The organism is Nitrincola alkalilacustris (assembly GCF_008973755.1).
GTDB lineage: Bacteria > Pseudomonadota > Gammaproteobacteria > Pseudomonadales > Balneatricaceae > Nitrincola > Nitrincola alkalilacustris.
On record NZ_WBOM01000001.1, the window covers coordinates 172,236 to 287,578 of the forward strand.

Consider the following 115,343-nt stretch of genomic DNA (forward strand, 5'->3'; position numbering starts at 1 on the left):
TCCAGATATAGCCCTCAAACAGTGTTGAGATGCCCAGCGCGACCAGCGGAAACAGCAGCGTGGCATAGGCAGCCTGACCGGCTCCGATGCGTCCGATAAGGGCAAAGTAGGCACCGAAACCAATAACCGAGCCGAACACTGCCAGATAAAACAGCGCACTCAGATAGGTGAAAGAGGTATCCAGGGTGAAAGGAGTGCCGCTCAACAGCACGACTGCCAGCATCGTCAACGCACCGTAGGACATCGCATAGGCGTTGGTGGACAGCAGATCCAACCCTTTTCGCTGGTGGCGCAGGCTGATCATATTCCCCAGTGAGAAACCATAGGTGCCGAGCAGAGCGCAACCCAGCCCGAAGAGCACATCCAGGTTGAAAGACTCTCCACTGAGGTCCGGCCAGAACAGCAACAGCATGCCGATCAGGCCCAGTGCATTGGCCAGATAGATGCGTGAGGTGATTGGCAGGCGAAAGAAGATCACACCGTTGATCGCATTGAACATCACGGCCATGGAGAAAACGACCGAGTTGAGTCCCGACGTGATGTACTGGGTGGCCGTATAAAAGAGCAGAAAGTTGAAGCAGAAAACGCACATGCCTTGAAGTACGCAAAAGAGGTGATCGCGGGCACCGATTCGACGCAACTTACCCAGCAATACAAGGCAGACCAAGAGTGTCAACGCTGCCAGTGCGAAACGATAGAATACCGAAACTGTCACGGCAACTTCACCGAGTTGAAAGGCGATGGCAATCCAGGTGGTGCCCCAGATCAGAACCGTAGTGATATAGAGTAAGGCGTTCATGATGATCCTTGAAGGTGGTATTTGCTGCCAGGCATGCAGTAGTCATCTGTTGTTGAGTTGTCACTATAGCCAGGTCTGATATGTGGGGTCTTGCAGATCCCAGTGCTCCGTTTACACATTCTTGCGCTTTTTTATCCGGTTCAGGTCATATCTGCTTGGCAGCATCAGGGGGTATGTTTAGTATCGATGTAACGTAATCGGATGAAGGAGAGAGCAGGAGTCGTCATGCATTCGCAATATCAGGTATTTGAGCAGATGACCCGGCACAAGCCGGTGCTGAAAGCGGGATCCAGCCTTGAAAATGGTATGGGTCTGGCGCGCTGGTATAACGATGATGATCATATTGCTCTGGATAAGTCAGCCCATCACACGTTGAGCCTGTATGTGGCAGATGGCTTTGAATGCTATCGCAAGACGCCTCATGGCTGGCGAAATGGCGGAGCTCCCGGGCGTTTCTGTCTGATGCCGAAGGATCTGGAATCAGCCTGGGATATCCGTGGCCCTCTGGAGTTTGTGCACCTGTACTTCACCGATGAGCATCTCAGGACCCTGACCGAACAGGTGTGGGACCGGTCGCCAATGAGCTTGCTGCTGGATGAAAGGCATTTTGCAGAGGATGCCAGTATTTCAGCGCTCTATCATCAGTTTCTGTTGAACCTGAACTGGCAGGAGCGCAGTGATCAGTTGGCCCTCAGCAGTGCCACTACCCTGCTGCTGATCCATCTGCTCAAGACCTATGCCCAGTGCAACTGGCAACTGCCTCAGACCCGTGGCGGACTGGCACCCTATCAGCTCAGGCGAGTGCAGGAGTATATTGAGCAGCATCTGGATCAGCCGTTGCTACTGCGAGATCTGGCGGCTCAGGTATGCCTGAGTGAGTATCACTTCTCACGCATGTTTCGTCAGAGTCAGGGGCTGGCACCGCATCAGTATGTGCTGCAGCGGCGTCTCCAGCGAGCGGAAACACTGCTCAAGGAGAGCACACTGTCACTGGCGGATATTGCCCTGAGCTGCGGTTTCAGCTCTTCCAGCCATCTATCCAACCGCTTTCGGCAGATGAAGGGTGTGCAGCCTTCACGTCTGAGGAAATCCGAATTCTGACATTTTGCCATGAGGATCTATGGCGTCTGACCTGACAACTACCCGGCATCCAGTCGTAACCGCCATCATCTGGATGAGCGGTGCTCTGATCTCCTTCTCTGTGATGGCGATAGCTGCGCGTGAACTGTCCGCGGAACTGTCCACCTTTCAGATTCTGGCCTTTCGCAGCATGATCGGTTTGCTGATCGTGTCTGCCCTGCTCAGTCGAAGTGGTTGGCAGCAGTTGAAGACAGATCATCTGGGGCTGCATGCGATGCGTAATGCGGTGCATTTCACCGGACAGTTCTGCTGGTTTTATGCCATCGCCTTCATTCCGCTGGCGGCGGTGTTCGCCATGGAGTTCACCGTCCCTATCTGGACTGCGCTGTTTGCGGCAATTCTACTGGGAGAGCGAATCACCCTGCCCAGAGTGCTGGCGATTCTGATCGGTCTCAGCGGTGTGCTGGTGATGCTGCGGCCGGGATTGGCCGTGATCCACCCGGCGGCACTGGTGGCATTGGCAAGTGCAGTGGCCTACGGCATGACGCATACCCTGACCAAGAAGCTGTCCGGTCGGGACACGGCTTTGACCCTTCTGTTTTACATGATGCTGATGCAGCTACCGCTCGGATTGATCCCTTCTCTCTTCAGTTGGACAACGCCTTCTCAGGCGCTCTGGCCCTGGCTGGTGATCGTCGGTGTCACGGGGCTGACAGCGCACTACTGTATTGTACGAGCGATGGCGGTCGCCGATGCCACGATTGTGGTACCGATGGACTTCATGAGACTGCCGTTGATCGCGCTGGTGGGATTCTTGCTGTATGGAGAGAGGCTGGATCTTTTCCTGCTGCTGGGAGCCGGCCTGATCATTGCCGGCAATCTGGTGAATGTATTCAGTGAAAAACGCAGAAGCCGAAGCTGACAAGGCCGATATTGTCAGCTTTCCGGCTCAGCGGCTTCTTTCAGGCGTCGCTGGCGGTCCTGCTCCTGCTCCATGATCGCCTTGATCTCTGCCAGAACGCCATCGACGTCTGATTCCTGATCATCGTCCTGGTACAGCCCGGTCAGTTCATGATCAGGGTGTAGATCACCCGCCTCATAGAGTGACCAGATCTCACGCGCATAGCGGGTATTTTTCAGCTCCGGTGCAAACTGGGCATAGTAGGCTGTCATGTTGTCCACATCACGCGTGAGCATCTGCTGGGCATTGTTGTTGGCGGCAGCCTCAACGGCCTGTGGCAGGTCGATGATGACCGGGCCATACTCATCCAGCAGAACATTGAACTCGGAAAGGTCACCATGCACCAGTCCGGCACAGAGCATTAGCATCACATTGTGCATGATGAAAGCGTGGTCTTCGCGCGCCTGTTCCGGTGTCAGAATCACATCGTTCAGGCGTGGTGCCTCGCTGCCATCATCTCCTGTGATCAACTCCATCAGGAGTACACCCTCAACACAGCCATAAGGTTGAGGAACGCGAACACCTGCACTGGATAAGCGGTAAAGGGCTTCAACTTCGGCGTTCTGCCAGCTGCTTTCCTGCTGGCTCCGGCCAAATTTTGAGCCTTTCTCCATCGCACGCGCACGGCGGCTGTTGCGCACCTTACGCCCTTCACGATATTGAGCGGCTTTCTTGAAGCTGCGTTGATTGGCTTCCTTGTAGACTTTGGCGCAGCGGATCTGATCGCCGCAGCGCACGACATAAACGGCAGCTTCCTTCCCGCTCATCAGAGAGCGAAGGACTTCATCCACCAGGCCGTCTTCTACCAGTGGCTGTATTCTTTTCGGGATTTTCATGCAAACCTTATACAGCATTTGGCGGTTGCGGGGAATATGGGGGCTGTGTTCTGATAAACTTTACTTATTTTAAGCGACTCTTTTAATGCTTGTTATTTCAGACACACTTCAACTTGCGGACTGGGAGATAGAGATTACCCAGATCCGTGCTCAGGGTGCCGGTGGCCAGAACGTGAACAAGGTCGCGTCGGCGGTGCACCTGCGCTTTGATATTCCACACTCATCGCTGCCTGCAGTCTATAAGGAGAGATTACTGCGCCTGTCGGATCAGCGTATCAGCAGTGATGGTGTACTGATCATCAAAGCGCAGCAGTATCGAACACTGGAGAAAAATAAGGAGGATGCTTTGCAGCGGTTGAAAGAGCTGATTCTTGAAGCAATCCGGCCGGTCAAGAGCCGCAGGCCGACCAAACCCACGCGAGGGTCGCAGCGCCGCCGCATGGATAAGAAGACACTGCATGGACGGACCAAAGCCCTGCGTGGCAAGGTGGACCCTTGATAGCCGATCAGCGCAGTCTGATCTCGCCGAAACGTGCTCCCGGTGTCAGTGCAGTGATGCTGGCCAGCCGATGGACCGGTAGCGTCAACGTCTCACCTGCCACGAGCAGCGCCAGATACTCCTCGCCCCCGGTCGCGCCGGTGGTTATCGCCTTGCCTTCGATAACACTATGATCCGTCATGATCAAACGTACCCGATAGCGGAACAGACAGGCGATCTCCAGATAATCATGAAGGTTGCAGTCCAGCAGGGGAGGCTTACTCATACTCTGCTCCGGTGGCTGACGTCTCAGCCGTCAGCGTGTATTACTTTTTGTTTTTCAACTTGCTCTTCAGGTCTGAGCGTCAGCACCTCGACACCTTCCTGTGTCACCGCAACAGTGTGTTCCCATTGTGCCGACAGTTGCTGGTCATGAGTCAGTGCAATCTGCCAGCCATCTTTCATCTTCCGATGGCGTAGTCGCGCAGTGCCCTGATTGATCATCGGCTCAATCGTGAACACCATTCCGGGTTTCAGCTTCAGACCTGTGCCTGGGCGGCCGTAATGCAACACCTCTGGCTCTTCATGCATCTCGCGGCCAATACCATGCCCGCAATACTCGCGCACAACGCTGTAGCCAGCAGCTTCGGCATGGCGCTGTATTGCATGCCCGACATCCCCCAAGGTGGCACCGGGGCGTACCTGTCGAATACCGGCCCACATCGCATCATAGGTGGTTTGTACCAGTCTTCTGGCATCCTCGGAAACGCTGCCGATCATATACATCTTGCTGGAGTCGGCGATAAAGCCGTTTTTTTCCAGCGTTATATCCAGATTCAGTATATCGCCCTTGCAGAGTTTGCGCTCGGCACTGGGCATGCCATGGCACACCTCGTCATTGATTGATGCATTCAGGGCATAGGGATAGTCATACTGTCCGACACTGGCCGGGCGCGCCTTGAGCTCACGACGGATGAAGCGGTCAACAGCATGGTTAATCTCCAGGGTGCTGACCCCTTCACGCACATAGCTGTCTAGCATGGTGAAAACGGATGCCAGCAGCTGTCCGGCATGGCGCATGATGTCCAACTCAGCGGACGATTTAAGCAGGTTCGAGTTCATGCAGTATCTTTCTGATGGTGGATGAGTGAGCTCCGAGCAGCATGCGCGTCAGCTCCTGATAGGTTTTATCCGGATAAAGTTCAGCCAGCATACCCATGCGCAGCCAGTGCTCGGCCTGGGCGTTGATGGAGCGCGACATTGCCTTGCTGGCGAGGCGCAGCTCTTCGTGCAGCTCCTCATCGATCTTGACGATACCCATTAAAGTGCTCCAAATATATGAAACGTATATGTATTATATATTCACTTTAGAGGTGAGATCAATGAGGCTCTGTGGTCCTGTTTAACCCATCAGGTTTTCAAAAATGGCGTTATCCCATTGCATGTTTTTTTTCAATTCTTCAGCCATAGGGTCGGGGAAGACTACTTCCTTGCCCTGCTTTATGCCAAGGCAAATGGCCTTCGAGATGGATTCAGGGGTGACCTTACTCACGTCCAGTTTTCTTGTCATTTCTGTGTCTACATAACCGGGATAAACTCCCATCACAGTTACGCCAGTATTGGAGCAGTCAAGACGCAGACCCTTGGTGAGAAAGTGCACCGCGGCTTTTGAGGCGCAATAAGTGCCAAGCTTGTTGACCAGTACGAAGCTACCGATAGACAGCACGTTAATCAGCATGGCTTCCTGTTTTTGCTTTAAATATGGTAAAAAGTGATAGGCCATGTAATGGCTGCCGTGAAAATTCACTTTCATTTCCAGCTCGGCCGCACGGGTGCTGCGCTCCTGAGTAAAGGATGTCGCCATCTCCACCCCTGCGTTGTTGATCACGATATCAACGTCAGCGCAACGCTCGGCTGTCATCATGATCTGCTCTTCGTTGGTGACATCCAAAGGCAGGTAGCAAATCCGATCTGTATCCTGCAGTTTGTCTTCCGATCTGAGGTAAGTGGCATATATTTTTCTGGCGCCCAGACGCTCCAACTCAGTTACCAAGGCACCACCGATGCCTCCTGTTCCGCCCGTGATAAATATTGTTTTATCCTGAATATCCATATTCCATTCCTTTTCGCATAGGGAGATAAACAGCCTGTCTATCTGCTCCGGCGCGGCATACTAGAGAGCTGAAGTGTAGGGTGTCAACCTCCCGTCTTTACCAATATGGAATGAATCTAGCTGGCGCTGATATATATTCTGTGACTGATGAGATCAATGAACCCTTATATCAGTCTGCCGGTTGAATTGATCTTTGAGGCGCGGGGGCTGTTTCGAGAGCATCAGTTGCTGAAAACAGGCAATAGCGGTTGCGTCCATTCTGCTTTGCTTCATACATAGCCAGATCTGCATGGCGCAGGAGTGTTTCGGCATCCTGTCCATGGTCAGGATAAAGCGCAATGCCAATGCTGACAGAGGTCGTTATCATCTGCTTGTTGCAGGTGATCGGGTTTGCAATAAGAGCGGCCAGCTCACTGGAAATCTGTTGTGCTTCTTCGATACCATCAACTTCGGTCAGAATAATGACGAATTCATCACCCCCTATTCGTGCCACTGTATCGCCTGCTCTGATGCGTTGCTTGAGCCGCTGCGCAACTTCGACCAGCAGCGCATCACCAAAGTCATGGCCATATTGATCGTTGACCGGCTTAAGGTTATCCAGGTCCAGGTAGAGCAGCGCAAGAGGCAGTTTGCTGCGCTGTGAAAGCGCCAAAGTGTGCTGTAGCAGCTCATTGAACAGGGCCCGCCCCGGTAAGCCTGTCAGGGCGTCGTGCTGCGCCTGCAACGCCAGTTGTTGTGCTGTCGATACCGCGGCGAGTGCATCCAGTCGCTCACGGTGTATTAATCCGACCTGATAGCTCATGACCTGCGCCAGTAGCAGGACTTCGATGAGCACTGCGAGTAATCCGATATGTTCGATCCAGATGATATTGCTGTAAGCCATGTCGCTGCTGGAGATGGCTATCAGCGCGGGCACCAGAAATGCGATGTTCGCAATCAGATAGAATCCAGCCACTTTGCTGCGTTGGCGCAAACGCGCAATGGCTGCCAGCAGACCATAGAGACCGAAGATAAATACACCATAGCGGGCCAGCTCAAGCGTCCATTCAGGGCGCAGCCAGGCTATCGGCCAGAAGCAGATGAGTGTGATTACCGCCAGTGCTCCGAGGTGCCAGATGATGGGGTTATGGCGGCGTGTGATCTCCAGCAGCTTCAGGACGAACAGGATGTACAGCAGATTCGAAAAAAGTATCGGCACGCTGGATAGATAAAACCACTGAGGGCCGAACAGTCCTTTGAGAACCAGGAGAGCTGAGGCGTTATAGATCAGGTTGCCAAATATGAATCCTGCATACAGCAGATCGGTCAGGGCGCGGCGCCAGATTCCCATCACCAGATAGTAGAAGCCAAGCCCGATGAAAATCCCCAGCCCGATCAGCACCAGCGCATTGGCGCGGTTGATTGCTTCCCTGTACTCCTGCTCATGGAACAGCATGGGGGTGGGAGTTGCGATGTAAAAGGGGCTCTCAAGCCGACTGAGGATCTGATACTCACCTGCAGGCAGCTGCAAAGGGCGACCGTGGCGCAGAAAATATGGGTCGACAGTCGTGCTGCTGGCACCACCCTCCAGCTCAAACAGGAGCGAGCCCTCAGCGTCATAAACCAAGTGTCGAAACTGTCCCAGTACAGAGGAGTGGCTGAAATCGATCACCAGCGTTTCCGGCTGGGTCAGCGTCAGGTTCAGCAAATAGGTAAAGCGGCCGCTGACATGCGGAGCAGGGCCGTCGGGCAGTTCGTTCAGAGGCTGCATGAACTCATCATCTACCCAGCGCCCCTGCTGTTGCAGTTCAGACGCCATCACCTGAGACAACAGCAACAGGCTTAACAACAGGCAGCGCAGTGCAATGAAGCAGCCATCAGTCAGTTTGGACAACCATCTCTCCTGTTATTCTGAATGTTTGATTGTCCATCCTCCCCATTCCGTCAGGATCATGCCTCATTACTGAGGCAGAAAATCAGACCTGCGACGTTGTGGTACCTCCCAACACAACAAAAGCAATATAACACGATGTTGAGTCTGCCATAAGTTCAGGGTGCTGGCGGCCATTCAACTGGCAAGAATATGGCGTGTCACCTGAGGTGTGAAAGCATTGCCTCGATTAATCTGGTGTTTGATGCCCTGGGTTCTGTTGACTGGAACCTGCCTCAGGCAGTGCTTATACTTGTCGGTCAAAAACCTAAAAGGATGTTTTACATGAAAAAAATAGGACTATTCCTGTGTTTTCTGGCACTCCCCTATCTGGCTCTGGCCAATGAAGATGTGGCGGGATCTGGTGATCATCCCTTGATCGAGCGCGTAGCGGGGTCTTATATCGGCTGGTTCTCAAGGAGCGACTATGATCGTGTCACGATTCCGACCGGACCGCATATCTATAATCAGGGTTATGAGAGCACTGAGGCGCTTGAGGGAGAGTATCTGCGTATTGTCTACCTGTTTGATGAACCGACCTCGACGCTCCGGATCATGCGCAGCTATCAACAGGCACTGGAAAGAGCGGGTTTCGAGGTGCTGTTCAGTGGGCGCAGTGCCGATAATGAGTTGGATAACCGCAGCGGTATCAACTTCATGGGGCGATACAGCGCGGTTGAAATGATGGGCTTCAGGCCTCAAATGAGGCTGCCCAGCCAGAGGAGCGTGTCCGATGTTGCATATCTTGCGGTACGTTCAGCGGATGGAGCGGTGCTGGCCGCAGTCGTGATTTTCATGCCAGATCGTAGTGAGACACCGGTGGTATTACTCGATGTTGTGACCAGTGCCGAGATGAACAGCGAGATGGCACATGAGCCACTGACGGCAGAGAGACTGGCCGCTGATCTAGGCACTCAGGGACGTGTAGCCCTGCAGCAGATACATTTTGCCTTTGACAGTGCCGAGATACTGCCCGAGTCCAGCGAGGCGCTGACAGAGGTCGCTCAGTTGCTGAAAACTGACACAGCACTTCGCCTGTTGGTCGTCGGCCATACCGACAGTGATGGAGGTTTTGATTACAACCTGCGCTTGTCTGCCGAGCGTGCCCAGGCTGTGAAAGCCTATCTTGAGCGTCAATATGGGATACCGGCTGATCGACTGCAGGCTTCTGGTGCGGGGATGATGGCACCGCTGGCCAGTAATCGCAGTGAAGAGGGGCGCAGCCTCAATCGTCGGGTTGAGTTGGTGGAGCTGTTGAACTGATTCTGAAGAGCTTTATTGCAGAGTTGTGAGGATCGGGCTGGAGTGCAGCCCGATCCGGAAGGTTTACATGCCATGAATCACATGCAATGGGTTACTTATGCTGAGGCACTTTTTCCGGGAACAACCCCTTCGGCGCATAGCGCAGTACCAGTGTGATGATCAGACCGATACTGAACACTCGGGCCTGCAGAGCGCGGCTGGAGAAGTCGCTTGGCGCTTCCCAGGCGAACCAGAGATCACCCAGATAACTGATGGCATTAAGCAGGGCCAATGCTGCGGGTTCTGACATGACCCAGACCACATAGACCAGCACGGCACCGAACAGTGTACCGATGTTGTTACCCGGACCACCCAGAATCACCATAACCCAGATCAGGAAGGTATGGTTCAGCGGCAGGTAGCCGTTGGGGTCGAAAATGCCGTTGAAGGTGGCCAGTGCCGCGCCGCCGATACCCATCAGGATACAGCCGAAGATGAACACTTCCAGACGACGCTTGTTGACATCCTTACCCATCGCGGATGAGGAGATCTCATTGTCGCGGATCGCTCGCATCATGCGGCCCCAGGGGCCGTTATAGGCGCGGTGCAGCAGGAAGAAGATCACCGCAATCATGACAGCCGTCACCGACAGGTAGAGTGCGCGCGCCATGATGAAACCGACTTCGCCAGCTCCCGGTACAGGCCAGGGCAGGGGGGAGACGGTCAGCGTGCCGCGAGTCATCCACTCGAAGTTCTTCAGGAATGCCTTGATGATCTCAGCAACACCGAGTGTGGCGATCGCCAGATAGTCACTGCGCAGGCCCAGACAGATGTGGCCGATAAAGTAAGCCACGGTACCGGCCAGAATGCCGCCGACGGTCCAGCCAACCCATACCGGGAGGCCGAAGCCACCGATGAATCCTGCTTCACGGACAATCGAGCCGGTGACCGGAGCAAAGGAGTTGATGACCCAGAAATAGACCACAGCACCAAGAATCATGGTGAAGGGGATCTGGATCTTGCGCGGTACCTTGAGTCGATGCAGCTGACTGGCTGCGACCACCAGCAGAACACCGACAATCAGTTTCAGGAAGGCGGTACCAAGCTCACCCGGCAGGTCGGACTCCCAGAAACGTGGGTTGGTGGGGAAGGTCATCAACATCGCTGAGAAGCCGCCAAGTGCGACAAATCCCATGATGCCGGCATTGAACAGACCAGCATAACCCCACTGAATGGTCAGGCCGAGTGCAATGATCGCGTAGCAGCTGGCTTCCACCAGTACGCGAACACCGTAGGCCGAGCCCATGACGCTGACCAGCAACAGCATGGCTGCCACCAGAGCGACAATCAGAATCATTTCTTTTAAAGCGGTATTTGACAACATCAGAGTACCTTCCCTTTAAAGAGGCCGGTAGGACGCCAGACCAGGATCGCCAGCAGGATGAAGAAGGGCACGGTGATCTTGAACTCGGTTGGCACGATGGCAAGGCTGCTGGGTAGATCGAACCACAGGTAATCGCGGAACGGGCGCAGCAGGACAGCCCAGTTGAAGACCGACAACGTCTCGGCGAAGCCAATCACAAAACCACCTGCCAGTGCCCCATAGGGGTGACCGACACCGCCGACGATGGCCGCGGCGAAGATCGGCAACAGCAGATGGAAGCTGAGATCCGGCTTGAGTGTGACATCGAGCGACAGCATGGTACCGGCAGCAGCTGCAAGACAGCCTGCGATCACCCAGGTGACCTTGACCACGGTATCGGTGTTGATACCGGAAACACGGGCCAGATCCGGGTTGTCGGACATGGCGCGCATCGCCTTACCGAGGCGTGTACGGGTCAGGAACAGGTGCAGTGAAATGACCGAAACGATGAGCACGACGAACAGCAGTATCTGCGGATCGGTGATCACCAGCGGACGGCTGGCCAGCTCAAAGGGCAGGTCTATGCGGTAGATATCCTTGCGGTCATCGATATACATGCTGCGTGCACTGGTGCCCATGAACATGCGGATCAGACCCTGCAGCATCAGCGTGACGCCGAGTGATGCCATCACGATGACGATCGGTTTGACGTTGTGCTTGCGCAGTGGTTTGTAGAACCCCTTGTCGAGGTAGATCGCCGTCACGGCGGTCAGTGCCATGGCTATCGGCAACATGACAAAAGCGGTCGGCAGGCCAATGGCCGGTCCGACAGCCGGAAACATCGCCGTCAGGAAGAAGGCGAAAAAGGCACCCAGCGTCATCATGTCCGCATGGGCGAAATGGGCGAATCGCAGGATACTGAAGATCAGCGTGATGCCGACCGCGCCGAGGGCGTAGATCGAGCCGATCACCAGTCCGGAGATCACCACATTGTTAAGGAAAAAAACTAATTCGTTCAAAACGCAATCCTCGTCAGATTAACCACCCAGGAACGCCTTGGCGACTTCCGGATCATTGAGCAGATTTTCGCCGGTATCGGTAAAGCGGTTCTGACCCGCTGCCAGCACGAAGCCCTTGGAGGCGATCTGTAATGCCTGTTTGGCGTGCTGTTCCACCATCAGAATGCCGACACCGGCCTTGTTGATGGTGATGATCCGTTCGAAAATCTCCGCCATGTACAGAGGAGAGAGTCCTGCTGTTGGCTCATCCAGCAGTAACAGGCTGGGCTCGATCATCAGAGCGCGTCCCATGGCGACCATCTGGCGCTGGCCGCCCGACAGTTCACCAGCCGGCTGGTTGCGCTTGTCTGCCAGCGGCGGGAAGAAGCTGTAGACCTGATCGAGCATATGCGCAAAATCATCCTTGCGGCTGAAGGCGCCCATCTCCAGGTTTTCCTGCACGCTCAGGCTCGGGAAGATGTTCTTTTCCTGAGGGACAAACGCCATTTTTTTACCGACGAGTACCGTGGGTTCTGCGTTGGTGATCTCTTCGCCACGCAGCAGTATGCTGCCTTCATTCACATGCAAGAGGCCGAAAATCGCCTTCAGCATGGTGGATTTGCCAGCCCCGTTCGGGCCGACGATGACACCTATGTCACTCTGATCAATCGTCATATTGACGCCGTTCAGAATATTCATGCCACCATAGCCACCGTGCACATTGGTTGCTTCCAGTAATGCCATTGTCTGCTCCTGTCTCAATGTGCGTCGTTGCCGAAGTAGGCTTCGATGACTTCAGTATTGGCCTGGATCTCTTCAATCGTGCCCTGGGCCATGACGCTGCCCTGAGCCAGCACGATGACCGGATTGCAGAGTTTTGCAATCATGTCCATATCGTGCTCGATAACGAGGAAGGTGTATCCCAGTTCGCGGTTCAGGCGCAGAATGTTGGCGATCAGCTCCTGCAGCAGGGTACGGTTGACCCCGGCAGCGATCTCATCGAGCAATACCAGACGCGCATCCACCATCATGGTGCGACCCAACTCCAGGAGTTTTTTCTGGCCACCCGACAGGTTGCCAGCCAGCTCATTTTTGACATGACTCAGGCCGACAAAGTCGATCACTTCCAGAGCCTTCTGTCGTACGGCGGTTTCCTGGCTGCGAACCAGCCCCGGCTTGAACCAGACATTGAACAGGTTCTCGCCCTCCTGCTGCGGCACCATCATCAGGTTTTCCAGAGCAGACATGTTGGAGAACTCCTGAGCGATCTGGAAGGTACGTAACAGACCACGGTGGAAGAGTTCGTTGGATGGGATCGAGGTGATGTCTTCGCCATCAAAGAGTATAGTGCCGGTATCAGCTGGAAAAGTGCCGGCAATGATGTTGAAGAGGGTGGATTTGCCTGCTCCGTTAGGGCCGATGACGCCAGTGATTGATCCTTGTTCCACCTTGATGGAGCAATCATTGATGACATTGAGGCTACCGAACGATTTGGATACATTATTGACTTCAATAATTGAACCCATTAAACCTCCCGAAAAGTAAGCAGTACGGCCATTGGTAATGACCGCTGACCGGTTTGTTATTATTGTATCGCCTGTGGGCGAAACGGTTCTGACACACGGGAAAGGGTATTGCCCGCGCTTATGGGGGCGCATTTTAGCCCAGTCGGGGACAGAAACCTATCCGGGTTATTCATCTAAAGTCGAAATCCCATGAATTCGCCTTGATCAGAGGCTTTATTCGGCTATTGGTGCCACTGTCAGCAGTGTAGTTCACTATTTTGTAGTTCATACGCAGTTCGGTATCATTCAGAGCGTTCAACCAGTGCCTTCTCACTGTTCCATCGTGTGTTCAGTTTTGCAGCTCAGCAGGAGATCATAATTTGTCAGCACCACCACAATGGGATGATGGAAAACACTTCCTGCATCGCTTCTTCTCCGTATTCCGTTACAGCAGGCGTGCCATTGAGCTGGTCTGGACTACATCCCGAAGCCTGACCTGGGGATTGGGGCTGCTGACGCTGCTGGCCGGTGTGTTGCCAGCCGTTGCGGCCTATCTCGGCCAGTTGATCGTAGACTCGGTGGTGCAGGCGATGGCCGATTATCAGACACATGGCCAGGTGGACTACTGGCCTATGTTGCGTTTCGTGCTGATGGAGTGTCTGGTGATCGTGCTGATCTCGGCGGCACAGCGTGGCCTGTCAGCACAGCAGTCGCTGCTGCGAGCCCTGCTTGGGCAGCGGGTCAACGAGATGATACTGGAAAAGGCGCAGACCCTGTCACTGGCTCAGTTTGAAGACTCCGAATTCTACGACAAGCTGACCCGGGCCAGGCGCGAGGCATCTGTACGCCCGCTCGCGCTGGTCAACAAGACCTTCGGTTTGATCCAGAACGCGATCTCTATGCTCAGTTTTGCCTTCCTGCTGGTGCAATTTTCGCCTTGGGCGATACTGGTGCTGTTTCTGGCGGCCCTGCCAGTGTTTATCGCCGAAGCCAAGTTCTCTGGTGATGCCTTCCGCCTGTTCCGCTGGCGCTCACCTGATACACGGATGCAGATGTATCTGGAAACTGTGCTGGCGCGTGAAGACAGTATTAAGGAGGTCAAGCTTTTCGGCCTCGGCAAACTGTTCCTGCAGCGCTACAAGGATATTTTCCACAAGCTCTATGCCGAGGACAGGCGCCTGACACTGCGCCGTGATGGCTGGGGGTTTGCACTGGGGCTGCTGGGCACTCTGGCATTTTATGGCGCTTATGCCTGGATCGTGATCGAAACCGTGCAGGGACTCATCACCCTGGGGCAGATGACCATGTATCTGATGGTGTTCAAGCAGGGGCAGGCGGCGATCAGTGCCAGCCTCACCGCAATCAGCGGTATGTATGAGGATAACCTCTATCTGTCCAATCTGTATGAATATCTGGAGCAACCGGTGGCATCGGATGCCGGTGAAGCCACAGAGGGGCCGGACCCGAGCGACGGTATTCGCTTTGAGCAGGTCAGCTTTACCTATCCCGGCAGTCAGCGCCCGGCATTGCAGGATATCTCGTTGAATCTGAAACCGGGTCAGAGTCTGGCGCTGGTGGGTGAGAATGGCTCAGGCAAAACCACCCTTATCAAACTGCTGACACGCCTTTATCAACCTTCGTCCGGGCGTATTCTGCTGGATGGGCTGGATCTGAATGAATGGGATCCGGTACGACTGCGTCAACGTGTCGGGGTGATTTTTCAGGACTTTGTGCGTTATCAGCTACTGGTCGGTGAGAACCTGGGGGCGGGCGATGTTGAGGCTTTCAGTGATGAAGCGCGCTGGCAGGAAGCTGGTGAGCTGGGGCTGGCCGATCCTTTTATCCGTGAACTGAATAAAGGCTATCACACGCAACTGGGGCGCTGGTTCAAGGGTGGGCAGGAGCTGTCCGGCGGGCAGTGGCAGAAGATCGCGCTGAGCCGTGCCTTCATGCGCAGTGCTGCCGATATTCTGGTGCTGGATGAGCCGACGGCAGCCATGGATGCCGAAGCGGAGGCCACGATCTTTGAACATTTTCGCCAGCATACAACGCAACGCATGGTGATTCTTATCTCGCATCGCTTCTCCACCGTGCGCAACGCTGATCAGATCGTGCTGATCAATGCCGGACGTGTTGTGGAGCGAGGTACCCATCATGAGCTGCTGGCACTGAACGGGCGCTATGCCGACCTTTTCCATCTGCAGGCGAAGGGTTATCAACTGGACTGAATACGCAGCTATTGATCTCTGCTGTCGCTTAGAGACAGGTATGTCGCAAATGGTGCGGGTCTTGACGGTGGCAAGCATCTGACCCAATAAGGGTAAGACTAACATCGCACCAAGCATGGCAAAGTACCAGGAGTGCCGTCCTGGAGGGTATTTTGCTACACAATAAAAGACAGGAGATGCAGATGATCAACCGTGATGGCTATGCCCGTGAAGATAAACTTGATGCTTTTGATGCCGAACTTGCAGCGGCACTGAATGAGGAGCAAGAGCGCCAGGAAGTGCATATTGAACTGATTGCCTCCGAGAACTACGCCAGTGTGCGAGTGATGGAAGCTCAGGGCGGTCAGCTGACCAATAAATATGCCGAAGGCTACCCGGGCAAGCGTTATTACGGTGGTTGTGAAGCGGTCGACAAGGTTGAAGCGTTGGCGATCGAGCGTGCCTGCCAGCTGTTCGGTGCCTGCTATGCCAATGTGCAGCCACACTCCGGTGCGCAGGCGAATGCGGCGGTCTTTATGGCGCTGGTTTCACCGGGTGATACGATCCTCGGCATGAGCCTGGCACACGGTGGTCACCTGACTCACGGCGCTGCGCCTAACTTTTCCGGCAAGAACTACAATGCTGTGCAGTATGGTCTGAAGCCGGAAACCGGCGAGATCGACTACGAGCAGGTTGAAGCACTGGCGCGTGAGCACAAGCCAAAAATGATCATTGCCGGTTTCTCTGCCTACTCACTGGTGGTGGACTGGGCTCGTTTTCGTCGTATTGCCGACGAAGTGGGCGCATTTCTGTTTGTTGATATGGCACACGTGGCGGGTCTGGTTGCGGCAGGTCTCTACCCCAGCCCACTGCCTCATGCACATGTTGTCTCTACTACAACGCATAAAACCCTGCGTGGCCCACGCGGCGGCCTGATTCTGACTGCGCTGAACGACGAAGCGCTGCACAAGAAACTCAACGGTGCTGTATTCCCCGGTCAGCAGGGTGGTCCGCTGATGCATGTGATCGCAGCCAAAGCGGTCGCGTTCAAAGAGGCGATGGCACCGGAGTTCAAAACCTATCAGCAGCAGGTGCTGGATAACGCCAAGGCGATGGCCAGTGTGTTTATCGAGCGTGGCTATGATGTTGTATCAGGCGGCACCGAGGATCACCTGTTCCTGGTCTCTCTGATCCGTCAGGCGATCACCGGTAAAGATGCTGATGCAGCACTGGGCCGTTCACACATCACCGTGAACAAGAACAGCGTGCCGAATGATCCGCAGAGCCCGTTTGTGACATCTGGCTTGCGCATTGGCACCCCGGCGGTTACCTCACGTGGTTTTGAAGTGGCCGAGTGTACGCAACTGGCCGGTTGGATCTGCGATATTCTGGACGTGCTGGCTGCCGGTGAAGATACCGCTGCCATCGAAGAGCAGACCCGTGGCAAGGTGGCTGAGCTTTGCGCACGCTTCCCTGTTTATACCGATACCCGCGCCTGATTCAGGCCCTGGAGAGTTAAAATGCAGCGTTATTCAGGTTTCGGGCTGGCCAAACATGCCCTCACTCATCATGAGAACTGGCAGCGGATGTGGCGTAATCCCACACCGAAAAAACAGTACGATGCAATCATCGTCGGCGGCGGCGGTCACGGTCTGGCGACCGCCTACTATCTGGCCAAAGAGCACGGTATGACCAATATCGCTGTGATAGAGAAGGGCTGGCTGGGAGGCGGCAACACCGCACGTAACACCACTATCGTACGCTCCAACTACCTGTGGGATGAGGCGGCTCATCTGTATGAGCATGCGATGAAGCTCTGGGAAGGGTTGTCGCAGGATCTCAACTACAACGTGATGTTCTCGCAGCGCGGTGTCCTTAACCTGGGCCACACGCTGCAGGATATGCGCGATATACAGCGTCGTGTCAACGCCAACCGTTTGAACGGTATCGATGGCGAAGTGCTGGATGCAAAACAGGTCAGCGAGATCGTACCGATGCTGGATTGTTCCGCCAATACCCGCTATCCGGTGCTGGGTGCTTCCTGGCAGCCGCGTGCTGGTGTGGCTCGTCATGACGCCGTGGCATGGGGCTTTGCCCGCGGTGCCGACAGTCTGGGCGTGGATCTGCTGCAGCAGACGGAAGTGACCGGTATGCGTATTGAGGATGGCCAGATAATCGGTGTTGAAACCAATCGCGGATTTATCGGCTCCACGCGCGTCGGTTGTGTCGCGGCAGGTAACTCCAGCGTGCTGGCGAAGATGGCGGGTATCAAGCTGCCATTGGAGTCACACCCGCTGCAGGCACTGGTATCCGAGCCGATCAAACCGATTCTGGATACGGTAGTGATGTCCAACCATGTGCATGGCTATATCAGCCAGTCGGACAAGGGCGACCTGGTCATCGGTGCCGGTATCGATGGCTACAACGGCTATGGCCAGCGCGGCAGCTATCCGACGGTTGAGCACACGCTGCAGGCGATTGTCGAGATGTTCCCGGTTTTCTCCAGGGTGCGTATGAACCGCCAGTGGGGCGGAATCGTGGATACCTGCCCGGATGCCTGTCCGATCCTGTCAGCCACCAAGGTGAAGGGCCTGTTCTTCAACTGTGGTTGGGGTACCGGTGGCTTCAAGGCTACACCGGGCTCCGGCAATGTGTTTGCCTGGACGCTGGCCAAGGGCTATGCCCATCCGCTGGCGGCACCTTTCAGTATAGATCGCTTCCATACTGGCCAATTGATCGACGAGCACGGCGCTGCCGGCGTCGCCCACTGATTCGAGGGAATTCACATGTTGCATATCTATTGTCCCTACTGTGGCGAGCATCGCGAAGAGAGCGAGTTCCGGCCCAAAGGTCAGGCACATATCATCCGTCCGAAAGATCCGGTCAACACTTCGGATGAAGAGTGGGGTGATTACCTGTTTTTCCGTGAAAACCCACGTGGCATTCATCATGAGATGTGGGTACATGCCGTGGGCTGTCGCAAGTTTTTCAATGTCACGCGTGACACCGTCAGTTACGAAATTCTTGAGGTTTACAAAATGGGTGAGCAGCCCACAGTCACCGCTGCCACGCAGCAAAAAGGAGGTCAGAAATGAGCCAGATTAATCGTCTGACCCAGGGCGGCCGTATCGACCGCTCTAAAACGCTGAACTTCAGTTTTAACGGTACCAGCTATACCGGTTTCCCCGGTGATACTCTGGCATCTGCACTGCTGGCTAACGGGGTGGATATTGTTAACCGCAGCTTCAAATACTCGCGTCCCCGCGGCATTGTTGCGGCTGGCGCGGAAGAGCCCAATGCCGTGGTGCAGTTGGGTTCCACCGAAGCGGCGCAGGTGCCTAACGTACGTGCCACACAGCAGGCGCTGTATCAGGGTCTGACCGCTGCCAGCACCAATGGCTGGCCGAATGTACAGAACGATGTGATGGGTCTGCTCGGTAAGCTGGGTGGCAAGATGATGCCGCCGGGTTTCTACTACAAGACCTTCATGACGCCCGCTTCCATGTGGATGACCTATGAAAAGCTGATCCGCAAGGCAGCGGGTCTGGGTCGCAGCCCACGTGAGAATGACCCCGACATCTATGACCACATGCACCGCCATTGCGACGTGCTGGTGATCGGTGCCGGTCCTGCTGGTCTGGCCGCTGCGCTGGCAGCTGGTCGCAGCGGTGCGCGCGTGATCATCTGTGATGAGCAGGAAGAGATGGGTGGCTCGTTGTTGGATTCTCGTGATCTGATCAACGGACAGGATCCTGCACTCTGGGCTGCTGCCGCGGTTGCTGAACTGCTGGCGATGGACGAGGTGCTGGTTCTGCCGCGCACCACGGCCAATGGCTATCATGATCATAACTTTGTGACGCTGCACGAGCGCCGTACCGAGCACCTGGCCGATACTGCACCGCAGATTAACGGCCAGCCGCAGGCGCGTGCGCGCATGCATCATATTCGTGCCGGTCAGGTGATTCTGGCGACGGGTGCACATGATCGTCCAGTGGTCTATGCCAACAACGATGTGCCGGGCAATATGCTGGCCAGCGCAGTGTCCACCTATATCCGTCGCTATGGCGTGGTGCCGGGCAATAAACTGGTACTGACCACCAGCAACGATTATGGCTATCGCGCAGCGCTGGACTGGCATGAAGCGGGCCGCGAAGTGGTCGCGATAGTTGATGCCCGTGCCAAGCCGGACGGTGATCTGGTCAAGGCTGCACGTGAGAAGGGGATTCGCATTATCACCGGTAGTGCGGTGTTTGAAGGCAAAGGCTCCAAGCGTGTATCTGGCGCCCGTGTTGCTCGGATCGATCTGGACAACTTCAAACTGGCCGGCTCCGTTGAAGATCTGGTTTGCGATACCATCGCCAGTTCCGGTGGTTACAGCCCGGTAGTCCATTTGGCGGCGCACACAGGTGCACGTCCTGTATGGAGTGATGAAGCGATAGGCTTCCTGCCGGGCAAAGTCAAGGGGATGACTCCTGTCGGTTCGGCTCGTGCGGTCTACTCACTGAGTGCGGTACTGGCTGATGCTGTCGAAGCGGGTGCCAGTGCAGCTGCTGCCTGTGGATTTGAGTCCGGTGGCATTGAGCTGCCACAGGTACAGAGCGCTACAGAAGGTCCTGCCTGTGCGCTGTTCCAGGTACCGCATGAGAAGCCAACGATGCGCGCGCCTAAGCAGTTTGTTGATCAGCAGAATGATGTCTCAGCGGCAGCGATCGAGCTGGCTACCCGTGAAGGCTTCGAGTCGATCGAGCACGTCAAGCGCTACACAGCGATGGGCTTCGGTACCGATCAGGGCAAACTGGGTAATATTAACGGCATGGCGATTGCCGCTCGCTGTCTGGGTCAGACGATCCCGCAGACCGGCACCACCGTGTTCCGTCCCAACTACACACCGATCACCTTCGGTGCGATCGCCGGTCGTCATTGCCGTGATCTGTTCGATCCTGAACGCTATACGGCGCTGCATTCGTGGCACCTCAAGCGCGGGGCAAAGTTTGAGGATGTCGGCCAGTGGAAACGTCCCTGGTACTTCCCGATCGGTAACGAAAGCATGCACGACGCCGTGGCGCGTGAGTGTCTGGCAGTGCGTGAAAAAGTCGGTATTCTGGATGCGTCCACCCTGGGCAAGATCGATATTCAGGGTAAGGATGCACGCGAATTCCTCGGCCGCATCTACACCAACAAGTGGGAAAAACTGGGTGTCGGCAAGGCGCGTTATGGTCTGATGTGTAAAGACGACGGCATGGTGATGGACGATGGTGTTACCACTTGTCTGGCGGAAGATCACTTCCTGATGACCACCACCACCGGCGGCGCAGCGGGTATCCTGGAGTGGCTGGAGTTGTGGCACCAGACCGAGTGGCCGGAGCTGGAGGTTTATTTCAACACCGTGACTGACCACTGGGCGACCATGACGATTACCGGACCGCGTGCTCGTGATCTGCTGTCGGAAGTAACTGATATCGATCTCGACAAGGACAACTTCAAATTCATGGAGTGTCGTGAAGGTCAGGTGGCCGGTGTGCCGGCAAGGGTTTACCGTATCTCCTTCACCGGCGAGCTGACCTATGAGATCAACGTGCAGGCCAATTATGCGATGCGGGTCTGGGAAGCGCTGTTCCAGCATGAAGCCAAGTATGGTCTGACGCCTTATGGCACCGAGACAATGCACGTGCTGCGTGCAGAGAAGGGCTTCATCATCGTTGGTCAGGATACTGATGGCTCGGTCACACCGGAAGATCTTGGAATGCAGTGGTGTGTCGGTTACGACAAGCCCTTCTCCTGGATCGGCCATCGTGCGCTGACACGTCCGGATACCAAGCGTGATGATCGCAAGCAGTTGGTCGGCCTGAAACCGGTTGATCCGAAGGTGGTTCTGCAGGAGGGGGCGCAGATCGTGCGCGACCCGAATCAGACCATCCCGATGAAAATGGTTGGTCACGTCACGTCCAGTTACTACAGTCCGGTACTGAACTCAGGTTTTGCACTGGCATTGGTGATGGGTGGACACAAACGTATGGGTGAAAAGGTTTATCTGCCGATGGCAGATGGCAAGACCCATGAAGCTGAGATTGTCAGCCCCATCTTCTTTGATCCAAAAGGAGCGCGCCAGAATGTCTAAGGTAGCCATTATCGATCAGTGCGCGGGCTCAGATGTTCGCGCCGAATCACCCATGCACCACGTGAAGGTTCCGTCTGTTGCGGCGAATCCCGGTGTCGTGCTGGAGCAGAAACCCTTTCTGGGCCATATGACGCTGCGTGGAAACTCTGCAGATGACGCTTTCTGTGCGGCGATTCAGCAGGTGCTGGGTGTCGCGCTGCCCCTGCAGCCATCCGCGCTGGTGCACGATGCCAGCGGCGAGAACAGCATTCAGTGGATCTCGCCGGATGAGTGGCTGATCGTTGTGCCAGGCGGACGCGAATTCGAGGTAGAGACCGCCCTGCATCAGGCTTACAGCGGTCACTTTGCCATCGTCACCGTCAGTGGCGGGCAGACCCTGCTGACGCTGAGTGGTCCTAATGCGCTGGATGTGCTGCACAAATCCACCGTCTATGATGTGCACCCGCGCAACTTTCCGGTGGGCAAGGGGATCACCTCCAACTTTGCCAAGGCCACGGCGATCATCCGTCGTCCGAGTGAGGATGTCTGGGAACTGATAGTGCGCCGCAGCTTTGCCGACTACTGCTACCGCTGGCTGGTGGATGCCTCACGCGAGTATGGTGTGTCGGTCAAGGTATGATGTAACCGCTGCCGACGGTGATCCCGTCGGCAGCTCAGAATTTTGTGTCCGGGGGACAATATGAACCAATCACCTGATACCTGGATCCTGGCAGCACAGTGCCCCAGTGTTATTGGCACTGTCGATGTCGTGACTCGTTTTCTGCGCGAGGAGGAGTGCTACATCACTGAACTCAACTCCTTTGATGATCGCGAGACTCAAGGGTTTTTTATTCGTGCTGAGTTTCGTCCTCAGCGCGAAGGGTTTGACGACGCTTCATTTCAGGCACGGTTTGCCGAGCGTGCGGCCGAGTTCGAGATGAACTTCGAACTGACCGCTCCGGGTACACGCATGCCGGTCGTGATCATGGTGTCCAAGGCGGATCACTGTCTGAACGATCTGCTCTATCGTCACCGTATCGGCCAGTTACCGATCGATATCCGTGCAGTGGTGTCTAACCATCCGGATCTGGAGTCATTGGCGCAGTGGCATAATATTCCCTATCACCACTTTCCGATCACTGCTGATACCAAGGCGGAGCAGGAAGCACAAGTGTGGCAGGTGATTGAGGAAACCGGTGCCGAGCTGGTGGTGCTGGCGCGTTACATGCAGGTGTTGTCTGCCGATATGTGTGAGAAGCTGTCCGGTAAGGCGATCAATATACACCATTCACTGCTGCCCGGTTTCAAGGGTGCCAAGCCCTATCATCAGGCTTATGCCAAGGGCGTCAAACTGGTGGGTGCGACGGCACACTACATCAATACCGATCTGGATGAGGGCCCGATCATCGCACAGGGTGTCGAGTCGGTCGATCATGCACACTATCCCGAAGACCTGGTGGCGAAGGGGCGTGATATCGAGTGTCTGACGCTATCGCGGGCGGTCGGTTATCATGTGCAGCGTCGTGTGTTCATGCATGCCAACCGAACGGTTGTCTTTCCAAATTGAGTCCCAACTGAGTTCCAATTGAGTCCCGACTGATTCCCAGTTGATCCCCAACCGAAACAACCGGGCATTTCGAACAGCCGCTGCTGGCGCTTGATGACAAGCGTGCAGCGGATTCTTCGTGGTGCCCTATAATAATGATAACGAGGAAAAACCATGTCCATCAGCGTATTTGACCTATTTAAAATTGGCGTAGGGCCTTCCAGCTCTCATACGGTTGGTCCAATGCGTGCTGCCTATGATTTCATTGCCGAGCTGCGTGAGCGTCACCTGCTGGAGGCGGTCACCGGCGTGGAAGTGCGTCTGTATGGCTCGCTGTCGGCCACCGGTATCGGGCATGCCACCGATCTGGCGATCATCATGGGCCTGATGGGCGAACGCCCGGATGAGATAGATCCGACTGTTATCGTGCCACGGGTCGAGACGCTGAAAGAGACGCAGACCCTGCAGCTTGATAACCGGCTGCCGATCGAGTTTGTCTGGGAGCGCGACATGCTGTTCCTGGAAGAAACCCTGCCACACCACCCCAACGCGATGCGCCTGACGGCACGGGGCAACAATGGCGAACTCTACAGCAACACCTATTACTCTGTCGGTGGTGGTTTTGTGGTCACCGAAGCGGATGCCCAGGATGACAAGCTGGTGCTGCATAAATCGCCGCTGCCGTATGATTTCAATACCGCGGATGAGCTGTTGCGCCTGTGTAAACAGCACAATTTCACCATCAGTGAACTGATGCTGGAAAATGAGAAGGTCTGGCGCTCGGAGGAGGAGATCCGCAGTGGCCTGTGTCGCATCTGGAAAGCGATGGCAGACTGTGTCGAAAGCGGCCTCAAGCATGATGGGATTCTACCCGGTGGATTGAAAGTCCGTCGACGTGCCGCTGCCTTTTTCAAACGTCTGGAAGCGGTCGAACAGAACAAGAGTGTCATCGCCAGCAACTTCTCGGTCATGGACTGGGTCAATGTCTATGCCCTGGCTGTGAATGAGGAGAACGCCGCCGGTGGGCGGATGGTAACAGCACCGACAAATGGTGCAGCCGGTATCATCCCTGCAGTGCTTTTCTACTACATGAAGTTTGAGCCGACCGCTTCCGAGAAGCATGTTGTCGACTTCCTGCTGGCGGCCGGTGCGGTAGGTATTCTGTGCAAGAAAAACGCCTCCATCTCCGGTGCCGAAGTGGGCTGTCAGGGTGAGGTGGGTTCTGCCTGTGCCATGGCGGCAGCCGGCCTGTGTGAAGTGCTGGGCGGTACGCCCGAACAGGTGGAAAACGCCGCCGAGATCGGCCTTGAGCACAACCTAGGTCTGACCTGTGATCCGGTTGGTGGCCTGGTACAGGTGCCCTGTATCGAGCGCAACGCGATTGCCTCAGTCAAGGCGATCAATGCGGCGCAGATGGCATTGCGCGGTGATGGTGAGCACTTCATCTCGCTGGATAAGGTGATCCGCACCATGCGCGACACCGGCCGCGACATGCAGGACAAATACAAGGAAACCTCGAAAGGAGGATTGGCGGTTAACGCAATCGAGTGTTGATCTGTTCTGTACCCGGCTGCATATATTCCATGCAGTCGGGACACCTGTCTGAGCGGCTTCAAGTCGCGCTGAATAGGCTCGATTAATCCCCTCACTATCAGTTCCAGAAGAGCCTTGCCATCCCCTGATGGTTATCTCCTGATACTGCTCACTCACCCAGTTGACCAGCATCGGCTAGACTGAAGCTTAATCACGCCATATCTCTGAGTGGGATAACACTTCATGTCGAACGAACATATCTATGCTGATGCCTATCAGCCGAGTCAAATAGCGCAGCGGGTTGAGAGCATGGGGGTGGCGAAGGCGCAGGCCGATGCGTTGACGCTGCTGGTTCTGGCTGTGTTGGCGGGAGCTTTCATCTCGCTTGGGGCGCTGTTTTTTACTGTTGTAATTACGGGCTCTGAGCTGGGATTTGGCCTGACACGCTGGCTCGGTGGCCTGAGCTTCTGCCTGGGGCTGGTACTGGTGGTGATCGGCGGGGCAGAGCTGTTCACCGGTAACAATCTACTGGCAATGGCCTGGGCCAGCAGGCTGGTCAGTACGCGAGCTGTATTACGCAACTGGTGTATTGTTTATGCCGGCAATGTGATCGGTTGTCTTGGTACTGTGTTGCTGGTGATCTGGGCAGATATTGCTGGTCTCGGTCAGGGGGCTGTCGGTGAGACTGCGCTGAATATTGCCCGCAGTAAGGCGGACCTATCGTTGAGTGAAGCTTTTGCCCGTGGTGTGCTGTGTAACACGTTGGTGTGCCTGGCCGTTTGGCTGGCGATGGGTGGCCGAAGTGTGACCGACAAGCTACTGGCCATTCTGCTGCCGATCAGTGCCTTTGTCGCACTGGGATTCGAGCACTCCATCGCGAACTGGTTTTTCCTGCCTTACGGCATGCTGCTGGGTGGAACGGAGCTGGTGTCTCTCTCAGCGAGTCTGGCCAATCTGTTGGTGGTGACGCTGGGCAATATGGTGGGTGGTACACTGCTGGTGGCAGGTATCTACTGGTTGGCATATCTGCGTAATACACCACATGCGTCAGGGTAGGCTGGTTCGCACTGCCTTACGACGCTGGCTTGATGAAAGTCAAAAATCCCGGCTGATCTATCTGCTACTGTATCGCCTCTTCATATGATGAAAAGCAGAGGTGATATATGGAGCTGGTATGCCCCGCAGGGAATCTTCCGGCCCTGAAGCAGGCGGTGGATCAAGGTGCGGATGCGGTCTATTTCGGTTTCAAGGACGCCACCAATGCACGGCAGTTCATCGGTCTTAACTTCAACGAAGCCCGCGCGCGGGAGGGTATCGAGTATGCGCATCAGCGCGGTTGTCGTGTCTTCTGTGCCATCAATACTTATCCACAACCCGCGGGTTGGGAGAACTGGGCGGCAGCAGTGGATAAAGCGGCTGCTCTGGGTGTGGATGCGCTGATTCTGGCGGATATCGGCCTGCTGGATTATGCCGCCGAACGCCATCCAAAGATCGCCCGTCACTTGTCGGTGCAGGGTTCGGCGACCAGTCATGAGGCTCTGAGTTTCTATCAGCGTCAGTTTGGTATCCGCCGTGCGGTCCTGCCGCGGGTGCTCTCTATCACTCAGGTTGAAGATCTGGCTCGACAGAGCCCGGTGGAGCTGGAGGTGTTCGCCTTCGGCAGCCTGTGCATCATGGCCGAAGGGCGCTGTTATCTCTCCTCCTATCTGACCGATGAATCCCCCAACACCTGCGGTGCCTGTTCACCCGCTAAGGCCGTGCGTTGGCAGGAGACTGATCAGGGGATGGAGTCACGCCTGAATGGTGTGCTGATCGATCGCTTTGCCGAGGGCGAAAAGGCCGGCTACCCAACGCTGTGTAAAGGGCGTTTCCGGGTGGAGGATCAGCTCTACCATGCGATAGAGGAGCCGGTGAGCCTCAGTACGCTGGATCTGTTGCCGAAGCTGCAGGAGATCGGAATCAGTGCGGTCAAGATCGAGGGGCGTCAGCGCAGCCCGGCCTATGTGGAAAAGGTTACGCGGGTCTGGCGTCAGGCGCTGGATGCTTTGGGCCATAATACATTGGGCCATGATAAATTGGGCCAAGACACGACAACAACGGGTGCTATGGCTCGCTGGCAGGCACAACTGGGGCAGTTGTCGGAAGGCAGTATGACAACGCTGGGTGCCTATCATCGCAAGTGGAAGTAATAATATTGTTAATGGAGGTGGCCGGATGAAACTATCCCTTGGGCCGATACAGTATTTCTGGGCCGCAGAAGTGGTACGGGATTTTTATCGGCAGGTAGCCACCTGGCCGGTGGAGATCGTCTATCTCGGTGAAACCGTCTGTTCACGCCGGCGCGAGCTGAAACTGGATGACTGGCTGGAGATCGCAGGGTCGCTCAGTGATGCAGGCAAGCAGGTGGTGCTGTCGAGCCAGACACTGATTGAGTCGGAAGGCGATCTGCGCCATCTGCGAAGGCTCTGTGAGCAGGCGAGTCGTGATGGCGGCAACTGGTTGATCGAGGCCAATGATCAGAGTGCGCTGCAGCTGCTGAGTGAGCAGGCGGCGCCGTTTGTGACGGGGCCGTCGGTGAATATCTATAATGCACGCACGCTGGCACTGCTGCACAAGCTGGGATTGCAGCGATGGTGTCTGCCGGTGGAGCTGTCCCGTCATACACTGGAGGCGATGCAGGCCAGCATTGCGGAGCAGGTGCTGGCGCTGGAAACCGAGGTGTTTGCCTATGGACATCTGCCGCTGGCCTGGTCGGCGCGTTGCTTTACGGCGCGCTATCATGATCTGCCCAAGGATCGCTGTGAGTTTGTCTGTCAGCGTTATCCTGAGGGTCTGATGATGAGTTCGCAGGAGTCACAGGAGCTGTTTGTGTTGAATGGCATCCAGACGCTGTCGGGAGCCTGCTATGATCTGGCGGACCAACTGTCACTGATGCAGCAGCTGCAGGTAGCCGTTGTGCGCCTGAGTCCGCAGATCTGCGGCATGGATGAGGTGGTGGCGCGTTTTGATCGGCTCAGACGTGGGCAGCAGGCTCCTTCTGATCAGATCCGGCTCAGAGATCTTCAGACCTGCAATGGCTACTGGTTTGGCAAGCCGGGAATGGATCGACTCGCCACTGATGGCTGATACAAAGACTTTACCTCAAGTTTCGGGGCTCGTGTCCAAGCTAGTGTCAGGTGCTGGGGGTGACTATCCGGGGGAGTCCGCAACAGGGATGTTGCGGTCTAGGCCCCATGGACGGGTTTACGCCGACCCCGGATAGGAACACCCGGTGCCTGACACGGGCTAGTGGCATGTCAGGCGACCGCTCTGCCCGAGTGGCTCGCCGTGCTGCGAAAAGGCTTCAATGTCGCCAGCCGAGTGCGGTAAAGATGCTCCATGCGTAGCAGCAGCTTGCCGACAGGACTTTTATCCACCGACCACTCGATACTATCGAGTAGATTCTTGACGCCAAGCCCAAGCTCGGTGTCACCCTCGACCTGTATCCGACGCTGAAAAAACAAGCCGTCGGCATCCTCCTCCTTTCTTGCCAGTGTCATAAAGGCGGCCATATCACCCAGAATAGTGGCTTCGCCGGGTTGATCGACCAGGCGCAGTTGGTTATTGACAAGGGTAAAGGTCAACTCCAGTTCGATATCACGCAGCTTCAGGCTGATATAGCGCCCCTCCAGCAACTCAAAATCGCCTGCCTCCAGATATTCGGTAAAGATCAGATTGAACTGCGGCTCCAGCAATTTACGTTTCAGCATCAGCGGCATATGCCGGTTGAACTGATGTGACAGTGCGCGGGGTGTTGGCAGCAGTTTCAGTGGTGACAGGGGCAGGGACATCAGAGGGGTATCTCCAGATTAAGCAAGGACGTTGGGGTTAGTTTAGTCGCTTGTGATCTTCTCAAACATGACATTAATCAAGGTTTATTCTGTTTGACGCTATATGATTAAACACAACATATAGTGTTTATATGCTCATTAAATTCAACATATGGTATTTATATGAGAATCGAACAGAAGGAAGGGGTAGCTGCCAGTCAGGTGGATGTTCGCCACACGATTGAGGAGTATCTGCAGCGGCAGGACTGGCGTATTAATGCCAACGCTAATCAGGGCTACTCGCTGGGCGGCATGGTGCTGAATGTGGCTGGCAAGGTGATTGCTAACTACTGGCTGGATCAGGTCTATGATCAGGAGATCGGTCAGGCGCATCGTAACGCTGATCTGCATATTCATGATCTGGATATGCTGTCGGGTTACTGCGCTGGCTGGTCCTTGCGGCAGTTGCTGTTTGAAGGTTTCAACGGCGTGCCGGGTCGGGCAGAGAGTACCGCGCCGAAGCATCTTTCCAGTGCGCTGGGGCAGATGGTCAACTTTCTCGGTACGCTGCAGAATGAGTGGGCCGGGGCGCAGGCGTTCAGCTCCTTTGATACTTATCTGGCACCCTATGTACGCGCCGATCGCTTGAGCTATACCCAGGTGCGCCAACTGATTCAGGAGTTTATCTACAACCTGAATGTGCCATCGCGCTGGGGTACCCAGACTCCCTTCACCAACCTGACCTTTGACTGGGTCTGCCCGGCCGATCTGGCGGAGCAGGTGCCGGTGATCGCCGGGGTTGAGCAGCCCTATACCTATGGCGATCTGCAGGTGGAGATGGATCTGATCAACCGTGCCTATCTGGAGGTGATGCGTGACGGCGATGCCTGCGGTCGCATCTTCACCTTCCCGATTCCGACCTACAACATCACACCGGAGTTTGACTGGGATTCACCCAATACCGATCTGCTGTTCGAACTCACCGCGAAATACGGTTTGCCCTATTTTCAGAACTTTCTCAACTCTGATCTCAAGCCACATATGGTGCGCTCCATGTGCTGTCGCCTGCAACTGGATGTGCGTGAGTTGCTCAAGCGTGGCAATGGTCTGTTCGGCTCGGCGGAGCAGACCGGCTCCATCGGTGTGGTGACGATCAACTGCGCGCGGCTGGGTTATCTCTACAAGGGCGATTGGCCGGCATTGATCGCGGCACTGGATCGCTTGATGGGTCTGGCACGTGACAGTCTGGAGGTAAAACGGCGCTGCGTGCAGCAGTGGATGGATGACGGGCTGTATCCCTACACCAAGCGTTACCTCGGCACGTTGCGCAACCATTTCTCCACGATCGGTGTGAACGGCATCAATGAGATGCTGCGCAACTTCAGTAACAGCAACAACAGCGACGACCAACTGAACATTGCTCAGGGTGAGGGACATAAGCTGGCGCTGGCACTGCTGGATCATATCCGTGAGCAGATGCAGCAGTTTCAGGCGCAGACAGGTCATCTGTATAACCTCGAAGCCACACCCGCTGAAGGCACCACCTATCGATTTGCCAAAGAGGACCGGCAACGCTTTGCCGATATCCTGCAGGCGGGCACGCCGGAAAAACCCTACTACACCAACTCCAGCCAGTTGCCGGCTGGACATACCGATGATCCCTTCGAGGCACTGAGTCTGCAGGATGAGCTGCAAAGCAGATACACCGGCGGCACAGTGCTGCATCTATATATGCGTGAGCGGGTATCCAGCCCCGCCGCCTGCAAGCATCTGGTCAAGGCATCTCTGAGCCGCTTCCGTCTGCCTTATCTGACGGTCACACCAACCTTCTCCATCTGCCCGGTACACGGCTATCTGGCGGGAGAACATGAGTTCTGTCCGAAGTGCGATGACGAGTTGCTACGTGAGAAAAGGTTGGGAGAGAAAAGAAAGCAGATCCATTCATTGAATGAAACGGTCACAACGACCACACAACCCTGAGGAATCTATCATGAATAACATAATTGCCATGAACACTGAGACAACCCTGACACCTGTCACCCTGAATGATAACGAGCGCCAGCGCTGTGAGGTCTGGACACGGGTGATGGGCTATCACCGTCCCGTCAGTCAGTTCAATCCCGGCAAACAGTCTGAGCATAGTGAGCGTCGCCACTTCTCAGAGCACAGCCTGAGTCACTGAACCTATCTGACTTGAACAGAAGAGGAGCAACGGTATGTTTACCAGAGCGGCAGATCATCTGGCAATTGCTGGCGTAACACCCATCAGCACATTGGATTATCCCGATCATCTGTCCTGTGTGATCTTCACCCAGGGCTGTCCGATGCGGTGTGGCTATTGCCATAATCCGCAGATGATCAGCCGACAACAGGCACCCGATGCTCCGCGCTGGTCGGATCTGCGCGTTTTTCTTGAAGAGCGTGCAGGTCTGCTTCAGGCCGTGGTGTTCAGTGGTGGTGAGCCCACATTGCAAAGCGCTTTGCTGGCGGCAGTCAGAGAGGCGTTTGCTCTGGGCTATAAAATCGCATTGCATACTTCAGGAGTGTATCCCCAGCGGCTTAAACCCTTGCTGCCCTATCTGAGCTGGGTCGGAATGGATATCAAGGCACTGCCTGAGGATTACGATCAGGTGTGTGGGCGGCGGGGGCTTTATCAGGGGGTTGAGCAAAGCCTCGAACTGCTGCTGCAGTCAAAGGTGGCTCAGGAGGTCAGAATCACCCTGCATCCCAACGACTTCAATCTGGCAAAGCTGGCGCTGTTGCTGGAGCAGTTGCAGGAGATGGGCGTCAGACATTGCGCCATTCAACTGGCCAGAGGCGGGCAGTGTCTTGATCCCGCCTATCGTGAGTTATCCAATCCATTCGATCCTGAGCAGCTACAGACGCTGATCAATCATCTCTGTGTGGGCTTTTCCAGGCTTGAGCTGCGTAATATCTGAGTCATGTCATAGCCGCCTTTTTACAACTGGCTAGATCCCAGAGGTCTTGGGTGAGACGCCGTGGATACATCCTTGTAGGCTTAAATGCCGCATCCCTGCGGCATATACTCATCCAAGACCTCCGGGATACTTCTGAGTCACGGCCTCAGGTTGTTTTTGATGCGTTGGCTATCTCCTGTTCTTCAATCATCCGATCAACAGATGACACATAGTACTCATCATCAAACGCGCCCTCGGGCTCTTTCAGCCAGATAAAGCAGATGATCCAACTGATCAGTGCTCCGCCGGCAATGATGTAGAAGAACTGTGAAGGGGTAACAAAGGTGAAGATAGTCAGGTAGACCACCGCACCAACGTTGCCATAGGCACCTGCCATGCCGGAGATCTGGCCGGTCAGGCGACGCTTGATGGACGGAATGATACCGAAAGTGGCGCCCTCTGCCCCCTGAACGAACACCGAGGTGAAGATGGTGATCGCAATCGCCACGATCAAGGGCCAGGATGAGTTCAACATGCCCATCATCAGGAAGCCGACACAGATCCCGAACATGTAGCAGAGCATCACGAAGCGCCGGTTGCCCATACGATCCGACACCATGCCGCCCATGGGGCGTGCGACCAGATTGACGAAGGCAAAGGAGGCAGCAATCAGACCCGCCGCTGCGGCATTCAGCCCCCAGGTCTCTTCGAAGAACATCGGCAGCATGGAGACCACCGCCAGTTCGGCACCGAAGTTGGCAAAGTAGGTGGAGTTGAGTGCGGCAACACTGGTGAAGGGGTACTTGTCATCTTCGGGTACACCCTTTTTCAGGATCGGGATATTCACGCGCAGTATCTGTACAATCTGGTAGATCACGATGGCAACGATCACCAGGTAAGCGATCAGGGCGCCAGTTGCACTCAGGTATCCCATCACCTGAATACGCCAGACCAGAATCGCCAGTACACCCACCAGTGGGATAGTCCAGATGATCAGCTTGATCATATCGCCCCAGGTGCTGACTTCCAGTGCGGCAGCCTTGCGTGGTTTTCTATGTGCCCTTTCATCCGGGCCATCGGTGATGGCGAACCAATAGTAGATACCATAAGCGGCCATGACCACGGCGCTCTGTGCAATCGCCCAGCGCCAGCCTTCATCTCCACCGTACATGGTCAGTGCGATGGTCGGCAGTGACATGGCGGCGGCGGCCGAACCGAAGTTACCCCAACCGGCATAGAAACCCTCGGCAAATCCGATATCCTTGGGTTTGAACCACAGGGCAGTCATATGGATGCCGACGACGAAGCTGGCCCCGATGGAGCTCAACACCAGACGTGAGATCAGCAGTTGCATCATGGTGTCACCGAAAGCAAACACCAGAGCGGGGATGGACATAGTGACCATCAGAATCGAGAAGACTCTGCGTGGGCCGAAGCGGTCCAGCGCCATCCCGACCAGTATCCTTGCCGGTATGGTCAGGGCAACGTTGCAGATGGCGAACAGGCGGATATCATCGGGTGTCAGCCAGTCGACACTTCTGAGCATGCTGGATGCCAGAGGTGCCATGTTGAACCAGACATAAAAAGTGATGAAAAACGCAATCCAGGTCAGATGCAGTGCTCTGATCTCCGGGTTGCGAAATTTGAAAACGGCGGAAACTTTCATGACGGCATATCCTTTAAGGGCTGGGCAGTATCAACAGTGGGCATTCAGCACGGCGTGCCAGAAATGAACTCACGCTGCCGAAGGTCATGTAATCCAGTTCATCCACGAAATAGCTCAGTGACTGGGCAATGAAACCGCCGTCCGGCTGGTGGCTGTGTCGGGCAATGACCAGCAGATTGGGTACTCTTTTCTTTGTTGCTTTCAGAATCATCTTGCGCGGGTCGCCTTCACCCAGCATGATTTCGCAATCGAGTCCTTCATCCTGGACAAACTTCATGCCCCCTTCGAGCGCCTGCTTCAGCTCTCGGTACTCCTCCTGAAACAGCTCCTCGTTGGCATCGGAGGAGTCGAGAGGGTTTTCCGCCACGCCGATCAAGATGATCTGCGGTCGCATCGCACCGAACAGCGTCAAGACTTGTGCCAGTGCCAGCTTGGCGTTGCGGGATCCGTCGTACGCAACCATGATTTTCATTATCAGTACTCCCGTGTGTGATCCGACCAGCGCTATCTGGCTGGCCGGTAATCGGGTTGATCAGGGGTTTTTCACATAGGCGTTCTTGCGCAGGTAGAACCACCAGTTCACCACCAGGCAGAGCGCGTAGAACACGGCAAAGCCATACATCGCCATCTCGGGTGTGCCGGCCTGAATCTGCTCGCCCATCACGCGCGGGGCGATAAAAGCGCCATAGGCGGCAACGGCTGAGGTCCATCCCAGAACAGGCCCTTTCTGATGCATGTCGAAGATCACGCCGATGGTGCGGAAGGTGGAGCCGTTGCCGATGCCGCTGGCTGCGAACAGCACAATGAACAGCAACAGGAAGATTGCAAAGTAGGCATTGGGGTCAGTTGAGTTGTAGGCCAGCATCATCACATAGCCGGTGGCTACGGAGGCGAATACCATCACCACCGAGATGACCTGAGTCACGATGGAGCCGCCCACTTTGTCTGAGATCCAGCCACCAATAGGACGTATCAGCGCACCGACAAAGGGACCGATCCAGGCCCAGGTCAGGGCGCTGGGGCCATCCGGGTTACGGATGCGGGTTACGGTGCCATCGGCAGCGATATCCATCATGTTGCCGAAGATCACGGTGATCGACAGGGGCAGGGCGGCTGAGAAGCCGATGAAGGAGCCGAAGGTCAGGATGTAGAGCACGGTCATGGACCAGGTGTGCTTGTTGCTGAAGATGGCAAACTGCTTCTGGATATTGGGTTTGATCTCGCCCGGAATCATGCGCAGCATCAGCAGGGTGATCACAATGGTCAGTGGCAGGGCGAGCCACATATTGAGGATGCCGAGGCCAACAGGGCTTGGCAGGAAGAGATACAGGCCGATGGCTGCGGCGATAAAACCGACCAGATACAGACCGAGGATCTTGCCGAAAGCACTCAGAGGCGACCCCGGATCTGGCGTGATGGTGCGCAGGTTGTTCATACCAAACCAACCGGCAAAGGCCAGAGGAATCAGAAACACCAGCCAGATGAATCCCGCATTCTGGATCCAGGTGGGTGTACCGGCCTCAATGCGGCCGATCAGGGTGCCGCTGGCGCGCTGCAGCTCCAGTGGATCACCGGCGATGACGCCGAAGACGCCGGCGGTCATCACCAGAGGGATCAGTATCTGCATGCTGGTGACACCGAAATTGCCAAGCCCTGCATTCATGCCCAGGGCATAACCCTGCTGGCTTTTCGGGTAGAAGGTGCTGATGTTACTCATCGAGCAGGCAAAATTACCGCCGCCGATGCCGGACAGCAGCGCCATAAGCTGGAAGACCCACAGGGGAGTGGTGGGGTCCATCAGGGCGAACCCTGTCCCGGCGGCAGGGATCATCAACAGCGCGGTGGTCAGAAAAACAGTATTACGTCCACCGGCAATGCGGATCATGAAGGATGCCGGTATGCGCAAGGTTGCCCCGGAAAGACCAGCAATGGCTGTCAGTGTGAACAGTTGCGAAGCTTCAAAGGGAAATCCCAGATTAAGCATCTGTACCGTGATCATGCCCCACATCAGCCAGATGGCAAAACCCATCAACAGGCTGGGAATGGAGATCCACAAGTTGCGACTGGCAATCGACTTACCGGTCTTCTCCCAGAAGGCTTGATTCTCGACATCCCAATCATGGATGTCCTGGTTGCTCTTGGCCATAAGTTGTTTCCTGTTTTCCGTTCACTAAAGGAGTAAAAAACAACGCGGAATAACGGCTGAAAAAGCCCGTCAATGCTTTTACTGGCTTTAACCATACGCCGTGAAACAGGGAACAAAAACAGCCTGAAAAGGGCTGAAAAAACGCTTATATCACTTTGGTGATACTCATAATTAATTTTTCAGGCTTATGTTTTATATCGGTTTTTTATGCGCGAACCTCTCTTTTAGTGAAGAGAGGTTGCTGGGGAGGGTTTTTGTGGGTACTTATTATTAACCGGACATTACGAGCGTGTAATGCCCTCCTGAACGGCCCAGACAGCCACCTCGACACGTGAACGCAGGTGCAGCTTTTTCAGCAGATTCTTGACATGAACCTTGACCGTGCCTTCGGTCACATCCAGGCGTCGGGCAATCATCTTGTTGGACAGGCCTTCTGCGATCAGGCGCAGTATCTGCATCTCGCGCGCCGTCAGGCTGGAGATATCAGGTCCGGCCGGTCGGCTGCGCTGGTTGCGCAGGGCTTCGGCCAGCAGAGCAGTCAGGCGTTCGCTCACCACCATGCGTCCGTGCGCTGCCTGGCGCAGTTGCACGACCAGATCCTCCGGCTCCATATCCTTCAATAGATAGCCATCGGCACCAGATTTCAGGGCTGCCACGACATCCTCCTCGTGGTCCGACACGGTGAATATCACGATACGTGACATCACCCCTTCTGCACGCAGCTGCTTGAGGGTTTCGATACCGTTGACCTCTGGCATATTCAGATCCAGCAGGATCAGATCCGGATCCAGCTCCAGTGCTTTTCTGACGCCATCGCGGGCGTTGCTGGCTTCACCGATGACCACCATGTCATCCTCCAGCTCCAGCAGTTGTGTGATGCCGCGCCTCAGCAGGGGATGATCATCGATCAACATCAGTGTAGCGGGTGAGTCTGTATGGTCTTCCTGAACGGTCATGGGGCTATTCCTCAGGTGATATCGGTTGCACGGCTGCTGAAAAAGGGTTTGATTCGACTGGGGGCACTGGCCGGGCTGAAGGTGAGGTGTACTTCAACCCCGCCTTCAGAATGGTTGGCAATGCTAAGGTTCCCGCCGAGCGTCATGGAGCGATCACGCATGATGATCAGGCCATAATGCTCATCCGGAATCTTACCATCGGTCAGCCCGATGCCGTTATCGCGAACGGACAGGTGCATGCAGGCTTCCTTGAAAAAGATACTGACCTCAATGTGACTGGCCTGCGCATGTTTTTGCGCATTGGACAGTGCCTCGCGAGCCACCTGCAGGACATGCACCTCCTCATTCGGGTTGAGGATGTTGGGCGGCAGATCGTAGTGCAGATCGACCGGGAAACCCAGCCGTTCGGAAAACTCCGCCACCGTCTGCTTGAAGGCTTCGTGCAGCCCAGGCTTGTCGAGCTGCAGGCGGAAGGTGGTCAGCAGCTCTCGTAACTGCCGATAGGCACTGTTCAACCCGGTGCGCATCTCTCCGACCACCGTTGTCTGGCGCTCGGTTGTGCTTTCTTTCTGCTGCAGTTTCTGCAGACGACTGACCTGAATCTTCAGATAGGATAGTGATTGTGCGAGTGAATCATGCAGCTCACGTGCAATCACGGTGCGCTCCTCCAGCAGTGACAGTTGCTGCTGTTCAGACATCTTGTTGTGCAGATAGATGGCGGTGCCGAGCTGATCAGCCAGTGTCTCCAGCAATCGCAGGGCCCGTTCACTCAGGACCCGACCCTTGGGATAGCTGATCTCAAGCGTGCCCAGTTCCTTGTTGCCTGCGGTAACCGGCAGAACCAGTTGATCAAGTGCTGCTGCCTTTGGCGCTTCGTCACTGGCGCTATCATCAGCCAGACAGGCATTACATGAGTAGTCCTTGCAGTAAGCGGGTCGTGTTACCACCTGAGTACTCATTACAGGCAGCGAGTTTTGTACCTCAGAGTCGTTCAGATAGAGGTTGGTAGGGCCTATCTCCAGCAGCTTTTCCAGCTCTTTCAATACGGGGATGGCACCACGGCAGAGATCACCCCCATTGTCATAAAGGCTGTGGTTGGCATCATGCAGTAGTTGCAGGGCGCGATGGCTGCGCTCAAGCTCCAGTGTTTTCTTCTTCACTCGGCCCTCGAGATTGGCATAGCTGGCAGACAGCTGAGCGGCCATATCATCGAAGGTATGGCCCAGTGCACTCAGTTCATCTTCACCATGCAGCTCAGAACGGATATTGAAATTGTGACTACCCGCTTCATTGACCAGCAGCATCAGCCGTTTCAAGGGTTTGACGATCTTCTTGCGGATATCCTCAACCGAGATCAGGATCATCGCGATGGCAAAGGCCAGACAGGTGAACTGGATAAACAGCAGTAACCGAATCTTGGTCTCGGTATTGTGCTCCAGCAGTGACACCATCTGGTCTATCTCCTGAAACATCGCTTCAAGATCCTGTTCGTACTCCATGAACTGCGCCGTGGAAAGCTGCTCCAACCCACTCAGCCGAGGTAACAGCTGCTCATGCCAGATAGACCTGATCTGCAAGTATTGAGTGTTGAGGCGCTGATCGGTTGCTTTGGGGATCGCATTGGTCAGATCGTCCAGCTCCAGTCTTTCGCTGAAGCCGTCCAGCGTCCGCTGCAGTTGTTCCGACATGAGCGCTCTTTCCGGCTGCTCATTAAACGACAGTTCATGCAGCGTATTGATGATGCGATAGGTCTGCATCCTCAGTGAGCCGGCAATATTCAGCGCCGCCGCATCGCCACGCGTTCGATCTGCCACGATAAAAGAGGCCAGAATACTGATCAGCGCCATCAGATACACCGTCAGCATATAGGCGGAGATTCTGGCAACTATGGAGTGTTTGATCGCTGGCATGGCATCTCGATGATTGGTTCGGGAAAGCGGCAGTCATTAACACCTGATTAAGTGTAGTCGCTGCTTAGAGTAGAGAGTCCATTCTATTGGAAGTGGTATTTAGAACCAACGAATTGACCTACCTCTTAAGAGGTAGTTTGGGGCTATTGGGAGGTAGAGGGTTTAAGGTACCAGTGGTACGGTATGAGCGAGGAACATGGCATATGGCGATATGGGCAGTTAATCGGTTGGAGGCCACTGCTGCGCAGCGTGCAACACACGCAGTATGCGCACCGTAACGGAATCCTCCTTATACACTATGATATAGTTCAAGCACGGCGCTTCCTGTCGATCAACGCTTGTGCATCATCCATTACCTGCTGATGAGATACGGTTGGTCGAGTGTCGGCCAATGCTTCTTGAACTTTTGAGCGAAACCAAGCGTCATGAGCCTCTGGATCAGCAGTTAACCCTACTGGTAACCCACCTTCTTTAGTTATGCGAGTAAGAAGGATGCGGACGGCATCTGATATGGTCAGACCGAAGCCAGCGAGCTTTTCCGCTGCTTCAGCCTTCAGTTCGTCATCCACCCGAACGTGCAACATTGATGTGTGAGCCATGGTAAGTTCTCCGATTGTCATACATAACGTTATGATGCATCTCAAATGAGATACGGTCAAGTAGGCATTGGAGGCTCATTGCGTTATGTCAGATGTCAGAATTTTATCCTTAAGCCTCAGTACTCCTCACCCCCCCCACCCCTTACCCCTCAAGAGGTAGTTTGCGTGTATCTGGAGGTAACCTTACAGATATTGCGTTGATCTTACGCCAGAATCGGTTGTGAAGAGTCGTCCTGTGCTTGTATCAGGGCGGCGCACTTAAGTGGCGGGCTGGCTGTTCATCCTGATGTAACCAGCTCCGCAATCAGGTACGACATGCTCGTACATCACATCCGAGGAGTCTGGGAGATCGACCATGAGTCACTTCATAGATCGGCTGAATTATTTCAAGAAAGCGAGAGCGCCGTTTGCCAATGGCCATGGCGAGACACAAGACACCAACCGTGAATGGGAGGATGGTTATCGCCAGCGCTGGCAGCACGACAAGGTGGTGCGCTCCACGCATGGGGTGAACTGCACCGGCTCCTGCAGCTGGAAAATCTACGTCAAGAATGGGCTGGTCACCTGGGAAACCCAGCAGACCGACTATCCGCGTACCCGTCCGGATCTGCCCAATCATGAACCGCGTGGCTGCCCGCGTGGTGCCAGCTACTCCTGGTATATGTACAGTGCCAACCGCCTCAAATATCCGATGGCACGTAAACAGTTGCTGCAGTTGTGGCGCGAAGCCAAGAGCCAGCATGATGATCCGGTCAATGCCTGGGCATCGATTGTTGAAGATGAAGCCAAGACCAGCCGCTACAAAAGCATGCGCGGCATGGGTGGTTTTTTGCGCTCCACCTGGGATGAGCTGAATGAGCTGATCGCGGCCTCGAATGTTTACACCGCCAAGAAATATGGCCCGGATCGTATCATCGGTTTCTCACCGATTCCGGCGATGTCGATGGTGTCCTATGCGGCTGGCAGCCGTTACCTGTCCCTGATCGGTGGCGTCTGCATGAGCTTCTACGATTGGTACTGCGACCTGCCACCGGCGTCCCCCATGACCTGGGGTGAGCAGACCGACGTACCGGAGTCGGCCGACTGGTACAACAGCAACTACATCATCGCCTGGGGCTCGAATGTACCCCAGACACGTACCCCCGATGCCCACTTCTTCACCGAGGTGCGCTACAAGGGCACCAAGACCGTCGCCATCACTCCGGACTTCTCGGAAGTCGCCAAGCTGTCTGATCAATGGATCAATCCCAAGCAGGGTACCGATGCGGCGCTGGCGATGGCATTCGGGCATGTGATCCTGAAAGAGTTCCACATCGATAATCCGAGTGAGTACTTCACCGATTACGTGCGCCGTTACACCGACATGCCCTATCTGGTGATGCTGGAGGAGCGTGAAGATGGCCTGCATGCACCGGGGCGTTTCCTGCGTGCCAGTGATCTTGCCGAGAATCTGGGTGAAGAGAACAACCCGGATTGGAAAACCATTGCGCTGGACGAGATCACTGATGAGCTGGTGGTGCCCAATGGCTCCATTGGTTTCCGCTGGGGTGAGAAGGGCAAGTGGAATATCGAGCAGAAAACCGGCACCGATAAACAGGATGTCAAACTGCGTCTGAGCCTGGTAGATGCGCATGATGAAGTGGTCAAGGTGGGCTTCCCATACTTTGGCGGCATCGAGCATGAGTATTACAACCATGTCAAAGCCAGCGATATTCTGAAGCACTACCTGCCTTCGCGCAGTGTCACGCTGGCCGATGGCCGGGTGGTTAAAGTGGTCAGTGTCTATGATCTGATGATTGCCAACTACGGTATCGATCGTGGCCTGCACGAGGATGATGATGGCGCGACCAATTTCGATCAGGTCGCACCTTATACACCCGCCTGGCAGGAGGGGATTACCGGTGTGCCACGCGATACCGTGATCCGTATTGCGCGTGAGTTTGCCGATACTGCGAACAAGACTAATGGTCGGGCGATGATCATTGTCGGTGCCGGGATGAACCACTGGTATCACATGGACATGAACTACCGTGGCCTGATCAACATGCTGATCCTGTGTGGTTGCGTGGGTCAGAGCGGCGGTGGCTGGGCACACTATGTGGGCCAGGAAAAACTGCGTCCGCAGACCGGCTGGCAGCCTCTGGCGTTTGCTCTCGACTGGCAGCGTCCACCACGCCATATGAACTCCACCTCCTTCTTCTATGCCCACTCCGATCAGTGGCGCTATGAGAAGCTGGAAGTCAGCGAGATCCTGTCGCCTCTGGCCGATGCCAGTCGCTATAAGGGCAGCCTGATCGACTTCAACGTGCGTGCCGAACGGATGGGCTGGTTGCCCTCGGCGCCGCAGATGAATACCAATCCACTGGGGATAGCTGCAAAGGCCAAAGCAGCAGGTTTGGCACCTCAGGATTATATGGTCAAGGCGATCAAGTCGGGTGAGCTGGCCTTTGCCGCTGAAGATCCCGATGCACCGCAGAACTATCCGCGTAACCTGTTTATCTGGCGCTCCAACCTGCTTGGCTCCTCCGGCAAAGGGCATGAGTACATGCTCAAGTATCTGCTGGGAACACGCCATGGTCTGCAGGGTAAGGATCTGGGTGAAGAGGGCGGTGCCATGCCGGAAGAGGTGAAATGGCACAAGGAGGTCAAAGAGGGCAAGCTGGATCTGCTGGTCACCCTGGATTTCCGCATGTCGACCACCTGTCTCTACTCCGACATCGTGCTGCCGACCGCGACCTGGTATGAGAAGGATGACCTGAACACTTCAGATATGCATCCGTTCATCCATCCATTGACTGCTGCCACTGATCCCGCCTGGGAAGCGCGCAGCGACTGGGATATTTACAAGGGGATCGCAAAATCCTTCTCGGATGCCTGCGAAGGTCATCTGGGTGTCGAGACCGATATGGTCACGCTGCCACTGCAGCATGACTCTCCCGGCGAGCTGGGTCAGCCGCTGGATGTGAAGGACTGGAAAAAAGGCGAGTGCGAGATGATCCCGGGTAAAACTGCACCGGCCTTCCTGGCGGTGGAGCGTAACTATCCCGAGACCTATGCCCGCTTTACTTCGCTGGGTCCTGCGCTTGAAAAACTGGGCAATGGCGGCAAAGGCATCAACTGGAACACGGATGATGAAGTGGCGCTGCTGGGTAAGCTGAATCACAAGCACACCTCCGGCAGCAACATCGGTCGGCCAAAAATTGAAACCGCGATCGATGCTGCAGAAGTGGTACTGACGCTGGCGCCGGAAACCAATGGTCAGGTGGCGGTAAAAGCCTGGCAGGCGCTGTCGGATATCACCGGTCTGGAGCATACACACCTGGCGCGGTCGAAGGCTGAGGAGAAGATTCGCTTTCGCGATATCGTGGCGCAACCACGCAAGATCATCTCCAGCCCGACCTGGTCTGGCCTTGAGGATGAGCATGTCTCCTATAACGCCTGCTACACCAATGTGCATGAGCTGATTCCCTGGCGCACGCTGACCGGACGGCAGCAGTTCTATCAGGATCATGAGTGGATGCGCGCCTTTGGTGAAAGTCTGCTGGTGTATCGTCCGCCAATCAACACCAAGGCGGTGGCACCGATGCTGGGCAAGCGCTCCAACGGTAATCCCGAGAAGGCGCTGAACTGGATCACACCGCATCAGAAGTGGGGTATCCACAGCACCTACAGCGACAACCTGATGATGCTGACGCTTTCGCGTGGCGGCCCGATCGTCTGGATGAGCGAGGATGATGCAAAAGAGATCGGTGTTGAGGATAACGACTGGATCGAGCTGTTCAACACCAACGGGGCCATCTCGGCACGTGCGGTCGTGAGCCAGCGCGTCATGCCCGGCATGGTGATGATGTATCACGCTCAGGAGCGCATCGTGAATGTGCCCGGCTCCGAGATCACCGGTACCCGTGGCGGTATCCATAACTCGGTGACCCGTGTCTGTCCGAAACCTACCCATATGATCGGTGGCTATGCCCATCAGGCGTATGGCTTCAATTACTACGGTACGGTCGGTTCCAACCGTGATGAGTTTGTCATCGTGCGCAAGATGAAGCGTATCGACTGGCTGGACGGTGAAGGTAACGACTATGAGCAGGAGGCAGTGAAATGAAGATTCGCTCTCAGGTCGGTATGGTTCTGAATCTGGATAAGTGCATTGGATGCCACACCTGTTCAGTCACCTGCAAAAATGTCTGGACCAGCCGTGAAGGGATGGAATACGCCTGGTTCAACAACGTCGAAACCAAGCCCGGCATCGGTTACCCGAAAGAGTGGGAAAACCAGGAAAAATGGAAAGGCGGTTGGTTGCGTCGTCCGGATGGACGTATCGAGCCGCGTATCGGTGGGCGTTTCCGCGTGTTGGCGAACATCTTCGCCAACCCGGATCTGCCGGGTATCGATGACTACTATGAGCCGTTCGATTTCGATTATCAGCACCTGCACAATGCGCCGGAAGGCAAGCATCAGCCGGTGGCGCGTCCGCGATCACTGATCAGCGGACAGCGCATGAACAAGATCGAATGGGGTCCCAACTGGGAGGAGATCCTCGGTACCGAGTTTGCCAAGCGCCGCAAGGACAAGAACTTTGATCAGGTGCAGGCGGATATCTACGGTCAGTTTGAAAACACCTTCATGATGTATCTGCCACGCCTGTGCGAGCACTGTCTGAATCCGGCCTGTGTTGCGTCCTGTCCGAGCGGTGCGATCTACAAGCGTGATGAAGATGGCATCGTTCTGATCGATCAGGACAAGTGCCGTGGCTGGCGCATGTGCATCAGCGGCTGCCCCTACAAGAAGATCTATTACAACTGGAAAACCGGCAAGTCGGAGAAGTGCATCTTCTGCTATCCGCGTATCGAAGCGGGCCTGCCGACCGTCTGTTCCGAGACCTGTGTCGGGCGTATCCGCTATCTCGGCGTGCTGCTTTATGACGCGGATCGCATCGAAGAGGTGGCAAGCACACCGGATGAGGGCGATCTGTATGAGAAACAGCTGGAGATCTTCCTTGATCCGTTCGACCCCAAGGTGATCGCTCAGGCGAAGCGTGATGGTATCGAGGATAACGTCATCAAAGCCGCGCAGCAGTCGCCGGTCTACAAGATGGCGGTTGACTGGAAACTGGCACTGCCGCTGCATCCAGAGTATCGCACCCTGCCGATGGTCTGGTATGTGCCACCACTGTCGCCGATTCAGTCTGCGGCGGATTCCGGCAAGATCGGTCACTCCGGCGTGTTGCCAGATGTCGATAGCCTGAGAATTCCGGTGCGCTATCTGGCCAACCTGCTGACGGCAGGTGACGAGAAACCCGTGCTGCTGGCGCTGAAACGCCTGCTGGCGATGCGCGAATTCAAGCGTGCTCAGCATGTCGAGAGAACTGAAAATCTGGCGGTGCTGGAGCAGGTGGGGTTGTCGGTCAATCAGGTTGAGGAGATGTATCGCTATCTGGCCATCGCCAACTATGAGGATCGCTTCGTGATTCCGAGCAGCCATCGTGAGCTGGCTCGCGAAGCTTTCCCGGAACGCAACGGCTGCGGTTTCACCTTCGGCAATGGCTGCCAGGGTGGTGACAGTGGGTTCAGCCTCTTCGGTGGCCAGAAACAAACCACCACCATGGTGCAGAAACTCAGTGGGGTGCAGCAAGTTGACCCTGCATCACTGAAAGACTGACAGGAGAATATGATGAAAAGTCTGACTGTGATTGCACGATTGATGGATTACCCCTCAGCAGAGCTGATGGATGCACGCTGGGACATGATTAACTTCGTGCGTGAAGAAAAAAGCCTGTCGCCAGAGGTGCAGGAAAGCCTGGTTGCCTTTATCGACCAGCTTTGCACGACGGATCTGATGGATGCTCAGGAGGCCTATGTGGCCACCTTTGATCGCGGCCGCGCCATGTCATTGCTGCTGTTTGAGCATGTGCATGGTGAGTCGCGCGACAGAGGCCAGGCGATGGTGGATCTGATGGCGGAGTATGAGAAGGCGGGTTTGCATCTGGATGCCCGTGAGCTGCCCGACTATCTGCCGCTGTTTCTTGAATTTCTGTCCACGCGTGAAACGCCCGAAATAGTCCAGTGGCTGCAATCCATTGCGCACATTCTGGCGCTGCTGGCCGAGCGGCTACAGCAGCGTGACAGTGGCTATGCCTCACTCTTTGATGCTCTGCTCGGGATCAGTGATACCCAGGTGGACAGACAGGAGTTGGCTGAAAAGGTCGCCACCGAGGAGCGTGATGATACGCCAGAAGCGTTGGACAAGGTCTGGGAGGAGGAGATGGTGCAGTTCATCGGTGATCAGGGCTCTTCCTGTGGCCAGTCGGATGTTGTCCGCCAGCGTCGCGAAGAGCTGGGGCGGGTGCAGACACTGCACCTGCAGAATCTTCAGCCATCCGCTGTGAATGCAGCGGGTGAGCGCTGAATACGAGGAGAGATGTCATGCAATATCTGAATAGTCTGTTGTTTGGGGTCTACCCCTATGTCGCACTGGCGATCTTCTTCATCGGCAGCTGGCTGCGTTATGACCACGCCCAGTTCACCTGGAAGGCGGGTTCCAGTCAGATGGTCAGCAAGTCCGGTATGCGGCTGGCCAGCAACCTGTTTCATGTCGGGATTCTGGTGATCTTCTTCGGCCATCTGGTCGGCCTGCTGACCCCCTCCTGGATGTACGAGCCGTTCATGACGGCTGGAACCAAGCAGATCATGGCGATCGCCGTTGGTGGTGTTGCCGGGATCATGTGCTGGATCGGCTCCTTCCTGCTGCTCAAGCGCAGGCTGACCGATCCCCGTGTCCGTGCCACTGGCAGTGCTGCCGATACACTGGTGATCGCCATCCTGTGGGTGCAGGTCACACTGGGCCTGCTGACCATTATTCCGAGCCTGGGGCATCTGGATGGATCGGTGATGAAGCAGTTGTCGCACTGGGCTCAGGCGGTCGTGACCTTCCAGGGTAATCCGGCAGTACATATCGAAGGCGTCAGCTTTATCTACAAGCTGCATATCTTCCTGGGGATCACCATCTTTGTGATTTTCCCCTTCACCCGGTTGGTTCATGTCTGGAGTGTGCCGCTTGAATATCTGACACGTCGTTATCAACTGGTGCGCAAACGCGGTTAATGAGCGGGGCCGGGTCAGCGCCCGGCCCATCGTACCGGCACCGCACCGTAAGTTGTTAGCGGTGCCGGTATCACTGAATACAGGAGAGATAAGATGCAAACCATACCGGTTACTCAACTGGATGCGCAGGAGCTGGCGCAACTGTTTCCCGAAGTGCGCATCGCCGATGAAGTGCTGGCCGACGACGAGATCGCCCGCGAGATTCAGCACCACCCGCATGACAGCCTGGAAGAAGCCTGGCACGCAGCCGCCAGAAGTCTGGTGGTGAAACGCCTGCTGGAGAAGCGTGCGATCGAGATGGGTCTGACCATCGAGGATGAGAGCGAACGCTTTGCGATGGTGCTGGAGCAGGAGCTGGACGTACCTGATCCGGATGAGGCGGCCTGCGAGCGCTATTACAACCAGAACCCGCAACGCTTTCGCTCACCCACGCTGCTGGCCGTGCGTCATATTCTGCTGGCTGCCGCACCGGATGATCAGGAACTGCGCGACAGCCAGCGTCAACTGGCAGACGTGTTACTGGCGCAACTGGCAGAGAACGCTGAATCCTTTACTCATCTGGCACAGCAGTTCTCTGCCTGCGAATCGCGCCATCAGGCAGGTCAACTGGGGCAGATCAGCAAGGGGCAGACGGTGGAGGAGTTTGAACGCCAGATACAGGATCTGCCTGTCGGCCTGCATGCCTCACCGATTGAGAGCCGTTATGGCTGGCATCTGGTTGCCATAGATCAACGCATCGAGGGCGAAGTGCTGCCCTATCAGGCGGTCAAGGGGCGGATTTTTCAGATGCTGCTGGAAAGCGTGACAAGACGTGCACTGAAACAGTATCTGCAGGTGCTGGCGACACAGGCACCGGTACTGGGTATTGATATGGGGCAAGGTGATTCACCCTTGATGCAGTAATGTAAAGCAGTTATGTACTCAATTATGTAAGCCTGACGCTGGATAGCCGGAGTAAGAGATGGGTCATGTAACGCAGAATACACCCTTTAATGCCTTGAATATTGCACTGCTGACCGTCTCTGACACGCGTGAGTTGTCGTCTGATGAGTCAGGTAATCTACTGCAGCAACGTATCGAGAGTGCGGGCCATCAGCTCGCTGAGCGGCAGATCGTGAAGGATGATATCTATCAGATCCGAGCGGTGGTGTCGCACTGGATCGCTTCTGAGCAGGTTCATGCCATCGTGATTACCGGCGGGACAGGGTTCGGTGATCGGGATAACACGCCAGAGGCGCTGTCACCTCTGTTTGATAAGCAGGTCGAGGGTTATGGCGAACTGTTCCGACAGCTGTCATTCAACAGTATCGGCACCTCGTCAATGCAGTCCAGAGCTTTGGCAGGCATCGCTAATAAAAAAGTCGTGTTTGCGATGCCCGGTTCCCCCAGAGCCTGTGCTCTGGCCTGGGATGAGCTGATTCAGCCGCAACTGGATGCGCGTCAGCGTCCGTGTAATTTTGTGGCCATGGTCGTGTCGCAGGCCTCCTCTTGTCAGTCAAGAGCCAACCAATAGCCAGACACGTGCCTGAGCGGAACTGTTGCAGTTAAGTCTGCGAGGAAATTGATATGAAACATCAGTGTGGTTGTGATGCCGGTGGTCATAAGCCGCTATTGCCGGTGGATGATGCCAGAAAGCAATTGCTGGCCTCGGCTGAATGCCTGGTTGCGCCGGAGCCCTGCGCACTGAAATACGCGTCGGGCCGCGTGCTGGCGCAGTCACTGGTTGCCTCCGTGATGGTACCGCCGCTGGATAACAGCGCGATGGATGGTTATGCGTTATGCCATGATGAATTGCCGGATTCTCGGGTGATGAGCGTCAGCCAGCGCATCCCCGCAGGCGCACAGCCGGATCCTCTGCAGCCGGGCACCTGTTGTCGTATCTTCACCGGAGCGCCCATGCCTCGCGGTGCAGATACCGTGGTGATGCAGGAACATGTGGTTTGTCAGGAGGATGGCAGCATTCGTTTCCCGCCGATGATTCATCCTGAGTCTAATGTGCGCTATGCCGGTGAAGATCTCATGCCCGGCGATCATCTGCTGAATGCCGGAGTGCGTCTGGGGCCTGCCGAGTGTGGTGTGCTGGCCAGTCAGGGTGTCGGTGAGGTGATGGTTTATCGTCGCCTTAAAGTGGCGATCCTGTCGACCGGTGATGAACTGATTCAGCCGGGCGTACGCTGGACTCAGGGTAAACTCTACAACAGCAATCGCTATACGCTGGCCGCCGGGATAGAAAGCCTGGGCATGGAAGTCGTCGAGCTTGAAATAAATAACGGCATAGTGCCGGATACCCCCGAAGATACCCGTGCAGCCCTGCTGGATGCCAGTGAACGGGCAGACGTCATCATCAGTACCGGTGGTGTATCAGTCGGTGAGGAAGATTATGTGCGCCTCAGCGTAGAAGCGCTGGGTGAGATCAATCTCTGGGGCATCGCGATCAAACCGGGCAAGCCTTTCGCTTTCGGGCAGGTTCAGGGCACCCCTTTTCTTGGCTTGCCGGGTAATCCCGCTGCCGCCATGGTTACATTTGACCTGCTGGCCAGCGCCTATCTGAAGCGCTGCCAGGGGCGCAGCCCGCAGCCGCTCAGAAGATTCAGCGTGGCCTCAGGTTTCAGTCGCGATAAAACACTGTCTCGTCAGGAGTATATTCGAGCTTCGCTGATATCGGGCGATAAGTCGCAGCCAGGCAGTGCGCTGGTGGCGGTCTCGGCAGGTGATCAGGGGTCGGGTGTCTTGAGCACGGCCTGTCTGGCAGATGGTTATCTGGTGATCCCACCGGCAACACGTATCAACAAAGGTGAGCGGTATGATTTTTTGTCCTACGCAGATTTCCGCTGGTAAGTGTATTGAAGTAGAGCAGCCGGATCAGCATCAGCCGGGGGAGCAGACAAAATGCAGAGACAACTGCCTTATCCGCCAGCACTCACTCTTTTGCTGCCTCAATGATGACAGCTTTACCACCTTGATCAGCCAGGCCCGAAGCATCCGCTTTGCCGCTCATCAGATGATCTATCGTGAGGGCGAGGCGGCCAGTCGCTTTTACCTGCTGCTGGAGGGCTGTGTGAAGCTGTTCAGGCCCACGGCGGATGGCAGCGAACGTGTGATAGACGCAATTCAGTCCTACCATACACTGGGCGAAACCGATATTTTCTGTCAGACCCACTGTTACAGCTGCTTTGCCGAGACCCTGCAACCGAGCCATGTGATCAGTTTTCCGGCAGCGGCCTATCGCGAACTGGTGGCTGAAGACAAGCAGAGCTCCGAAAAACTGATCAACTATTTTGCCGAATCTCTGAAACGCAAGAATTTTGATCTTGAAGTGATGATCAACTGTGCCGCAAGAGAGCGTGTGATCATCTATGTCCGACAGCTGCTGTCAGATATGAATGCGACCACTCAACTGCACAACAAAGCAGTAGTGCATCTGCCGATGGCCAAGTGTCAGGTGGCGGCTCGCCTGGCGATGAAGCCCGAGACTTTTTCCAGAATTCTGGCGGATCTCAAGCTCGAAGGGCTGCTGGATGTGGTGCGCAGCAATATCCTGATCGCAGATGTGAGCCGTTTTATGCGGGAGACCGATTAGCTTCAGTCGTTAACTGAAGGGTTAACTGAAGAGTTAAATGGAGGTTATATGAGACGTAAACAGCTGCCTCTGATCTATGCCTGCTCCGGCTGCTCGGATGTGGCGCAGCTCGCGAACGAAGTTGCCGTCAGGCTGGATCATGCCGGAGAAGCCGAGATGTCATGCATATCCGGCGTGGGTGGCAAGGTGCCGGCACTGCTTCGCACCGCCAGAAGCGGGCGTCCAATTGTGGTGATTGATGGTTGCCAGCTGCACTGCGCTCAAGCCTGCCTGCAAAATGCCGACATTGAGCCGTCCATCCATGTGAAACTCTATGAGCAGGGGTTCAAAAAGCACTATGGACAACTGGTCAGTGAAGAGAATATCCAGGAAGTGGAAACTCAGGTGCTGCGAATCGTCACGCAACTGAAGGAATAATCGTCCCGCAACGCAAAGTTTAACCGCCGCTTGAATTCATGAAACGCACAATCTGAACATCCCCGTCGGTGGTGAAATGGTGCTGTTCCGGCTTAAGCTCGATGGCATTGATAATCGCTTCGCGCAGCGGTGTGTTATCCCGCGGATAGCGACGCAGAATAGTGCGCAGATCCACCGAATGCTCATTTCCCAGACACAGCAACAGACGCCCTTCGGCCGTGACTCTGACCCGATTGCATTCGCTGCAGAAGTTATGGCTGTGAGGAGAGATAAAACCGATGCGGCTGCGGCTGTCAGCCATCTTGAAGTAGCGCGAAGGGCCACCGGTTTTCATACCGGCAGGCTGCAGGGCATAGCGTTGTTCGATAATCTGCTGCACATCATCACTGGAACAGTAGGTTTCATGCCGGTTGTGCTCGGAGATCACACCCAGCGGCATCTCCTCGATAAAGCTGATATCCAGTTCCAGCCTGCGCACCAGCTCGATCAGATCCAGCACCTCATCATCATTGCGCCCACGCATGATGACAGCATTCAGCTTGATTCCCTCAAAGCCAACCGCCCGCGCGGCCTCTATGCCTTCAAGCACCTTATCCAGATCACCATTACGTGTGATACGTCGGAATTTTGCCGGATCCAGCGAGTCCAGACTGATATTCAAACGTTTCAGACCTGCCGCCTTCAAAGACCCGGCAAAATGGCTCAACTGAGTGCCATTCGTGGTCATGGCAAAGTCCTGCAGCCCCAGCTGCCCGATATGCCCTACCAGATCCAACAGATCGCGTCGCACCAGTGGCTCGCCGCCGGTAAGACGAATTTTCTCCACCCCCAGGCTGACAAACACCGACGCGATCCGCCCGATCTCCTCCAGCGACAGCACCTGCTCACGCGGCAGAAAAGTCATGTTTTCGCTCATGCAGTAAACACAACGCAGGTCACACCGGTCGGTAACTGACAAGCGGACATAATTGACCTGACGACCAAAACGATCGATCAGTGGTGAGGGTGGTGTATAAAACTTATTCATGAAGGCCTCGCGCGGTAGCTATCAGAACAGTTATACCAGCATGCGTGCTGCAGACCGATTCCCTTAAAGGGGTAGAGGGTGGGGGTAAAGGGGGTAGAGGATGCTGCTACTGTTACCGAAACAACCGCAGGGCCACTATTATCACAGTTTGCATGTTTTTTCTTTCAGTAATACGTTCAGTATTTCGTGGTTGAGTGAATAGTCTACCGGCAGTTCAATGACGTGCACCCCTGTGGCGGTCAGGCAAGTATCCAGCGTTTGCTGAAAGTGCTCATCGCTTTCGATCCGATAGCCTTTAGCACCGAAACTTTGCGCATAACCAACAAAATCAGGATTTGTATAGTCTAAACCGAAATTGGCAAAGCCCATATCTTGCTGTTTCCATTTGATCATGCCATACGCCTGATCATTCAGAATAATCACCACCAGATTTAGCCCCAGACGAACTGCAGTTTCCAGCTCCTGGGAGTTCATCATAAAGCCTCCGTCACCACACACCGCGATGACCTGAGTATCTGGATTTAGCATCTTCGCCATCATGGCGCAGGATAAGCCTGCACCCATTGACGCCAGTGCATTATCCAGCAGCAAGGTGTTGGCAGCGTAACATTTGTAGTTACGGGCAAACCATATTTTGTAGATGCCGTTGTCAAGACTGATAATGGCATCGTCCGCCAGACGTTGTCGCAGCAACTGGACCAGACGTTGCGGCAGCATTGGAAAGCGGCTATCCGCAAAGTACTTTGCCAACGTCTGCTCTAAGGTTGTTTTCAGGGCTTTGAAATAGGACAAGTCCCAATGCTGCTTATCTTTGATAAGTTTTGCCAGCTGTTCCACCGAATACGCAATATCGCCAACCACATTCAACTGGGGAAAATATACCGCATCCACAGTAGCCGGTAAAAAGTTTACATGAATGACCTGTTTACCACCGTGCTGCATAAAAAACGGCGGTTTCTCCACCACGTCGTGGCCGACATTGATAATCAGATCTGCCTTATCAATGGCGCAGTGCAAAAAATCGTGATCAGACAGGGCCGCTGTACCCAGATAAAGTGGGTGGCGCTCATCAACAACGCCTTTGCCCATCTGTGTCGCGAAAAACGGCATGCCGGTGGCCTCAACAAATGTGGTCAGCGCCTCGCAGACATTTTTTCGGTTCGCCCCGGCACCTATAAGCAGCAACGGTCTTTGCGCCGCTTCTATCATGGCGCTTGCCTGGCGTAGAACATCTGCTGCGGCATGAGGGCGCCCAGAGCCATTGGCCGGATAAACGATTTCTGCGCAGTCTTCTTGCGCGATATCTTCCGGTAACTCCAAATGAACAGCGCCCGGCCTTTCTTCTATTGCCAGACGAAATGCTTCGCGTACCAGTGAGGCGATGGTATTGCCGTTGATAATTTGTTTGCTGAACTTGGTCACCGGACGCATCAACTCCACCACATCCAGAATTTGAAACTGACCTTGCGTACTTGTTTTAATCGGTTTTTGCCCGGTTATCAGCAGCATGGGCATAGCACCTAACTGAGCAAAGGCAGCAGGCGTTACCAGGTTGGTGGCACCCGGCCCCAGGGTGGCTAAACAAACGCCTGGCTTGCCGGTTAAGCGGCCATAGGTGGCGGCCATGAAGCCAGCGCCTTGTTCGTGACGGGTGAGAATAAAGCGAATAGTTGAGTTTTTTAACGAATTGAGGAAATCGATATTTTCTTCCCCAGGCACGCCGAAAATATATTCAACACCCTCATTTTCCAGCGCTTTGATAAATAAATCAGATGCCTTCACCGTTTTCCTCCTGCTAGTCAGGCTTCCACGCCATACCACTTTTTATCGTACTGCGTATATCCATAAGCATAGCCGGTTAATGTTGGTCTGCCCCTGATATTAAGGACGACGTCCCTGTCGGCCCCCCACCGAATCAACCCTTCAGATACCGCGCATGAAAGCGCAGGTGTTCTTCAATGAAGCTGGCGATGAAGTAGTAGCTGTGATCATAGCCTTCCTGATAGCGGATCTCGGCCGGGTACTCGAAGTTGTTGCAGGCGGTTTCGAGCAGTTCGGTTTTCAGCTGCTCGGCCAGAAAACCATCGGCGCTGCCCTGGTCCACCAGCATCGGCAGGTGAGGAGCGCCGGCGCGGATCAGTTCGACGCTGTCGTACTGTTTCCATAGTGAGCGGTCTTCGCCCAGATAGTGGCTGAACGCCTTGACTCCCCAAGGGCACTCCATCGGGCTGACAATGGGTGAGAAAGCGCTGACTGAGGTGAAGTGGAAAGTGTTACGCAGTGCAATCACCAGGGCTCCGTGACCGCCCATGGAGTGGCCGCTGATAGCGCGTTTGTCTGTCAATGGCAGATGGCGCTCGACCAGTCCCGGCAGTTCGCGGGTGATGTAGTCATACATCTGATAGTGCTTTTGCCAGGGTTCCTGAGTGGAGTTGAGATAGAAGCCTGCACCGAGCCCGAAATCATAGGCGGCATCCAGATCATCCGGTACATCTTCACCACGCGGGCTGGTGTCGGGGATGATCAGCGCCAGACCCAGCTCGGCGGCAACGCGCTGTGCGCCAGCCTTGGTGCTGAAGTTCTGGTCGTTGCAGGTCAGACCAGATAGCCAGTACACAGCCGGAACGGGTTTCTCGGCACTGGCGTTGGGTGGCAGATAGACACTGAACTGCATGGTGCAGTTGAGGACTTTTGAATCGTGCTGATACTGGTTCTGCTGACCACCGAAGCAGCGGACACTGCTGAGCAGCGTCAGCTCTGTGGATAAGTCGTTTGCAGCTTGAGCGGACATAATTTCACCTGTAAGGGTTGCTGTATGAATGACGACAGGAAAGCGGCAGCGGCTGACCTGTCAATCGTCAGCCGACTGCCGTTGCAGAGAGGTATGTCTTGGATCAGTAGTGGATCACGGTGCGAATCGATTTTCCTTCATGCATCAGGTCAAAAGCTTCGTTGATCCGCTCCAGCGGCATGGTGTGGGTGATGAAGGTATCCAGCTCATACTCGCCGTTCATGAAACGATCTACATAACCGGGCAGTTCGCTGCGGCCCTTAACGCCACCAAAAGCGCTGCCGCGCCAGACGCGACCTGTCACCAGTTGGAAAGGTCGGGTGGAGATCTCCTGACCGGCACCAGCGACACCGATGATCACTGATTCACCCCAGCCTTTGTGGCAGCACTCCAGTGCCGCACGCATGACGTTGACGTTGCCGATACACTCGAAGGAGAAGTCGACACCGCCATCAGTCATCTCGACGATCACATCCTGAATCGGACGGTCATGTTTGGCTGGATTAACACAGTCAGTGGCACCCAGTTTGCGTGCGATCTCGAATTTCTCTTCGTTGAGATCGATCGCAATAATGCGGCCCGCTTTGGCTTGCACGGCACCGATCAGCACTGCCAGGCCAATGCCACCGAGACCAAATACGGCAACGGTATCGCCCTCTTTCACCTTGGCCGTGTTATGTACGGCACCCATGCCGGTGGTCACGCCACAACCGAGCAGGCAGACCTTCTCTAAAGGAGCTTCCTTGCTGATCTTGGCCAGGGAGATCTCCGGCACCACGGTGTGCTCAGCAAACGTTGAGGTGCCCATGTAATGGAAGATCGGCGTGCCATCTTTGGAGAAGCGTGTGGTGCCATCCGGCATCAGCCCCTTGCCCTGTGTGGCACGTACTGCCTGACACAGGTTGGTCTTGCCGGAGGTGCAGAATTTGCACACGCCGCACTCAGCGGTATAGAGCGGGATCACATGGTCGCCGACCTGCAGGCTGGTGACGCCTTCGCCGACCGCTTCCACGATACCGGCCCCTTCATGGCCCAGAATTGCCGGGAAGATCCCTTCAGGATCATCGCCAGACAGCGTGAAGGCATCGGTATGACACACACCAGTGGCAACGATACGAACCAGTACCTCGCCCTTCTGCGGCGGCATCAGATCCACTTCTTCAATACTCAGTGGCTGGCCCGGCCCCCAGGCCACGGCCGCACGGGTTTTGATCATATCCATCTTCTCTCCAATGTGTTGTCAGCTGTTCTAATCAATTGCGCCCCAAGGGGGTGAGAGGTCCATTATAGAATTTTCCGGACACGCTGATTGCAGGTTATGCTGAAATACACTCTTGCTGAACAGAAATAATCCTGTATCTCAGATATTCCGATAGGGCGAGTTCACCCCCAGGGTGGCTATCTCTATCAGTCTAGTCTCGATTGCGTCCCAGTCCAGTGGCGCTCTGGCGATGATCTCCACGCGGGAGTCGCGTCGATAGCTGATGGCATCAAAGCTGATCTCGTCACCCACCCGATTGAAGAACACCCAGGGATAGCCCAGGCGAAAGGCACCTTTAAGGCGCTCGATACCCTGTAGTGAGCTGATAAAGGCCTCCAGCTCATCAAAGGGAAAGATATCGTCGGGGTGGAACACCCAGCCACAACTGTAACGTTCCAGTCCTGAATTGATCTGGCGTACCGGTTTGCAGGGCAGGGGAGCATTCTCGTGGGCGTGGGCGTGGGCGTGGGCGTGGGCGTGGTCATGGTCATGGTCATGAACGTGACCCGCATCAGCAGTATGATGTGTGGTTTCATCGGCATGCTGGTGAGCATCAGGAAACTGAGCCCTGAGCTGCCCGGCGCTGACATAGTCCAGCAATGCGGGATCGATCCGGCCCTGCTCTGTTGTCAATATCGCCTGTTTGGGTGGAAAGAGATCGGAACACAGGTCTGCAAAGGCTGCTTCAGCAGCCGCATCCGCTTTGTCCATTTTGTTGGCGACCAGCACATCAGCGAGATTGATCTGATCACGAAAGGTTTCACTCTGAGTCACTTGAGGATCCAGCAACTGGCGAGGGTCAATCAGGCAGATTGTGGCACGCAGATCCAGGCGATCACTGAAGAAGGGCTTGCGCAGTGTATCCAGAATGCCCGCCGGATGGCCCATGCCGGTGGGTTCTATTATCAGACGATCAAATGCCTGCTGCTCCAGAAGTTGGTTCAGGCTGCGTGTCAGCTCACCACCGAGCTGGCAACAAACGCAGCCACCGGACAGTGGCGTGATGTTGATATCGCCCTGAGTGTCGAACGCCATCTCATCCACACCGACCTGCCCGAACTCATTGACGATGATCGCCCAGGTTTCATCAGCAGGTTTGAGTGACATCAGGTGGCGTATGGCTGTGGTTTTGCCGGCACCAAGAAAGCCGGTGATCAGATTGGTGGGGAGACGTTGCGACATTCGTGATCCTGTAGGGTTGGGTAACATCGGCAGGTGGGTGTTATCCCTGGTGTTTAGTTTTCTCTATCTCTGCGACCAGAAAGTCGATGAACATGCGAACCTTGGGGGACAGATGGCGGTGGCGAGGGTACACGATCCAGACGGCTGAGTCCTTGAACTGAAAATCACCCAGCACCGGAATCAGCTCACCTTGCTTGATATGTTCTTCGACATAATAGTCGGGGAGTTGTGTCAGTCCCAGCCCCTTCAATGATGCATCCAGCAGTGCCAGCCCCGAGTTGCCGTGCCAGCGGCCACTGACGCGCACCTCCCTGCGTACCCCCTTGTCGGAAAAGATCCAGCGGTCGCGAGAGCCGACCAGGCACTGATGTTTATTCAGATCCTGCAGGGTGCCCGGTGGCGGAAAGCGCGTGAAATATTCGGGTGATCCGACCACGCGCTCGTTTCTGTCCCACAGTCGGCGAGCGATCAGAGATGAATCTTCCAGTACGCCCATGCGGACAGCAAGATCATAACCCTCCTCAATCAGCTCCACCCGGCGGTTGGTGAAGTGTATGCGCACCTCCAGCTGAGGGTGCAGCAGCATGAAATCGTTCACCAGCGGTGCAATGTAGCGCTCACCAAAAGTGGTACCTACAGTGAGCTTGAGCACCCCCTTGGGGCTGGATTGCATATCGCTGATGGCAGCTTCTGCTTCACGAAAACCATCGAACATATGTCGGCAGTGCTCGTAGTAGATCTGCCCGGTTTCGGTCAGCTTGATCTGTCGGGTGGTGCGGTAGAGCAGTTGCGTGCCCAACTGTTGCTCAAGCTTCACGATCAGGCGGCTGATATGTGAGCTGGATACGTTGAGATGGCGTGCCGCAGCGGAAAAGGTGCCGAGTCTCACGACTTCTATAAAGGCTTCGATACGATCCCAACGGTTCATCTGCTGTCTCGCTAGATTGACTCAGCAATGATTATTGCTGTGTGACAATAGTGATTTTATGTGTGGCTTCGAAATAAGACATGCCTGAGAGCGACATTTGTTCTATATTATCGACTGGACGTGCCCAAAAGCGACATCGAGGTCGGGAGAATCTTTAGCCATTCTCATCAGACACAACAACAATAAAAAAGTCTCTCATCAGAGCCATGATGCTCTGAAAGATAAGATTGATATCAAAACCCGGAGTCCAGCCCATGTCATCAGCATACCACGGCGCAAACGAGAGACGTGAAGCGCCACCCGCTGTCGTAAAACCCAAAAATGTCGGCTTTCTGCTGCTCGAAAACTTTACACTGATCTCCCTTGCTTCGGCAATCGAACCCTTGCGCATGGCCAATCAACTGGCTGGCAAAGAGCTGTATCAGTGGTTCACGCTGACACCGGGTGGCGTTCAGGTTCAGGCCAGTGATGGCTTGAGTGTCACGCCCGATGCCGCCATGGAAGAACCTCTGGGGCTGGATATGGTGATCGTCTGTGGTGGTGTGGCACCGCACCGCAGTGCCCGCAAGGAGCATCTGGTCTGGTTGCAGCAGCAGGGCAAACAACATCGTCAGCTCGGCGCGATCTGTACCGGTAGCTGGGTGTTGGCCAAGGCTGGGCTTCTGGATAACTTCGAAGCCAGTGTTCACTGGGAGTGTCTGGCGGCATTGCATGAGGCCTTTCCCCGTGTCGAGCTGTCATCCCGCCTGTTCAGTATCGACAGGGATCGCTTTACCTCATCCGGCGGCACTGCACCGTTGGATATGATGCTCAATATCATCGCGAAGGATCATGGCAAGGAACTGTCTGCCGGTATCTCCGATATGTTCATCTATGATCGGGTGCGTGGTGAGCAGGATCAGCAGCGCGTGCCACTGAAACATGTGCTGGGCACCACGCAGCCGAAACTGCTGGAGATAGTCGCGCTGATGGAAGCCAATCTGGAAGAGTTGCTGACACTGGACGAACTGGCCAGCTATGCGGATGTATCGCGGCGTCAACTGGAGCGTCTGTTTCAGAAGTATCTCGACTGTTCGCCATCTCGCTATTATCTGAAGCTGCGCCTGACTCGTGCGCGTCAGCTATTGAAGCAGAGCTCTTTGTCGATCATTGAGGTAGCCTCGGCCTGCGGCTTTGTATCAACACCTCATTTCTCAAAATGCTACCGGGAATACTTCGGGATTCCACCGCGTGATGAGCGCATGGGCATCCATCAGGCCTCGGCTCGTGCTGTTCCCGATCCCGCTCAGATCCTCGAGCAAACACAGTTGCCATTGATGCAGGGTGCCATCAGTGATCGTGTATCGACGGCCATAGCTGCACTGGCGCAGGCCAAGGATGAGCCGACGTTTGCGAGTGTGGTCTTGCGTTAAAGCGCGCTAAAGTGGCAGAGCAGGGCGTATCAATTACGCCCTTGGCTTCCCAGATTTCCCAGATCGATGATACCAGCCGGTAACAACGGTTCACGCTGACGATGCTGACCCAGAGGCTGCTGTTCCAGTGAGGTCAGCAGAATCTGCAGTGGGTCGCCGTGGCTGACCAGCAGCAGGGTTAAGCCTTCATGCTGAGTTTCGAGTCGTTCGATAACAGATTGCATGCGTAGTGCCACGCTGTCGAGTGTTTCCACCAGATTGATCTGCAATAACTCACGCTGTGTCTGTGCCTGCCTGCTGGAATCGCTTTCGGCCTTATCCAATGCCCAGACCTCGTGATAGTGCAGATCAGCCTTGCCCTCATACACACCGAAGTAGCGTTCACGCAGCCCCTTTTCAGGCGTCATGACAAGACCGAACTGCTCTGCCACATATCGGGCTGTTTCGGTGGTACGCAGGAAGTCCGAGTGCACGATGGCATCTGGCTCTGGCCACTGCCATTCAGCTGTCAGTTGTTTGAGTTGCGTATGCCCCCCCTCCGACAGACCATATCCGCCAACACCCTGCTCAGGGTCACTGATGATCAACCCGGCTTCATTGGCCAGGCTGTGTCCATGACGCATCAGCAGGTATCGGTTGCGAAAGGGGGGCATGCTCTTCTCCTCAGATCAGACGTTTGCGAACATTAACAACCAGCAGTTCGATCAGCAGCACCACGACAAAAATCGCGGTCAGTGCCATGGCAACCTTGGGCCATTGGAACAGGTTCATGGCGTCATTCAGTACCACTCCGATGCCTCCAGCCCCAACCAGTCCAAGGACTGCCGACTCACGGACATTAATGTCCCAGCGAAATAATACCACGCTGTAGAAGGCCGGTTTTGCCTGGGGCCAGTAAGCCTTGAGCAGCACTGATGCTGGTGATGCGCCCGTTGCCTTGAGTGCTTCCACCGTACCCATGTTGACCTCTTCCAGCGCCTCGGAGAAGAGTTTGCCGACAAACCCCACCGAGCGCAGCGCCACTGCCAGCACACCAGCCAATACACCCGGGCCGAATATAGCGACGAATAGCAGCGCCCAGATCAATGAGTTGACCGAGCGTGAAGACACCAGGAAAAACTTGGCGATCCAGTTCAGCCATAATGACTGAACAATGTTACGAGCATTTAACAGCGCCAGAGGAATCGCCAGCAGCAGGCTCAACAATGTGCCAAGGGTAGCGATGTGCAGCGTGTCCAGCATGGCACCATGAATCGTGGTGGGGTAAGACGCGAAGTCCATCGGCCACATGCGAGTGAACATGTCGGCCAACTGCTCCGGCGCATCATACAGAAACTCAGGGATGATCTCGACGGTGCGCAGCGACGCAAAAAAAGCCGCCAGCACCACCAGATACACCATATAGCGAGCAGTGCGTTCGGCCGCGGTAAAGCGTTGCCATTTCGGGTTTCCACCTGTCTTTGTGCTGATAGACGCAGATGAACTGTTCATTGGAAGATCCTCCGCACCAGATTGGACAGGGCTTCACCGACCAGAATCAGTGCAATGATGGTCAGCAGAATGGCGGTGACAAAGTCGTAGTCGAAGCGTTGGAAGGCTGCGAACAGAGTGCCACCGAGGCCACCGGCGCCGACGATCCCGACCATGGTTGAGTTACGCAGGTTGGAGTCAAGCTGATAGATCGAAAAACCGATAAAACGAGAGAACACCTGCGGCAGAACGCCGAACAGAATGGTGCTGGCAAAGCTGGCACCAGTGGCTCGGATCGCTTCAACCTGCTTGAAGGAGATCTCCTCGATCGCCTCGGCAAACAGCTTGGCGATAAAGCCCACTGAGGCGACTATCAGGGTCAGAATACCTGCGAGCGCGCCGAAACCGACCGCCTTGACGAACAGGATGGCGATGATCACTGGATGAAAAGTACGGCACAGAGCGATAAAAACACGCACGGGGATGCTGATGATGTTCGGCATCAGATTGCGTGCAGCCATCAAGCCGACAAAAAGCGAAATAACGATACCGAACACGCTGGCGATGATGGCAATCTGAAGACTTTCGATCAGATCGCTGAGCAGAATCTCCCAGCGGTTGAAGTTAGGTGGAAAGAGGCGATCCACCAGTCGGCCACCCTGTTCCAGACCCAGAATGAAACGATCCCAGCCGATATCCAGTGTCACAACGGCATAAATCAGATAAACCAGAACACCCAGCCACAACAGACGTGAGCCAAGGCTTGGCTTGAAGGGGTTGGCATGAGTTTTTATTGCAGCCATGACTCACCTCCATAGATGGTTTTAAGGTGGTCATCAGTGATGCCGGAGGGTGCGCCATCATAAACCACCTTGCCACCACTCATGCCGATCATGCGCTGCGCATAGCGTCGTGCCAGGTTGACGTCATGAATATTAACCAGTGTCGGAATGCCGCGATCAGTCGCCAGCGTTTTCAACAGCTCCATGATCTCGACTGATGTCTTGGGGTCCAGAGATGAAGTTGGCTCGTCTGCCAGCAGGATGCGTGGTGCCTGCATCAGTGCACGTGCGATCCCGACCCGCTGCCGTTGCCCGCCTGAAAGACTATCGGCACGTTGCATGGCGAAATCACTCAAACCCACAAAGTCCAGCAACTCGAAGGCGCGATCGATATCTTCCGGTTTGAACTTGCGTCGCCAGGCGTTCCAGGCAGACATGTACCCGAGCCGCCCGGTCAGTACGTTTTCCAGAACGCTCAGACGTTCAACCAGATTGTATTCCTGAAACACCATGCCAATCTGTCGACGCAGCTCGCGCAGCGAACGCCCCTGAACGCGGGCGATATCCGCTTCCTGAAAGATGATGCTGCCGCTGCTGGGCTGAATCAGGCGGTTGATACAGCGCAGCAGGGTGCTTTTACCGGTTCCGGATGGCCCGATGATGGCAATGATGCCGGGCTCGTTAATGGCTATATTGATGTCATGCAGAATGGGTTTGCTGGCGACATAGGCATGGTTGAGACCACGAATTTCTAGAGCGCTCATGAAGTGTTCCTTCATTTTATAGGCGTGACGAACCCTGAGGCACCCGCAATGGGGCCTCAAGGCAGTAGCGTTGAACAAGTGGGTTGTGTTACTTCTTGGCGGCAGCCGCTTCGCGCTCAGCCAGTTGCTGCAGGCCGCGTTCGGTGTAGGCTGTGCCAGTAGCGTGTGCGATATCGCGGATCACCTTCCAGTCTTCCTGATAGGTGATTGGATAGAAGCGATCAGCGCCATCGAAGGTTTCCTGCATCTCAACCGGGAAGCGATAGCTGAGGAAGGCTTCACGTACCTTTTCAGCCAGCTCCGGGTGGAGATCATGTGCATAACCGAAAGCTGAGGTCGGGAAACGCGCACTGCGGTAGATGATGCGGAAATCATCAGCGCTGACACGACCGGCATCGACCATGCGGTCATACACATCGGATGCCACAGGCGCTGCGTCATAGTCACCGGTCAGGACACCCATGACCGACTGGTCATGCTTGCCGGAGTAGGCCACTTTGTAATCTTCATCCGGTACCAGTCCCAGATCCGGGAAAAGTGCACGTGGTGCAAGGTTACCTGAATTGGACGAAACAGACGTATGAGCCACGGTTTTACCTTTCAGATCCTCCATTGTCATGATGTCGCTGTCGGCGCGCACCAGTGTGATCAGGTTGTAGCCCTGGAACTCGGTTTCATAACCCTTGACCGCGATCGGTACATAACCGGCCAGGTTTACGGCATAGCCAGTTGGGCCAGTTGAGAAGCCCGCGATATGCAGACGGCCAGAGCGCATCGCTTCAACCTGAGCAGAGTTGGAATGAACACTGTAGTAAACCACACGTTTGCCGGTGGCTTCAGACAGATGCTTCTGGAAATCAGCAAAGGCATCCTGATAAACCGCAGGATCTTCTACCGGGGTATAGGTGAATACCAGTGTGCTGGGGTCGCGCCACTGCTTGGGGTCTTTGGGTGTGTCTGCGACCATATCCTGGTTTTCGTCGCAGTAGCGGTCGTCCAGCGCGCCATGATGGGCGCAATCACTGGCCAGCGTGGTGCCAGACATTGCCAGCATCAAGGCACCGGCTGCGAAAACAGGATTGAGCGTGAACTTGAATGCTCTCATTCAGTGTTTCTCCATATTCTTATTTTAATGATCACCACCCCGGAGGAATGGCTGACACCATCGTGCGTCCTGTACAACATAGCAAGAGCGATGCCAGATCACTTGAAAGGTCGCCAGATACAGATATGGTGCAGGATGTCGGGCTTGTCTGCCTCTGGATAGACACGCGGTGGTGCTGGATGGCATCAAAGATGGGACATCGATGCCCCGTCTCTGAAGGCTATTTTGATAGTGATGGGACATAATTGACCCATCAGCTCAGTCCCGGAACTCACCCTTATCCAGTTGATACTTCTTCATCTTCCGATACAGGGTTTTACGCGACATCTTTAGTGTTTCGGCCGCCTTGCCTATCTGGCCGCCGGAATCCTCCAGGCATTCACGGATCAACTGGCGCTCATACTCCTCAAGACGCTGATCGAAGGGATCGTGCGATGTTGATTCCTCCTCATCTGTGGTAAGGCCTTCCTGCCAGAACAGCGGGCCGTCATTGGAAAGGCCCAGCACGAAGCGATCAGCAATATTGCGCAGTTCCCGGACGTTGCCCGGCCAGTCATATTTGAGCAGCTTATCGCGCTGGCTGGGGCGAAGAGTCGGTATCGGACGATCGAAGCGGATGGAGGCCTGATGGCAGTAGTGATGGAACAGCAGCAGAATATCATCTCCACGCGCTTTCAGTGGCGGCACCTGCAGGCTGGCGACATTGAGGCGATAGTAAAGATCCTGACGGAAATGGCCCTGTTCACTGAGCTGTTGCAGCTCTGATTTGCTGGCCGCAATCACGCGGATATCCACCTTGATCGAGCGTGTGCTGCCAAGGCGTTCGAGGCTGCGTTCCTGCAGGACACGTAACAGACGAATCTGCGCCGTCAGTGGCATGGTCTCTATCTCATCCAGAAACAGTGTGCCGCCATCCGCCGCCTCTATCTTGCCGATCTGTCGGTGCGTGGCGCCAGTGAAGGCTCCTGGCTCATGTCCGAACAGTTCGCTCTCAATCAGATTCTCCGGCATGGCACCGCAGTTGATCGCCATGAAACGCTTATGACGGCGTGGGCTGACATCATGCAGGGCGCGTGCCACGACATCCTTGCCACTGCCGGTTTCGCCGTAAATCAAGGTATCGACGCCCGCATTGGCCAGTACTATGATCTGATCATGCAGTTGTCGTATCTGTGCCGACTGTCCGATCAGTTGCTGTTCCAGAATCGCCCGATCATCGCCGTCCAGCCGTTGCTCACGGCGGGCAAGTGCCCATTGGCGGTGGCGCTGAGCCTGACGTAACCGCTCGATCAGCAGTTTGGGTGGTACGGGCTTTTCCAGAAAATCCACGGCCCCTTCACGCATCGCCTGTGTAGCCATCGGGATATCACCATGGCCACTCATCAGAATAACCGGCAGCTCGGCGTCAAAGTCCTGTAGATTACTCAGTAGTTGCAATCCATCCTGTCCCGGCATGCAGACATCTGTCAGCACTATCGCATTCGGGTCCTGTTGCAGGTGCGCCAGCACGCCAGCGGCGCTGCTGAAACACTGAGTGCTGAAATCCTCCAACTCAAGCATCTCGACAAAGGTTTCGAGTACACAGGCGTCGTCATCAACAAGTAGGATCTTGGGTAGTGAAGTCATGGTATTGTCTTATTCATGGATGTTAACCCGCAGACTGGATGCTGAGGCTTGGCTGGCGGGTGTGATGGGAAGCAGCAACTGAAAACGAGTACCTCCGGGAGATGATTCGAGCAAACGGATACTGCCACCGAAATCCTGCATGATATTGTAGCTGATGGACAGACCCAGCCCCAGGCCGCTGCCCTGTGACTTGGTGGTGAAGTAGGGATCGAATATATGCTCCTGCAGAGTGCTGTCTATTCCTGTGCCATTATCACTGATGATCACTTCAACCTGTTCTGACTCTTCAAGCGCCTGCCAACTGATCTCGATTCGAGGTTGTGGCACCGATTGTACGGCATCCAGAGCGTTGATCAGCAGGTTGACCAGCACCTGCTCCAGTCGGATAGGCTCAGCCAGTGCGCTCAGGTGGTCAGGGCCAATCAACGCAGGTCGGCAATGGGTTGAGCGTGTCTGGCACAGCTCCACCGAGGCCTGGATGATTGGCTTGAGCACGACAGGTGCTCGCCTGTGATCAGCCTTACGGGCAAAACTGCGCAGATGATGGGTGATGCCAGCGGTTTTTTCCAACAGTCTGGCCAGCCTTTCCAGCCCCGGCTCGGCACGCTCCGGTTCACCCTTTTCCAGCCAGCGGCTGACGCTGTGTACCTGATTGCGCATGGCAGCCAGCGGTTGATTGATCTCATGTGTAATCGCCACACTGAGCTGGCCCAGTGCTGCAAGCTTGCCTGCCTGAATCAGTTCCTGCTGGGTCAGGCGCAGGCGCTTCTCGGTGGCCAGGCGCTCCTCGGTTTCGCGTGCCAGGCTGCGATGTGCCTCAGCGGAGGCCTTTGCGGTGAGCTGAAAGTGCCTCAGATCACGCGCCATCGAAGTGATCTCATCACGGCCTTCCAGAACGACATCGATATCCAGATGTCCGCTGGCAATCGCCCGCATATTGGACTGTAATCGGGACAGGCGACCCAGAATATTTCGGCGCACATAGAACCAGGAGATACTGCCCGCCAGCAGCAGACTGATCAGCGACAGCATGAAGGTGGCATCACTGGCCTTGGAGACAGACTGCACTGCCTGCTCAATATCACGATCCAGATGCTGATTCACCCGCTCGGTATAGTGCGAAATCTGCGCCGCCAACTGCTGGATATGGCGCTGGCTGTTGGTCACCAGAAACTCCTCCTGATAACGCAGATCCAGTTCGCGGTTCTTGGCATCAAACAGCTCACCCTCGCGTGATGTCAGCAGCAGAGTGCGCTCCAGGGTTTCACGTGAATCGCCTGACTGTACCATCGCCGGGTAGAGATTGAGCTGATCGTGAATGCCTGATGCCAAGGCTTCAAGGCGCAGAAAAGTGTAATCCAGCTCGGCAAAACTGCTGTCGGTATGCAGCTTTTCCGCCAGTGCCGACAGGTAATTCAGACGCAGGCGCAGTGGCATCAACATATTGGCCTCTGCCAGAGACAGACTGGCCTGTTTATCCAGGTCCTCATTCAGTTGGAGATAAAGCGGATAGAGCTCCAGACGGTGTTGATGTGAACGCCAGACCTGACGCTCGCGCTCCTCAACAGTCTGTTGAATCAACCCTATGCTGTAACGGATCTGATCGCTGATCTCGATAAAGTAGCGGTTGTAATCCGGTAGATGAATCACCCACTGCTGCATCTCGGCAAGCTGCTGATCCAGTTGTTCGCGGGTCCGCTGGCGCAGGTAGTTGGAGTCGGCACTGATCAGGCGTGGTACATAAGCGGTCAGTTGTTGGCTCAGCTCATTCAGGCGGGCCGAGGCATAGAGCACCTCGATGCTCTCTTCACGTATCTGCTCCAGCCGCACCTCCAACTGCAGACTACTGCGAAACGCCAGGCCTGCCGCCAGCAACGTCATCACCGCCACCAGCGCAAACGCCAGCATCAGACGCGTGCTGACGCTGCGCGGCCACAGAGCGGTCAGATACTGTGAGAGAGAGGGTTGGGGCATGAACGGGCCACTCGGTTTGAGTCAGTCTTATTTTTGCAATATACGTTATCCTGTCTGCACAGCGCATACCACCGTTTTGTGGTGAGGTGTTGGTGCACTGACAAGAACTCAAGGTAGATGATTCAGGCATGACTTGAACATGCAGGGATGGATTAGTGCGTGATAATATCGCACCTGCACAAGGGCAGATGAAGTCAGTCCTTGGGATATTTTAAAGACCTACGTGGCATCAAAAAACATGCCCACCCTTGCTATCTACAATGGCTCAGTGCTAAGAGGCATGAGGGTAAGTGAATGCGACGCAGCAGGATGCTGTGATTGAAGTTAATCTGAAGGAATCAGGGTATGACAGGTAAAGAGCACATTGCGCTTGCACTGCGTGAAGAGAGTTTGAGCGGGCTGATCTACACCGTGCGTGGGAAGGAGGTGATGTTGGACAGCGATCTGGCTCGGCTTTATAAGGTTGAATCCAAGCGGCTGAATGAACAGGTAAAACGGAACGTCGAGAGATTCCCCGATGCTTTTCGTTTTCAGCTCAAACAGGATGAGTTCGATGCTCTAAGAACACAAATTGCGACCTCAAGCGAGTCTGACGACTTGAGGTCGCAATTTGCGACCTCAAGTGAACATGGAGGCAGGCGCTATCTCCCCTATGTATTCACCGAGCAGGGTGTGGCCATGCTATCGGCTGTTCTGCGTAGCGAAACCGCCATACAGACCAGTATCCACATCATCAACGCCTTCGTCACTATGCGCCGGTTCATGTCTGCCAAAGGAGGCCTGTTGCAACGTATGGACACTCTGGAGCAACGGCAAATTGCACATCAGATCAAAACCGATACTCGATTCGATCAGGTTTTCGATGCGTTGGAACTGAAAAACCTGAGCCCGACCCAGGGTATCTTTTTTGACGGCCAGATCTTCGATGCCTATGTGTTCGTCAACGACCTGCTGCGGCAGGCAAAACAATCCATCGTCCTGATCGACAACTATGTTGATGACAGCGTCTTGCAACAACTCGCCAAACGCAGAAAAGGTGTCAGCGCTATGGTACTGACTAAAGCTATTAACAAGACTCTGGCTCAGGATATCAAGAAACACAACGCCCAGTATCCACCGGTCACCATTCAGCAATTCATCAGTAGCCACGACCGTTTTCTGATTCTGGATGGTGATACGGTCTACCATATTGGTGCTTCACTGAAGGATCTGGGCAAGAAGTGGTTTGCCTTCTCCCGTATGGATAAGACGGGGCTGAATGTTATGGAAGCGGTGCGGAAAATTCAGCAAGGAGAAAAAATATGACCCAGCAGACCCAAGACCCGCGGCTTGTCATTGTTGATACTCCCTTCGATTGCAACGAGAGTGAACAACCGTTTGGAAAGCGCTGGCGAGAGGAGCGGATCACCCTGACGGTGGAGCACCTTACTGCATTGCAACACGGCAAGCTGGTGGCGTTGGATGTGCAGGGAGAGTATGTGGTGTATCTTGAGCAGGCTGGGGTAAAGAATTCATCATGACCAACGACTAGTGTCGTGATGCTTGTATCAGTTATACGCTATGCTGAGGCCTTTGCTGACACAGATGTCGGGATCAGAACCCCATGATTAAAAAACTATTTCTCGCACTTCTGGCAACTCTGCTTCTGGTAGTGGGCTACTGGCTGTTGTCGTTGGGTTTTGGCTCACTCAACCAGTTTCGTCAGATTGAACGGCTCCCAAGTGTGCCCATCGTGGCCGCGCTGCCGGGCGAAGTGAACCTGAATGGCGTTGCTCAGCCAACATCAGATCGGGCGTTCATCACCTCGCCGGATACCGGTACCCTGTCACTCTATTTTCGCTATCATATCGAGCGCGAGGAGCGTGACTCCGATGGTGATACGAGTTGGCGCACCGTCAGTAATCAGATTGAGTCGCTACCCTTTCTGCTGCAGGATAACAGTGCACAGATCCTGATCGATGCCACCGGGATGTCAGCCTCTCTGCCTATTTCGCATCGTAGGACCCAGGGCGATATGCGTTACACCGAGTATCGCATCGAGCCGGGGCACTCCCTGTTTATTCTCGGCTATCTGCTCGAAGCGGAAGTGGGCGAACCGCGCGTTGTGTTCAACCATCCCGGCCACTATACCCCCATGATATCGGCCTTCGGCGAAGCGCATGAGCGCAGTGAGATCGCTTTTCTCAGTCTGGTGATGATACTGGTGGGTATTGCGGCGGCTGCTATTAGCGTTTATCTGTTTTGTCTGTTACTGAGGGTGCATAAAACGGCGGTGCTGTTGTCCCTGCAAACACTGGTGCTGATGCTGATGCTGGCGTATCAGGGGTTCAATATGGCGCAGCAGGATGTTGAGGAGGCTGTGCAGAATCTGGAGCGGGCCGAACAGCGAGGGCTGGTCGCGATTCAGGTCATCCTGGATGATGCTGGGATCAGTTGGCAGGGCGACTGGTCCAAACTGCCGCCTGCGGAACGACTCGGATCACTCAACGAGCAGCAGCTTCAGCGCCTGCTTGGCATCCGCCATTTCCTGCTCTCGTCCCACTGGCGAACAGACAGGTTGTTGTCGGCCTGGCCGGAGCGACTGTTTGCCGCACAGTATCAGCTACCGTCGTTGATGCCGACAGCAGATGAGAAGCAGGTGCAGCAACAGCAGCGTGTTGATTTTACCTCGACCCGTCTGCAGGGGTGGCAGTCGGTATTTCTGGTTGGTATCGGGCTGGGGTTGCTCTGGCTGCCTGCACGATTCGGCTACAGGCGCGTGAAACTCAAGCGACTGATCGAGAATCTGCCGACCACGCCACTCAATGGTATTGCCTATGGTTTGACCGAGGTGGTTGGTTTTGCGCAGTTGCCGACAGGGCGTGAGCTCCTGAAGGGACCACTGACCGGTCGAGACTGTCTGGGTTATCTCTATCGGGTTGAGGAAAGGCGCTCAAGCGGCAAGAAGGAGAAGTGGGTCACGATACAATATGATGCCGAACTGCACCCCTTATGGCTGACAGAGGAGGAAGGTAAGGCACATGTCGAGATACTTCCCCGCTCCAGCGAGATCATCATGCGCAAGCCTGTCAGTAAAATAGAGGGGAATCACCGCTATACCGAAACCGTGATAGAGCCGGGTGCGGAGCTCTATGTACTCGGCCCGGCACTGGTGGCTGAGGAGCGTGCCGAGCTGCAGATCCGTGCAGGAGAAGAACAGGAACCTTTCATCATCAGTGATCTGAGCGAACAGGAGGTGATGCTGATGAAGGTCCAGGGTGGTTTCGCCTGGCTGACGGCGAGCCTGATTGGTGGTGTGATGCTGGCGCTGGGGCTGGCCGGTACCTGGGGTAGCTTTGGTGCCTTGCCTTGGCTGTTGTGTGCAATGATGCCGCTATTCTATCTGCTGACTGCGCTGGGTATTCTGATGTACAACGATCTGGTGTTTCTGCGTCAGCGTGCGCGCAAGACCCTCGCCAATATTGAAGTATCGCTGAAAAAGCGCAGCGATCTGATCCCTGCTCTGGAGAAAGTCGCCAAAACCTATCTGCAGCATGAGCAATCAGTGCAAAGCGAGCTGGCACAACTGCGTACGCAACTGGGTAAATCAGCCTGGAGTACAGAGGAAAGTAATGCCTTCCTACAGGCCGAGACTTCATTACATGCCATGTTGCTGGCCCGTGTGGAGGCCTATCCGGATCTCAAGGCGGATGAAACACTTCGCCAGCTGATGCACAGCCTGACCCGGATGGAGGATGAGGTCAGTCTGATGCGCGTCGGTCATACCTTGGCGATCGAACGCTACAATACCCGTCGCCAGCAGTTCCCGGAGGTGATTCTGGCGGGAGCTTTCGGTTTTGGGCCATTGCAATCTGGCTGAGATCAATAAGAGACACTACACTGACTGAAAATACTATGAGACGCTGATATGAAGCGGTCCCTTTCGTTGATTCATCTTCTCCTACTTGCTTCCATAGCTTTGCAGTCAGCAGCAGAAACAAAGCGTGCTGTTGTAACAGTGTCGCCACAATCGGTTCTTGATGGCAGTCACGATTATTTTATCGGCCTGTTGCAACTTGCTCTGGACAAGGCTAACGATCTGCTGGAGCCGGTAGAGATAGAGTTTTATGGAGAGCCTCTGACGCAGGAACGGGCTTTCATTGAGCTTGCGAATGGGGAAGCCCTGCATGTGTATTGGTCCGGCGCGAGCCAGAAGCGTGAAGAGGTCGTTATAGCGATACCCATACCGCTGTTGAAAGGTCTCCTGGGGTTCAGGATGCCTGTCATCCATGCCCAGTCTCTGGAACGCTGGCGAACAATTGAATCACTTGAATCTCTGCGTGAATTCAGCGCCTGTCAGGGTAGTGTCTGGCCCGATTCCGATATTCTGGAAGCAGCAGGGCTTCCGGTTGAACGCGTATTTGCCTTTGAACAGATGTACCTGATGTTACATGCTGGACGCTGTGATTATTTTCCGCGCGCTATAAGTGAGGTTTTCGCCGAGCTGGAGCAGGTCAATCAAGTCATACCCGATCTTGTTGCTGTGGAAGATCTTATCATCCACTATCCTTTCCCCATGTATTTCTTCGTCACGCCGACGCAGCCTGATCTGGCTGAACGAATCAGGGAGGGACTGGAGAAGCTGATCGACTCAGGTGAGTTTGATCAGTATCTGCAGACTCACCCCGCCACAAAACGTGTTTTTCCATTCAGCCAGTGGCAAGGGGCTCGCATCATATCATTGAGCAATCCACTATTGCCCGTAACCGCACAGCCAGAAAATCCACGCTACTGGATAAATCCCTGATTTATTAGCTCCCGCAGGCATGAATCAGAAACTGCCGAAACGCATCCGCCTGCTCACTGAGCTTCACACCGGGTTTCCAGATCAGACCCACCTCCATATGAGGTACAGCATCGGTGATCGGGCGGGCTTCGATTTTTTTTCCTTCCAGTGACCAGGGGCGATACACCATGTCCGACAGGATGGTGATGCCGAAACCGTGCGCGATCAGCCCACGCAGCGCCTCGAGAGATCCGGTACGAAACCCTGTGTTGGGGTTCAGTCCTTGCGATTGCCAGTAGCGCAGTGTGGATTCCTCACCTTCGTCTACATTTAACTGGATGTAGGTGTAGGGCTCGATATCGTTCAGCGAGGGAAATGGGATGCTTGCCAGTGGGTGATCCGAGGCCATCCACAACTGACGACGCGAGCGGATCAGGACATGCTCCTCCAACGTTGAACGCTCGGGTCGGTTGGAGAGGATAACGATGCCCAGCTCGATCTCTTCCGCTTCCAGTGCCTGTTCGATCTGTGCCCGCTCCAGATCCTGCAGGTCGATCTCGATATCGGGATAGTTGCGGCGAAAGCGTGCCATCAACGCCGGCAGAAAATAACCCAGTACGGTGTAGGAGGCGGCGATATGGATCGCACCGCCGAGGGTGTGGCTGAGAAATCCCGGTTCGCGCACGGCATCCTGCAGCGAGTCGAGCACATGACGACTATGCTGACAGAAGCTGTGTCCCTCTGCGGTCAGTTCCACGCCATGCGGACGGCGTTCAAACAGACGCACGCCGAGGGTCTGCTCCAGCATCAGCACGGCGTTGGTGATGGCCGACTGGGAGACATGCTCACGGCTGGCGGCCATAGAGAACTGACCAGTTTCGGCCGCGGCTACAAAATATCGCAGTTGGCGCAGGGTGATCTCTTTAGGCATGAGTGACTCCTGAAGCGGGGTTCCCGTGGTATGGGAGTGATATCTGAATTATTAATATCAGGAGACAATATAAGTGATTTGACGATATCGCAAGCGATTCATAGGATGCTATACCAATAAAAATAGAGGGGGATAAGTAATCCTGTCCGACCTCAAAGACCTGGAGAGATGTGATGACGGCGACGCTGAAGAGTGCGGCTGAACAGGAGCTGCGTGAGATCACCCTGGATGATAAATATACCCGAACGGATGGGCGTATCTACATCAGTGGCACTCAGGCGCTGGCTCGTCTGCCGATGCTGCAGAAAGAGCGTGATCGCCGTGCCGGCCTGAATACGGCTGGCTATGTCTCCGGATATCGCGGCTCCCCTCTTGGCGGTCTGGATATGGCGTTGTGGCAGGCGAAAAAACATCTGGCCGACCATGATGTCGTGTTCCAGCCAGGCGTCAATGAGGATCTTGCCGCCACAGCCGTCTGGGGTACTCAGCAAACCAATCTCTACAACAGCGCCCTGTATGATGGCGTATTCGGCATGTGGTATGGCAAGGGACCGGGTGTTGACCGTTCCGCGGATGTACTCAAACATGCCAACGCTGCCGGCAGTTCACCACATGGCGGCGTACTGCTGCTGGCGGGTGATGACCATGCCGCCAAATCCTCCTCTGTTGCACACCAGTCTGAACACCTGCTGATCGCCTGCGGTATCCCCGTCCTCTATCCCTCCAATGTGCAGGAATATCTGGATTACGGCATGCATGGTTGGGCGATGAGTCGCTATTCCGGTCTCTGGGTATCGATGAAGTGTGTCACCGATGTTGTCGAATCTTCCGCGTCGATTGATGTCGATCCCGATAGAGTCGAGGTGGTGATCCCCGAGGACTTCATCATGCCCGAAGGGGGACTCAATATCCGCTGGCCCGATCCACCGCTGGATCAGGAAGCGCGCATGCTGGACCACAAATGGTATGCGGCACTCGCCTATATCCGGGCCAACAAGCTCAACCGTATCGAGATCGACTCACCCAATGCTCGCTTCGGCATCATGGCGGCCGGTAAGGCCTATCTCGATGTGCGTCAGGCGCTGACCGATCTGGGGCTGGATGATGAAGCCTGCGCCCAGCTCGGGATCCGTCTGTACAAGGTTGGCTGCGTCTGGCCTCTGGAGGCTCAGGGTGCACGCGAGTTTGCCACTGGGTTGGAAGAGATTCTGGTAGTGGAGGAGAAGCGTCAGATTCTGGAGTACGCGCTGAAAGAGGAACTGTACAACTGGCGTGATGATGTGCGCCCGCGTGTGTATGGCAAGTTTGATGAGCGCGACAACTCCGGTGGCGAATGGTCAGTGCCCCGTGGTCAGTGGCTGTTACCGGCGCGTTATGAGCTGTCTCCGGCACTGATCGCCAAAGCGATCGCCAGCCGCTTGAATCGGGTCGGCTTGCCGGATGAGGTGCGTGCGCGAATCGAAGCGCGTATCGCCGTGATCGACGCCAAAGAGCTGGAATCTGCACGGCCACGCGAAACCGCCGAGCGCAAACCCTGGTTCTGTTCCGGTTGCCCGCACAACACCTCCACCCGCGTACCTGAGGGTTCTCGTGCGCTGGCCGGTATCGGTTGTCATTACATGGTGATGTGGATGGACCGCAACACCGAAACCTTCAGCCAGATGGGTGGTGAAGGTGTCGCCTGGCTGGGTCAGATGCATTTCTCCGGTGATAAGCATGTATTCGTCAATCTTGGTGATGGCACTTATTTCCACTCCGGCCTGCTGGCGATACGAGCCTCCATTGCAGCCAAGGCAAATATTACCTATAAACTGCTGTATAACGACGCAGTGGCAATGACCGGCGGTCAGCCGGTCGATGGCGTGCTGACGGTGCCACAGATCGTGGCGCAGGTGGTGGCCGAAGGTGCCAAAGAGGTGCTGGTGGTGACCGATGAACCGGATAAATACACCGGTGCCATGACGCTTCCTGCAGGCATCGCCGTGCATCATCGTGATGAACTGGATCAGATTCAGCTGCGACTGCGCGATACCGAGGGTGTCACCATTGTGGTGTATGACCAGACCTGTGCCACCGAAAAACGCCGTCGTCGCAAGCGTGGGCAGTACCCGGATCCCGCGCGTCGTGCCTTTATCAATGATGCTGTATGTGAAGGCTGTGGTGACTGTTCTGTGGCCTCCAACTGTCTGTCAGTAGAGCCGCTGGAGACGGAGCTTGGCACCAAGCGCAAGATCAATCAGTCCTCCTGCAACAAGGACTTCTCCTGCCTGAAAGGCTTCTGCCCGAGCTTTGTCACGGCAGAGGGGGCACAGCCGAAGAAACCACAGATCGCCAAAGGTGGCAGCAGCCCATTGAAGGTTGAAGATCTGCCCCAGCCGAATCTGCCTGTGATTACAGAGCCTTATGGCGTGGTCGTGACCGGTGTCGGCGGTACTGGAGTGGTGACTATCGGGGCGTTGATCGGTATGGCGGCGCATCTGGAAAGCAAGGGCGTTACAGTACTGGATATGACCGGCCTGGCCCAGAAGGGCGGCGCCGTGATCAGCCATGTGCAGATCGCCAACCAGCCGGAGGATATTCATGCCACGCGTATCGCCACGGGGGAAGCGCATCTGGTGATCGGGTGTGATTCGATCGTGACCGCCTCGGTCGATGCCCTGTCACGTACCCGTCGTGATATCACGGCAACTGTGGTTAACAGTGCCGAGGTACCCACTGCAGCCTTTATCGGCAACCCGAACTGGCACTTCCCGAGCGAATCTGCTGAAGCGGATATTCGCGATAGCATCGGCGAGCGTTGTGACTTTATCAATGCTAATCAGTTGGCGCTGGATCTCCTCGGCGATACGCTGTTCGCCAACCCGTTGCTGATGGGTTATGCCTGGCAGAAGGGCTGGATTCCGTTGTCATTGGCGGCCCTGACTCGCGCCATCGAGATGAACAATGTTGCAGTGGATAAAAATCTGCAGGCATTCGGCTGGGGCCGTCTGGTGGCACATCACGGCGAAGCCGAGGTGATGAAGCATCAGGCAGTGAAGGAGGCCGTACAGGTGATCCGTATGCCGGAAACCCTGGATCAGTTGATCGCCAAACGGGTGCAACTGCTGACTGACTATCAGGATGCCGCCTATGCGTCCCGTTTTGAGACAGCCGTGCAGTCGATCAGACAGCTGGAGGAATCTCTGGTTGGTAAGGCGCGCCTGGAGCTGACCGAAGCGGTCGTGCGCAACCTGTCCAAACTGATGGCCTACAAGGATGAGTACGAGGTCGCGCGTCTGTACAGCGATCCGGCTTTCCTCGATAAGCTTCGCGGACAGTTTGAGGGTGAGCCGGGCAAGGATTATCAGCTCAACTTCTATCTGGCACCACCGCTGCTGGCGAAGACCGACGCCAAGGGGCATCTGGTGAAGCGTCGCTACGGCTCCTGGATGTTGCCGATGTTCAAACTGCTGGCGCGCTTCAAGGGACTGCGCGGTTCAGCACTTGATATCTTTGGTCGCACCGAGGAACGGCGTCAGGAGCGCCAGTTGATCGAAGATTATCTGGCACTGCTGGAAGAGTTCAGTCGCAGCCTGAGTGCTGATAAACTGGCGTTGGCAATTGAGCTGGCCTGCCTGCCCGACCAGATCCGCGGTTTTGGGCACGTCAAGGAGCGTAACATGCAGGTGGTGGCTGCTCGGCGTGAAGCGCTGCTGGCTGAGTATCGCGGGCAGGTGCAGTACATAAAGGTGGGATGAAAATATAAGTCAGCGTTACATGGAGCAAGATAAACTGACGTGTGATTTCATGCGTAGTACATGAAAAAGCTGGATAAAAGAGATCAGCAGATAGAGCTGTGCTCACTATAGTGACTGAACTGCAGAGTGGATGTTTGATATGGAAAAAGTCCTCAACTCAAGCCGCTTCTTAGTACTGTTCATTGTCATTATTTGCTCGATTTCAGCGATCTTGCTCTATGTTTCAAGCTTGAATGTTATTTTTAATGTCGTGCTGAATTTTTTTGAGAGAGTGCCGGCGAGTGCCGATGGGGGTAAGAGGCTGGCGGTTCAGTTGCTCAAAATATTGGATACCCTTCTCATCGCTGTTACCTTTCAAATTATTGCGGTCGGGCTATATCGCTTGTTTATCAGCGGGTCGAGCTCTTCTGGGTCAGGTCTTCTCTCGGCTCTTAAAATCAATGACTTTCATGATCTAAAAATCACCTTGATTCAGGTTGCCATGGTAATCATGGTGGTGCTTTTTCTTGAACAAGCTGTTGAAATTGGTGCTACGCTTGAAACCCTGTATTTTGGTGCCTCAATATCACTGGTTATTCTCACTGGTGTATATGCGGCTAAAAGCATGGGGCATCGCTCAGACTCTGCAAAGTTACCCATTACCGAAAACATCGAAAAAACCGATCTATAAATATCAACTATCCTGTTTTTTCGATAAGACTCCAGTGCTATAAATGAACTGTCAACCAAGCACTGGAGGTGTCCCATGAAAACAATCAGACAAGTCTTGCTGGATGCACATAAAGCCGTGAATGAGCTGATTCTGAAGGAAGGTTACAGAATTTTGAAAGCTGAGTTCAGCTTCAATCATTCAATAGTGGTTTGGATAGAGGAGCCTTTGCGTGCTGATCTACCCACTGAGCGCTGCTTTTTGAAAGTGGTTGAGAATAATCAGCCGGTACCCCTGGCATTCGAATACGTGAGCTCAGCTTTTAATCCTTTCGATTCTAAAGCCGTTCATCTATTCAGAGTGCCGGAAAGGGTGGTTCGTGAAGAGCCAGTCTGTCTCTCTGCAGTAGCTTAAGGAAGAACTCTTTGGATAAAAAGATCAACTACAAGCATCTACATTATTTCAGGACCATTGCCAGGGAAGGCTCGATTGCAGCTGCCAGTGAGATTCTGACGCTGGCGCCACAAACGTTAAGTGGGCAGCTGTCACAGCTGGAATCTGATTTTGGTCATTTACTCTTCAAACGCGAAGGGCGAAAACTTCAACTAACACCCTTTGGGCAGCAGGTGTTTGACTACACCGATTCCATGTTTTCCATTGCTGATGAGCTATCGCACTTTCTGAACACCAGCCAGTTGATCGAACGCAATATTTTTCGTGTCGGTGTGTCCTCTTCCATACACAAGCTGATCGTGTACAACTTGATCCAACCCGCCTATGTCAAAACGCCACAACTCCATTTGATCTGTAAAACCGGCGAAACAGAACGGCAACTCAATGAACTGCGTACCCACAAGCTTGATCTCTTGATTACCGACCGGCTTAAAGTGATCGATGATGTTACCTCATTCCAGATTAAAGAGCTGATCAGCTCAGGCATCAGCCTGTTTGCAGCGCCTGATATCGCCAGGAAGCTGAGAGATAAAGGGCTTCCGGATAGCCTGCAAGGTGCGGTGCTGTTAGCGAATGCGCGTAACGCCGTGTATTTTGAGCGACTGATCGCCTGGTTGGCCAAACGCAACATTCATATGCGTATCGGTGCAGAGATTGATGACAGTGCTCTGATCAAGATTTTCGGGTCGCATGGCATGGGTGTGTTTGCAGCACCGACCATGATCGCCGATGAAGTGTGCCGCCAGTACCAGGTAGAGCTTTTATTGGAGATAGACAATGTACAGGACAAAATTTATGCCCTGTACAATGATATATCTAACGCTTCGCCCTGGATTGAAGCGATTTGCAGTACCCATTTCGATTGAGTCTGTTGAGCAGGCGCAGGTGGCTTATTCCTGGCCTGGTCGTCCGGCCTGCTAAGCGGCCAGCGAGAGCTGTCGTTGAGATCTGATATTCAGGCATGCTCGAAGAGTCATGCCTGACTTGTTATGGCAGGGTAGTGCGGATCAGTGCGCGATCTTGCTCGCAACTTCCATGTAGGCGGCACCGTGTTCCTTGACGGCTTCCGGCTGGTAGGTCTCAGATGCAATATGCAGCTCTTCCAGTGTGTCCACCAGAGCCGTTACCTCTTCGTGAATCTTCTCCAGTGCATTCTCCAGGGTGTAGGTCAGCTGGTGAATGTCGGTCATCGCCTGGTCATCGATGTCACCGGCCAGAACGGCTGCCAGCTTCTGGTTGTACTCGCTGAAGTTTTTAACCGCTTCTTCCAGTGTGTTGGATGGCAGGGCTTCGAAATGATCGATACGGTTGTCGGCCAGCAGTGCGCCGGAAACAAAAATTGAGGTTGCAGCCAGAGTGGAGATCAGGAGTTTTTTCATGAGATATCCTTGTCAATTAACTTAATGTAAATCATTAGCATCAGCATTCTATATTCTATCAGCCGATCATGACAAGGTGTTTGCATCAGGATATGCAATGGATTACCACAGGATGCTGATAGACAGATACCCATACAGCTTATATGCTAACTGTATTGTCGTTTTGCTTGATCTGATTCATACGCCGGATGCCGTTCCATACCAGACAGGATGACTGAGCATCAGAATCATGCAGCTCATTCCGGTCAGTATGGAGGGTAGTTGTGTTTTTGAAAGCTCGGTTACTACTGCTCTGTCTGCTGATTTTTATATCCTGCTCTTCACAGGTGTTTGCCCGCGAACTCCGAGTGGGTCTGGGTGAGTTGGATTACCCCCCTTTCTACTTCAAGGAAAACGGCCAGTTCAAAGGTGCAGCGGTAGAGATTGCCGAACAGATTGCCGCTCAACTGGGTCATCAGCTTGTCTATGTGCGCTATCCCTGGGCGCGGGTGCAGAATGCGCTTGAGTTCGGTGATCTGGATATGATGATTCTCTATTTCAGGACACCTGAGCGTGAGAGTAAAGTGGTATACACCGAGACCCCGCACCTCAATGAGTCCAGCCATCTGTTTGTGCGCAGTAACAGCAATATCGATCTGTTATCCAGCCTTGATGATCTGGAAGACAGACTGTTTGGGCATGTGAGGGGGTATGCGCATGGCGAGCAGTACGATAACCATCAGCAACTGAAAAAACACCTTGTACCGGATGAGCGCCACCTGATTCGTACGCTGATCGTCGGGGGGATAGATGTGGCGGTGGGAAACAAGCCGGCCATCATGATGGTGGCTGAACTGGAAGGGCTGGAAGATGAGATAGTCTTTCTGAATACGCCTATCGATATAGGCCCTAATTTCTTCGCCTTCTCCAGAGTACTGCCGGATGCCGAAGCATTGGCGCGTGACTACTCGGAGCAACTCAGACAGTTCATGCCATCCGATGAATATCGTCAGATCCTGATGACGTATGGATTCGATCTGACGGAATAGTCGCTAATACGACAGTCCTGACGTTTTCAGAATTATTCCCGTCGCATTCAAGAGACCTCTTCAGCAGGTACAGGGCTATTCTGCGAGCATTGAAACTGATAATGCCCGTTACCCTGGAGAGTCATCATGACACCTGCCGAACTGCACCAAGATGCCATCGTCATCGATGGTCTGATCATTGCGAAGTGGAACCGTGAACTGTTCGAAGATATGCGCAAAGGCGGCCTGACGGCGGCAAACTGCACCGTATCTGTCTGGGAGGGGTTCCAGGCGACTGTGAATAACATCGCCGCCAGCAAGAAGCTGATCCGCGATAACAGTGATCTGGTGATTCCAGTGCGCACCACTGCCGATATCCAGCGCGCCAAGGATGAAGGCAAGACCGGTATTCTGTTTGGTTTTCAGAACGCTCATGCGTTTGAGGATCAACTGGGCTATATCGAGGTGTTCAAGGAACTCGGCGTCGGTATCGTACAGATGTGCTACAACACCCAGAACCTGGTTGGCACCGGCTGCTACGAGCGTGATGGTGGTCTGTCCGGTTTCGGGCGTGAAGTGGTCGCTGAGATGAACCGTGTCGGTATCATGTGTGACCTGTCCCATGTTGGCTCCAAAACCTCCGAAGAGGTGATTCTGGAATCGCAGAAACCTGTGTGCTACTCCCACTGCCTGCCATCCGGTCTGAAAGAGCATCCGCGTAACAAATCCGACGAAGAGCTGAAGTTCATTGCTGATCATGGTGGTTTTGTCGGTGTGACCATGTTCGCGCCCTTCCTGAAGAAAGGGATCGACTCCACCATCGACGACTACGCCGAAGCGATCGAATATGTGATGAATATTGTCGGTGAAGATGCGATCGGTATCGGTACGGACTTCACTCAGGGACATGGCCAGGATTTCTTCGAGTGGCTGACCCACGACAAGGGCTATGCACGTCGTCTGACCCGTTTCGGCAAGATCGTTAACCCACTGGGTATCCGTACCGTCGGTGAATTCCCCAACCTCACCGAAACCCTGCTCAAGCGAGGCATGAGTGAATCTCAGGTACGCAAGATCATGGGTGAGAACTGGGTCCGTGTTCTGAAAGATGTCTGGGGCGAGTGATCACTCCCGCTGGATAGTTACTGCTGAATAATACATTTAATAAAAAATGCTTTTTATAGGTGATCACCGTGGCAAAAATCGCTCCTGAACTTCCCATCGAAGTTGATTCCGAAACCGGCGTATGGACATCTGACGCCCTGCCGATGCTGTATGTTCCCCGGCATTTCTTCATCAACAACCACCAGGCAATTGAAGAGGAGCTGGGCCCTGAGCGTTACGCGCAGATCCTGTACAAGGCAGGTTACAAGAGCGCCTGGCACTGGTGTGAAAAAGAGGCTGAGCTGCATGGCCTGTCGGGTGTTGACGTGTTTGAGCACTACATGAAGCGCCTGTCGCAGCGTGGCTGGGGCAAGTTCATCACCGAAGAGATCGATCTGGCCGCAGGGACCTGCAAGGTGCGTCTGGAGCACTCAGCGTTCGTGTATCACTATGGCAAGGTGAACCGCAAAATTGAATATATGTTCACCGGCTGGTTTGCCGGTGCAATGGATCAGATCCTGGAAGCGCAGGGCAGTTCACTGCGCACCGTTGCGGAACAGACCCAGAGCGGCGCCGAAGAGGGCTGCGATGTCGGTTACTTCGTTACCCGTCCTCTGATCTGAGAGTAGGAGTGAGTCATGTCCCAGTTTGATGCCATTTTCCAGCCGATCCAGATCGGTAACCTGACGATCCGTAACCGCGTGGTCAGTACCGCACATGCCGAGGTGTATGCTACCGATGGTGGCATGACGACGGATCGCTACGTTAAATATTATGAAGAGAAAGCCAAGGGCGGGTGCGGTCTGTGCATCTGCGGTGGCTCCTCTGTTGTCTCCATCGACAGCCCTCAGGGCTGGTGGAGCTCGGTCAATCTTTCTACTGACCGGATCATCCCGCACTTCCAGAATCTGGCCGATGCCGTGCACAAGCATGGCGGCAAGATCATGATTCAGATCACCCATATGGGTCGTCGTTCACGCTGGGATGGCTATGACTGGTCCACCCTGATGTCACCCTCCGGTATCCGCGAGCCGGTGCATCGCTCCACCTGCAAGACGATTGAGGAGGAGGAAATCTGGCGCGTTATCGGTGACTTCGCTCAAGCGGCACGTCGTGCCAAAGAGGGTGGTCTGGATGGTGTCGAGCTATCCGCAGTGCACCAGCACATGATCGACCAGTTCTGGAGTCCGCGAGTCAACAAGCGTACCGATGAGTGGGGTGGCAGTTTCGAGAACCGCATGCGCTTCGGTATGGAAGTATTGAAAGCGGTGCGTGCTGAAGTGGGGCGTGACTTTGCCGTGGGTATGCGTATCTGTGGCGATGAGTTCCATCCGGATGGTCTGACACACGACGATATGAAGCAGATCGCAGCCTATTATGACGCCACCGGCCTGCTCGATTTCTTTGGCGTGATCGGCTCTGGCTGCGATACACATAACACGCTGGCTAACGTGATTCCGAACATGTCCTTCCCGCCGGAGCCTTTCCTGCATCTGGCTGCGGGCATCAAGGAAGTGGTCAAGATTCCTGTCATTCATGCTCAGAACATCAAGGATCCGAATCAGGCACAGCGTATCCTTGAAGGGGGCTATGTCGATCTGGTCGGTATGACGCGTGCGCATATCGCTGATCCGCACATTATTGCCAAGATCAAGATGGGTCAGATCGATCAGATCCGTCAGTGTGTGGGTGCCAACTACTGCATCGACCGCCAGTATCAGGGGTTGGATGTGCTCTGTATTCAGAACGCTGCAACTTCGCGTGAGCACATGGGTGTGCCGCATATCATTGAGAAAACCGAAGGGATCAAACGTAAGGTTGTTGTGGTTGGTGGTGGCCCAGCCGGTATGGAAGCGGCGCGTGTTGCTGCCGAGCGTGGTCATGATGTCACACTGTTTGAAGGCAAGGATCAGTTGGGTGGCCAGATTACCACGGCGTCCAAGGCTCCACAGCGCGATCAGATTGCCGGCATCACCCGCTGGTATCAGTTGGAATTGGCACGCCTGAAAGTGGATCTGCGTCTGGGTACCTATGCCGATGAGCCGACGATCAAGGATCTGCGTCCGGATATCGTGGTGCTGGCGGTCGGTGGCAAGCCGTTCGTTCAGCAGATGCCAGAGTGGGGTGCCGACGAAGGCTTGATAGTCAGCAGCTGGGATGTGCTGGATGGCAAGGTTGAGCCAGGCAAGAATGTACTGATCTACGACACCATCTGCGAATTCACCGGTATGTCGGTTGCGGATTACCTGTCCGAGAAGGGCGCTAAGGTTGAGCTGGTAACTGATGATATCAAGCCAGGTGCGGCCGTGGGTGGCACTACCTTCCCGACCTACTATCGCAGCCTGTATGCCAAAGAGGTGATCCTGACCTCTGATCTGGCACTTCACAAAGTCTATCGCGAAGGTGATCAACTGGTGGCCGTGCTGGAAAACGAGTACACCGGTCAGATGGAGGAACGTGTTGTTGACCAGGTAGTGGTCGAGAACGGCGTGCGTCCGGATGAAGCGCTCTACTACGCGCTGAAGCATCAGTCACTGAACAAGGGGCAGATCGATCTAGAGTCGCTCTATGCGATCAAGCCTCAGCCGAGCCTGAGCGAGTCGACTGAGGGTGACAGCTTCCTGCTGTTCCGGATCGGTGACTGTACGGCTCCGCGAAATACTCATGCCGCGATCTATGATGCGCTGCGTTTGTGCAAGGATTTCTGATTAGAGTGTGCTTATGCTCAATATAATCTTACCTGTACTGATATTTGCAGCGCTGGCGCTGGCGGTGGTCGGCGCAGTGCGCCGCATCAGCCTGTGGCGTCAGGGCCGGCCTTCGCCGGTATCGCTGCTGGCGGGTCTGGCTGCAATGCCACGCCGCTACCTGGTGGATCTGCACCATGTGGTTGGGCGTGATAGCTATATCTCCAATACACACGTTGCCACGGCGGGTGGCTTTGTCGCCGCGGCCGTGTTGGCGATACTGGTGCACGGGCTGCAGCTGGAAAGCCGTATCCTGGCCTGGGCGCTGCTGGCCGCGACCACCTCCATGTTTGTGGGTGCATTGTTTGTCGCCAAACGGCGAGTCAATCCGCCATCACGCCTGTCCAAAGGGCCCTGGATGCGTTTGCCGAAAAGCCTGATGGCATTTTCGCTGGCGTTCTTCCTGATCACCCTGCCGGCGGCTGGTATTCTGCCGCACGGATTCGGTGGCTGGGTGCTGGCGCTGCTACTCGTAGCGCTGGTGGTCTGGGGGTTGGGTGAAATGTTCTTCGGCATGACCTGGGGCGGGCCGATGAAGCACGCCTTTGCCGGTGCACTGCATCTGGCCTGGCATCGTCGCGCCGAACGTTTTGGTGGAGGCCGCTCCACTGGGCTCAAACCACTGAATCTGGACGATCCAAACGCGACACTCGGGGTTGAAAAACCGGCTGATTTCACCTGGAACCAGTTACTGGGTTTTGATGCCTGCGTGCAGTGTGGCCGCTGTGAAGCAGTCTGCCCGGCGTTTGCGGCAGGTCAGCCGCTTAACCCGAAAAAACTGATTCAGGATATGGTGGTCGGTCTGGCGGGTGGCAGCGACGCACACTATGCCGGCTCTCCCTATCCCGGCAAGCCGGTAGGTGAACATCAGGGTGATGCACACAGCCCGATCGTGGCACGCGAGGGCAAGGCGCTGGTCGATGCCGAGACGCTCTGGTCCTGCACTACTTGTCGCGCTTGTGTCGAAGAGTGTCCGATGATGATCGAACATGTCGATGCCATCGTCGATATGCGCCGCTTCCTGACGTTGGAACGTGGTGAAACGCCGAACAAGGGTGCCGAGGTGATCGATAATCTGATCGCTACCGACAACCCCGGTGGGTTTGCTCCGACGGCGCGCATGAACTGGGCCGCCGATCTCAACCTGCCAGTGCTGGCTGAAGTGAAGCGCACTGACGTGCTGCTGTGGCTCGGTGACGGCGCCTTCGATATGCGCAACCAGCGCACGTTGCGCGCTTTCGTCAAGGTGCTGCGCGCGGCAGGTATCAACTTTGCTGTGCTCGGTAATGAAGAGCGTGACAGTGGTGATGTGGCGCGTCGGTTGGGCGATGAAGCGACCTTCCAGAGCCTGGCGCGGCGCAATATCGCCACGCTGGCGAAGTATAGCTTCCGCAGTATCGTTACCTGTGATCCGCACAGTTTCCATGTGTTGAAGAATGAGTATGGTGAGCTGGGTGGCGAGTATGTCGTTCATCATCACACCACCTTCATCGGCAAGCTTCATGAGGATAAAAAGCTCAATCTGCGCGGTTGGAAAGGCGGCAAGGTCACCTATCATGATCCCTGCTATCTGGGGCGCTACAACGGTGAATATGAAGCACCACGTGCCGTACTCAGAGCCCTGGGTATCGAGGTGGCGGAGATGGAACGCTCCGGTTTCCGTTCACGCTGCTGTGGTGGCGGTGGCGGTGCGCCGATCACGGATATTCCCGGCAAACAACGTATCCCCGATATGCGCATGGAAGATATCCGTGAGACGGGTGCCGAGCTGGTCGCTGTGGGTTGCCCACAGTGTACCGCGATGCTGGAAGGTGTCGTGGAGCCACGGCCCGAGATCCGCGATATCGCCGAGTTGGTTGCTGATGCACTGATTGAACAGGCTGACGCCGTGGATGCCACGGCAAAAAAGCCGCAGGTTGAGGAGGCGCTGGCATGAGTGACATTATTCGGCGAGACCCGCGTAAAGCGTGGATTGCGCGTAACCGTCTGCATCCGGAGCATGCCAGCGTGCTGGCTGAACTGGGGATGGGTGATGCACAGCCCGCTCAGTGGATGGGACCGAATGGCGTGATGCGCAAGGACCCGCACCGGGTTGGCTTTATCGGCCCTGCTGGCATCAAGCGTATCGACCGCAGTGGTGTTCAGGGTGCGCCGGGTCAGGTGCAGGCGCGCAGTACTGCTGCGCAGGACACACGCACAGCAGTGCTGATTGCCGAGCCTGCCTTTCATATTGTGGTGGTACCGGATATGGCTGGTGGCCGTCTGTCGGCGCATGATCGTGATCTGCTGGGTCTGGCTCGGCAGATGGCTGATAAAAATGCCAGTGCCCAGGGCGCCGTCGTGGCGATTGTGTTCGGTGAACTGAAAGAGGACAGCTGGGGCGAGGCGGGTATCGACCGATTGCTGCACCTCAGTGATGCCGCACTGGAGGGTTACTCCCCTGAGTATCGCATTGCGATTCTCAGCGCTGCCGAACGCGAGCTGAAACCGCGTTACTGGCTGTTCCCGGACTCCAGTCTGGGTGGCGGCGATCTCGGTCGGCGTCTGTCGGTACGTATCGGTGAGCGGGCAGCCACGCAGGTGTGGCAGGTGGATCTGGAGAGTGAAACACCGCGTTGTACTGGCCGAGGGGCTGCAGGCCGTAAGGATATCACCCGTGATCTGCCGCGTGTGCTGTTGGCACTGGCTGAGTGCGGCGAGCCGGTCAGCGATACACGTCATGAGGCGCAAGCTATCCAGTTGCAGCAGCCTCTGCCAGAGCAACTGGTACGTATTGAGGATCTGGGCGCTGTAGCGGTCGATCCAGCCAGTGTCGCCCTCAGCGAGGCCGAGTTCATCCTGTCGGGTGGTAACGGGGTGCGTGACTGGGATGGCTTCCATCAGGCGGCACGTGTGCTGGGCGCCACCGAGGGAGCCTCGCGTGTTGCCGTGGACGATGGCTTTATGGCGCGTGATCGTCAGGTTGGTGCGACTGGCACCTGGGTGACGGCACGCGTTTATATGGCGGTGGGTATTTCGGGTGCGATCCAGCATCTGCAGGGTATTCAGAGCTGCGATAAGGTGATCGCGATCAACATGGACCCAGGCTGCGACATGATCAAGCGTGCTGACCTGGCCGTGATCGGTGATTCAGGCGAGATACTGTCCGAGCTGGTCAAACGTGTGGATGGACTGAAGCAGGAGAATCGAGATGTTGCTTAGTACCCCTAGGTCATCCGCCGACAAGACCGCTATCAAGGTGGCCGTGTTGCTGTCGGTTGGCAGTCATCCTCTGACCGGGCGTGGCCGTCGTGCCGAACAGGATGCCCGTGCACTGGAGATGGCGCTCGCCCTGCCGCAGGCTGATGCACAACTGATTCATGCCGGACGCCTGAATGATGAGAGTGAACCGGCGTTGCGCAGCTATCTGGGCATGGGGCCACAGCAGATGACGCTGATTCAACAGCCGAAACAGGCGGATGTGCTACCGGCGCTGGAGAAACATCTGCGTCAGTTGGGACCCAAACTGATTCTGTGCGGTTCACGCGCCGAAGCCGGCGAAGGCTCAGGCCTGCTGCCCTATCTGCTGGCCGAAAAACTTGGCTGGCCGTTGATCAGTGGCCTGGCTGCAATCGAGTCAGTGGATGGCAGCAGTGCTACGGTGTTGCAGGCATTGCCCCGTGGTCAGCGTCGTCGCCTGCGGGTGAAGTTGCCAGCGCTGTTGACGATTGATAGTGCGGCGCCCGTGGCTCGCCAGTCGGCCTTCGGCCCGGCCCGCCGTGGTCAGTTGGCAGAGGTCGATGCGCCGGTGCAGATGGATACCGAGCAGGAGGGCTGGGAGGTTCAACCCGCCCGTAAACGCCCGAAACGTCTCAAGATCATCAAGGCCACTTCGGCCCGGGATCGTTTCAAGGCGGCAGCGGCTAAGTCTGAAGGCAGCGGCGGCCAGGTGCTCAAAGATATTACGGCAGCCGAGGGTGCCGATGCTGTTTTGAAACTGCTGATGGAAGAGGGGGTGCTGCGCGTCAGTAGTTGATCACGAATAGCAGAGCACGAATAGCAGAACAATCTTCTTCATCTGGGCCAGAGGTGGTTATCGCCATCTCTGGCCATTTTTTCTGCCTCATCAGCCACAAGCCTGATTGGCATCTCCCACATACTTACTCTGTCTTTTCTCAACAGCAGTCACAAATCCAGATTTCACCTTTCGGTTTCGTGCTCAGGCCTTTACCATAACAGCCCTGGCGTGCATCGATTGATGCAGGCGATTTTTGATACCTATTTTGCAAGGAGATACCCATGACCATTCAGCGCCATGAAATCGGCACACGAATGAGCCGCGCCGTCGTTCACAACAACACTGTTTACCTGTGCGGTCAGGTGGCAGAGGATCGTCATGCTGATATCACAGGTCAGACCCAGACCATGCTCGCCAAGGTCGATGCCCTTCTGGAGTCAGTCGGCAGCAGCCGTGAGCATATGCTTTCTGCCACTATCTACCTTAAAGATATGGCACACTTCAGTGAGATGAACGACGTCTGGGACAACTGGGTGCCCGCAGGCCATGCACCGGCACGCGCCTGTGTTCAGGCCAGTATGGCCAGCCCGGAGTTGTTGGTTGAAATCTCCGTGGTTGCGGCGGTGCCAGCTGCCTGATATCAACTGACTCATCGTATAATCAACGGCTGTGGGTAAGACTGCATTTTCTTAACCACAGCCGATTGTTTATAAAGTCATTACTCTCCCGTAATCTGATGGTCCAGGTGTGCCACGAGGTCTGCTGGCAGATTAAGCCGATGGGCCAATGCCTGAAGGTAAACCCGTTCGGCAGGATGATCACCATCTGCAACCAGACGAGATACCAGATAAACCTCAGATGCCTGCTCCACACCCTGTATACCTGAAGCGATAGATTCAAGGCTCGGTGGCTGTCTCAGAGCATCAAACACAAACGCCTTGCTTTCTGCATCCAGCGATAGTTTTTCAACGTGATCAAAAATGATACTTTGCTCTTTGGCATCGATATGACCATCGGCATGTGCGGCAGCAATCATGGAGGTGATCAGAGTCAGAGAAAAGTTACCTGAATCTGCTTTATCGGCTGATGGCAAAAAGCGTGGGTCAACCTGTGCCAGATCGTCCTGAGTTGCTATAGGAGCTGTTGTTACCTGCTTGCCCTGTTGCCAGTTCTGGTAAGCTTTAAAGGCGAGCGCGCCAGCTGCAGCCGCACCACCATAGCCGACCAGTCCACCAGCCATCTTACGCGCTTTCTTACTGCCGACCAGTAGCCCCAGTAGCCCACCGGCAACAGCTCCTCCGGTAAAATTCCCGCCGGGAATATTGAGCCCCTGACCCGACGCAGAGCCAGACAGTGGGGATTGCCCCTGCCCGAAATTCTGATTGCCAGTATTGCCGAGGAACTGTTCAAGAATTTTGCCTGCGTTAATCATATGCCCTGCTCCAGAAAAGCTATGAAAGATTTCCTTTACGACAATCAGAAGCCGTCAAAAGTTTTATCAAGCTCTTGCTACATCAAACTCAACTCTATTGTTAACTCACTCCCGAAAACCGACCACTCAGCTCCTGGTTACGCTGCCCCATGGATTGCAGAAGGTCAGAGATACCCGATAACTGTTGTGCCGAGTGAGCCGTCTCCTTGGTCTGATCCGAAACCTGCGCAATGTTGCGGGCAATATCACCGGCGACGCTGGTCTGCTCTTCGGCAGCGGTGGCGACCTGAGCATTAAAGCGGTTGATCTCGCCGATAATCTCGCTGACATTCTGCAACTGCCCCGAGCTTTCCTCGAATATTTCGACACTTTCAGTGGAGATGCTGTGAGAGGCCTGCATCACATTAACCGTTTCACTCGCGCCACGTTGCACTGCTTCGATAATCTGCTGTATCTGCTCGGTAGAGGTCTGAGTGCGCAGGGCCAGGGTGCGAACTTCATCGGCTACGACGGCAAACCCTCGTCCCTGATCACCGGCTCTGGCCGCTTCAATGGCCGCATTCAGAGCCAGCAGATTGGTCTGCTCCGAAATGCTGCGGATCACCCCAACCACTTCGCCGATATTGTTGGTATCTGTCTCCAGTTGGTTGACGATCGCCATGGAGGAGGTGATCTGACCGGCCAGACGCTCCAGTGACACCTGTGCTTTCTGCATCGACTTCAATCCATGTACCGCTGCTTCATCTGCCTTGTGGGCAAGACTTGCTGCATCCTGTGCATGGCTGGATACTTCGCTGGCAGCCGCGGCCATCTCCTCCATCGCAGTGGCGACCAGTGACGCGCTGTCGTTGGTCTGGGCTGCATGCTCAATAATTGAGCCTGAAATTGATGTGAGCTGCGTGGTGGACTGACTCAGGTCTGTGGAGGCCTGGCGCATTTCGCGGGCCACCTGCTGCAGAAAGGTCTGCAACTGTTTGGCGGCGTCGGCCAGTACGCCCAGTTCATCAGCCCTGTGAATGGTAATCGACGTGTCGAGTCGTCCATGGCTCAAGTCATCAATGGCACTGATCAGACTGCGACTGGGTCTGACAATTGCCATGTTCACAACCAGCAATGCCACCACACCAAACAGGGTTATGGCAAACAACAATAAAATAGCCGATAGAATGGATGCCTGCTCAACCTGTTCCGGAATCAAGCCCGATTGATTCATAGCCTGCTCGGCCAGTGCTTCCGCTGCCTGATTCAGTAACTGCGTGGGAGCACGGTCTATGCCTGCCACCGCCTGATCGCCTGCGGTGTGATCAAAGTTGCTCGCAACAAAGCTTTGATATCCTTGTCGATAACTGTGACCCATCGCCTCATGCGCTTGCAAAAACTGCTGAACCAGATCCTTTTCCGGGCCCTGAACTATTATATTTAGCAGATCATGGCCCATCGTCTGCACCAGTGCTTCCTGCTTCTGGAAACTGTTCCAGAAGCGTTCAAGCTGATCAGGTCTGGAACCTCTGATCAGCACGTTTTTCCATTCCTGGACCTGAGTCTTGAACTCATTCGACATCTGGTTGATGGCGCGCTCCGTCGCGATCTCGTGATTGATCAGTTGGTTATACTGCTGAATACCCTGATTGACCTGAAAGAAGTAGAATACACCGGCAATCAGGATCAAGGCACAGCCACCGACAATAATCGCCAGGAGCTTGTTGAAAAGACTCTTGTTGATCCAGTTCATCTGTAGACCCTCATCGAATATAAGACATGCCGAATGCACTGCTTCGGCTAATCCAGTATAGCCGCAGGTTGAAATAGCAAAAGCATATCGGCGATCAGTTTATTAGCTACGTTGATGAGCTCGTTTGTCGATCATCATTTATGAACAGACTCCATTGATCACCTCTGACATCTCACATAGACTGCCTGACATCTATAAGCATTAATGCAGGCAAGCGATTTGCCGGGGGGAGATTTTGAACGCACTACCCAAGCTGGATCTGCACGGTAAGGTCAGTGACGCGGAATGGCAGTTACGCGTGGATCTGGCCGCCTGTTACCGACTGGTGGAACATCACCGTTGGGGAGATCTGATCTATACCCATATCTCGGCACGTCTGCCGGGAACAGATCAGTATCTGGTCAATGCCTTTGGCCTGAGCTTTGACGAGGTAACTGCCTCGAATCTGGTCAAGGTCGATCTGCAGGGCAATATACTTGACGACACACCCTTCAGTATCAATCCGGCCGGCTTCACCATTCATAGCGCGATCCATGAGGTGCGGCCGGATGCACACTGCGTGATCCATCTGCACACTAAAGAAACGATCGCCGTCGCGACCCAGAAAAACGGGCTACAGCCGCTGAGTCAGTACTCACTATTCTCACTGCCTTCACTGGCCTATCACCAGTATGAAGGGCTGGCGGTGAATCCCGAGGAGAAGGCGCGTCTGCAAGCGGATCTCGGGCATCACAACCATATGTTGTTGGTCAATCACGGTGGCTTGGCGCTGGGGCCGACAGTGGGGGATGCCTTTATGCGTTTTTACGATCTGCAGCGTGCCTGCGAGGTGCAACTGGCGATCCAGGCCAGTGGGCAGGAAGCGCTCCCCATCGCGCAGCCGATCATCGACAATATTTTCCGCCAGGCCAATGTGGTGCACAGCGGTAGTACCGGCGGCCAGCTTGCCTGGCCTGCGATGCTGCGCAAGGCCCATCGGTTGGACCCAGGATTTGCAGAGTAGGAGTGAGCATGAAAGTTAATCGCGTTGAAGTATTTGATATCTATTGCCCCGAGCGTCCAGCCTGGACGCCGGTGTTTGTCCGTATTCATACCGATGAAGGGATCAGTGGCGTCGGTGAGGCGGGTCTGGCTTATGACCTGGGCCATAGTGCTGCAGCCGCCATGATCAAGGAGATGGCCGAGGCCTTTCTGATCGGGCATGACCCCTTCCAGACTGAACGGCTCTGGTCGCGTATGTTGCGCGAGAGTTTCTGGGGGCTGGGTGGTGGTCCGGTGATCTACTCTGCCATGAGCGCGATAGATACTGCCCTGTGGGATATCAAAGGCAAGGCGCTGGGTGTGCCGGTTTATCAGTTGCTTGGCGGCAAGGTAACACCGAAGCTGCGCACCTATGCCTCGCAGCTGCAGTTTGACTGGGACAGCGAGTTCAAGGCGCTGATACACCCGGAGCAGTATGCCGAAGCTGCGCTGAAGGCGGTTGCCGAGGGCTATGATGCGGTCAAGGTTGATCCGATCATGTACGACAAGGATGGCAACACCTATTACGATCGCACCAACATCATTTCGCGTGGTGAGATGAAGCTCTATCGTGCCCGCATGCAGGCGATCCGCGATGCGGTGGGCGATGAAGTGGATATCATCTTCGAATGCCACAGCCTGCCAGGCGCAACTTCTGCGATCCAGATTGGCGAAATCGCCCGTGAGTTCGACTGCATGTATTACGAAGAACCGGTCAACTATCTGAACCACTCCCTGCATGCCAAGGTGGCCGACAAGGTGGCGGTACCGATTGCCGGTGGCGAGCGCCTGTATAACCGTTGGGGTGTACGCCCCTATCTGGAAGACCAGAGCATCGACGTGTTGCAGCCGGATATCGGCCTGTGCGGTGGTTTCACCGAAACCAAAAAGGTGTGTGACTACGCGGATATCTTTGATGTACGCATCCAGGCACATGTCTGTGGTGGCCCGGTGGCAACCGCTGCATCACTGCATCTGGAAACGGCGATTCCCAACTTCCTGATCCATGAGCATCACACCTATGCGATCAAAAGCTGGAACCGTGAACTGTGCATTCAGGACCCTCAGCCGAAGGACGGCTTCTTCGAAGTCTCTGAAGCGCCGGGGATCGGTATTGAACTGAACGATGAAGTTGTGATGCGCTCTGCGCGAGTCGAGATCAGGTAAACCCATAGCACTGGCGGGCATTGGAATGACTCAGTGCCTGCCAGAGTGCGGCCTGCTCGCTCGGGCTCAGCCCTCTCGTTTCAGCCAGTTCAGCAACCAGCTGTCTGTATCCCTGCCACAAGGCTGCATAATCCTGCGTAATATGACAAACGGGAAAGTTGCTCGCCAGCATGACACGCTTGTCACCAAACCCCTCCAGCAGCGCCTGCAGCAGCCAGACTGCCGAGACAGGTGCCGTTATCAGCTCCAGGCCGGAAAATTTCACCTGGGTATTCAGGCATTGATGCAGCAACCCCAACCCTTGTTGCCAGGCCTCAAGCTGCAGTGGCAGGCCTGCATGATTCAACACCAGGCGCAGTGATGGCATCGAGTGGGCATAATCGGCAATCGCTTGTGCGGCATCCAGATTATCCCAGTTGAATTGCGCCTCAAAAATAAGCCCTTGATCAGCCAGGTGCGCCAGATTCTGTACGACTGTCGGTGCCCGTAACCGACTGGCATCTTCACCCTCGGTAATATCTCGAATGCCGGCCAGAGCCGTTTGCTGCAGAGCGTGGATCGCGGCGGCAAAATCGGCGGTGGGTTGATCGATCCGGGCATAGGCGATAGCGCGATAGGGGGTGTGGGTGATCGCCTGTTGCAGCCAACTCAGCTCACGAACCGGGTGGTCATTGTCAAAACCGGCCTCGATATGCACCAGTCCAGCCAGTGGGTAGGGGGTAGCAGCCAGCAGATCTGCCTCGGTGTGAGATCGGCGGATACGGTCAAGGTTGGGCCAGCTCGGCGCGCCGGGATCGCGTAGCCAGTGATGGTGGCCCTGCTCCAGGTTGAACAGGTGCAGGTGTGGATCGATGATTGAGTTGTTCATGAGATATGGATCAGTAAATTGATTGAAAAGCTAAACGTGCTTAAGGAGCATGAAATCAGACCTTTCTTCGCGACACTCATAAGAACCCATTTCAAACTCCCGACAAACCCACGGACGATTCTCATAAATCGTGCACAGGAATGTGTCTCTGTCCAAAGCAGAGCACCAGCCATCTGCCAAGCGTAGCATGGTTTCGCCACCCCATTCATCGTATGCGATATGCTGCTCGGGAACATCCGTATCGGTGATAATCATGACTGGTAAGCGGCAGCAGCAAGCCTGGCAGTTTGAACAGGAGACCTCTGGTGTTGCAAGGTTTTTAAGTGGGATGGGCATGAGTCGCTATGATCAGGTTAATTACCATATGGTACTCCAGATCGTGTTGTTTATCAGAACAGATGGGCGATTGATTTTTTCAGACCCAATAATGTGCAGCAGACTCTGGTGTGGTGTCAGTAGTCAGGGAAGATCGAAGCCCCAGACAGGCTCTTCGAGCACAGTAACCCGAATCAAGCGCCAGCCGCCTGTTTCCAGACGCAGAGTATGCACACGTGTCTCGTCGCCATCCGAGAGGCGCAGGCTGGCTACGCTGCCATCGCTCACACCTCCAGTGAAATGGATCATTTCGCCATTGGTGTCCAGCCATGGCGGGGTCACCTGTCCGGCAGCATAAGCGTCTGCAAGCGCATCGAGTGGCGCGCCGCCATCGTCCGGCAACCATTCGAGCCTGGTTGGATCAGGTATCTCGCCGCTGAGTCCCACTTCACGCTCCAACAGGCTGGCAGCCACGAAGAACTGGCCCAGATCAGCGACCCACTCCAGCGCCGTGAGCGACCCCGGTCCACCTCTCACATTCGGGTTGGCGCCCGCATCAATCAGGTAACCTACGCGCTCTCCGTCTGCCGCCATTGCGGCGCGGATCAGTGGCAGAGTACCATCGGGCCTCATCCGATTGGGATCAGCGCCCTGCTCGACCAACAGGGTGAGCAGATCATCTGTCTCCAGCCGTAGGTAGTCGAACAGTATCCGATCATAGAGCTCATCAAGCTGCTCAGAAGAGGGCACGAGTCCACGTGCCAGAGCATCCGAAAGCTCGGCAAGGGATATCGATTCGATCTTATCCAGACGCACGACTCGCTCCTCGTCCGAGGTCTGCAGCAGGTGGGGCAGGACTAAAGTGATCGACAGGGCAAACAGGATCAGGAAAAGCCCCATCCCAAATTTGCGGCCTGCCGATTGCAACATCTCAGATCGAGCCTCGCGAGCATCTCCGGGAAACACCTCAATCAACCCGCTGTTCGGATTTGGCAGCAATCCTCCAGCGGCCGGATCATACAACCCGACCACGGACACCTCAGCACCCGCGGGAATGCTCCGGATCTCCAGATCGCAAGGGGTTGTGCCAGAAATGGCCGCGCCGAGCACATCGGCAAGCGATGCTTTGGCCCATTCGAAACGGAAGCTGCCGTGCCCTTGCGTGCCGATTATATCGATAAGAGACAGCGCATCGATTGCACTGGGATGCTCTTGCATTGCCACTCCCGGGCTGGCAGCATGAGCCAGGATCGGCTCTGCCAGGTTGGCCGCAGGTGTCTTGGTTTGAGGGAAATTATCGGCCATCAGCGGGCCAAGCAAGGGCAGATCGATGCTGTCCAGCTTCAATAGAGTATCAGCAGCGAGCATGCCTCCCATATGGAGATAGGATCTGGCGGGGCCAGTGGCGTTACGAAAACGCTGGTCGTGTTTGGTTGGTGGTGTCTCCCTGACTTCGTAGGCAACCGATAGCTGCGGCCCCTTAACGAACGGAAGTGTCAGCGGCGTATCGCGCGCCGCCAGCTGACCGGTCAGCGCAACGACACGGGCACCGCCCGGCCGGATGCGCCCCCATGCGCCACTCAGCATATGCCGTCGCATAAGCACTTCAATACCGTTTCGGCACAGAGCGAGAGCGACACCAAGGATAAGGCCACCGAGCACCGCAAGCACACCCAGTTCACCCTCGTCGAACATCTGGGTCATCGCCAGGTACAATACAAGGATGCAGACAAGTATTGCACCAGCAAGTATCAGCAATCGCTTCGCGAGGCGTCGGGTCAGGGTCTGCATATCGTTCTCCGTTTCAGGCCATCAACATACTACTGCGCCGTATACCCTCCATCAATTACCTGCAAGCTACCGGTGATAAAGCTCGCCTCATCACTGGCCAGAAAGCTGACCAGCGCCGCAACCTCTTCCGGTTGTCCCAACCGGTTCAGCGGCTGCAGCGCGGCTTCTTCTGCGACCACCTGCGCTTTATCAGCGCCACTGCTCGCGCAGTAGCGGTCTATCGCCTTATGGAAAAGTGGGGTCTCGACGGTGCCAGGACATACAGCGTTTACACGGATATTGTCGGCAGCATAATCCAGTGCGGTGGTTTTGGCCATGGAGGCCAGAGCGTGTTTGGTCAGGTTGTAGGCAAAAGAGTTGCGTTTGCCGATCAGTGATTGATCCGAGGCGATCAGTACTATGGCGCCATTCTTCTGCGTCTTCATCTGTGGCAGGACTGCCTTGATAGCGGCGTAGGCACCTTTCACGTTCAGTGCAAAGAGTGCATCCAGTGTGGCTTCGTCGGTTTCTTCGATGGTGGCGCTGAGGTGGCGACCGGCATTGGATACCAGCAGATCCAACTGCCGGGTCTGATCCAGTATCCCGGCGATGGCACGTGTCACATCATCGACCAGGCTGACATCGCACTCAATATACTCGCCAAGATCCGACGGCTGTATATCCAGATTGAACACCCGGTACTGCTGGCCCAGTAAACGCTCGACGATGGCCCGGCCGATACCGGAACTGCCACCTGTGACGATTGCGATTCTGCTCATGAGATCCTCAATATGCTGATTCGATCTGCCCATTTGGGCGATGACTCAGTTTAATGAAGCCTCATGGCATTGTCTGCATCGTTGCTTGTATCAGCACTGCCATTTGCAGTTACATCAATCCGTTCATCACGGTTTTCAGCAACAGTGCGAGCAGTGTCAGACCCCCGAACCCCAGCAGATACAACAGGATAAACCAGAGCGCAGGGGGCAGGGGGTGTTTGAGTCTCAGCATCAGTAGCCCTCCTCGAAATCTTCAACCTTGCCGCGGAAAATGTGATAGCCCCAGAGGGTATAGGTCAGAATCAGCGGCACAAAAATCAATACCCCCGGCAGCAGAAACAGCAGACTGCCATCCGGTGCGGCAGCTTCGTAAAAGGTCAGTTTCGGGGGTATCAGATAAGGAAAGATACTCACCACCAGCCCGCAGAAGCCGAACAGAAACAGACTGGCCGCAAGCCAGAAGGGACGGCTTTCATGTATTGCCTGGACTGGCTGGCCTGTTCTGTATTGCTGCTGCACACGGCCCAGATCGATGAACAGCAGACGTGCTGCCAGCACAGCAGCCAGTGGCAGGAGCATCAGTACCAGGGTGTGCCAGCTGCCAAACCAGCGGCTACGGATCTCCGGCTGAAGCAGCAGCGTACCCAGGCTGACCAGCAGCATTGCCAGCATCACGAAGATCACCAGTCTCTGGCCGTAGCGGGCGGCTTTCTGCTGTAGTGCGCCACGGCTTTTCATGGTCAGATACACGCAGCCGAGCAGGGCATAACCGGCCATGACGGCCAGGCCGGTAAACAGGCTGAAAGGGCTCAACCACTGCAGGCTGGACAGGTTGATTGCACCCTGAGGAATGCCCTGTACCACGGCGCCTAGCATCAACCCCTGACAGAAGGCCGCGAGGCTGGAGCCGATGGAGAATGAGCGGTTCCACCAGTGGCGTGAGCGGTTCGATTTGAATCGATACTCAAACGCCACGCCTCGGAAGATGAGCCCGATCAGCATCAGCATGATCGGCAGATAGAGAATGGACAGCAGTCCGGCATAGGCCGCGGGGAAGGCAGCAAAGAGGATCACGCCGCCGAAGACGAGCCAGGTCTCATTGCCATCCCATACATGGGAGATGGAACGCATCAGATGATCATGCTCTGCGTCGGTATTGAACCAGGGGTATAGAATGCCGATGCCCAGATCAAACCCGTCCAGCAGCACATACATCAGAATGGCAAAACCGAGCAGTAAAAAGTAGAACAGGGGTAAGCCGAATTGCAGCTCAGATAAGAGTTCCATCAGTTCGCCTCCTGATGTACAGGTTTAGGGTGCTTGGCCAGTGCGGCAGCATAACCAGCGGCTTTGACACCGATCAGTTGCTCCGAGAGCTTCTCCAGCGGCGGTGGCCCCTTGAGGATCAGCTTACGCATGAAGTAGAGGTAAACAGCAAACAGCAGGCTGTAGGTCAGTACAAACAGTGTCAGCGAGAAAAGCACGCGTTCAGCTGGCAGGGGGGATACCACATCGATGGTGCGCACCAGACCCTGCACCAGCCAGGGCTGACGACCCACCTCGACTACATACCAGCCAGCCAGTACTGCGATAATGCCGCTCGGTGCCAGATAGCTGCAGAAGGTCAGAAAGGCCTGGTGTTGGAAGAGGGTGCCTTTCCTGCGCAGATAGAGTCCGGCGAGGCTCACCAGTATCATCAGCACGCCGATACCGACCATGATGCGGAACGAATAGAAAACGATTGCCACATTCGGACGTTCATCAGCAGGCACCGAAGTCAGCCCCGTTAATTCGCCATCCAGTTCATGGGTCAAAATCAGGCTGGCGAGTTTTGGAATGCCGATCTCAAAATGGTTCTGTTCCCCTTTCTGGTCGGGAATGGCAAACAGGAGCAGTGGGGCACCTGCCTCCGATTCGGGCCAGATCCCTTCCATGGCCGCCAGTTTGATGGGTTGGTGTTCCTTCACATTCAGACCGTGCAGATCGCCGATATAGGCTTGCAGAGGTGTCAGGATCAGCGCAAACCACAGAGTCATCGACAGCCCCTTGCGCGCCATCTCGCTGCTGGGATCACGCTTGAGTTGCCAGGCGCTGGTGGCCAATACAACAAATATAGCGGTGATGAATGCGGCCATCAGCATATGCGTGAAGCGATATGGCATGGAGGGGTTGAAGATCACCTCCCACCAGCTGGCAACATGGAACACGCCATCCACAATCTCATACCCGGCGGGGGTGTGCATCCAGGAGTTGGCGGCGATAATCCAGAAGGCCGAAATCCAGGTGCCGATGGCGACCACGATGGTGGAAAAGAAGTGCAGTCTGGGACCAACCCTTTGCCAGCCGAACAGCATCACACCCAGAAATCCGGCTTCCAGAAAAAAGGCGGTCAGCACTTCATAGGCCATCAGCGGTCCTAGAACCGGCCCGGTGATGCGTGAAAATTCGGAGAAGTTTGTACCGAACTCATACGACAGCACGATCCCGGAGACCACCCCCATGCCGAAGGAGATCGCGAAGGGTTTGATCCAGAACTTGGCCAGCTGCAGGTAGATAGGGTTGCGGGTTTTCAGCCACAGACCTTCCCAGATGGCGATCAGTGTAGCCAGTCCAATGGTGATGGACGGAAAGATAATATGAAAGCTTACCGTAAAGGCAAACTGCAAACGTGACAGCAGGGCGGAATCCAGCTCCATCTCAACGGCCTCGCTGTTGCAGATAGCGCCAGAGTGCAGGGGCCAGGGCGACGGATGCCATCAGGCCCAGTGCCAGAATTTCCGAAAAAAGCAGACTGCTCATGTTTTATGCTCCATATCCAACAGGTCGTTGTCGCTGTTAATGCAAAACATCGGCCACTTTTCGGCAGCAAAGATTTTTCATTGATTTATATCAATTTTTCGATAAAAGACTTGATGAGTATGTAAACCAGGTTTACGATTTTCATCAATCAGATATGTAAACGAGGTTTACAGTGTACTCAGCGGTTAACACAGTGTTGCTGTTCGAAATCAGTATGCTGCTGACCAGCGCCTGTGCCGTGCTGTTGGCAGGCTGGCTCTGGTGGCAGGGGCAGCGTCAGCGGGCGATGCCGGCGCTGGCCGGTTTTGCGGCGATGATGGCGCTCTGGTGTGCCGGACATATTGCCATCATGCAGGGGTGGCAGACGCTCGGCATGGCACTGGTGCTGGCAAATCCATTGATGCCGATGTTCTTTCTGCACTTTGCCGTGCGGTTTGTTGCCACCGGTTATAGTGATGCCTTGCTGGCTCGGATCCAGCGCACTATCCCGCTACTATATGGCTTAACCGTTGTGCTGATTCTGCTGAGCTGGCAGTTTCAGGGTGGTCGGATCACTCACAGCAGCCACTTCGAGGCTTTTTTTGCCTTTCAGGGGATCGGTTGGGTCAATCTGCTGTATACCGTTTTGCTGGGTATAGCGGCTCATGGCGTGCTGGCTTACGGTTGGCGGGTGCACAGCGGCAATCGGCGCAGATCCATCGAGGCGATGTTCATGGCCGGTGGCTGGGGGCTGATGCTGGCAACCAGTTTTGTGTTTCTGTCGTTTGGTCTGGACTGGTACCCCTGGCCGATGCTGTTGCTGCCCAGCTATCTGGTTCTGCTGGTGTATGGCGTGGTGCGCTATCAGTTGCTGGGTATCAATGCCTTTGCCAACAAAGCCCTGCTCTGGTTCGTGATGCTGGTGCTGGTGATGGCGCTGATGGCGCTGGTCAGTGCATCACTGGGGCAGCTCGGCATGCGTGCATTGGCCGAGGTGCCGGCCTGGCAGTTGTGGCTTTACTCCGTTGTGCTGTTGCTGCTGGCATCAGCCTGTTATCAACCTGTCGCACGGCTGGCGCGTGGGCTGATTTATCCCGGCGTGCAGTTGACCGAACTGATGCTGGAGCGTTGGCGTCAACAGTTGCAGAAAAGCGAAAGCTGGTCCGAGCTTGCGCACCTGAGTGAGCAGTTACTATCGCAGCAGCTCCGAATGAATGTGGGGGTTGAACTTCCGGATACGCCACTTTCCACCGCAGCACTGAAGATCCGCTGCCAACGAGGTCTTCAGGACTGGTATTACGAACTGCCCGGCTGGGAAGATGTCACGCCAGGGTATCGTCTGCAGGGTGAGGTATTTGCCGCATTGTTGCTCAGCAGTTGTCGGATTCTGGAGCAATCACTGAAACTGGCTGATGCAGAGCGCAAGCGGCTGGATCAGGAGCACCTGGTGGAGCTGGGTGCATTGTCGGCTTCCATCGCCCATGAACTACGTAATCCGCTGAATATCATCTCAATGGCAGCTGCCACGACGCCGATAGAAACGCGATCTCATATACAGCAGCAACTGAAAAGAGCCGACCGTTTGATCGCTGATCTGCTCAGCTATTCCGGACAGTTGTCGCTGCAGTGCAGTTGGCTGCCGCTGCGACCCATGCTGGAGGGGCTTAAGGCGCAGCAGGACTGGCAAGGGGTGCAGGTGGAGTTGCAGGTGTCTGATAGCTTGCAGCTCTATGCCGACAGCTACCGGCTGCAACAGGTGATGATTAATCTGGTGGATAATGCGGTGGCCTTCTGTCGCAATCAGCCCGAATCCATGATCCAGATTGCAGCCAGTGCGACAGATCAGATGATAGAGATTCAGGTGCATAACAATGGCCCCGCGATACCCGCTGAGCAAAGGGCTGCACTGTTTCAGCCTTTTGTCAGCAAACGATCAGGTGGTAGTGGGCTGGGGCTCGCGATCGTCCGGCGAATCATGCAGGCGCATGGTGGTGAGGTGGAGCACCGCGACGATCTTGGCTGGCCAGTCAGCTTTGTGCTGCATTTCAGGCAGCCTCAAGAACCGATGATTACGACACAGGATACCGCTCATGAGTAATGGCCGCATACTGCTGGTGGACGACGAGCCGGCATTTCGTCAGCTCGCACAAAGCTGGCTGCAGGGTGGTGGTTATCAGGTCGAAACCGCTGCTGATCTGAGCAGTGCGCGTGAGGTGCTGAGCCGCTTCGATGCCGAGTTGATTCTGCTGGACCTGTCGCTGCCACCACAGTTTGATCCACAGCACACACTGGCGTCCTTACCTGATTTTATCAATCGTCCGGTGATCATTCTGACCGGCCATGCCGAGCGGCAACTGGCGCTGGATGCGATCAGTCAGGGCGCCTGGGATTTCATCGCCAAGCCGGTCGATCCCGAACTGTTGGCAGTGGTGATCAAACGCGCGTTGAACAAGCATCAACTGGATACCGAGTTGAAACAGCTGAAACAGCAGCAGCTAGGTGGGGTTGGCCTGCAGCGACTGATTGGCGCTTCGCCCTCGATTGAGGCGATCCGCTCGCTGGTCCAGCGTATTGCCCCCACCGATGTGCGAGTGCTGGTGACCGGCCCTTCCGGCACGGGTAAAGAGGTGGTGTCGCGCGCACTGCACGAACTCAGCCTGCGTGCCGACCAACCCTTCGTATCGGTGCACTGTGGTGCGATACCGGCAGACCTGCTGGAGAGTGAGCTGTTCGGCTATGTGAAAGGGGCTTTTACAGGCGCTGATAAGGATCGTCCCGGCATGCTCAAGCTGGCCGACAAAGGGACGTTGTTTCTGGACGAGATAGGGGAGATGCCGCTGCCGATGCAGGTTAAACTGCTGCGGGTACTACAGGAGGGGACCTTCTATCCGGTGGGTGGCCGTGAGCAGCAGAAGATTGATGTGCGCCTGATCTCTGCCACCAACGCCAATCTACCGATACTGGTGCAGCAGGGGATGTTCCGCGAAGACCTCTACTACCGTATTAAGGGCATCACACTGGAAACCCCGGCGTTGAGTGAACGAAAGCAGGATGTGCCTCTGTTGCTGCAGTATTTTCTGCAGCAGCTTAGTCAGAAACCGGGTCAGAATAATGGCCAGACATTGCGGCTGGACAGTGCAGCCATGCAGTGGTTTTTGCAGCGCGACTGGCCGGGTAATATCCGTGAACTGAAAAATACGCTGGAAAGCGTCGCAGCGGTTGCCCGGGGTGGTGTGATCAGCATGGCGGATATCAGTCTGCTGCATCCGGAGTTGCAGCAAGACAGAGTGCCGAGCTCTTCTGCACTTTTGCAGAGCGCCTCGCTTGAGCTGGAGCCTCAGGTGCAGGCGCTGGAGATAGGTTTGATCAAGCGGGCTCTGGCGAAGAGCGATGGTAATAAAAGTCATGCGGCGAGATTGCTGGGACTGTCGCGCCAGGGATTGTTGAAGAAGCTGGCGCGTTATCATCTATAGGTTTTGTACTCTTCGACAGATGCTTGCCAAGCTGGCGGTACTACCTCTAAAGAGTGTGTAATCTGCCTCTTTTGCCTCGCCAGCCGGGAAATGTCAGCTGTTACACTGACCCATTCCCCGAAACCCATTACCCGAAAAGTTCTGGAGAGCCAGCATGAACATTGAAACCTATTCCGATCTTATCAATGCTGCGAAATCGCAGCCTGATCCACAGCGCTTGTTGTTCGTGCTGACCAAGGCTGAGTTGCCAGAGGGCTACAGTGCCGAGCAAAAAGCTCAATTCGAACAAGGTGAAGGTGGCGTACTGGTGCCTGTGCTCTGTGTGGATAAAGTGCCTGAGGATGTTGCAGACTTTGCTCAGTTGGTTGAGGAGTCTGAACACACCGGCATGGATTGGGATATCGCGTTTGTGTCAGCGATGAGTGGTCGAGGAGGAATAGCCCTGAATTCTGATGAAGTGATTCAGCCGCTTAAAATGATGACTGAACAGATTCAGGCCGGGATGATTTCGCAGTTTCTGGCTATTAACCGTCAGGGCGAGATCATACAGCTGTCATAAGATGGCTGTTGTTTATATGCGATTTTATAATGTGAGTTTAGACGTTTGATCTCACACCAGACAGGGCGTCTGCCTGGCCTGTCTGGCGTGAGATCATTTCTGGTGAAGAGCCATTGCTGATAATAGATCAGTTGATCTGCTTGACCGGGATCTGGATGGCATTGCTGCTGCCAGGTACCTCAGCTGGTGCGGCCAAGCCCAGATTGTTCTTCTCGAACACCCGGTCGGCACGGTAGCTGGAGCGCACCATCGGACCTGATGGAACTTCCATAAAGCCTTTCGACAGCCCCACTTCACGATAGTGGTTGAACAGTTCAGGTGTTACATAGCGCTCAACCGGCAAATGGTTCTTGGTTGGCCTCAGGTACTGACCCAGCGTGACAATATCCACACCCGCCTCACGCAGATCATCAAAGGTCTCAAAGATCTCTTCATCCGTCTCACCCAGACCCACCATAATGCTGGTTTTGGTGATGATATCAGGGCGGTATTTTTTTGCATGTGCCAGAACGCGTAGCGTCTTCTCATAGCCAGCACGCTTGTCGCGCACCGGATAGGTCAGGCGGCGTACGGTTTCGATATTCTGCGCAAATACCTGAAGGCCGGAATCCACAACCTTTTCGATATTCTCCAGCACACCATCAAAGTCAGGTGTCAGAGCTTCCACAACCACTTCGGGTGTGCGTGCCTTGATCGCAGAAACGCAGGCCGCGTAGTGGGATGCTCCCCCGTCGGGCAGATCATCACGATCCACAGAGGTCAGTACGATATAGCGCAGGCCCATCAGCTCAACCGACTTGGCGGTATTTTCCGGCTCATCATGATCCAGCCAGCCTTTGGGGTTGCCGGTATCCACAGCGCAGAAACGACAGGCGCGCGTACAGACCGCTCCCATCAGCATGATGGTTGCTGTGCCGGCATTCCAGCACTCACCGATATTCGGGCAGTGGGACTCCTGACAGACCGTACTCAGCTTGTGCTCTTTGACATTGCGACGCACCGCCTCGAAACGCTCGCCGCCCGGCATCTTGGCACGCAGCCATTCCGGCTTGCGGGTATAGATCTCGGAGGAGGCGTTGTGCGACTGCTTGATGCCATCCTTGATGGCCGCAATGCCTTGCTCGGTACGAAATTTCTGTCCACTGGATACGCGGGGTTTACCATTGCTCATCGGATGCTGCGCTCTCTGATCACCGGTTGCGAGAATGGGGCCTAGTTTATCACAGTTGCGAACAAGAGTTACGCGATTGCGAACCCATTTAGCTCACTCCGGCAGGGGGATAAACTCATAAATGTACCAGGCCCCTTTTCTTTTTCCCTTTTCTCAGCCGGGGAGAGGAATGAACTCCTCTTCATCACCGGGCACCTTCGGAAAACGTCCTGCCTGCCAGTCATCTCTGGCCTGCTGAATTCGTTCCTTGCGGCTGGAGACGAAGTTCCAGTCGATAAAACGTTTGCCTACCGAGGCACCGCCGATCAGGGCGATTCGGGATTCTGTGACCGCTTCTATCTCGATATCCGGTTGATTGGCAAAGATCGTCATACTGTGTTCAGCCAGTGCCGTTTCCTGCGCACGCAGGCTGCCGCTGGCGATATACAGGCCGCGCTCCTCGGCATCCGGCAGGGTGAGTCTATCGCCGGGTTTCAGGTGGGCTTCCACATAGAGGGTTTCAGAGAAGCACTTGACTGGAGAGGTCACGCCATAAGCACTGCCCATCATCACACGTACAGCTACACCGTTGATCACGACATCAGGAATATCCGCACCTAGGTAATGGTGGAACGCAGGGTCTGTCTCTTCATCAGCCTCCGGCAGCGCCAGCCAGAGTTGCAACCCGTGCAGGCGATGATCGGTAGCAGTCAGCTCAGGGCGTTCGCGCTCGGAGTGTACGATGCCTCTTCCGGTAACCATCAGATTCAGGTCGCCCGGACGGATCGGCTGCAGACTGCCGAGCGAGTCACGGTGCAGAATTTCACCTTCAAACAGGTAAGTCACGGTCGCAATACCGATATGCGGATGAGGGCGCACGTTGACACCACTGCCTGCGGGGAAATCAGCCGGTCCCATATGATCAAAGAAGATCCAGGGGCCAACCATCTTGCGACGTGATGTGGGTAGTGTTCTGCGTACCGAGAAGCCCCCGAGATCTGTCTCCCGCGGTGTCAGGATCAGTTCGATGGCGCTGCATGAAGCTGCCTGCTCGTCGCAGCTCTGTTCCGCCTGACTCAATGTGTTACTCATGACCGGCTCCTTGATACCACTTTTAAAAAGTATATGTCCTGGAGTTTAGCCCATACTGAAATTGAGCGGTATTGTCAGAGTAGGGATCGAAAATGTACCTGACCCTTTTTCCGTTATCTCATTTTGCGAAGAGTTGTCCCATATCCTTGAAGGCCTTGAACTCCAGTGCATTGCCGCAGGGATCGAACAGGAACATGGTGGCCTGTTCACCCACTTCGCCCTTGAATCGGATATAGGGTTCAATCACGAATGCCGTACCTGCGGCTCTCAGGCGTTCGGCCAACGCCTCCCATGTGTCCCAGTCCAGGATAACCCCGAAGTGAGGTACTGGTACGTCATGTCCATCCACCGCATTGGTATGTGCCTGCTCCTGAGAGGTGGTTTTGGGGTGTTCGTGTATCACCAACTGGTGTCCGAAGAAGTTGAAGTCCACCCAGTGATCGCTGGAGCGTCCCTCCTCAAGCCCGAATATATCGCGGTAGAAGGCACGTGCAGCTGCCAGATCATAAACCGGAATGGCAAGGTGAAAGGGTGACAGACTCATGGTTTTCTCCTGATTGTTTTCTCGTTGGATCAGGTCATCATACGCCTGCACCCGGTATCACCCAATAGCTGTGTGCTGATGGTTTCTATCAATTAAATTGATAGTTGAATAAGTGCTCGATAGATTAAACCCACAACTCCCCGATCGGTGTATCCGGAGAGAACCTGTGTGCTACCTGTGCCAGCAGCAGTTCTGCGGTGGCCAGTGCATCGGTCAGGGCGTGGTGCTGCTGATAGTAGGGGAGGTTGTAGCGGGCGCGGCTGTCGGCCAGGCGGATGGAGGTATGTGGGCGGCGCAGCAGTTTGTCGATGAAGATCGCCTGTCGGTTACGGTGCAGTCGCGCTTCCAGCTCCAGGGTATCGACCATGGGGAATTCGATACCCTCCCGCAGGCGGGATTTGAGAGCGGTATCCAGAAATGGGCGTTCGATCTGGCGGTAGTGTACGACAACGATACGGCCTGCCAGCGCATCCAGTAGATCGGCGAGGATGCTGTCCAGATCGGGCGCATTACTGATGTCCGAGTGGGTGATGCCGTGAACGATGATCGACTCCTCCTCCAGATGCTTGCGTGGATTGATCAGCCAGTGTTGTGCTTCGGCGCAGCGGATGCGTTGCAGGCTGAAGGGGACCAGCCCGATACTGAGGATACCGTGCAGTGCAGGGTTCAGACCGGTGGTTTCAAAGTCCAGCGCGACAAATGGGACTTCTGCCAGTGGGGTGTCGGCTGTAATGGCTCCAGCCTGATAAAATTGCTGCAGACGCGGATCCTGTGCCTGCTCAGCCAGTTTCGCAAGGTGGATGGGCCAGTCGGGCACAGTGGCAGATTGCTTGTCAGGTCCGAGATAGAGCATCCGTTTACCTATCCGGCACGTGTGTATTTGAACTTGAGATATTTCTGCGCATTGCTTAATACCTGAAAGGCGTCCTTGAGATTACGGCGCTCGAAGTGCGAGAGTTTATCCGGCTCAATATTATTGTCGGGCTCTTTCCCCTCTTCGATACTCAATGCCTGATGCCGGATGCGCACCATTGAAATGAACTCCAGTGCATCGCGCAGATCCGGGCCTCGGCCTAATGGCAATACGGCTGCTTCGATCACATCATCCAACCGATCAAAGGAGTTCTGCGAGGTGGAGCCGACAGCCAGTGCATGCACCCGGATCAGGTCAATGAGCGGTGCAGTGCCTCGGCGCTTCAGGTTGATCCACTGGTTATGCTTGCCATCATGCTCCACGACAAAGTCTTTGAAAAATCCCAGTGGTGGCGTTCGGTTCAGGGCGTTGATCGCCATGCTGGCCAGAAAACGCTTGCTGATAACGGCGCGAGCGGCAATCAGACTGCGCAACTCCTCCACCCATTCGGTTTTGCCCCACACGCCATCCAGATCAAAGAAGATGGAGCTGTGCAGCAGGGTTTCGGGTGTCGGTTTGTCAATCCACTCAGTGAAGTATTGTTTCCATACCGTAAGCGGTTGGCGCCATTGCGTGTTGGTGGCCATGATGCCGCCAGTACAGTAGGTAAAACCACAGGGTGCCAGACCATCACTGACAAACGTTGCCAGTTGCTTGAAGTAGGCGCTGTGCAGGGCTGGGTCATAGCGATCATCCAGAATCAGAGCGTTGTCCTGATCAGTGACGATCAACTGCTCATCACGTGCCATAGAACCTAAAGCCAGAAAGCAGTAGGGGATGGGTGGCGGCCCGAGTTTCTCTTCTGCCAGCTCCAGCAGGCGCTGTTTGTAGCTGCGTCCGATCACTGCCATGGCACTGCCGATCATGCGTGAGTTGGCGTCCTCATTCACCATGCGCACAAAGCTGGCGCGCACTTCTCCCGACAGGGATTGCAGCTCTTCCACGCTGTGTTTACGAAAGATACTGCCGACCACAAACAGACTGTTCTGGGATTCGTAGCGGATAATGTCTGATAGTGCGATCACCCCGACCGGGCGCCTTTTACGCAGCACCGGCAGATGGTGCACATTGTGTCGCAGCATCGCCAGCATCGCTTCAAACACATAGTCGGTATCGTTTACCGTGATCAGGTCGGTTGACATGATCTCTGCAATCGGGGTGTCCAGTGGCAATCCGGGTGCCACGACACGGGTACGAAGGTCCCGGTCGGTTATGATACCGACCATATGCTGCTGATCGACCACTCCAGCACTCGACAGATGGTGGTGGTCAGGGTGGCGATTATCCTGCCCGATGATCACCAGCGAAGAGACGGACTCTTCGGTCATGATTCTGGCAGCATCCCACACGGTGGCAGTGTTGGGCAGTACCACTGGCTCGCGTGATATCATTTTGCTGACGGGTGAGGTCATCAGCTCGTTGGCGTCCCGCCGTCGTGAAACTGCCTGGCGCAGACGGTTCTTGTCTGCGACCTCAACATAGTCGGCGAACTGCTCATGCCGCTCGAACAGCTCGGTGAAAACAGGCTCTGGGATGAAGTAGATCAGTGTATCTTCCAGTGCTTTGGCAGGAAAACGGACGCGTTTTCCTATCAGCAGACCGAGTTGGCCGAAGATATCCCCTTCACTCAGACGATTAAACAGATCGCCATTACGACGATAGAGTTCGACAGCTCCGCTGCGGATAAAGTAAAGATCACTGATTTCTTCACCGAAGGTGAGGATCTGGGTGCCAGCCTTGAAATAGCTGACCTCCACCTGCTGAGCCACATGTGCCAAAGTGTCGTCGGGCAGGGTATTGAATGGGGTATAGCGGCGCAGGTGCTCAAATATTTCCTGATGCTCAACACTCATGGTGGCCTCATTGCCAGTTGTTTGCATCCATTATGATACAGGTACCGGATAGTCAATCTATCCGGTACCTGTTTAAGAGTAGCCTATTTGCGGGGTTCTGTAGCCAGCCCCTTCAGTACCGAGACACAGGCCACCAGCAGAATAATGGTGAACGGAAAACCGGTCGATACGGCCATCGCCTGCAGCGCGACCAGACCGCCACCAAGGATCAGTGCTATCGCAACCAGCCCTTCGAAGGTGACCCAGAAAACGCGCTGAGGAGTGGGCGCATCCACCTTGCCACCGGCAGCGATGGTGTCGATCACCAGAGAGCCAGAGTCCGAGGAGGTGACAAAGAAGATCACTACCAGCACGATCGCGATGAAAGAGGTAATCTGCGCCAGTGGCATCACATCCAGCATGGTGAACAACTGCAGAGGCAGCTCTGCACCAACAACCGCGTCATAGCCATCATTCACGACCTGGCTGATCGCCGTGCCGCCGAAGGCGGTCATCCACAGCACACAGGCAGCAGATGGAATCAGCAGCACCGAGATCATGAATTCACGAACGGTTCGACCACGTGATACGCGTGCGATGAACATGCCGACAAATGGCGACCAGGAGATCCACCAGGCCCAGTAGAAGGCGGTCCATCCCTGAGCAAAGTTGGCGTCCTCACGTCCGATCGGATTGGCCAGTGCCGGCAGATACTGGAAGTACGCAGCCAGATTGGCAGCAAAGCCTGTCAGGATCGCTACTGTTGGCCCGACAATAATCACGAACAACAGCAGGAGTGCCGCCAGTGTCATATTGATCTCGGACAGACGTTTGACACCTGCTTCAAGCCCCGCCAACACAGAAACCAGTGCTATGGCGGTGATACCGATAACCAGCAGAATCTCAGTGGTGGGTCCTGTCGGCACACCGAAAAGGTAGTTGAGACCGGCGCTCGCCTGAGACGCGCCCAAACCCAGAGAGGTAGCCAGACCAAAGAGCGTGGCAAACACAGCCAGGATATCGATGATATGCCCCGGCCAGCCCCAGACCCGCTCACCCAACAGTGGATAGAACACGGAGCGAACGGTCAGCGGCAAACCCTTGTTGAAGGAGAAGAGAGCCAGCCCGAGTGCCAGCACGGCATAGATCGCCCAGGGATGCAGTGCCCAGTGGTAGATGGTGGCGGCCATGGCCAGTCGCTCTGCAGCCAGGGGATCTCCTGCTGCAGCGCTCAGGGGAGCCCAGTCTGTCCGTGCCCCCGCTTCACCGGAAATTCCACCCATGGAGCTATTAAAGTGCGACAGGGGTTCAGAGACGCCATAGAACATCAGTCCTATACCCATCCCTGCTGCAAATAGCATCGAAAACCAGCCCAGATAGCTGAAATCCGGAGTGGCTTCGGTACCACCGAGTCGAACCTTGCCCATGGGGGATACAATCAGAAACAGGCACACCAGAACAAAGATATTGCCTGCTGAGATAAAGAACCAGTCCAGATTGGATGTCAGCCAACCGCGAAGCGTGCCGAACATTGGTTCCACCTGGCTCTGGAAAGCCATTGTCAGCACAACGAAAGCGACAATGGAAAGGCCGGATATCAGAAATACCCGGTTGTGGATATCAAGCCCGAAAGGGCCGATCTTGAGGGCGATATTATCCTGACCGATCTGGTAATCCGTATCGATCGGCGTAACGTCGCCATCTGGTTTCATGAGGTTTTTTGGATCGCTCATCTACGTCTGTTCTCCCTGATGTGGTCCGATAAAAAAGCTGGACTTTCAGTGTTAACCCAGTCGTAGCACAGCCTTACTGCCATGCAGGGCGTACCCTACAGAACTGCGCATATACTCTCAAGGGCGTTTCTTATATTTGTTTTCAGCCGGGCTCGATCAATTATTGATGCTTGCCCGCTGTTCAAGCCTAACAATAATTCTGAATGATGAAGACTCAAAACCCGCTTTTGGTCGGATACGGACCTGCTGAGGTCGCATGCGATTGTATTCAGAAGCCCCTCCCTGGGCCTTTTTTCTATTACGCGGGTTTCGCAACCTTCCCGCTGGAAGGTTTCAGCGCACGGTGCTCATCCAGCAGCCCTTTGTAAAGGCTGAAGCACATCACCAGCAGAATCACGGTAAAGGGCAAGCCGGTGGTTACGGCGCCTGCCTGCAATGCCGTCAGCGCGGTGTTGCCGCCGCCAGCGAGCAGAATACCAGCGATGATTCCTACCAAAGCGGCCCAGAATACGCGCTGCTGTTTCGGGGCATCGGTCTTGCCACCGGCTGTGATCTTGTCGATCACCAGCGAGCCTGAGTCAGACGAGGTGATGAAGAACACCAGCACCAGCACGATAGCCAGTGTGGAGGTGACACCAGTCAGTGGCAGGTTCTCCAGCATATGGAACATCGCCAGTGAGACATCACTGATGCCATGAGACAACTCCCCGATACTGTTAGATGCCTGGTGCAGAGCATTGCCACCAAATGCGGTCATCCAGACGATGGTGACCAGTGTTGGTACGACCAGCACGGCAGTCAGGAACTCACGCACAGTGCGACCACGTGATACGCGCGCAATGAAGATGCCGACAAAAGGTGACCAGGAGATCCACCAGGCCCAGTAGAACACGGTCCAGCCGTGATACCAGGTCTGATCCTCACGGCCAACCCAGTTGGAGAGCGGCAGAATATGCATCAGATAGTCTGTGGTAGTGGTCAGCAGGCCGTTTACGAACATCAGTGTGGAGCCGGTCAGGACCACAAACAGCAACAGAATGATCGCCAGCACCATGTTGATGTTGCTGAACAGCTTTACGCCGCCATCAATGCCACGCCAGACAGAGAAGAGTGCGACCAGTGTGACTACAATGATGATCGCAATCTGCGTGCCGATAGTATTCGGAACGCCGAACAGATAGGACAGACCGCCTGCAGCCTGGGAAGCACCGAAGCCAAGCGATGTTGCCAGGCCGAAGATGGTTGCCAGTACAGCGACGATATCGATGATATGGCCGATCCAGCCACGTGTGTGACGACCCAGAATCGGGTAGAACGCAGAGCGCAGTGTCATCGGCAGGCCGCGGTTATAGGTGAAGAAGGCAATTGACAGACCAACGACACCGTAGATAGCCCAGGGGTGCAGGCCCCAGTGGAACATGGTTGCGCCCATGGCTGCACTGGCGCCTTCGGGTGTATTGGCTGCTGTGTTCAGAGGTGTGCCATACCAGTCGGTCAGATAGGCGACCGGTTCGGCCACACTCCAGAACATCAGGCCGATCCCCATGCCTGCTGCGAACAGCATCGCAAACCAGGAGCTGCGTGAATATTCAGCTTTGGCGTTTTTTCCACCCAGACGAATCTTGCCGACCGGCAGGAAAATCAGCGCCAGGCAGAAAAGTACGAACAGGTTGCCAGCGATCATGAACAGCCAGTCGAAGTGGTTGATTGACCAGCCACGTGCTGCGACCAGAGAGCTGCTGGCAGCATCCGGGAAGACCAACGCGTAGATGATAAAGGCAAGAATGCCGAGTGCGGAAAGTGGAAAGACCGGATTGTGGAAATCCAGCCCCATAACCTGAGCATTATCCTGCCCTATCTCAAGAGCAGGTTGATCATCGTGTCGGGCCATAGAATGTCCTCATTGATTGAGTTCGGGCTTTGTTGTTTTTGTTGTTATCCGGCTAGCTGGCAAGATGCCAGGCAGACAGTGCGCCATTGTTCGGGGAATGGTGATCGGTAATTGTCTCTGCGGCGACGTGATCGTGTCCGTTGACGGCGAAGGGTGAAAGGCTGTCGGTTTCAGTATGAATGTCTAAAATACGACATGTGGCATGTAAAATTAGCTGATTACGACATCCGCATATCGTGTTTCGGCGCAATCTAATATGCAGAGCCGGGTGGCATTGCCCCTGAAGAGGGGGAGTGCGATGATTCAGGATAACTATAACAATGAGCATCTGACAATGAGCGTTACCAGCATTACACCCAACCAGAACAGCACTCAGCGCAAGACCCGCAACAAGCTGCGTGGCCGTTCGCTGGATTCGGTTGCCATGACCGAAGTCAGCGAGTTGCTGGGTGATGCACCGCGTCGTCGTGACCTGCTGATTGAGCATCTGCATGCCATCCAGGATCGCTTCGGCTACCTGTCATTGCCCCATCTGCGCGCCCTGTCTGCCTGGATGAACCTGCCGATGGCCGCTGTTTATGAAACAGCCACTTTCTATGCCCACTTTGATATCGTTCATGATGATCAGCCTGCGCCACCGGCGGTCACGATCCGTGTCTGTGATTCGCTCTCCTGCCAACTGGCAGGTGCTGAGGCGTTGAAAGCAGCGCTGGTGCGCGGGACTGATGCGACAGAGGTACGTGTCATCAATGCACCCTGCATGGGCCGTTGCGACACGGCTCCGGTGGTCGAGATCGGGCATCGTCATGTCGATCATGCAACTCCAGAAAACATTGATGCTGTGCTCAAGGGGCAGGATTTCCATCCCCAGACGGTCGCGTGGCAGGCGCTTGATGCTTATCAGCAGACAGGTGGCTATGAACTGCTGAACCAGTGCCGGCGAGGTGATGTCACGCTGGAAACGCTGGTTGAAATGCTTGAAACCTCAGGCCTGCGTGGTCTGGGTGGTGCTGGCTTTCCGACCTTTCGCAAATGGGGCTTCGTACGTGCCGAGTCCGGCCCGCGTTATTGCGTGATCAATGCCGACGAGGGCGAGCCTGGCACCTTTAAGGATCGTTATTACCTTGAGCGCGAGCCGCATCGCTTTCTAGAAGGGGCGCTGATCAGCTCCTGGGCGGTCGAGGCAGCGGCGCTGTACATCTATCTGCGCGATGAGTATCCCGCCGTGCGTGAGCTACTGTTAGCCGCGATTGCCGAGCTGGAACAGGCCGGTATCGTGGAGCCGGGCTATATTGTGTTGCGACGTGGCGCTGGGGCTTATATCTGTGGTGAAGAGTCGGCGCTGATCGAGTCCTTGGAGGGCAAACCGGGTAAACCGCGCCATCGTCCTCCGTTCGTTGCCCAAAAGGGCCTGTTTGATCGTCCTACCTTGGTGAATAACGTTGAAACCGTCTACTGGATTCCGCTGCTGTGGGAAAAAGGCGCGCAGTGGTTTGCCAGTCAGGGGCGTCATGGTCGCAAAGGGTTGCGCAGTTTCTCCGTGTCCGGGCGGGTGAAAAAACCGGGCGTGCATCTGGCGCCTGCCGGTATCACATTGCAAGAGCTGGTGGATGAGTATTGTGGTGGCATGCTGGATGGCCATCGACTGCTGGCCTATCTGCCGGGTGGTGCATCCGGCGGCATTTTGCCCGCTAGCAAGGCGGATATCCCGCTCGATTTCGATACCCTGCAACCGCACGGCTGCTTTATCGGTTCGGCTGCTGTCATGGTGGTATCGGACCAGGATGATCTGCGCCGGGTGGCGTCTAATCTGATGGCCTTTTTTGCTGATGAATCCTGTGGCCAGTGTACCCCCTGCCGCGTCGGTACCGAAAAGATGCTGGCGCTGATTGAGCATGATGAGTGGGATGCCGCTCAGCTCACGCGGTTGTCGCAGGTGATGCAGGACGCCTCGATCTGTGGTCTGGGGCAGGCGGCGCCGAATCCGGTGCTGGGCCTGCTGAAGGATTTCCGCGCCGAACTGGCGGCGGCCAACATCATAGTGAAGGGGTGAGGCGATGAGTGCATTTGAACTGACATTGGATGGTGTCTCCGTCACGGCCTTCCCCGGTGAAACCCTGTGGCAGGTGGCCAAACGCGCCGGTGAAACGATTCCGCATCTGTGTTTCAAGGATGCCACTGGCTACCGCGCCGACGGCAACTGTCGCGCCTGCATGGTCGAGATTGAAGGTGAACGCGTGCTGGCGGCGAGCTGCTTGCGTGAGGCAGCACCCGGCATGGTGGTCAGAAGTGCCACCTCCGAGCGTGCGCGCGTATCACGCGAAGGGGTGATGGAGCTGCTGATGGCAGACCAGCCAGCGCGGGAAGAGAGCCCGGATCGTGCCAGCCACTTCTGGCAGATGGCCGACCTGCTGGCGATTGATGCCACCGCGGTCAAAGCCAGCCTGCCCGCGCGTGAAGCGGATGCGCGCAATCAGGATGACTCGCACACCGCGATGCGGGTCAATCTGGATGCCTGTATCGAATGTAACCTCTGTGTGCGTGCCTGCCGCGAAGTGCAGGTGAACGATGTGATCGGTATGGCTCATCGTGGCAGCGAGTCCAAAATCGTATTCGACTTTGATGATCCAATGGGCGACTCCACCTGTGTCGCCTGCGGCGAGTGTGTACAGGCCTGTCCGACCGGTGCATTGATGCCGGCCACTCTGGTGAATGAGCAGGGTGTGGGCGACTCTTCAGTGGCTGACCGTGAAGTGGATTCGGTCTGTCCCTATTGTGGTGTCGGCTGTCAGCTGAGCTACAAGATCAAGGATGACAAGATCCTGTTTGTTGAGGGGCGTGATGGCCCATCCAATCTGGGGCGCCTGTGCGTCAAGGGACGTTTTGGTTTTGATTATCCGAATCACCCGTCGCGCCTGACCAAACCCCTGATCCGTCGCCCCGGCGTGCCCAAGGGGCTGGACCCGGATTTTGATCCGGCCAATCCGCTGACTCATTTCCGTGAAGCGAGCTGGGATGAAGCACTGGCGTTTGCTGCCGATGGTTTGAAATCGCTACGCGACCAGCACGGTACAGATGCTCTTGCCGGCTTTGGTAGTGCCAAATGCTCCAATGAAGAGGCCTGGATGTTCCAGAAGCTGGTGCGTACCGGCTTCGGTTCCAACCATGTCGATCACTGTACCCGTCTGTGTCATGCGAGCTCCGTGGCGGCACTGATGGAGTGCATCGGTTCAGGTGCTGTGACCGCCTCTTTCATGCAGGCGACACAGGCCGATGTCGTGATCCTGACCGGTTGTAACCCGGCGGTGAACCATCCGGTGGCGGCCACCTTCTTCAAGCAGGCGGCAAAGAAGGGCACCAAAATCATCATCATCGACCCACGGGGTCAGGCGCTGAACAGTTATGCGGATAAGATTCTGCGCTTCACACC

100 protein-coding genes (2 of these 100 cut by a window edge) are annotated in these 115,343 nt (G+C 55.3%); 51 read left to right on the forward strand and 49 right to left on the reverse strand.

Going from position 1 to position 115,343, the window contains the following annotated elements; genetic code table 11:
* Window positions 1–799: the 5' portion of a DMT family transporter gene (locus F7R27_RS00815; RefSeq protein ID WP_151702328.1), read on the reverse strand. It extends 116 nt beyond the left edge of the window; the window shows 799 of its 915 coding nt (coding positions 1–799); the start codon lies at window positions 797–799; its stop codon lies off the left edge, out of view.
* 225 nt (window positions 800–1,024) lie between these two features.
* Between F7R27_RS00815 and F7R27_RS00820 the strand changes: the two genes are divergently transcribed.
* Window positions 1,025–1,900: an AraC family transcriptional regulator gene (locus F7R27_RS00820; protein WP_151702329.1), complete on the forward strand. Its 876-nt coding sequence runs from the start codon at window positions 1,025–1,027 to the stop codon at window positions 1,898–1,900.
* A 19-nt stretch (window positions 1,901–1,919) separates the two neighbouring features.
* The gene (locus F7R27_RS00825) at window positions 1,920–2,801 is read left to right on the forward strand and encodes a DMT family transporter (RefSeq protein ID WP_151702330.1); all 882 of its coding nucleotides are present in this window, start codon (window positions 1,920–1,922) and stop codon (window positions 2,799–2,801) included.
* 14 nt (window positions 2,802–2,815) lie between these two features.
* Here the strand turns inward: F7R27_RS00825 and F7R27_RS00830 are convergent, their stop codons facing one another.
* The gene (locus tag F7R27_RS00830; RefSeq protein WP_151702331.1) at window positions 2,816–3,676 is read right to left on the reverse strand and encodes a PA4780 family RIO1-like protein kinase; all 861 of its coding nucleotides are present in this window, start codon (window positions 3,674–3,676) and stop codon (window positions 2,816–2,818) included.
* 85 nt (window positions 3,677–3,761) lie between these two features.
* Here F7R27_RS00830 and arfB point away from each other — a divergent pair, with 85 nt between their 5' ends.
* The gene (gene arfB / locus F7R27_RS00835) at window positions 3,762–4,175 is read left to right on the forward strand and encodes an alternative ribosome rescue aminoacyl-tRNA hydrolase ArfB (RefSeq protein WP_151702332.1); all 414 of its coding nucleotides are present in this window, start codon (window positions 3,762–3,764) and stop codon (window positions 4,173–4,175) included.
* Window positions 4,176–4,182: 7 nt separating this feature from the next.
* Here arfB and F7R27_RS00840 read toward each other — a convergent pair whose 3' ends face one another.
* From F7R27_RS00840 to F7R27_RS00860, 5 genes are all read right to left on the reverse strand, one after another.
* A complete protein-coding gene (locus F7R27_RS00840; RefSeq protein WP_151702333.1) occupies window positions 4,183–4,440 on the reverse strand; it encodes a Rho-binding antiterminator in 258 nt (85 codons plus the stop codon).
* A 23-nt stretch (window positions 4,441–4,463) separates the two neighbouring features.
* Window positions 4,464–5,276, reverse strand: a complete 813-nt coding sequence (gene map / locus F7R27_RS00845) for a type I methionyl aminopeptidase (RefSeq protein WP_206060332.1) — start codon at window positions 5,274–5,276, stop codon at window positions 4,464–4,466.
* Entirely contained in the window at window positions 5,257–5,475 is a 219-nt protein-coding gene (locus F7R27_RS00850; RefSeq protein WP_151702334.1) for a ParD-like family protein, read from the reverse strand. The genes map and F7R27_RS00850 overlap by 20 nt, the downstream gene beginning before the upstream one ends.
* An 81-nt stretch (window positions 5,476–5,556) precedes the next feature.
* The gene (locus F7R27_RS00855) at window positions 5,557–6,267 is read right to left on the reverse strand and encodes an SDR family NAD(P)-dependent oxidoreductase (protein ID WP_151702335.1); all 711 of its coding nucleotides are present in this window, start codon (window positions 6,265–6,267) and stop codon (window positions 5,557–5,559) included.
* A gap of 169 nt (window positions 6,268–6,436) precedes the next feature.
* Window positions 6,437–8,140 carry a diguanylate cyclase gene (locus F7R27_RS00860; RefSeq protein ID WP_151702336.1) on the reverse strand — a complete coding sequence of 568 codons (1,704 nt, stop codon included), beginning with the start codon at window positions 8,138–8,140 and terminating at the stop codon, window positions 6,437–6,439.
* Window positions 8,141–8,461: 321 nt separating this feature from the next.
* Here F7R27_RS00860 and F7R27_RS00865 point away from each other — a divergent pair, with 321 nt between their 5' ends.
* Window positions 8,462–9,439: an OmpA family protein gene (locus tag F7R27_RS00865; RefSeq protein WP_168927391.1), complete on the forward strand. Its 978-nt coding sequence runs from the start codon at window positions 8,462–8,464 to the stop codon at window positions 9,437–9,439.
* 91 nt (window positions 9,440–9,530) lie between these two features.
* Here the strand turns inward: F7R27_RS00865 and F7R27_RS00870 are convergent, their stop codons facing one another.
* The 4 genes from F7R27_RS00870 to F7R27_RS00885 are packed head-to-tail and all read right to left on the reverse strand — an operon-like array spanning window position 9,531 to window position 13,305.
* Entirely contained in the window at window positions 9,531–10,802 is a 1,272-nt protein-coding gene (locus F7R27_RS00870; RefSeq protein WP_151702338.1) for a branched-chain amino acid ABC transporter permease, read from the reverse strand.
* Window positions 10,802–11,800 (reverse strand): branched-chain amino acid ABC transporter permease, encoded by a 999-nt coding sequence (locus tag F7R27_RS00875; protein WP_151702339.1) that lies wholly within the window; start codon window positions 11,798–11,800, stop codon window positions 10,802–10,804. Before F7R27_RS00875 ends, F7R27_RS00870 begins: the two co-directional genes overlap by 1 nt.
* A gap of 18 nt (window positions 11,801–11,818) precedes the next feature.
* Window positions 11,819–12,523 (reverse strand): ABC transporter ATP-binding protein, encoded by a 705-nt coding sequence (locus tag F7R27_RS00880; RefSeq protein ID WP_151702340.1) that lies wholly within the window; start codon window positions 12,521–12,523, stop codon window positions 11,819–11,821.
* A gap of 14 nt (window positions 12,524–12,537) precedes the next feature.
* Window positions 12,538–13,305, reverse strand: coding sequence for an ABC transporter ATP-binding protein (locus F7R27_RS00885; protein ID WP_151702341.1), 768 nt, complete (start codon window positions 13,303–13,305; stop codon window positions 12,538–12,540).
* A 359-nt stretch (window positions 13,306–13,664) separates the two neighbouring features.
* Between F7R27_RS00885 and F7R27_RS00890 the strand changes: the two genes are divergently transcribed.
* The 11 genes from F7R27_RS00890 (at window position 13,665) to F7R27_RS00940 (ending at window position 27,793) form a co-directional block, all read left to right on the forward strand.
* Window positions 13,665–15,512 (forward strand): ABC transporter ATP-binding protein, encoded by a 1,848-nt coding sequence (locus F7R27_RS00890; protein ID WP_151702342.1) that lies wholly within the window; start codon window positions 13,665–13,667, stop codon window positions 15,510–15,512.
* 182 nt (window positions 15,513–15,694) lie between these two features.
* Window positions 15,695–16,990: a serine hydroxymethyltransferase gene (glyA, locus tag F7R27_RS00895; RefSeq protein WP_151702343.1), complete on the forward strand. Its 1,296-nt coding sequence runs from the start codon at window positions 15,695–15,697 to the stop codon at window positions 16,988–16,990.
* A gap of 21 nt (window positions 16,991–17,011) precedes the next feature.
* Entirely contained in the window at window positions 17,012–18,262 is a 1,251-nt protein-coding gene (locus tag F7R27_RS00900; protein WP_151702344.1) for a sarcosine oxidase subunit beta family protein, read from the forward strand.
* A 15-nt stretch (window positions 18,263–18,277) separates the two neighbouring features.
* Window positions 18,278–18,586, forward strand: coding sequence for a sarcosine oxidase subunit delta (locus tag F7R27_RS00905; protein ID WP_151702345.1), 309 nt, complete (start codon window positions 18,278–18,280; stop codon window positions 18,584–18,586).
* On the forward strand, window positions 18,583–21,609 hold the full coding sequence (locus F7R27_RS00910; RefSeq protein ID WP_151702346.1) for a sarcosine oxidase subunit alpha family protein: 3,027 nt from the start codon (window positions 18,583–18,585) through the stop codon (window positions 21,607–21,609). The genes F7R27_RS00905 and F7R27_RS00910 overlap by 4 nt, the downstream gene beginning before the upstream one ends.
* Window positions 21,602–22,228, forward strand: a complete 627-nt coding sequence (locus F7R27_RS00915) for a sarcosine oxidase subunit gamma (protein WP_151702347.1) — start codon at window positions 21,602–21,604, stop codon at window positions 22,226–22,228. The genes F7R27_RS00910 and F7R27_RS00915 overlap by 8 nt, the downstream gene beginning before the upstream one ends.
* 60 nt (window positions 22,229–22,288) lie before the next feature.
* Window positions 22,289–23,155, forward strand: a complete 867-nt coding sequence (gene purU / locus F7R27_RS00920; RefSeq protein WP_151702348.1) for a formyltetrahydrofolate deformylase — start codon at window positions 22,289–22,291, stop codon at window positions 23,153–23,155.
* A 153-nt stretch (window positions 23,156–23,308) separates the two neighbouring features.
* Window positions 23,309–24,688: an L-serine ammonia-lyase gene (locus tag F7R27_RS00925; protein ID WP_151702349.1), complete on the forward strand. Its 1,380-nt coding sequence runs from the start codon at window positions 23,309–23,311 to the stop codon at window positions 24,686–24,688.
* Between the two features lie 222 nt (window positions 24,689–24,910).
* Window positions 24,911–25,723 carry a formate/nitrite transporter family protein gene (locus F7R27_RS00930; protein WP_151702350.1) on the forward strand — a complete coding sequence of 271 codons (813 nt, stop codon included), beginning with the start codon at window positions 24,911–24,913 and terminating at the stop codon, window positions 25,721–25,723.
* A gap of 107 nt (window positions 25,724–25,830) precedes the next feature.
* Window positions 25,831–26,856, forward strand: a complete 1,026-nt coding sequence (gene ubiU, locus F7R27_RS00935) for a ubiquinone anaerobic biosynthesis protein UbiU (protein ID WP_151702351.1) — start codon at window positions 25,831–25,833, stop codon at window positions 26,854–26,856.
* Between the two features lie 25 nt (window positions 26,857–26,881).
* Window positions 26,882–27,793, forward strand: coding sequence for a U32 family peptidase (locus F7R27_RS00940; RefSeq protein WP_151702352.1), 912 nt, complete (start codon window positions 26,882–26,884; stop codon window positions 27,791–27,793).
* Window positions 27,794–27,963: 170 nt separating this feature from the next.
* Here the strand turns inward: F7R27_RS00940 and ubiT are convergent, their stop codons facing one another.
* Window positions 27,964–28,497: a ubiquinone anaerobic biosynthesis accessory factor UbiT gene (gene ubiT, locus F7R27_RS00945; RefSeq protein WP_151702353.1), complete on the reverse strand. Its 534-nt coding sequence runs from the start codon at window positions 28,495–28,497 to the stop codon at window positions 27,964–27,966.
* Between the two features lie 162 nt (window positions 28,498–28,659).
* Here ubiT and F7R27_RS00950 point away from each other — a divergent pair, with 162 nt between their 5' ends.
* From F7R27_RS00950 to F7R27_RS00960, 3 genes are read left to right on the forward strand one after another with little or no spacing between them, the layout of a single operon-like run.
* Window positions 28,660–30,456 (forward strand): ribonucleoside triphosphate reductase, encoded by a 1,797-nt coding sequence (locus tag F7R27_RS00950; protein ID WP_151702354.1) that lies wholly within the window; start codon window positions 28,660–28,662, stop codon window positions 30,454–30,456.
* Between the two features lie 10 nt (window positions 30,457–30,466).
* Window positions 30,467–30,658, forward strand: a complete 192-nt coding sequence (gene nrdD / locus F7R27_RS00955) for an anaerobic ribonucleoside-triphosphate reductase (protein ID WP_206060333.1) — start codon at window positions 30,467–30,469, stop codon at window positions 30,656–30,658.
* Window positions 30,659–30,692: 34 nt separating this feature from the next.
* Window positions 30,693–31,415: an anaerobic ribonucleoside-triphosphate reductase activating protein gene (locus F7R27_RS00960; protein WP_151702355.1), complete on the forward strand. Its 723-nt coding sequence runs from the start codon at window positions 30,693–30,695 to the stop codon at window positions 31,413–31,415.
* 145 nt (window positions 31,416–31,560) lie between these two features.
* Here the strand turns inward: F7R27_RS00960 and F7R27_RS00965 are convergent, their stop codons facing one another.
* The 6 genes from F7R27_RS00965 to F7R27_RS00995 all read right to left on the reverse strand — a co-directional run bounded on the left by F7R27_RS00965 (window position 31,561) and on the right by F7R27_RS00995 (window position 38,671).
* On the reverse strand, window positions 31,561–33,060 hold the full coding sequence (locus tag F7R27_RS00965; RefSeq protein ID WP_151702356.1) for an MFS transporter: 1,500 nt from the start codon (window positions 33,058–33,060) through the stop codon (window positions 31,561–31,563).
* 13 nt (window positions 33,061–33,073) lie between these two features.
* The gene (locus F7R27_RS00970) at window positions 33,074–33,532 is read right to left on the reverse strand and encodes a universal stress protein (RefSeq protein WP_151702357.1); all 459 of its coding nucleotides are present in this window, start codon (window positions 33,530–33,532) and stop codon (window positions 33,074–33,076) included.
* Between the two features lie 60 nt (window positions 33,533–33,592).
* Window positions 33,593–35,206, reverse strand: a complete 1,614-nt coding sequence (locus F7R27_RS00975) for an MFS transporter (RefSeq protein WP_151702358.1) — start codon at window positions 35,204–35,206, stop codon at window positions 33,593–33,595.
* Between the two features lie 281 nt (window positions 35,207–35,487).
* Window positions 35,488–36,162 (reverse strand): two-component system response regulator NarL, encoded by a 675-nt coding sequence (gene narL, locus F7R27_RS00980; RefSeq protein ID WP_151702359.1) that lies wholly within the window; start codon window positions 36,160–36,162, stop codon window positions 35,488–35,490.
* A gap of 11 nt (window positions 36,163–36,173) precedes the next feature.
* Entirely contained in the window at window positions 36,174–38,072 is a 1,899-nt protein-coding gene (locus F7R27_RS00985) for a histidine kinase (RefSeq protein WP_151702360.1), read from the reverse strand.
* Window positions 38,073–38,380: 308 nt separating this feature from the next.
* A complete protein-coding gene (locus tag F7R27_RS00995) occupies window positions 38,381–38,671 on the reverse strand; it encodes a type II toxin-antitoxin system RelB/DinJ family antitoxin (RefSeq protein ID WP_151702361.1) in 291 nt (96 codons plus the stop codon).
* 355 nt (window positions 38,672–39,026) lie between these two features.
* On the opposite strand from F7R27_RS00995, the gene F7R27_RS01000 reads away from it, so the two are divergent.
* The 9 genes from F7R27_RS01000 to F7R27_RS01040 all read left to right on the forward strand — a co-directional run bounded on the left by F7R27_RS01000 (window position 39,027) and on the right by F7R27_RS01040 (window position 49,774).
* The gene (locus F7R27_RS01000; protein WP_151702362.1) at window positions 39,027–42,779 is read left to right on the forward strand and encodes a nitrate reductase subunit alpha; all 3,753 of its coding nucleotides are present in this window, start codon (window positions 39,027–39,029) and stop codon (window positions 42,777–42,779) included.
* Window positions 42,776–44,335, forward strand: coding sequence for a nitrate reductase subunit beta (gene narH, locus F7R27_RS01005; protein ID WP_151702363.1), 1,560 nt, complete (start codon window positions 42,776–42,778; stop codon window positions 44,333–44,335). Before F7R27_RS01000 ends, narH begins: the two co-directional genes overlap by 4 nt.
* Before the next feature lie 12 nt (window positions 44,336–44,347).
* The gene (gene narJ, locus F7R27_RS01010) at window positions 44,348–45,082 is read left to right on the forward strand and encodes a nitrate reductase molybdenum cofactor assembly chaperone (protein ID WP_151702364.1); all 735 of its coding nucleotides are present in this window, start codon (window positions 44,348–44,350) and stop codon (window positions 45,080–45,082) included.
* Window positions 45,083–45,099: 17 nt separating this feature from the next.
* Window positions 45,100–45,777, forward strand: coding sequence for a respiratory nitrate reductase subunit gamma (narI, locus tag F7R27_RS01015; RefSeq protein ID WP_151702365.1), 678 nt, complete (start codon window positions 45,100–45,102; stop codon window positions 45,775–45,777).
* A 93-nt stretch (window positions 45,778–45,870) separates the two neighbouring features.
* Window positions 45,871–46,680 (forward strand): peptidylprolyl isomerase, encoded by an 810-nt coding sequence (locus F7R27_RS01020; RefSeq protein WP_151702366.1) that lies wholly within the window; start codon window positions 45,871–45,873, stop codon window positions 46,678–46,680.
* A gap of 58 nt (window positions 46,681–46,738) precedes the next feature.
* On the forward strand, window positions 46,739–47,290 hold the full coding sequence (moaB, locus tag F7R27_RS01025; RefSeq protein WP_151702367.1) for a molybdenum cofactor biosynthesis protein B: 552 nt from the start codon (window positions 46,739–46,741) through the stop codon (window positions 47,288–47,290).
* A 53-nt stretch (window positions 47,291–47,343) separates the two neighbouring features.
* On the forward strand, window positions 47,344–48,615 hold the full coding sequence (locus F7R27_RS01030) for a molybdopterin molybdotransferase MoeA (RefSeq protein ID WP_151702368.1): 1,272 nt from the start codon (window positions 47,344–47,346) through the stop codon (window positions 48,613–48,615).
* Window positions 48,581–49,357: a Crp/Fnr family transcriptional regulator gene (locus F7R27_RS01035; RefSeq protein ID WP_151702369.1), complete on the forward strand. Its 777-nt coding sequence runs from the start codon at window positions 48,581–48,583 to the stop codon at window positions 49,355–49,357. Before F7R27_RS01030 ends, F7R27_RS01035 begins: the two co-directional genes overlap by 35 nt.
* Before the next feature lie 48 nt (window positions 49,358–49,405).
* On the forward strand, window positions 49,406–49,774 hold the full coding sequence (locus tag F7R27_RS01040; protein WP_151702370.1) for a putative zinc-binding protein: 369 nt from the start codon (window positions 49,406–49,408) through the stop codon (window positions 49,772–49,774).
* 19 nt (window positions 49,775–49,793) lie between these two features.
* Here the strand turns inward: F7R27_RS01040 and moaA are convergent, their stop codons facing one another.
* From moaA to F7R27_RS01070, 6 genes are all read right to left on the reverse strand, one after another.
* Entirely contained in the window at window positions 49,794–50,801 is a 1,008-nt protein-coding gene (moaA, locus tag F7R27_RS01045) for a GTP 3',8-cyclase MoaA (protein WP_151702371.1), read from the reverse strand.
* A gap of 141 nt (window positions 50,802–50,942) precedes the next feature.
* Window positions 50,943–52,583 (reverse strand): acetolactate synthase large subunit, encoded by a 1,641-nt coding sequence (locus F7R27_RS01050; protein ID WP_151702372.1) that lies wholly within the window; start codon window positions 52,581–52,583, stop codon window positions 50,943–50,945.
* A 133-nt stretch (window positions 52,584–52,716) separates the two neighbouring features.
* A complete protein-coding gene (gene fghA / locus F7R27_RS01055) occupies window positions 52,717–53,592 on the reverse strand; it encodes an S-formylglutathione hydrolase (protein WP_168927392.1) in 876 nt (291 codons plus the stop codon).
* 103 nt (window positions 53,593–53,695) lie between these two features.
* Window positions 53,696–54,805 (reverse strand): S-(hydroxymethyl)glutathione dehydrogenase/class III alcohol dehydrogenase, encoded by a 1,110-nt coding sequence (locus F7R27_RS01060; RefSeq protein WP_206060349.1) that lies wholly within the window; start codon window positions 54,803–54,805, stop codon window positions 53,696–53,698.
* 147 nt (window positions 54,806–54,952) lie between these two features.
* Window positions 54,953–56,035 carry a CobW family GTP-binding protein gene (locus F7R27_RS01065; protein ID WP_151702374.1) on the reverse strand — a complete coding sequence of 361 codons (1,083 nt, stop codon included), beginning with the start codon at window positions 56,033–56,035 and terminating at the stop codon, window positions 54,953–54,955.
* A gap of 40 nt (window positions 56,036–56,075) precedes the next feature.
* A complete protein-coding gene (locus F7R27_RS01070; protein WP_151702375.1) occupies window positions 56,076–56,963 on the reverse strand; it encodes a LysR family transcriptional regulator in 888 nt (295 codons plus the stop codon).
* A 254-nt stretch (window positions 56,964–57,217) separates the two neighbouring features.
* On the opposite strand from F7R27_RS01070, the gene gbdR reads away from it, so the two are divergent.
* A complete protein-coding gene (gbdR, locus tag F7R27_RS01075; protein ID WP_151702376.1) occupies window positions 57,218–58,375 on the forward strand; it encodes a choline metabolism transcriptional regulator GbdR in 1,158 nt (385 codons plus the stop codon).
* A gap of 29 nt (window positions 58,376–58,404) precedes the next feature.
* Here gbdR and F7R27_RS01080 read toward each other — a convergent pair whose 3' ends face one another.
* The 7 genes from F7R27_RS01080 to F7R27_RS01110 form a co-directional block, all read right to left on the reverse strand.
* Entirely contained in the window at window positions 58,405–59,028 is a 624-nt protein-coding gene (locus F7R27_RS01080) for a histidine phosphatase family protein (RefSeq protein WP_240776155.1), read from the reverse strand.
* Between the two features lie 10 nt (window positions 59,029–59,038).
* Window positions 59,039–59,866, reverse strand: a complete 828-nt coding sequence (gene phnE / locus F7R27_RS01085; protein ID WP_151702377.1) for a phosphonate ABC transporter, permease protein PhnE — start codon at window positions 59,864–59,866, stop codon at window positions 59,039–59,041.
* A complete protein-coding gene (phnE, locus tag F7R27_RS01090; protein ID WP_151702378.1) occupies window positions 59,863–60,648 on the reverse strand; it encodes a phosphonate ABC transporter, permease protein PhnE in 786 nt (261 codons plus the stop codon). Before phnE (F7R27_RS01090) ends, phnE (F7R27_RS01085) begins: the two co-directional genes overlap by 4 nt.
* Window positions 60,636–61,391, reverse strand: coding sequence for a phosphonate ABC transporter ATP-binding protein (gene phnC, locus F7R27_RS01095; protein WP_240776156.1), 756 nt, complete (start codon window positions 61,389–61,391; stop codon window positions 60,636–60,638). The genes phnE (F7R27_RS01090) and phnC overlap by 13 nt, the downstream gene beginning before the upstream one ends.
* A gap of 88 nt (window positions 61,392–61,479) precedes the next feature.
* On the reverse strand, window positions 61,480–62,496 hold the full coding sequence (gene phnD / locus F7R27_RS01100) for a phosphate/phosphite/phosphonate ABC transporter substrate-binding protein (protein WP_151702380.1): 1,017 nt from the start codon (window positions 62,494–62,496) through the stop codon (window positions 61,480–61,482).
* A 258-nt stretch (window positions 62,497–62,754) separates the two neighbouring features.
* Window positions 62,755–64,122 carry a sigma-54-dependent transcriptional regulator gene (locus tag F7R27_RS01105; RefSeq protein WP_151702381.1) on the reverse strand — a complete coding sequence of 456 codons (1,368 nt, stop codon included), beginning with the start codon at window positions 64,120–64,122 and terminating at the stop codon, window positions 62,755–62,757.
* Window positions 64,123–64,131: 9 nt separating this feature from the next.
* A complete protein-coding gene (locus F7R27_RS01110; RefSeq protein WP_151702382.1) occupies window positions 64,132–66,096 on the reverse strand; it encodes an ATP-binding protein in 1,965 nt (654 codons plus the stop codon).
* A gap of 345 nt (window positions 66,097–66,441) precedes the next feature.
* Between F7R27_RS01110 and F7R27_RS18755 the strand changes: the two genes are divergently transcribed.
* The 4 genes from F7R27_RS18755 (at window position 66,442) to F7R27_RS01130 (ending at window position 70,882) form a co-directional block, all read left to right on the forward strand.
* Window positions 66,442–67,401, forward strand: coding sequence for an ORF6N domain-containing protein (locus F7R27_RS18755; protein WP_151702383.1), 960 nt, complete (start codon window positions 66,442–66,444; stop codon window positions 67,399–67,401).
* The gene (locus F7R27_RS01120; RefSeq protein WP_206060334.1) at window positions 67,398–67,616 is read left to right on the forward strand and encodes a hypothetical protein; all 219 of its coding nucleotides are present in this window, start codon (window positions 67,398–67,400) and stop codon (window positions 67,614–67,616) included. Before F7R27_RS18755 ends, F7R27_RS01120 begins: the two co-directional genes overlap by 4 nt.
* An 83-nt stretch (window positions 67,617–67,699) precedes the next feature.
* Complete coding sequence (locus F7R27_RS01125) at window positions 67,700–69,955, forward strand: LemA family protein (RefSeq protein ID WP_151702384.1); 2,256 nt, start codon at window positions 67,700–67,702, stop codon at window positions 69,953–69,955.
* A 138-nt stretch (window positions 69,956–70,093) separates the two neighbouring features.
* Window positions 70,094–70,882, forward strand: a complete 789-nt coding sequence (locus tag F7R27_RS01130) for a type 2 periplasmic-binding domain-containing protein (protein WP_151702385.1) — start codon at window positions 70,094–70,096, stop codon at window positions 70,880–70,882.
* Between the two features lie 4 nt (window positions 70,883–70,886).
* Here F7R27_RS01130 and F7R27_RS01135 read toward each other — a convergent pair whose 3' ends face one another.
* Window positions 70,887–71,792 (reverse strand): LysR family transcriptional regulator, encoded by a 906-nt coding sequence (locus F7R27_RS01135; RefSeq protein ID WP_151702386.1) that lies wholly within the window; start codon window positions 71,790–71,792, stop codon window positions 70,887–70,889.
* A gap of 173 nt (window positions 71,793–71,965) precedes the next feature.
* Between F7R27_RS01135 and F7R27_RS01140 the strand changes: the two genes are divergently transcribed.
* From F7R27_RS01140 to F7R27_RS01155, 4 genes are all read left to right on the forward strand, one after another.
* Window positions 71,966–75,529, forward strand: coding sequence for an indolepyruvate ferredoxin oxidoreductase family protein (locus F7R27_RS01140; RefSeq protein WP_151702387.1), 3,564 nt, complete (start codon window positions 71,966–71,968; stop codon window positions 75,527–75,529).
* Window positions 75,530–75,668: 139 nt separating this feature from the next.
* Entirely contained in the window at window positions 75,669–76,199 is a 531-nt protein-coding gene (locus tag F7R27_RS01145; RefSeq protein WP_151702388.1) for a YqhA family protein, read from the forward strand.
* Between the two features lie 75 nt (window positions 76,200–76,274).
* Window positions 76,275–76,592 carry a DUF7352 domain-containing protein gene (locus F7R27_RS01150; RefSeq protein WP_151702389.1) on the forward strand — a complete coding sequence of 106 codons (318 nt, stop codon included), beginning with the start codon at window positions 76,275–76,277 and terminating at the stop codon, window positions 76,590–76,592.
* 11 nt (window positions 76,593–76,603) lie between these two features.
* On the forward strand, window positions 76,604–77,497 hold the full coding sequence (locus tag F7R27_RS01155) for a LysR substrate-binding domain-containing protein (protein WP_151702390.1): 894 nt from the start codon (window positions 76,604–76,606) through the stop codon (window positions 77,495–77,497).
* A gap of 141 nt (window positions 77,498–77,638) precedes the next feature.
* On the opposite strand, the gene F7R27_RS01160 is transcribed toward F7R27_RS01155, so the two are convergent.
* Window positions 77,639–78,010: a DUF6746 family protein gene (locus F7R27_RS01160; RefSeq protein WP_151702391.1), complete on the reverse strand. Its 372-nt coding sequence runs from the start codon at window positions 78,008–78,010 to the stop codon at window positions 77,639–77,641.
* 263 nt (window positions 78,011–78,273) lie between these two features.
* On the opposite strand from F7R27_RS01160, the gene F7R27_RS01165 reads away from it, so the two are divergent.
* From F7R27_RS01165 to F7R27_RS01200, 8 genes are all read left to right on the forward strand, one after another.
* Window positions 78,274–79,038 carry a substrate-binding periplasmic protein gene (locus F7R27_RS01165; protein WP_151702392.1) on the forward strand — a complete coding sequence of 255 codons (765 nt, stop codon included), beginning with the start codon at window positions 78,274–78,276 and terminating at the stop codon, window positions 79,036–79,038.
* Between the two features lie 126 nt (window positions 79,039–79,164).
* Complete coding sequence (locus F7R27_RS01170; RefSeq protein ID WP_151702393.1) at window positions 79,165–80,142, forward strand: dipeptidase; 978 nt, start codon at window positions 79,165–79,167, stop codon at window positions 80,140–80,142.
* 68 nt (window positions 80,143–80,210) lie between these two features.
* Window positions 80,211–80,744, forward strand: a complete 534-nt coding sequence (locus F7R27_RS01175; protein WP_151702394.1) for a DUF5943 domain-containing protein — start codon at window positions 80,211–80,213, stop codon at window positions 80,742–80,744.
* Between the two features lie 15 nt (window positions 80,745–80,759).
* Entirely contained in the window at window positions 80,760–82,829 is a 2,070-nt protein-coding gene (gene dgcA, locus F7R27_RS01180) for a dimethylglycine demethylation protein DgcA (RefSeq protein WP_151702395.1), read from the forward strand.
* 13 nt (window positions 82,830–82,842) lie between these two features.
* Complete coding sequence (locus F7R27_RS01185) at window positions 82,843–84,804, forward strand: (Fe-S)-binding protein (protein WP_151702396.1); 1,962 nt, start codon at window positions 82,843–82,845, stop codon at window positions 84,802–84,804.
* On the forward strand, window positions 84,801–86,069 hold the full coding sequence (gene etfA, locus F7R27_RS01190) for an electron transfer flavoprotein subunit alpha (protein ID WP_151702397.1): 1,269 nt from the start codon (window positions 84,801–84,803) through the stop codon (window positions 86,067–86,069). Before F7R27_RS01185 ends, etfA begins: the two co-directional genes overlap by 4 nt.
* Window positions 86,059–86,883, forward strand: a complete 825-nt coding sequence (gene etfB / locus F7R27_RS01195; protein ID WP_151702398.1) for an electron transfer flavoprotein subunit beta — start codon at window positions 86,059–86,061, stop codon at window positions 86,881–86,883. The genes etfA and etfB overlap by 11 nt, the downstream gene beginning before the upstream one ends.
* A 263-nt stretch (window positions 86,884–87,146) precedes the next feature.
* On the forward strand, window positions 87,147–87,503 hold the full coding sequence (locus F7R27_RS01200; RefSeq protein WP_151702399.1) for a RidA family protein: 357 nt from the start codon (window positions 87,147–87,149) through the stop codon (window positions 87,501–87,503).
* 80 nt (window positions 87,504–87,583) lie between these two features.
* On the opposite strand, the gene F7R27_RS01205 is transcribed toward F7R27_RS01200, so the two are convergent.
* Both F7R27_RS01205 and F7R27_RS01210 read right to left on the reverse strand, forming a co-directional pair.
* Entirely contained in the window at window positions 87,584–88,297 is a 714-nt protein-coding gene (locus F7R27_RS01205; RefSeq protein WP_151702400.1) for a tellurite resistance TerB family protein, read from the reverse strand.
* 100 nt (window positions 88,298–88,397) lie between these two features.
* Window positions 88,398–90,029 (reverse strand): methyl-accepting chemotaxis protein, encoded by a 1,632-nt coding sequence (locus F7R27_RS01210; protein ID WP_151702401.1) that lies wholly within the window; start codon window positions 90,027–90,029, stop codon window positions 88,398–88,400.
* Window positions 90,030–90,264: 235 nt separating this feature from the next.
* On the opposite strand from F7R27_RS01210, the gene F7R27_RS01215 reads away from it, so the two are divergent.
* A complete protein-coding gene (locus F7R27_RS01215) occupies window positions 90,265–91,032 on the forward strand; it encodes a class II aldolase/adducin family protein (RefSeq protein ID WP_151702402.1) in 768 nt (255 codons plus the stop codon).
* An 8-nt stretch (window positions 91,033–91,040) separates the two neighbouring features.
* The gene (locus F7R27_RS01220; RefSeq protein ID WP_151702403.1) at window positions 91,041–92,216 is read left to right on the forward strand and encodes a mandelate racemase/muconate lactonizing enzyme family protein; all 1,176 of its coding nucleotides are present in this window, start codon (window positions 91,041–91,043) and stop codon (window positions 92,214–92,216) included.
* Here F7R27_RS01220 and F7R27_RS01225 read toward each other — a convergent pair.
* From F7R27_RS01225 to F7R27_RS01250, 7 genes are all read right to left on the reverse strand, one after another.
* The gene (locus tag F7R27_RS01225) at window positions 92,209–93,084 is read right to left on the reverse strand and encodes an amidohydrolase family protein (RefSeq protein ID WP_151702404.1); all 876 of its coding nucleotides are present in this window, start codon (window positions 93,082–93,084) and stop codon (window positions 92,209–92,211) included. The genes F7R27_RS01220 and F7R27_RS01225 overlap by 8 nt on opposite strands.
* Window positions 93,085–93,114: 30 nt before the next feature.
* A complete protein-coding gene (locus F7R27_RS01230) occupies window positions 93,115–93,420 on the reverse strand; it encodes a YkgJ family cysteine cluster protein (protein WP_151702405.1) in 306 nt (101 codons plus the stop codon).
* A gap of 123 nt (window positions 93,421–93,543) precedes the next feature.
* A complete protein-coding gene (locus F7R27_RS01235; RefSeq protein ID WP_151702406.1) occupies window positions 93,544–95,190 on the reverse strand; it encodes an ankyrin repeat domain-containing protein in 1,647 nt (548 codons plus the stop codon).
* 29 nt (window positions 95,191–95,219) lie between these two features.
* On the reverse strand, window positions 95,220–95,948 hold the full coding sequence (locus tag F7R27_RS01240) for an SDR family NAD(P)-dependent oxidoreductase (RefSeq protein WP_151702407.1): 729 nt from the start codon (window positions 95,946–95,948) through the stop codon (window positions 95,220–95,222).
* Window positions 95,949–96,057: 109 nt separating this feature from the next.
* Window positions 96,058–96,180 carry a hypothetical protein gene (locus F7R27_RS18890; protein WP_276612551.1) on the reverse strand — a complete coding sequence of 41 codons (123 nt, stop codon included), beginning with the start codon at window positions 96,178–96,180 and terminating at the stop codon, window positions 96,058–96,060.
* The gene (gene cydB / locus F7R27_RS01245; RefSeq protein WP_151702408.1) at window positions 96,180–97,235 is read right to left on the reverse strand and encodes a cytochrome d ubiquinol oxidase subunit II; all 1,056 of its coding nucleotides are present in this window, start codon (window positions 97,233–97,235) and stop codon (window positions 96,180–96,182) included. Before cydB ends, F7R27_RS18890 begins: the two co-directional genes overlap by 1 nt.
* The gene (locus F7R27_RS01250) at window positions 97,235–98,644 is read right to left on the reverse strand and encodes a cytochrome ubiquinol oxidase subunit I (RefSeq protein WP_151702409.1); all 1,410 of its coding nucleotides are present in this window, start codon (window positions 98,642–98,644) and stop codon (window positions 97,235–97,237) included. Before F7R27_RS01250 ends, cydB begins: the two co-directional genes overlap by 1 nt.
* A gap of 296 nt (window positions 98,645–98,940) precedes the next feature.
* Between F7R27_RS01250 and F7R27_RS01255 the strand changes: the two genes are divergently transcribed.
* The 3 genes from F7R27_RS01255 (at window position 98,941) to F7R27_RS01265 (ending at window position 102,758) form a co-directional block, all read left to right on the forward strand.
* The gene (locus tag F7R27_RS01255; RefSeq protein WP_240776158.1) at window positions 98,941–100,824 is read left to right on the forward strand and encodes a sensor histidine kinase; all 1,884 of its coding nucleotides are present in this window, start codon (window positions 98,941–98,943) and stop codon (window positions 100,822–100,824) included.
* Window positions 100,817–102,199, forward strand: a complete 1,383-nt coding sequence (locus tag F7R27_RS01260; RefSeq protein WP_151702410.1) for a sigma-54-dependent transcriptional regulator — start codon at window positions 100,817–100,819, stop codon at window positions 102,197–102,199. The genes F7R27_RS01255 and F7R27_RS01260 overlap by 8 nt, the downstream gene beginning before the upstream one ends.
* A gap of 154 nt (window positions 102,200–102,353) precedes the next feature.
* A complete protein-coding gene (locus F7R27_RS01265) occupies window positions 102,354–102,758 on the forward strand; it encodes a ribonucleotide reductase subunit alpha (RefSeq protein WP_151702411.1) in 405 nt (134 codons plus the stop codon).
* 127 nt (window positions 102,759–102,885) lie between these two features.
* Here F7R27_RS01265 and lipA read toward each other — a convergent pair whose 3' ends face one another.
* From lipA to F7R27_RS01300, 7 genes are all read right to left on the reverse strand, one after another.
* On the reverse strand, window positions 102,886–103,929 hold the full coding sequence (gene lipA, locus F7R27_RS01270) for a lipoyl synthase (protein ID WP_151702412.1): 1,044 nt from the start codon (window positions 103,927–103,929) through the stop codon (window positions 102,886–102,888).
* Window positions 103,930–104,082: 153 nt separating this feature from the next.
* Window positions 104,083–105,000 carry a pirin family protein gene (locus F7R27_RS01275; RefSeq protein ID WP_151702413.1) on the reverse strand — a complete coding sequence of 306 codons (918 nt, stop codon included), beginning with the start codon at window positions 104,998–105,000 and terminating at the stop codon, window positions 104,083–104,085.
* 118 nt (window positions 105,001–105,118) lie between these two features.
* Window positions 105,119–105,544 carry a VOC family protein gene (locus F7R27_RS01280; RefSeq protein WP_151702414.1) on the reverse strand — a complete coding sequence of 142 codons (426 nt, stop codon included), beginning with the start codon at window positions 105,542–105,544 and terminating at the stop codon, window positions 105,119–105,121.
* 124 nt (window positions 105,545–105,668) lie between these two features.
* The gene (locus F7R27_RS01285) at window positions 105,669–106,397 is read right to left on the reverse strand and encodes a 3'-5' exonuclease (RefSeq protein ID WP_151702415.1); all 729 of its coding nucleotides are present in this window, start codon (window positions 106,395–106,397) and stop codon (window positions 105,669–105,671) included.
* Between the two features lie 8 nt (window positions 106,398–106,405).
* Complete coding sequence (locus F7R27_RS01290; protein ID WP_151702416.1) at window positions 106,406–108,310, reverse strand: DUF294 nucleotidyltransferase-like domain-containing protein; 1,905 nt, start codon at window positions 108,308–108,310, stop codon at window positions 106,406–106,408.
* Window positions 108,311–108,393: 83 nt separating this feature from the next.
* The gene (locus tag F7R27_RS01295; protein ID WP_151702417.1) at window positions 108,394–110,022 is read right to left on the reverse strand and encodes a BCCT family transporter; all 1,629 of its coding nucleotides are present in this window, start codon (window positions 110,020–110,022) and stop codon (window positions 108,394–108,396) included.
* 298 nt (window positions 110,023–110,320) lie between these two features.
* Window positions 110,321–111,913, reverse strand: coding sequence for a BCCT family transporter (locus tag F7R27_RS01300; protein WP_151702418.1), 1,593 nt, complete (start codon window positions 111,911–111,913; stop codon window positions 110,321–110,323).
* Window positions 111,914–112,211: 298 nt separating this feature from the next.
* Between F7R27_RS01300 and F7R27_RS01305 the strand changes: the two genes are divergently transcribed.
* Both F7R27_RS01305 and fdhF read left to right on the forward strand, forming a co-directional pair.
* A complete protein-coding gene (locus F7R27_RS01305) occupies window positions 112,212–113,966 on the forward strand; it encodes an NAD(P)H-dependent oxidoreductase subunit E (RefSeq protein ID WP_240776159.1) in 1,755 nt (584 codons plus the stop codon).
* A 4-nt stretch (window positions 113,967–113,970) separates the two neighbouring features.
* Window positions 113,971–115,343: the 5' portion of a formate dehydrogenase subunit alpha gene (gene fdhF / locus F7R27_RS01310; protein ID WP_151702419.1), read on the forward strand. It continues 1,414 nt past the right edge of the window; only the first 1,373 of its 2,787 coding nucleotides appear in the window; its start codon is at window positions 113,971–113,973; the stop codon falls past the right edge of the window.

What these genes read in the sequence shown, in the direction of transcription:
- F7R27_RS00820 (WP_151702329.1), top strand. Translation starts at nt 1,025, where the DNA reads ATGCATTCGCAATATCAGGTATTTGAGCAGATGACCCGGCACAAGCCG.
- F7R27_RS00825 (WP_151702330.1), top strand. Translation starts at nt 1,920, where the DNA reads ATGGCGTCTGACCTGACAACTACCCGGCATCCAGTCGTAACCGCCATC.
- F7R27_RS00830 (WP_151702331.1), bottom strand. Translation starts at nt 3,676, where the DNA reads ATGAAAATCCCGAAAAGAATACAGCCACTGGTAGAAGACGGCCTGGTG.
- arfB (WP_151702332.1), top strand. Translation starts at nt 3,762, where the DNA reads ATGCTTGTTATTTCAGACACACTTCAACTTGCGGACTGGGAGATAGAG.
- F7R27_RS00840 (WP_151702333.1), bottom strand. Translation starts at nt 4,440, where the DNA reads ATGAGTAAGCCTCCCCTGCTGGACTGCAACCTTCATGATTATCTGGAG.
- map (WP_206060332.1), bottom strand. Translation starts at nt 5,276, where the DNA reads ATGAACTCGAACCTGCTTAAATCGTCCGCTGAGTTGGACATCATGCGC.
- F7R27_RS00850 (WP_151702334.1), bottom strand. Translation starts at nt 5,475, where the DNA reads ATGGGTATCGTCAAGATCGATGAGGAGCTGCACGAAGAGCTGCGCCTC.
- F7R27_RS00855 (WP_151702335.1), bottom strand. Translation starts at nt 6,267, where the DNA reads ATGGATATTCAGGATAAAACAATATTTATCACGGGCGGAACAGGAGGC.
- F7R27_RS00865 (WP_168927391.1), top strand. Translation starts at nt 8,462, where the DNA reads ATGAAAAAAATAGGACTATTCCTGTGTTTTCTGGCACTCCCCTATCTG.
- F7R27_RS00870 (WP_151702338.1), bottom strand. Translation starts at nt 10,802, where the DNA reads ATGTTGTCAAATACCGCTTTAAAAGAAATGATTCTGATTGTCGCTCTG.
- F7R27_RS00880 (WP_151702340.1), bottom strand. Translation starts at nt 12,523, where the DNA reads ATGGCATTACTGGAAGCAACCAATGTGCACGGTGGCTATGGTGGCATG.
- F7R27_RS00885 (WP_151702341.1), bottom strand. Translation starts at nt 13,305, where the DNA reads ATGGGTTCAATTATTGAAGTCAATAATGTATCCAAATCGTTCGGTAGC.
- glyA (WP_151702343.1), top strand. Translation starts at nt 15,695, where the DNA reads ATGATCAACCGTGATGGCTATGCCCGTGAAGATAAACTTGATGCTTTT.
- F7R27_RS00900 (WP_151702344.1), top strand. Translation starts at nt 17,012, where the DNA reads ATGCAGCGTTATTCAGGTTTCGGGCTGGCCAAACATGCCCTCACTCAT.
- F7R27_RS00905 (WP_151702345.1), top strand. Translation starts at nt 18,278, where the DNA reads ATGTTGCATATCTATTGTCCCTACTGTGGCGAGCATCGCGAAGAGAGC.
- F7R27_RS00910 (WP_151702346.1), top strand. Translation starts at nt 18,583, where the DNA reads ATGAGCCAGATTAATCGTCTGACCCAGGGCGGCCGTATCGACCGCTCT.
- F7R27_RS00915 (WP_151702347.1), top strand. Translation starts at nt 21,602, where the DNA reads ATGTCTAAGGTAGCCATTATCGATCAGTGCGCGGGCTCAGATGTTCGC.
- purU (WP_151702348.1), top strand. Translation starts at nt 22,289, where the DNA reads ATGAACCAATCACCTGATACCTGGATCCTGGCAGCACAGTGCCCCAGT.
- F7R27_RS00925 (WP_151702349.1), top strand. Translation starts at nt 23,309, where the DNA reads ATGTCCATCAGCGTATTTGACCTATTTAAAATTGGCGTAGGGCCTTCC.
- F7R27_RS00930 (WP_151702350.1), top strand. Translation starts at nt 24,911, where the DNA reads ATGTCGAACGAACATATCTATGCTGATGCCTATCAGCCGAGTCAAATA.
- ubiU (WP_151702351.1), top strand. Translation starts at nt 25,831, where the DNA reads ATGGAGCTGGTATGCCCCGCAGGGAATCTTCCGGCCCTGAAGCAGGCG.
- F7R27_RS00940 (WP_151702352.1), top strand. Translation starts at nt 26,882, where the DNA reads ATGAAACTATCCCTTGGGCCGATACAGTATTTCTGGGCCGCAGAAGTG.
- ubiT (WP_151702353.1), bottom strand. Translation starts at nt 28,497, where the DNA reads ATGTCCCTGCCCCTGTCACCACTGAAACTGCTGCCAACACCCCGCGCA.
- F7R27_RS00950 (WP_151702354.1), top strand. Translation starts at nt 28,660, where the DNA reads ATGAGAATCGAACAGAAGGAAGGGGTAGCTGCCAGTCAGGTGGATGTT.
- nrdD (WP_206060333.1), top strand. Translation starts at nt 30,467, where the DNA reads ATGAATAACATAATTGCCATGAACACTGAGACAACCCTGACACCTGTC.
- F7R27_RS00960 (WP_151702355.1), top strand. Translation starts at nt 30,693, where the DNA reads ATGTTTACCAGAGCGGCAGATCATCTGGCAATTGCTGGCGTAACACCC.
- F7R27_RS00965 (WP_151702356.1), bottom strand. Translation starts at nt 33,060, where the DNA reads ATGAAAGTTTCCGCCGTTTTCAAATTTCGCAACCCGGAGATCAGAGCA.
- F7R27_RS00970 (WP_151702357.1), bottom strand. Translation starts at nt 33,532, where the DNA reads ATGAAAATCATGGTTGCGTACGACGGATCCCGCAACGCCAAGCTGGCA.
- F7R27_RS00975 (WP_151702358.1), bottom strand. Translation starts at nt 35,206, where the DNA reads ATGGCCAAGAGCAACCAGGACATCCATGATTGGGATGTCGAGAATCAA.
- narL (WP_151702359.1), bottom strand. Translation starts at nt 36,162, where the DNA reads ATGACCGTTCAGGAAGACCATACAGACTCACCCGCTACACTGATGTTG.
- F7R27_RS00985 (WP_151702360.1), bottom strand. Translation starts at nt 38,072, where the DNA reads ATGCCAGCGATCAAACACTCCATAGTTGCCAGAATCTCCGCCTATATG.
- F7R27_RS00995 (WP_151702361.1), bottom strand. Translation starts at nt 38,671, where the DNA reads ATGGCTCACACATCAATGTTGCACGTTCGGGTGGATGACGAACTGAAG.
- F7R27_RS01000 (WP_151702362.1), top strand. Translation starts at nt 39,027, where the DNA reads ATGAGTCACTTCATAGATCGGCTGAATTATTTCAAGAAAGCGAGAGCG.
- narH (WP_151702363.1), top strand. Translation starts at nt 42,776, where the DNA reads ATGAAGATTCGCTCTCAGGTCGGTATGGTTCTGAATCTGGATAAGTGC.
- narJ (WP_151702364.1), top strand. Translation starts at nt 44,348, where the DNA reads ATGAAAAGTCTGACTGTGATTGCACGATTGATGGATTACCCCTCAGCA.
- narI (WP_151702365.1), top strand. Translation starts at nt 45,100, where the DNA reads ATGCAATATCTGAATAGTCTGTTGTTTGGGGTCTACCCCTATGTCGCA.
- F7R27_RS01020 (WP_151702366.1), top strand. Translation starts at nt 45,871, where the DNA reads ATGCAAACCATACCGGTTACTCAACTGGATGCGCAGGAGCTGGCGCAA.
- moaB (WP_151702367.1), top strand. Translation starts at nt 46,739, where the DNA reads ATGGGTCATGTAACGCAGAATACACCCTTTAATGCCTTGAATATTGCA.
- F7R27_RS01030 (WP_151702368.1), top strand. Translation starts at nt 47,344, where the DNA reads ATGAAACATCAGTGTGGTTGTGATGCCGGTGGTCATAAGCCGCTATTG.
- F7R27_RS01035 (WP_151702369.1), top strand. Translation starts at nt 48,581, where the DNA reads ATGATTTTTTGTCCTACGCAGATTTCCGCTGGTAAGTGTATTGAAGTA.
- F7R27_RS01040 (WP_151702370.1), top strand. Translation starts at nt 49,406, where the DNA reads ATGAGACGTAAACAGCTGCCTCTGATCTATGCCTGCTCCGGCTGCTCG.
- moaA (WP_151702371.1), bottom strand. Translation starts at nt 50,801, where the DNA reads ATGAATAAGTTTTATACACCACCCTCACCACTGATCGATCGTTTTGGT.
- fghA (WP_168927392.1), bottom strand. Translation starts at nt 53,592, where the DNA reads ATGTCCGCTCAAGCTGCAAACGACTTATCCACAGAGCTGACGCTGCTC.
- F7R27_RS01065 (WP_151702374.1), bottom strand. Translation starts at nt 56,035, where the DNA reads ATGTCGCAACGTCTCCCCACCAATCTGATCACCGGCTTTCTTGGTGCC.
- F7R27_RS01070 (WP_151702375.1), bottom strand. Translation starts at nt 56,963, where the DNA reads ATGAACCGTTGGGATCGTATCGAAGCCTTTATAGAAGTCGTGAGACTC.
- gbdR (WP_151702376.1), top strand. Translation starts at nt 57,218, where the DNA reads ATGTCATCAGCATACCACGGCGCAAACGAGAGACGTGAAGCGCCACCC.
- F7R27_RS01080 (WP_240776155.1), bottom strand. Translation starts at nt 59,028, where the DNA reads ATGCCCCCCTTTCGCAACCGATACCTGCTGATGCGTCATGGACACAGC.
- phnE (WP_151702377.1), bottom strand. Translation starts at nt 59,866, where the DNA reads ATGAACAGTTCATCTGCGTCTATCAGCACAAAGACAGGTGGAAACCCG.
- phnE (WP_151702378.1), bottom strand. Translation starts at nt 60,648, where the DNA reads ATGGCTGCAATAAAAACTCATGCCAACCCCTTCAAGCCAAGCCTTGGC.
- phnC (WP_240776156.1), bottom strand. Translation starts at nt 61,391, where the DNA reads ATGAGCGCTCTAGAAATTCGTGGTCTCAACCATGCCTATGTCGCCAGC.
- phnD (WP_151702380.1), bottom strand. Translation starts at nt 62,496, where the DNA reads ATGAGAGCATTCAAGTTCACGCTCAATCCTGTTTTCGCAGCCGGTGCC.
- F7R27_RS01105 (WP_151702381.1), bottom strand. Translation starts at nt 64,122, where the DNA reads ATGACTTCACTACCCAAGATCCTACTTGTTGATGACGACGCCTGTGTA.
- F7R27_RS01110 (WP_151702382.1), bottom strand. Translation starts at nt 66,096, where the DNA reads ATGCCCCAACCCTCTCTCTCACAGTATCTGACCGCTCTGTGGCCGCGC.
- F7R27_RS18755 (WP_151702383.1), top strand. Translation starts at nt 66,442, where the DNA reads ATGACAGGTAAAGAGCACATTGCGCTTGCACTGCGTGAAGAGAGTTTG.
- F7R27_RS01120 (WP_206060334.1), top strand. Translation starts at nt 67,398, where the DNA reads ATGACCCAGCAGACCCAAGACCCGCGGCTTGTCATTGTTGATACTCCC.
- F7R27_RS01125 (WP_151702384.1), top strand. Translation starts at nt 67,700, where the DNA reads ATGATTAAAAAACTATTTCTCGCACTTCTGGCAACTCTGCTTCTGGTA.
- F7R27_RS01135 (WP_151702386.1), bottom strand. Translation starts at nt 71,792, where the DNA reads ATGCCTAAAGAGATCACCCTGCGCCAACTGCGATATTTTGTAGCCGCG.
- F7R27_RS01140 (WP_151702387.1), top strand. Translation starts at nt 71,966, where the DNA reads ATGACGGCGACGCTGAAGAGTGCGGCTGAACAGGAGCTGCGTGAGATC.
- F7R27_RS01145 (WP_151702388.1), top strand. Translation starts at nt 75,669, where the DNA reads ATGGAAAAAGTCCTCAACTCAAGCCGCTTCTTAGTACTGTTCATTGTC.
- F7R27_RS01150 (WP_151702389.1), top strand. Translation starts at nt 76,275, where the DNA reads ATGAAAACAATCAGACAAGTCTTGCTGGATGCACATAAAGCCGTGAAT.
- F7R27_RS01160 (WP_151702391.1), bottom strand. Translation starts at nt 78,010, where the DNA reads ATGAAAAAACTCCTGATCTCCACTCTGGCTGCAACCTCAATTTTTGTT.
- F7R27_RS01170 (WP_151702393.1), top strand. Translation starts at nt 79,165, where the DNA reads ATGACACCTGCCGAACTGCACCAAGATGCCATCGTCATCGATGGTCTG.
- dgcA (WP_151702395.1), top strand. Translation starts at nt 80,760, where the DNA reads ATGTCCCAGTTTGATGCCATTTTCCAGCCGATCCAGATCGGTAACCTG.
- F7R27_RS01185 (WP_151702396.1), top strand. Translation starts at nt 82,843, where the DNA reads ATGCTCAATATAATCTTACCTGTACTGATATTTGCAGCGCTGGCGCTG.
- etfA (WP_151702397.1), top strand. Translation starts at nt 84,801, where the DNA reads ATGAGTGACATTATTCGGCGAGACCCGCGTAAAGCGTGGATTGCGCGT.
- etfB (WP_151702398.1), top strand. Translation starts at nt 86,059, where the DNA reads ATGTTGCTTAGTACCCCTAGGTCATCCGCCGACAAGACCGCTATCAAG.
- F7R27_RS01200 (WP_151702399.1), top strand. Translation starts at nt 87,147, where the DNA reads ATGACCATTCAGCGCCATGAAATCGGCACACGAATGAGCCGCGCCGTC.
- F7R27_RS01205 (WP_151702400.1), bottom strand. Translation starts at nt 88,297, where the DNA reads ATGATTAACGCAGGCAAAATTCTTGAACAGTTCCTCGGCAATACTGGC.
- F7R27_RS01210 (WP_151702401.1), bottom strand. Translation starts at nt 90,029, where the DNA reads ATGAACTGGATCAACAAGAGTCTTTTCAACAAGCTCCTGGCGATTATT.
- F7R27_RS01220 (WP_151702403.1), top strand. Translation starts at nt 91,041, where the DNA reads ATGAAAGTTAATCGCGTTGAAGTATTTGATATCTATTGCCCCGAGCGT.
- F7R27_RS01225 (WP_151702404.1), bottom strand. Translation starts at nt 93,084, where the DNA reads ATGAACAACTCAATCATCGATCCACACCTGCACCTGTTCAACCTGGAG.
- F7R27_RS01230 (WP_151702405.1), bottom strand. Translation starts at nt 93,420, where the DNA reads ATGCCCATCCCACTTAAAAACCTTGCAACACCAGAGGTCTCCTGTTCA.
- F7R27_RS01235 (WP_151702406.1), bottom strand. Translation starts at nt 95,190, where the DNA reads ATGCAGACCCTGACCCGACGCCTCGCGAAGCGATTGCTGATACTTGCT.
- F7R27_RS01240 (WP_151702407.1), bottom strand. Translation starts at nt 95,948, where the DNA reads ATGAGCAGAATCGCAATCGTCACAGGTGGCAGTTCCGGTATCGGCCGG.
- F7R27_RS18890 (WP_276612551.1), bottom strand. Translation starts at nt 96,180, where the DNA reads ATGCTGAGACTCAAACACCCCCTGCCCCCTGCGCTCTGGTTTATCCTG.
- cydB (WP_151702408.1), bottom strand. Translation starts at nt 97,235, where the DNA reads ATGGAACTCTTATCTGAGCTGCAATTCGGCTTACCCCTGTTCTACTTT.
- F7R27_RS01250 (WP_151702409.1), bottom strand. Translation starts at nt 98,644, where the DNA reads ATGGAGCTGGATTCCGCCCTGCTGTCACGTTTGCAGTTTGCCTTTACG.
- F7R27_RS01260 (WP_151702410.1), top strand. Translation starts at nt 100,817, where the DNA reads ATGAGTAATGGCCGCATACTGCTGGTGGACGACGAGCCGGCATTTCGT.
- F7R27_RS01265 (WP_151702411.1), top strand. Translation starts at nt 102,354, where the DNA reads ATGAACATTGAAACCTATTCCGATCTTATCAATGCTGCGAAATCGCAG.
- lipA (WP_151702412.1), bottom strand. Translation starts at nt 103,929, where the DNA reads ATGAGCAATGGTAAACCCCGCGTATCCAGTGGACAGAAATTTCGTACC.
- F7R27_RS01275 (WP_151702413.1), bottom strand. Translation starts at nt 105,000, where the DNA reads ATGAGTAACACATTGAGTCAGGCGGAACAGAGCTGCGACGAGCAGGCA.
- F7R27_RS01280 (WP_151702414.1), bottom strand. Translation starts at nt 105,544, where the DNA reads ATGAGTCTGTCACCCTTTCACCTTGCCATTCCGGTTTATGATCTGGCA.
- F7R27_RS01285 (WP_151702415.1), bottom strand. Translation starts at nt 106,397, where the DNA reads ATGCTCTATCTCGGACCTGACAAGCAATCTGCCACTGTGCCCGACTGG.
- F7R27_RS01290 (WP_151702416.1), bottom strand. Translation starts at nt 108,310, where the DNA reads ATGAGTGTTGAGCATCAGGAAATATTTGAGCACCTGCGCCGCTATACC.
- F7R27_RS01295 (WP_151702417.1), bottom strand. Translation starts at nt 110,022, where the DNA reads ATGAGCGATCCAAAAAACCTCATGAAACCAGATGGCGACGTTACGCCG.
- F7R27_RS01300 (WP_151702418.1), bottom strand. Translation starts at nt 111,913, where the DNA reads ATGGCCCGACACGATGATCAACCTGCTCTTGAGATAGGGCAGGATAAT.
- F7R27_RS01305 (WP_240776159.1), top strand. Translation starts at nt 112,212, where the DNA reads ATGATTCAGGATAACTATAACAATGAGCATCTGACAATGAGCGTTACC.